We start from the raw sequence: 114,718 nt of genomic DNA, 5'->3' as shown, positions 1-114,718 counted from the left end.
CCTCCGCCGCGCTCACCACCGCGACCGGGGTGTTCGTCTTCCTCGCCTACGCCACCACCGCGGCGGTCGCCCGCCGGATCGGCGCCGGGGACCGCCGGGGCGCCGTGCAGCAGGGCATCGACGGCATCTGGCTCGCGTTCGGCCTGGCCGTCCCGGTGGTGCTGCTGACCGTGCTGGCCGCCCCCGGGGTGGCCGAGGTGCTGGGCGCCTCCCCGACTGCGGCGCCCTACGCCGTGACGTACCTGCGGATCAGCTCGCTGGGGATCCCGGCGATGCTCATGGTGCTGGCTGCCACCGGTGTGCTGCGCGGGCTCCAGGACACCCGGACGCCCCTGCTGGTGGCCGTCGCGGGCTTCGCCGCCAACATCGGCCTGAACGCCGGACTGGTGTACGGCGCCGGGCTCGGGGTGGCCGGCTCGGCCTGGGGCACCGTGATCGCGCAGACCGGGATGGCCGCCGTCTACCTGGTCGTGGTGGTCCGCGGCGCCCGCCGGGAACGCGCCTCGCTGCGGCCGGACGCGACCGGCATTCGGGCCAGTGCCCGGGCCGGCGGCCCGCTGCTGGTCCGGACGATCAGCCTGCGCGCGGTGCTGATGATCGCCACCGCGGTGGCCGCCCGGCTGGGCGACGACCAGGTGGCTGCGCACCAGATCACCATGACGCTGTTCAGCTTCCTGGCCTTCGCGCTGGACGCCATCGCGATCGCCGGCCAGGCCATCATCGGCCGCTACCTGGGCGCCTCGGACGTCCCGGGGGCCAGGGCCGCCACCCGGCGGATGGTCGAGTGGGGCATCGGCTCCGGAGTGGTGCTCGGCGTGCTGGTGGTGGTCGCCCGCCCGCTGTACGTCCCGCTGTTCACGCCCGATCCGGCCGTGCGCTCGCAGTTGTCCACCGCGCTGCTGCTGCTCGCGCTCAGCCAGCCGGTCGCCGGCCTGGTCTTCGTGCTGGACGGGGTGCTGATGGGCGCCGGGGACGGCCCGTACCTGGCCTGGGCGGCGCTGGCGACCCTGGCGGTGTTCGCCCCGGCGGCCCTCGCGGTGCCGGCCACCGGCGCCGGGCTGGCCGGGCTCTGGTGGGCGATGAACCTGTTCATGCTGGTCCGCGCCGCCTTCCTGGTACGGCGGGCCCGCGGCGGCCGGTGGCTGGTCACCGGAGCCGTGCGCGCGTAGACACTCGTGCCTGCCCCCGGGAACGACCGAGGGCCGGACTCCCGGAGGAGTCCGGCCCTCAGGCCACTGCTACGGAACTCAGGCAGCGACGACCGCGATGTCCAGGTTGGCCTGGACGTCGGAGTGCAGCTTGACCGAGACCTTGTGGGTGCCCACGGTCTTGATCGGCGAGGCGATCGCGACGGCGCGCTTGTCGACCGCCGGGCCGCCGGCGGCCTTGATGGCCTCGACGACGTCGGCCTGGGTCACCGAGCCGAACAGACGGCCGGCCTCACCCGAGCGAACGGCCAGCTTGACCTGGACGCCCTCCAGCTTGCCCTTGACGTCGTTGGCGGCGTCGAGGGTCTGGATCTCGTGGATCTTGCGGGCGCGACGGATGGCGTCGACGTCCTTCTGACCACCCTTGGTCCAGCGGATGGCGTAGCCACGCGGAACCAGGTAGTTGCGGGCGTAGCCGTCCTTGACCTCGACGACCTCGCCGGCGGAGCCGAGACCCGGCACCTCGTGCGTGAGGATGATCTTCATTACTTGGTCACCCTCTCTTAGCGCGCGGTGCTGGTGTAGGGCAGCAGCGCCATCTCACGGCTGTTCTTCACGGCCGTGGCGACGTCACGCTGGTGCTGGGTGCAGTTGCCGGTGACCCGGCGGGCACGGATCTTGCCGCGGTCGGAGATGTACTTCCGCAGCAGGTTCGTGTCCTTGTAGTCAACGTAGTTGACCTTGTCCTTGCAGAAGACGCAAACCTTCTTCTTCGGCTTGCGAGCAGGCGGCTTCGCCATTGTGTGCTCCATTTGGGGTTCACGGCCCGGCGGGCGTCCGGGGACGCCCACGGCCGGGCCGCACGAAATCTGTCAGCTCTTTAGAACGGGGGCTCTTCCGAGTAGCCGCCACCCGACGGCGCGGCACCCCAGCCGCCACCGCCCTGGTTGCCGCCGGACGGGGCGCTGGACGCCCACGGGTCGTCGGAGGGGCCGGACTGGCCGCCGGAGTTTCCACCCCAGCCGCCGCCCTGCTGGCCGCCACCGCCGCTCCAACCGCCCTGGCCGCCACCCTGCTGGCCGCCGAAGCCGCCGCCGGGGCCGCCCTGGCCGCCGGACCGGTTGGCCCGGGTGACCTTGGCGGTCGCCGAGCGCAGGCTCGGGCCGACCTCGTCGACCTCGACCTCGAAGACCGTCCGCTTCTCGCCTTCCTTGGTCTCGTAAGACCGCTGGCGCAGTCGGCCCTGCACGATGACGCGCATGCCGCGCTGCAGCGACTCGGCCACGTTCTCCGCCGGCTGCCGCCAGACGTTGCACGTGAGGAAGAGGCTCTCGCCGTCCTTCCACTCGTTCGTCTGACGGTCGAAGGTGCGGGGGGTGGACGCGATACGGAACTTCGCGACCGCCGCACCCGACGGGGTGAAGCGCAGCTCGGGGTCGTCGACGAGATTGCCGACGAGGGTGATGACGGTCTCGCCTGCCATGGTGGTGATGACCTCTCGGGAAGATGTCCGTTCACCGCTGTTTCACGTGAAACAGCGGACGCGAGCTACCCGAGACCCGAAGGCCTCAGAGGTGGCTCAGTGGGTGTCCGGGCGCAGGACCTTGGTCCGCAGAACCGACTCGCTCAGGCCCATCTGGCGGTCGAGCTCCTTGACGACCTCAGGCGTGGCCTTCAGGTCGATGACCGAGTAGATGCCCTCGGACTGCTTGTTGATCTCGTAAGCCAGACGGCGACGACCCCAGGTGTCGACCTTCTCCACCTTGCCGCCGCCGTTGCGGACGACAGTGAGGAAGTTCTCGATCAGGGGGGAGACAGCGCGCTCCTCGACCGACGGGTCGAGGATCACCATGACCTCGTAGTGACGCATGGGTAACCCACCTCCTTTGGACTCAACGGCCACGGTCTCTCCGTGGCAGGAGGGTTGTGCGTAGCGTCGGCACCGGTGCGGTGACGACTCCGGCCCACCGTAGCGGCCGGGTCGGACAGTCGGGCCCCGCACCACCCGGAAGGGGGTGTCACCCGGAAGAGGGCGCAGGGGGGCACAACTACACCAGTGCAGACGGCACAGCCTACCCGCACCCGGACGGCCGAACAAAACGCATAGGGGTTGTGAGACCGACCCAACCGCCGCAATCTGGACGGAACGGGATTCCTGCCCGTTCGTCTCCACGCCAGGAGGTGGGACTCATGGCCCAGTCCGTCCACCGCATGCCCGCGCTCACGCTGAACACCGACGGCCACCCGCACCCCCGCGAGAACACCCTGGTGGCACTCACCGCCGTCCTGGGCGTGATCGCCTTCACCACCTCGTTCTTCTACAACCTCCACCTGCTGACCTCGTGGACCGGTTTGGCCGGCATCGTCACGGGCCTGTGGGGCATGTTCGTCTCGGTCACCACCGCCGAGCGCTTCGTCCTGATGATCACGCTCGGCGCCTCCGCGATCGGCTTCTACCTCGGCATCGCCCGCGGCGGCCTCTGGGGCTGAGCCCCCGGAAGCGGCCACCCAGGAACCCTCGGCGCCCCCGTCGCGTATCTGCAGAGGAGACAGGTACGCGACGGGGGCGTCGTCGTGCCCGCCACGGCGGGTGCCCGGGCCCCGGACGATAGGGTCGAGCCCGAAAACCTGGGGCCACCGCAGCCCGACCGACGAGGAGCACCGAGCAATGAGCCTGCGCCTGAGGACGATCACCCGCGAGGAGCACCTCGCCTTCATCAGGAGCCGTGCCTCGGCCAGCCACATGCAGGTGCCGTCGTGGGGCGACGTCAAGGCCGAGTGGCGGTCCGAGTCGATCGGCTGGTTCGACGACGCCGACCAGCTCGTCGGCGCCGGCCTGGTGCTCTACCGCCAGCTGCCCAAGGTCAAGCGCTACCTCGCCTACCTGCCCGAGGGCCCGGTCATCGACTGGTTCGACCGCGACCTCGACCGCTGGCTCTCCCCGATGCTCGCCCACCTCAAGTCGCAGGGCGCGTTCTCGGTGAAGATGGGCCCGCCGGTGGTCATCCGCCGCTGGAACGCCCCCACCATCAAGGAGGCCATCGCCGCGAAGCAGGCCAAGCGCCTGCGCGACGTCGAGGCCGACTGGTACGAGGCGCGCGCCTTCGAGGTGGCCGACCGGCTGCGCAAGGCGGGCTGGCTGCAGGGCGAGGACGGCGGCGCCGGCTTCGGCGACGTCCAGCCCCGCTACGTCTTCCAGGTGCCGCTGGCCAACCGCTCGCTGGACGACATCCACAAGAACTTCAACCAGCTGTGGCGCCGCAACATCAAGAAGGCCGAGAAGAGCGGCGTCGAGGTGTTCCAGGGCGGCTACGACGAGCTGCCGATCTTCCACCAGCTCTACCTGGTCACCGCCGAGCGCGACAAGTTCACCCCGCGCCCGCTGTCCTACTTCCAGCGGATGTGGAAGGCCCTCACCGCCGAGGACCCGAACCGGATGCGGCTCTACATCGCCTACCACGAGGGCGAGCCGCTGGCCGCGACCACGATGCTGGTGGTCGGCGAGCACGTCTGGTACTCCTACGGCGCCTCGGCCAACCACAAGCGCGAGGTCAAGCCGTCCAACGCCATCCAGTGGCGGATGATGCGCGACTCCTACGCCCTCGGCGGCGGGGTGTACGACCTGCGCGGCATCAGTGACACCCTGGACGAGAACGACCACCTGTTCGGCCTGATCCAGTTCAAGGTCGGCACCGGCGGCCAGGCGGCCGAGTACCTCGGCGAGTGGGACTTCCCGCTCAACAAGCTGCTGCACAAGGCCCTCGACCTCTACATGTCCCGCCGCTGAGGAGGCTGACCCGATGACGCTGTCGCTCTACCTCGACACCGAACGCTGGCGCACCCACCAGCGCTCCGTCCTCGCCGAGTTCCCCGGCCTGGTGCCGGTCGCCAAGGGGAACGGCTACGGCCTGGGCAACCACCGGCTGGCCGAGGAGGCGACGCTGCTGGGCACCGGGGTGCTCGCCGTCGGCACCGCCTACGAGGCGGCCGACGCCGCCGAGTGGTACGGCGGCGAGCTGCTGGTGCTCACCCCGTACCGGGTCGGCGAGGAGGTGCTGCCGCTGCCGCACGCCCGGGTGATCCGCACGGTGGCGAGCGTGGACGCGCTGCGGGCGCTGCGCGGCGCCCGGGTGGTGCTGGAGTGCATGACCACCATGCGCCGGCACGGCGTGAGCGCCGATGACCTGCGGACCGTCGCCGCCGAGCTGGACGGCGTCGGCTTCGAGGGCCTGGCACTGCACCTGCCGATGGACCGGCCGGACGGCTCCAGCCCGGTCGAGGAGGTCGCGTACTGGGTGGACACCGCCCGGGCCGCCGGCATCCCGGTGCACACCGTGTTCGTCAGCCACCTCGGCGCGGCCGGCATGGAGCAGCTGGCCCAGCGCTACCCGGAGACCGTCTTCCGGGCCCGGATCGGCACCCGGCTCTGGCTGGGCGACCACGCCGCGCTGGAGGTCCGGGCCACCGTCCTGGACGTCACCCCGGTGAAGAAGGGCGACCGCTACGGCTACCGCCAGCACCCGGCGCCGACCGACGGCCACATCCTGGTGGTCGCCGGCGGCACCGCGCACGGCATCGGCCTGGAGGCGCCCAAGTACGTGCAGAGCATGGCCTCGCGGGCCAAGGGCATCGCCCGGGCCGGTCTGGCGACCGTCAACAAGACCAAGTCGCCGTTCCACTGGTCCGGCAAGCAGCTCTGGTTCGCCGAGCCCCCGCACATGCAGGTGTCGCTGCTGTTCCTGGACGGCGAGACCACGCCCCCCGCGATCGGCGAGGAGCTCGGCCTCCAGGTCCGGCACACCACCACGCACTTCGACCGCGTGGTGGACCGCTGAGGAAGGCCCGACCGTGACCCGTCCCTCACGGGGGACGGGCTACGGCCGCTCGGCCGGCTCCGGCAGTTCGGGCTCGTCCAGCCACTGCTCGGGGCCGGCCGGCGCGTACGCGGCGTAGGTCTCCTCCTCGCGCAGCCGTCGGGCGGTGCCCAGCACGAACACGTCCGGGGCGCGGTCCAGCACCCCGCCGGAGGGGTCGTCGCTGCCGTCCCAGCGGACCGGGTCGCGGTCCGGGTACAGGACGTCGCGGACGACGAGGGTGACCAGGTAGAGCGTGCCGATCAGGTGCAGCCCGATCGCGAAGTGGTACCAGGCCTCGCCGATCCCGTGCTGCTTGGGCCCGGTGACGAAGCCCAGGTGGGACCAGATGCCGAGGGTGTACAGCACCTCGCAGCCCTGCCAGATGAGGACGTCCCGCCAGCGCGGCCGGGCCAGCGCCGCCAGCGGCAGCAGCCAGAGCGCGTACTGCGGCGAGTACACCTTGTTGACCAGTACGAACAGGGCGACCACCAGGAACGCCAGCTGCGCGAAGCGCGGGCGGCGGGGCGCCGAGAGGCCGAGCCACGCTATGGCCGCGCAGCCCAGCACCATCAGCACGCCGATGTAGACGTCGAGGTCGGCCAGGCCGACGCCGCGGGTCTGCATCAGGATCAGCCAGACCGAGCCGTAGTCCTCGCCGCGGTGCTTGCTGAACACGTAGAACGTCGACCAGCCCTGCCAGTTGGCCAGCATGACCGGCAGGTCGACCAGCAGCCAGGAGCCCACCGCGCCGCCCAGCATCAGCCGGAACTCGCGCCACTTGCCGGCCCGCCAGCAGAGCACCAGCAGCGGGCCGATCAGCAGCACCGGGTAGAGCTTGGCGGCGGTGGCCAGGCCGATGAAGACGCCGGCCCAGCCCGGCCTGGAACGGGCCCACCAGGCCATCGCCACGGCGGCCAGGGCGACCGCGAGCAGGTCCCAGTTGACCGTGCCGTTGAGCAGCAGGACGGGCGAGAGCGCGAACAGCACCGCGTCCCAGGGCCTGCGGCGGTGGGTGCGCGAGAGCGCCACGGCGGCGACCACCGCGCAGGCCATCAGCAGCCCGGCGTTGATCGCCCAGAACCACTGCTCCTGGCTCTGCTGGTTCCCTCCGGGCGTCAGCCAGGCCGCGACCTGCATGAACAGGCCGGTCAGCACCGGGTACTCCAGGTACTGCAGGTCCCCCGAGGAGCCCGGGATCCGGTCCACGTAGGGGTGCAGCCCGGCGGCGAAACCGCGTCCGGAGTACAGGTGCGGGATGTCGCTGTAGCAGGCGTGGATGTACTGCGGCGAGCCCGGCTGGAACCAGGCCTGCTCGTAGCAGGGCAGCTTCTGCACCATGCCGAGCACCGAGACCACGATCACCGCGAGCGCCAGGAAGCGCGCCGGGATCCACCAGGAGACGCCGAGCAGCGCCCGGCGTCCGGGCGGCCCGCCGATCACCTCGCTGCCGGCCGCCGCGACCGGGTCCTCGTCGGCCGGGACGACCACGGTGTCGGCCGCGGGCGCGGCCGTGGCGACGGCTGCCGGGGAGGGCCCTGCGGCGGCGCCGGACCCGACCGGGCCGGCGGTTTCGTCACGATCGCTCGACGTCATGCCGGACATCCTGCCGCACCATCCGCGCCGGAACGAGGAGGCCCCCGCGACGGCCTGCGGAGCTGTGCGGCGGCCGGGTCCGCGAATCGTGACGAAAACGGCGGTGGCGGTCCTCCGGGGAGGACCGCCACCGCCGTCACGGGTCTGCCGGGGCCGTGCCCGGCGCTACTGCCCCGCCGCGGCGCCCTGCGCGCCGCCGGTGGAGCTCGGTGTCGGCTTGCCGCCGCCGGTCGGCTTGCCCCCGCCGCCCGGTGTGGTGGTGTCGGTGGGCGTCGGCTGCGTCGGGCAGTTGATCAGCGGGATGCAGCTGCTGGTCGGTTTCGGGTTCTTCGTCGGCGAGTGGGTCGGCTGGTCGCCGGGGCAGTCCACGCCGGGCACGCAGTTCTGGGTGGGTTGCGGCGGCTGCGGCTGGTTGGGCTGCGGCGCCTGGGTCTGCGCGGGGGCCGACGGGGTGTCGGCCGTGGTCGGCGTCGGCGCCGCCGTGGCCGTGGACGGCGCACCGGAGGAGTCGACCTCGCTGCCGACCGGCTGCGGGCTCGGGAAGTCCATCTTCTTCTCGTTGGCCAGCGCGGCCTTCATGTACCGGGTGAAGACGTCGGTCGGGAGGGCACCACCGTGGATGGACTCCTGGCCGGCGGTGCCGTTGAGCGACAGCCGCTCGTGCTTGGTCGGGTCCTCGCGCCACATCGCGACGCTGGTCACCAGCTGCGGGGTGTAACCGACCCACCAGGCCGACTTGTTCTGGTCGGTGGTACCGGTCTTGCCGGCCACCGGTCGGCCCAGGTCCTTGGCCTTGGTACCGGTACCGTTCTTCACCACGTTCACCAGGACGTCGGTGACGTTGTCGGCGACGGCCGGCTCCAGCGCGACCTTGGGGTCCTTCTTGCCGAAGCCCGGGCGCTCCACGCCGTTCAGCTCGACCTTGGTGACCGAGTACGGCTCGGCCTCCTTGCCGCTGGCCGCCAGGGTGCCGTAGGCGGTGGCCATCCGGATCGGGCTGATGGTGGAGGTGCCGAGCGGGAAGGTCGCGGTCTTCGGGTCGGCCAGGCTCTCCTTCTTGACGCCCATCTGGACCGCCATGTCGGCCACGTTCTGGCCGCCGACGTCCTGGTTGAGCTGGACGAAGGGCACGTTGTAGGAGTACTGCATGGCCTGCCGCAGCGAGACGTAGCCGTGCTTGCTGGAGTCCTCGTTCTTCTGCCGGTAGGGCTTGCCGTCGTCGCCGATCACCAGCGAGCCGTCCGGCTTGCGGATCTCGGACAGGTCGTCGGCCAGGTAGCGGCTGTCGGCGTTGATCCGCTTCGGCTTGCCGTCGTCGCCCTTGGCGGTCTGCACGCCGGTCTGCATGGCGGTGGCCAGCACGAAGGGCTTGAAGGTCGAGCCGACCTGGACGCCGGAGGCGTCGGCGTTGTTGTCGAAGTGTCCGTTCTCCACGCCGTCACCGCCGTAGAGGGCGATGATCGCGCCGTCGCCGGGGCGGATGCTGGCGGAGCCGAACTGGATGTTGGTGTCGTTGTCCGGACGCTTCTGCGGGTTGAGGTTCTCCGCCTTGACGTCGTCCACGGCCTTCTTCAGGGCGTCGACCTTGTCCTTCTCGAAGGTCGTGTAGATCTTCAGGCCGCCCTTGTCGATCACCTGCTGGGTGATCGCCTTGTCGTTGTTCAGGACGTACTTGTTGGCGGTGTCGACCAGGTAGCTGATCTCACCGTTCATGTTGGAGCTGGGCTTCAGCGGGATCGGGTCCGGGAACGCGGTGCACTTGGCGCGCTCCTCCGGCGAGATGGCCTTGATCTTCACCATGTTGTCGAGGATCCACGACCAACGCCCCTGGGCCCGCTCCTTGTTGGCCGGGTTGGTGGGGTCGTAGTACGCCGCGCCCTTCAGGAGTCCGGCCAGCATGGCGCTCTGACAGACGTTGAGGTCCTTGGCGTCCACCCCGTAGTACGCCTGCGCGGCGGCCTGGGCGCCGTTGGCACCGCGGCCGAACCAGCTGGTGTTGAGGTAGCCCTTGAGGATCTCGTCCTTGCCCTGCGACTGGTCGATCTTCAGCGTGATGAAGAACTCCTTCACCTTGCGGCTGATCGTCTGCTCCTGGCTCAGGTAGGCGTTCTTCACGTACTGCTGGGTGATCGTCGAGGCGCCCTGGGTCTCACCGCCCTTCGCCATGTTGTAGACGGCGCGGAGCATGCCCTTGGGGTCGATGCCGTGGTCGGTGCGGAAGTCCTGGTTCTCCGCGGCGATGACGGCGTTCTGCAGGTTGGGGCTGATGTCCTGGAGCTCGACGATCTGACGGTTGGTCGTGCCCTTGCGGGTCATCTCGGAGCCGTCGGCCCAGTAGTAGATCGTGTTCTGGTCCTTGACCAGCGAGTTCAGCGAGGGGACCTGGGTGGTCTGGTACAGGTAGAACACCAGGCCGACGAAGCAGCCGAAGACCAGCAGGAAGCCGCTCAGCCACTGCTTCCAGGACGGCAGCCAGCGCCGGATCCCGGTCTTGCCGAACCGCGGGTAGTCGATGAAGCGCTTCTTGCCCGGTCCGGCCGTCGCCGCGGCGGCCGCGGCATCACCCCGGCCGCCCTTGCCCTTCTTCTGGGCGGCCTTGCGCATCTCCGCCCGGCCCATCCGCGGTTGCTGGGCGGTCTCCCGCATGCCCGGCGGGCGCCGGCGGCCGACCCCGTCGGAGCGCAGCTCGTCGGGCCCCGGCCCTCCTGGACGGCCGCCGCCTCCCGGGGGCTGCTGCCCGTCGCCGCCCGGGTTGGGCGTCCTTCGCCGTCGCTCGCTCATCTTCCAGCACTCCTCGTCAGGCGTTTCCGGCCTGAAGGCAGGGTTCACGTCCGATGCCCGCAAACCGCCCTAACCCCGGAGGTGGTCCTCGTGCACACGCGACAGCGTACGCAGCACTGAAATACAACTAATCGGGCATCAGTCGCCAATAACCGCAAAACGGCGACAGATCATTACACGCCCGTTGCCAAGCCCACCCGCGAGTCGGCTTGTGATCACATTCACGCGTGCCCCCCTTGCCGGTTCCCGGGGTCGGGTTTACTGTTCTCGATATATCGAGCCGATACATCGAAGCGGAATACCGCCGGATGCAGCGGCCGGACGAAGGCCGACAGGGAGGAGGACGACGACAGTGGGCAGGCGCTCAGGGGTGCTGGAGTTCGCCGTTCTCGGCCTGCTCCACGACGCCCCGATGCACGGCTACGAGCTGCGCAAACGGCTCAACATCCTGCTCGGCACGTTCCGGGCACTGTCCTACGGAACGCTCTACCCCTGCCTGAAGAGCCTGGTCGCCCAGGGCTTCCTGGTCGAGGACAACCCGGACGTCGAGTACGTCCCGGCCACCGCGCTCAACGGCAAGCGGTCCAAGATCGTCTACCGGCTCTCCGCCGAGGGGAAGCAGCGCTTCGAGGAGCTGCTCGCCGACTCCGGCCCCGACGCCTGGGAGGACGAACACTTCGGCGTCCACTTCGCGTTCTTCGGTCAGACCGACCGGGCCGTCCGGATGCGCGTCCTGGAGGGCCGCCGCAGCCGGCTGGAGGAGCGCCTGGAGCGGATGCGCAACTCGCTGGCCCGCGCCCGCGAACGGTTCGACGACTACACCGTCGAACTCCAGCGGCACGGACTGGAGTCGGTCGAGCGCGAGGTCCGCTGGCTCAACGAGCTGATCGAGACCGAGCGGTCCAACCGCACCGGCCGGACCGGGCCCGCCGCCGCCGCCGGCGGCCCCGGCAGCACCGCCGTACCCCACAAGACTTCGGACGGCCGTGGCCAGGAGACCGGGTCCTCGGACCCGTCCGGGCCACCGTACGACCGCCCGGGGCGCTCCGCCGAGGAGCGCTGACACCGCGCCAGCCCTGTGCCGCGCGGAAGGAGTGGGCGCCTCGCGCCCCGCAAACAGTCATCGAAGAAGCAGGACGAGTGCCGCCGCCCCCGGCGGCCCTCATGAGATCACAGGGAGCAACCGGAAATGGGTTCGGTTCGCGTAGCCATCGTGGGCGTGGGCAACTGCGCCGCGTCGCTGGTGCAGGGTGTCGAGTACTACAAGGACGCCGACCCGGCCGGCAAGGTCCCCGGGCTGATGCACGTCCAGTTCGGTGACTACCACGTCCGTGACGTGGAGTTCGTCGCCGCCTTCGACGTCGACGCCAAGAAGGTCGGTTTCGACCTGGCCGACGCCATCGGCAACAGCGAGAACAACACCATCAAGATCTGCGACGTGCCGCCGACCGGCGTCACCGTGCAGCGCGGCCACACCCTCGACGGCCTGGGCAAGTACTACCTGGAGACTATCGAGGAGTCGGACGAGGCCCCGGTCGACGTCGTCCAGGTCCTCAAGGACCAGCAGGTCGACGTCCTGGTCTGCTACCTGCCGGTGGGCTCCGAGAACGCCGCCAAGTTCTACGCCCAGTGCGCCATCGACGCCAAGGTCGCCTTCGTGAACGCCCTGCCGGTGTTCATCGCGGGCACCAAGGAGTGGGCGGACAAGTTCACCGAGGCCGGCGTGCCGATCGTCGGTGACGACATCAAGTCCCAGGTCGGCGCCACCATCACGCACCGCGTGATGGCCAAGCTGTTCGAGGACCGCGGTGTCATCCTTGAGCGCACCATGCAGCTGAACGTCGGCGGCAACATGGACTTCAAGAACATGCTGGAGCGCGAGCGCCTGGAGTCCAAGAAGATCTCCAAGACCCAGGCCGTCACCTCGCAGATCCGCGACCGCGAGCTGGGCGCCAAGAACGTCCACATCGGCCCCTCGGACTACGTGGCCTGGCTGGACGACCGCAAGTGGGCCTACGTCCGCCTGGAGGGTCGCGCGTTCGGCGACGTCCCGCTGAACCTGGAGTACAAGCTGGAGGTCTGGGACTCCCCGAACTCCGCCGGTGTCATCATCGACGCCGTCCGCGCCGCGAAGATCGCCAAGGACCGCGGCATCGGCGGCCCGATCCTGTCGGCCTCCTCGTACTTCATGAAGTCCCCGCCGGTGCAGTACTTCGACGACGAGGCCAAGGAGAACGTCGAGAAGTTCATCCGCGGTGAGGTCGAGCGCTGAGCGCTGAGCGCCCGGGCGACTGACCGCCCGTAGCTCTCCGGAAGTGCCCACGATCCCCGGATCGTGGGCACTTCACCGTTTCTCGGCCAATGTTTCACGTGAAACATCGACCGGTTCCATGGCACCCTGGGCGGGTGGCGATCACCGAGAACGGCAGCACCCACCAGTCCGCGCACCGCGCCACGCTCCTCGATCTGCTCCGGGGCCGCGACTTCCGGCGGCTGCTGACCGCCCGGGTGCTCTCCCAACTCTCGGACGGCGTCTTCCAGGTCTCGCTCGCCGCGTACGTGGTCTTCTCCCCCGAGAAGCAGTCCTCCCCCGCCGACATCGCCTCGGTGCTGGCCGTGATGCTGCTGCCGTTCTCGGTGATCGGCCCGTTCGCCGGGGTGCTGCTGGACCGCTGGCGCCGCCGGCAGGTGCTCTACGTCGGCAACCTGGCCCGCTTCGGGCTGGGCCTGGGCACCGGAGCGCTGCTCCTGGCCGAGGCGCCGACCTGGCTGTTCTTCGCCTCCGCCCTGCTGGTCACCGCGCTCAACCGGTTCATCCTGGCCGGCCTGTCCGCCGCGCTGCCCCGGGTGGTGGAGCAGGATCAGCTGGTCACCGCCAACGCGCTCTCCCCCACCCTCGGGACGGTCGCCGCCGCCTCGGGCGGCGGCATCGGCTTCCTGCTGCACCAGGTGATGGCCCCCGGGCCGAAGGCGGACGCCGCGCTGGTCACGGTCGCCTCGCTGCTCTACCTGTCGGCCGCGCTGGCCGCCCGGCGGATGGACCGCGACCTGCTCGGCCCGGACCAGCACGCCGACCGCCCGGCGCTCGGCCAGGCACTGGTCCGGGCCGCAGTCGAACTGGGCGCTGCGGTGCGCCACCTGGTGCGGGACTGCCGGCCCGCCGTGCACGCGCTGGCCGCCGTCACCGCGGCCCGGTTCTGCTACGGCGTGCTGATCGTGGTCGTGGTGATGCTCGCCCGGTACACCTTCAACGACCCGGCCGACAGCGCGGCCGGTCTCGTCACCCTCGGCCAGGCGGTCGGCCTCTCCGCCGCCGGGTTCTTCGTCGCCGCGGTGGTCAGCCCCTGGTGCACCCGCCGGCTCGGCCTGACCGGCTGGATGACGGTCTGCCTGGTCGCCCCGGTGGTCTTCGTCCCGGCGCTCGGCCTGAGCTTCACCCTGGTGCCCTGCCTGATCGCCGCCCTGCTGCTCGGGGTGGTCACCCAGGGCACCAAGATCTGCGCCGATACCGTGGTGCAGGAGACGGTCGAGGACGAGTTCCGCGGCCGGGTCTTCGCCATCTACGACGTGCTGTTCAACGTCGCCTTCGTCGCCGCCGCCCTGGTCACCGCGCTGGTGCTGCCGCTGTCCGGACGCTCGGTCACGGTGGTCGTCGGGGTCGCCGCCGTGTACGCCCTCACCGCGGCCCTCTACCTGCGCGCCGCCCGCCGCCGCCCGCTGCCCTGACCAGCGATCCCGGAAATCCCCCGGGACTCGGGACGAATGGCGTCGGACCGAGTCGCTAAGGTGTCAGACCTGTCGGAGCGACAGCACTCTGTCTCGGGGGACGAACTGATGAGCACACCACCCAACCCGTACGGGCCGCCGCCCGGCGCATCGCCGTACGGTGCGCCCGTCCCCCCGCCGGCCGCGCCCTACGGACCTCCCCCGTCCTACGGGCAGCCCCCGCAGCCGGCCCCGCCCGGCTACGGGCCACCGCCGGCGTACGGGCAGCAGCCGTACGGCCAACCGCCGCACGGGCAGTCGCCGTACGGGCAGGCACCGTACGGCCAGCAGCCGCCCGCCGGGCCCTACGGCCACCCGCAGCCCGCCGCTCCGGCACCGGCCGCACCCGCGAAGAAGCTCGGCACCAAGTCCAAGCTGAAGGCCGTCGGCCTGGTCGGCGGCGGCATAGCCCTGGCGGTCGGGTACTTCGTCGCCGGGCCGAGCGTCAGCAGCGCCAAGCCCGGCGACTGTGTGCGGGTGAGCGGCTCCCGTGATGTCGAGATCGTCAAGTGCACTGATTCCAAGGCGAATTACCGCGTGCTGTCGAAGTTCGAAGGCACCACCGACGTGAACCGCTGCAAGCAGACCCCGCAGACCACGAGTGCCGTCTCCGGCAAGAGCGGCCGCCGCTGGAACAAGAAGCGGTACGTGCTCTGCCTCGGTCCGATGACGCCCACCACCACCGGCGTCCCGCCGGTGAAGAAGTCCTGAACTCTTCCGCCACTCCTTCCCGGGGGACCACCTTGTCCGTTCCGCCACCGCCCCAGATGCCGTACGGTCCGCCACCCGGCGACGGCAACCCGTACTCCTCCGGCGGCGCCTACGGCGCACCGCCCCCGCCGCCCGGCCAGCCCGGCCCGCCGCCGCCCGGCTACGGCTACCCGAGCCCCCCGCCGCCGCCCGAGCAGGCCTACGGCTACCAGCAGGCCGCGCCCGGCTACGGGTACGGGTACCCGCCGCCGGGCCCGACGGACGGCGTGACCTGCCGGTTCTGCGGCGGCTACCCGGCGGTGCAGACCACCGTCCGCGGCCACCAGGGCCTGCTGGTGGCCTACCGGATGCTGCGGATGTCCGGCCCGTTCTGCCGCACCTGCGGCACGGCCACCGTCCGCGACATGTCCGCCCGGACCCTGGTCCAGGGCTGGTGGAGCCTGGTGTCGTGGCTGCTGACCCCGATCACCCTGCTGCTGAACCTGATACCGCACAACAAGTTCAAGCAGCTGCCGCCGCCCGTCCCGGGCACCCACGGCCCGCAGCTCGACCCGGGCGTGCCGCTGACCCGCCGCCCGCACATCGCCATGCTGGTGGTCCCGGCCTCGCTGGCGGTCACCGTGGTGCTGGCCGCCACCGGGGTGCTCGGCCCGACGAAGACCGACAACCCCTCCGACCCGATCATCGCCGCACCCTCGCCGGCGGCCTCCACCTTCACCTTCACGCCCCCGCCGGCCTTCCCCTCGCCGACCTTCACGCTGCCGGTGGTGCCGAGCATCACCCTGCCGCCGGTCACCACCCCGAGCGACCCGGCCGACGGCGTCGACTCGGCCAAGGCCGGCGACTGCCTGCGCAACGAGAACGGCACCACCGGCGCGACCACGGACACCCACCCCAAGGTCTCGGTGCTGGCCTGCACCGACCCCAAGGCGCAGTACAAGGTGGTCTACAAGTACCCGGCCACCTCCGACGAGAAGGTCTGCGAGCAGCAGCCGAAGGCGGACAGCTGGTACACCCGCACCTACACCAACCTCCCGGCCCTGAACTACGTGCTCTGCCTGAAGAGGCTCAAGTAGCCCGGCCCACGCGCGAGGGGTGGCCCCGGCCGAGTGCCGGGACCACCCCTCGCGTCGTCGTGACCGGGGCCGGGATCAGCCCTGCTGCTGCTCCGCCCACCAGGCCCGCAGCGCCGCGACCGCCTCGTCCTGCTCCATCGGGCCGTGCTCCAGCCGCAGTTCGAGCATGTGCTTGTACGCCTTGCCGACCTGCGGACCCGGCTTGAGGTCGAGCAGCTCCATGATCTGGTTGCCGTCCAGCGCCGGGCGGACGGCGTCCAGCTCCTCCTGCTCCTTCAGCTCGGCGATCCGCATCTCCAGGGAGTCGTAGGTGCGCGAGAGCGTGGCCGCCTTCTTGCGGTTGCGGGTGGTGCAGTCGGAGCGGGTCAGCTTGTGCAGGCGCTCCAGCAGCGGCCCGGCGTCGGTGACGTAGCGGCGCACCGCGGAGTCGGTCCACTCGCCGCCGCCGTAGCCGTGGAAGCGCAGGTGCAGCTCGACCAGGCGCGAGACGTCCTCGATGAGCTCCTTGGAGTACTTGAGGTCGCGCATCCGCTTGCGGGTCATCTTGGCGCCGACCACCTCGTGGTGGTGGAAGGAGACCCGGCCGTCCGACTCGAAGCGGCGGGTGCGCGGCTTGCCGATGTCGTGCAGCAGCGCGGCCAGCCGCAGGGTGAGGTCCGGGCCGTCCTGCTCCAGCGCGATGGCCTGCTCCAGGACGGTCAGCGAGTGCTCGTAGACGTCCTTGTGCCGGTGGTGCTCGTCGCGCTCCAGCCGCAGCGCGGGCAGCTCGGGCAGCACGTGGTCGGCCAGGCCCGTGTCGACCAGCAGCCGCAGGCCCTTCACCGGGTGCTTGGCCAGCAGCAGCTTGTTCAGCTCGGCCTGGACCCGCTCGGCGGAGACGATGGTGATCCGCTCGGCCATCGCGGTCATCGCGGCGACCACCTCGGGCGCCGGGTCGAAGTCGAGCTGGGCGGCGAAGCGGGCGGCCCGCATCATCCGCAGCGGGTCGTCGGAGAAGGACTCCTCGGGGGTGGCGGGGGTGCGCAGCACCCGGGCCTCCAGGTCGTCCAGGCCGTGGTGCGGGTCGACGAAGCCGCGGCCGGGCAGGTCGACGGCCATCGCGTTGACCGTGAAGTCCCGGCGGACGAGGTCCTGCTCGATGGTGTCGCCGTAGGTGACCTCCGGCTTGCGGGACGTGCGGTCGTACGCCTCGGAGCGGTAGGTGGTGATCTCGATCAGGAAGGAGCCCTCGGCGGTGTCCTTGCGGGCGCCGACCGTGCCGAAGGCGATGCCGACGTCCCAGACCGCGTCCGCCCAGCCCTTGACCAGCTTGAGCACCTGCTGCGGGCGGGCGTCGGTGGTGAAGTCCAGGTCGTTGCCGAGCCGGCCGAGCAGCGCGTCCCGCACCGAGCCGCCGACCAGCGCCAGCCGGTGGCCGGCCGCCTGGAAACGGCGGGCGATCTCGTCGGCGACCGGCGACACCCGCAGCAACTCTTGCAGCCCCAGGGCCTGGGCCTCGCTCAGGCCTGGGACGACCTGGACGGCGGTGCTGGAACGGTCGGTGCGCGCGGTGGGCTCATTGGCAGTGGACACGGCTCACAAGGGTACGTGCCCCGGAAGGTCAACCGCCCGCGCGTTTCGGGCGTCCTATCCCACAGCCCGCAACACTGCATCCCGGGCTGCATCGTTACCATGCCGGTGGACGAGTCTCGGGCACCGGACAGGGGATGCGGTGTCGCGCGCCGCCACGGCCTGCGGGACCCCGCGGCAGCGGTGCGGCGGCGTCGGGCGAAGAGTTCCAGCAGAGTTCCAGGCATTTCAGATTTTCCAAGGGTTCCAAGCGAAGAACGCCGGGCGCACCGCGCCGGGCGACCAGCATCAGCGGCACGCGATCGAGAACGGCGAGGGCGAAGCGAGTGAGTGAGCCGACACGGCACTCGGGCCTGGGGGCGCACCGACAGCCTGGACGGGCCGACGGCCCCGCCGGACGACGTCATCCCGTCCGTCGTGCGGGCCTGCGCCTCGCCGCCGCCTGCGCGGCCGCCCTGACCGTCCTCGCGGCCGCCCCGGCCGGTGCGCTGCCCGCCGGCGGCGACGTCCGGTCGGCGGCCGACTCCACCGCCTCGGCCGAGTTCCCGGTGGTCCTGACCATCGAGACGCTGGCCCCGCAGGTCGCCGCCCCGAACGGCACCGTGACGATCAGCGGGCACGTCACCAACGCCGGCAAGTCGGCGCTCAAGGGCGCCCACGCGGCCGTCCGCAAGCCCGGCCGTCCGCTGGACCGGCGCAGCGACCTGACCAGCGTGGCCGGGCGCTCCACGCCGAGCTCCGCGGACGGCGTGGAGCTGGAGAGCCCGCAGTACGCCCTGCCCGAGCTCAACCCGGGCCAGACCCTGCCGTACACCCTGAGCGTCGCGGTGAACGACCTGGGGATGTCCGCGAGCGGCGTGTACGAGCTCGCGGTGGACGCCTGGGGCTCGACCGCCGACAACGCGCACGACCGGCCGCTGGGCATCGCCCGGACCTTCCTCCCGTACAACCCCGGCGGCGCCGAGGCGCAGCCGACCAAGGTCGCCACGATCTGGCCGCTGGTGCACGCGCCCGTGCTGGCCGCGCAGACCGTCGCCGACAACGACCAGTCCGTCCCGGTGCTGCACGACGACAGCCTCGCCACCGAGTTCGCCCCCGGCGGGCGGCTGTACGAGCTGGTCGACACCGGCGCCAAACTGAACGGCCTGACCTGGGTGATCGACCCGGACCTGCTGGACGCCGCACTCGCGATGACCAGGCCGTACCGGGTGCAGAACCCGGGCACCGAGTCCGCGGGCAAGCCGGCCCGGGAGGACAACACCGTCCTGGTCAACGGCTCGGCCGCCGCCACCGCGTGGCTGGACAAGCTGCGGGCCGCCGTCGCCAAGCCGGGCAGCCAGGTGGTCTCGCTGCCGTACGCCGACCCCGACCTCGCCTCGATCGCGCACAACGGCGCCGACCTGACCGCGGTGACCACCGGCCTGGGCAAGGCGGCCACGGCCGGGCGGCTGACCGTCGAGGGCCGGCTTTCGGTGGACACCCGCTCCGACGTCGCCTGGCCTTACCAGGGCTACGTCGACCAGCAGATCGCCGGCCTCGCCCAGCAGGCGGGCAGCGGGCTGCTGCTGGTCAACGGGGCGAGCATGCCGGAGCCGGACTCGCTCAACTACACGCCCTCCGCGGTCCGCCCGATCGGCAACGGGCAGAGCGCCGTGGTCGCCGACGAGACCGTCTCCGCGCTGTTCCGCGGGGACCTCGGCGCCCCGAAGGACCAGACCGAGGCGACCCAGCGCTTCCTCGCCGAGACCTACGCGATCACCCACGAGCAGCCGCAGAACCAGCGCAGCCTGCTGGTCATGCCGCCGCGGGACATGACCGTCAACACCGCCAAGGTGCTGGCCAACGCCCTGCAGACGGCCTCCGACAAGTGGATCAGCCCGGTCAAGCTGGACGCCGTGGCGCAGTCCGCGCCCGACCCGAAGGCCAACACCGGCGTCCCGGCGGCCGCCGACTACCCGAACCAGGTCCGGGCCTCCGAGCTGTCGGCCTCCGACCTCACCGGCACCGCCGACATCCAGTTCGGCCTGGACACGCTGATGCGGGTGCTCACCCTGCCCCAGCGGGTGCGCGGCCCGTTCAGCGCCGCCATGGTCCGCTCGCTCTCCACCGAGTGGCGCACCCAGGCCCCGGCCGGCGCCGCCTACCGCACCGGTGTCACCAAGTACCTGACCGAGCTGACCAACGCCGTCCAGGTGCCGCCGAAGAAGGTGGTCACCCTGGCCGGCAACACCGGCCTGCTCCAGGTCAGCGTCCGCAACGACCTCACCCAGACGGTGACCAACCTGAAGCTGGTGCTCACCTCGACCCAGCCGAACAGACTGCGGGTGGGCAAGGAGGAGGAGCTGGTCCTCCCGGCCTCGCAGAGCGCCACCCTCCGCTTCCAGGCCGAGGCGCACAACAACGGGCCGGTCAACATGACCGCCCAGCTGTGGACCACCGGCCCCAACCCGCGGCCGTACAGCGCCCCCCAGCCGTTCACCGTGGAGGTCACCTCGGTGACCAACGGCGTGCTGTACGTCTTCGCGGGCGCCGGCCTCCTGCTGCTGCTGGCCGCGCTGCGCTTCATGCGCCAGCGCAAGCGGCGCGGCGGTCAGCCGCACGAGGACGGCGACCAGCCGGTCGGGGACGCCCCGGCGACGGGCGGGGCCGCGGCCCGGGTGCCGACCGCGGACGGCACGGACGAGGGCGGGGACGGCACGGACCAGGCCGCCGGCACGGCCGACGGGGACGGACCGGCGGGCGGCGAGACCGGTGACGGTCCTGCGCAGACACCGCGCGGGAGCAGCCCTGATGGCCGGGATCGGGCCTCCAGTGATGAGAAGGTTGGTCCTTGATACCGCCGACCCCCCGCAACGCCGGGCCGGCCTCCCCCCACGACAGCGAAGAGGTGACATGACCGGGCGCAGCGAGGAGCGGCCGCCGGGCCGCGGTGAGAGCCGGCCGGGCGCCGAGTCGCCGTCCGGCGACTGGTACGTGGCCGACACCTACGCCCAGGACCCGTACGCGGCCGACGCCTACGGGAACCAGCGGGACGGCCAGGACCCGTACGGTCTGCAGGCCGGTCGCCCGGCCGCCCCGCAGCCGCCGGCCGCCGCGTACGACGTGCCGCCGCAGCTGCCGCCGCAGGCCGGCGGCTACCCGACGCCGGTGCCTCCGGTCCCGTACCCGGCGGCGGAGCGGTTCTCGCCCCCGGTGCCGCCGGTGCAGTCCGGCTGGGACGCCCCGGCGCAGGGCGGCTGGCAGCAGGAGCCGGCCCCGGCTCCGGCCGGCGACCACTGGGGCGGCGCCGAGCAGCCCCGGCAGCAGTGGCAGCCCGGCCCGGCGCACTCCGCCTGGGACAGCGAGACCACCGAGTACGTCGGCGTGGACGCGCTGTTCGGCGACCGTCCGGCGGAGGCCGCGGCCCCGCAGCCGGTGCCGCAGCCCGCCCCGGCCCCGCACGCCACCCAGCACCCGGCCCCGCCGATGGCCGCCCAGGGCGGCGCCCCCGGCACCGTGCCGCCCGGCGCGCCCGCGCCGTACCCGCCGGTGGGCGGTTACCCGGGGCAGCCGCAGCACCTCGCCGCGGACGCCCCGCGCCCCTTCGTGCCGCCGATCGAGTTCGACCCGCCGCTCTCCGAGGAGGAGGCCACCATGCAGGTGGCCGCCGTCGCGGTGCCCCCGGCGGTCGAGCCGCGGGCCGACGTCCTCGCCGAGGAGGAGGCGGCCCGGCAGCAGCCCGCGGCCGCGCCCGCCCCGGCAGCCGGTGGCGGCGGCGGTGGTGGCGGCAAGGTCGCCAACCTGCTGAACTCCAGCGCGCTCATGGCCGCCGGCACGCTGGTCTCCCGCGGCACCGGCTTCGTCCGGACCATGGTGATCACCGCAGCCATCGGCGTCGGCGTGATGGGTGACTCGTACAACGCGGCGAACACCCTGCCGACCCTGCTCTACATCCTGATCGGCGGCGGCGCGCTGAACGCCGTCTTCGTGCCGCAGCTGGTGCGCAGCATGAAGAACGACGAGGACGGCGGGACCGCCTACGCCAACCGGCTGCTCACCCTGGTGATGGTCGGGCTCGGCGGCGTGGTGTTCCTGGCGGTGCTCGGTGCACCCGTGCTGGTCCAGCTGATCGCCCACTCGATGATGACGGACCCGGAGCGCGCCGACACCACGGTCGCGCTGGCCCGCTACTGCCTGCCCACCATCTTCTTCATGGGCATCCACGTGGTGATGGGCCAGATCCTCAACGCCCGCGGCCGCTTCGGCGCGATGATGTGGACCCCGGTCCTCAACAACATCGTGGTGATCTTCACCTTCTCCGCCTACATCTGGGTCTACGGCGGCTTCGGCACCACCCACGTCTCCCCGGAGTCCATCTCGCCCGAGGGCGTCCGGCTGCTCGGCCTGGGCACCCTGGTCGGCCTGGTCGTCCAGTCGCTGGCGATGGTCCCGTACCTGCGGGCGGCCGAGTTCCGCTTCCGGCCCCGCTTCGACTGGCGCGGCCACGGCCTGGGCAAGGCCGCCCGGCTGGCCAAGTGGACGTTCTTCTTCGTGCTCGCCAACCAGGCCGGCTACCTGGTGATCACCCAGCTGTCCACCAAGGCCGGTGAGGCCGCCGCGGCGGCCGGCCACAACGGTGTCGGCCTGGCCGCGTTCTCCAACGCCCTGCTGATCTGGCAGCTCCCGCAGGCCGTGATCACCGTCTCGATCATGAGCGCGGTGCTCCCCCGGCTCTCCCGGGCGGCCGCCGACGAGGACGCCGGAGCCGTCCGAGACGACATCTCCTACGGCCTGCGCACCACGGCGGTGGCGGTCGTCCCGGGCGCGTTCCTGTTCCTCTCGCTCGGCCCGGTGATCGGCCGCTCGATCTACGCGGTCGGCGGCAACCAGACCGTCCTGAACGACGCCACCAACGTCGGCCTGATGCTCTCCGCCTTCGCCCTGGGCCTGATCCCGTACTCGGCCCAGTACGTGATGCTGCGCGGCTTCTACGCCTACGAGGACACCCGGACGCCGTTCTCGAACACCGTCTGGGTCGCGGTCTGCCAGGCCGGCTTCTCGCTGCTGTGCTGGCTGCTGCTGCCCGCCCAGTGGACGGTGGTCGGCATGGCCTTCGGCTACGGCCTCGCGTACGCCGTCGGAGTGACGGTGGCCGTGCCGAAGCTGAAGAAGAAGATCGGCGGCCTGGACACCAAGCGGATCGGCAGGACCTACAGCCGGCTGGCCGCCGCCTGCGTCCCGGCCGCACTGGTCGGCTTCGGTGCCGCCCTCGGCGTCCAGCAGGTGCTCGGCGGCTGGCCGGGCAGCGTGGCCGCGCTGGTGGTGGCCGGCGGCCTGCAACTGGCCGTCTTCGTGCTGATGGCGAAGCGCCTGCGGATCGAGGAACTGAACGCCATGCTGGGCATGGTCCGCGGCCGACTGGGCCGCTGACCGTCCGACGACCGGCCGGACGAGCGGGCGCCCTGACCGGGCGTCAACCGGAGCGCACGGCTCCTCCGCTCGTCCGGCCGAGTGCTGGGCCACCGGCCCGTCCGGGTACGCCCGGCCGCGAGATGGCGACCCGGTGTCGGTTCTGCACCACATCTCTCCACCCGGATGCAACCGAGCGGACCCTTCAGCGGTCGTACCCGGTGGAGAAGAGTGGGCACAATTGTCCTGGAGCACAGGGCCACCAACCCGAGGGCTCCAGCGACTCTCTCAGGCCGGGGCGACACAAGGGGAGGCAGGACCACGGTGGCTGATGGCACCAAGGCGGTCGTCGACACGTCAACAGCTGACGCGGCGGCGGACGAGGCCGCGCTGGCCGCGGCGATCGACCGGCTCGCTGTCGCGAAGGACGCCCCCGGGCGCGCCCGCGCGGACGCCGAGGCCGGGGCCACCGGCTCCGAGGACCCCGCCTCCGAAGACCCCGTCTCCGGGGACACTCCCGAGGACAGCGAGGACAGCGAGGACGGCGAGGACGGCGAGGACGGCGAGTCCTCCGCCGCACCGGAGGACTCCGTCGCCGAGGAGACCTCGGAGATCACCGCTCCGCTCTCGGTCCAGGAGATCCGCGCCGAGCTGACCGCTGACGCCCCCCGGAAGAAGCCGGCCCCCACCGCCGCGCCCGCGCCCGCCAAGCGCCTCCCCACCGACCCGCAGCCCACCTTCGACCCGCGCGACACCGCCACGCTCCCGCGCACCCTCCCCGCCCCGCAGCGCCGCAGCGGCGACAAGATCGGCCACCGGTACCGGCTGGAGGAGTGCATCTCCGAGTCCGAGACCTTCAGCAGCTGGCGCGCCGTCGACGAGAAGCTGCGCCGGGCCGTCGGCGTCCACCTGATGGCCTCCGGCCACCAGCGGGCCCGCAAGGTGCTGGCCGCGGCCAAGTCCGCCGCCCTGCTCGGCGACCCGCGCTTCGTCCAGGTCCTGGACGCCGTCCAGGAGGGCGAGCTGGTCTACGTCGTGCGGGAGTGGCTGCCGCACTCCTCCGACCTGGCCAGGCTGCTCGCCAACGGCCCGATGGAGCCGCACGAGGCGTACCAGATGGTCCGCCAGGTCGCCGACGCCGTCGCGGCCGCCCACCGCCGCGGCCAGGCCCACCTGCGGCTCACCCCGCGCTGCGTGCTGCGCACCGACAGCGGCCAGTACCGGATCAACGGCATCGCGGTGGACGCCGCCCTGCGCGGGCTGCCCGCCGAGGACAGCGCCGAGGACCCCCAGCGCTCCGACACCCGCGCGATCGGCGCCCTGCTGTTCGCCGCACTCACCCACCGCTGGCCGTACCCGGAGGACCGCTACGACCTCCAGGGCCTGCCGAGGGGCCTCCAGAACGCCTCCCCGGACCAGGTCCGCGCCGGGGTCCACAAGGGCCTGTCCGAGCTCGCCGCGCGGGCCCTGTTCGACCACCCGCCGCACCACGCCGAGCCGATCACCACCCCGGAGGAGCTGGTCCGGGCGATCGCGCAGCTGCCCCGGATCCGCCAGCCCGAGCCGGAACTGCCCGCCTTCCCCACCCCGCCCCGGCACAACACCCACGCCCTGCCCACCGCGCCCAACCCGACCCGGGTGGCCGACGCCACGGTCGCCCCGCTGCCGGCCTCCTCACGCCCGGCCGCCGCCCGGCGCACCCGGCGGCGGCTGCGCCGGGTCGTCAAGGCCACCGCCTGGACGGTCGCCCTGGGCGCGATCGGCGTCGCCTCCTGGCAGTTCGTCGACAACCTGCGCCACACCGGGGGCGCCGTCGCCTCCCCGCTGCCCTCGGTCAGCAGCGCCGCGCCCTCGGCCACCCACCCGACGCCGCACGCGCCGGTGCCGATCGCCGTCAAGGACGTGCAGTCGTACACCGCGCCGGGCACCCCCTCCGAGGGGTCGGACAGCCCCGCCAAGGCCGTCGACGGCGATCCGAACACCGTCTGGCAGACCCAGTGGTACGTCGACCAGTTCGGCCCCAAGCCGCCCGCACGCCGGGCGGGCACCGGTCTGATGATCGACCTCGGCTCGCAGCAGACGGTCTCCTCGGTGACCGTCCAGTTCGCCGGCGAGCACACCGCGGAGCTGCGGGTGCCCGGCACGGGCGCCGCCGCCAGGCCGATGCAGTCCAAGCCGGAGGACTTCACCGTCATCGGCAAGAAGAGCGGCACCACGGTCGAGTACGCCCTGGACAACCCGGTCACCACCCGCTACCTCTTGATCTGGCTGACCGCCCTGCCCAAGAATTCCGAGGGCAACTTCCAGGGCGGCGTCGCCGAGGTCAAGGTCTCCGGCTGACCGGACGGCCGCTGCGATCCGTCGAGCGACGCGCGAACGGACGAGGACCAAGGAGCGGCGGTGACGGACGGCGTGGACCAGACGGACGACGCGACGCTGCTCGCCCGGCACGTCGCCGGTGACCGGGAGGCCTTCGGCCTGCTGGTGAACCGCCACCGCGACCGGCTCTGGGCGGTCGCCCTGCGCACCCTGGGCGACCGTGAGGAGGCCGCCGACGCCCTCCAGGACGCCCTGGTCTCCGCCTTCCGCGCCGCCGCCGGGTTCCAGGGCCGCTCGGCGGTCACCACCTGGCTGCACCGGATCGTGGTCAACGCCTGCCTGGACCGCGCCCGGCGCACCGCCACCCGCCGCACCACCCCGCTCGACGAGGACCCGCAGCGGCTCGACACCCTGGTCGGCGCCGCCGAGCCGGCCGACTCCCCGGTGGTCCGGGCCGAGCTGCACCGCGAGGTGACCGCCGCGCTCGCCGCCCTGCCCGCCGAACAGCGGGCCGCGCTGGTCCTGGTCGACATGCAGGGCTACCCGGTCGCCGAGGCCGCCGAACTGCTCGGCGTCGCGGTGGGCACCGTGAAGAGCCGCTGCGCGCGCGGCCGCGCCCGACTGCTCCCGCTGGTCCGGCACCTGCGGGAGAGCGACGGCGGGACGGGCGTTTCACGTGAAACAACGGGCGCCCCCGGCTCGGCCCCGCCGCCGCGACCGGACGCCCCGGGGAACCCGAAGGCGCCCCGCACCGTCACAGGAACAGGCCCGAGCACCGGTCGGACGATTCTGGAAGGAGACGCGAGCACACGATGAGCGCCCACCTCTCCTCCCCCGACCACGCCGGGGACCACCCGTCGATCGACCGGCTGGCCGACCTCGCCGAGGACCTGGTCGACTCCCCCGACGCCGTGGCGGCGCTGCGGCGGCACCTGGCCGGCTGCGCCGAGTGCCGGGAGACCGTCGAGGCGCTCGCCGGGGTCCGGGAGCTGCTGGGCTCCGTCGAGGCCCCGCCGATGCCCGCCGATGTCGCCGCCCGGCTGGACGCCGCCCTGGCCGTGGCCGCCGCCGGGCGCGACGCCGAGCAGTCCGACCAGGCCGCGCCCAAGCCCGCCGACCGCCCCCAGGAGGCCCCCGCCGCTCCCCGCCGGGCCGCCACCCCGGCCCCGACCGTCCGCACCGCCACGGGGCCCTCCGCGCCGCCCTCCCGGCCCGGCGCCGCCACCGGACCCGGCCGGCCCCGCCCCAAGCGGCGCCGGATCGCCCTGCTGCTCGGCACCGCCGCCGCCCTGGCCGCCATCGGCCTCGGTGGGGCGCTGCTGCTGCACCCCGACGACCGCTCCGGTGGCTCCGCGGTCACCGCAGCCGCCCCGGCCGGCACCACGGCCGCCGCCGACCAGAGCGCCCGTACCCCGCACGCGGCGAGTCCCGGCACGGTCTACGAGGCCGATCGGCTCGCCACCCAGGTGCAACAGCTGCTGGCCCGCTCGGAGACCGCTCCGGGGCTGCGGGCCACCGGGCCCGCCAAGTCCGAGGCCGCCCTCCCGGCCGAGGGTGCCCGGCCGGAGCTCACCTCCCCCGGTTCCCCCTCCGCCTCGCCCTCCGCCGCCCCGTCCCCGTCCGCCTCCACGAGCTGCCCGGCACCCGCCTCCGGCGTCCCGCTGGCCACCGACCGGGGCACCTACCGGGGCTCGCCGGTCGACGTCCTGGTCTACCCGGCGCCCGGCACGCCCGGCTTCGTCGAGGTCTACCTGCGCTCCCCCGACTGCGGCCCGATCGTCCTGCAGCAGACCGTTCCGAGCCGTTGACCGACGGTTCCCATGCGATCCACGACCAGCACGGCACGCCGCTTCCGGAGTCCGGGCACCTGGTACGGATCCGCCTGGGAATGCGAGACACTGGGCAGTCGTTGTCCCGGGCGGCGGAGCAGGACCGCCCTCCCCGCAGCTAACGCGGGTCGCGATGCGAACCAGGAGATGCAGTGAGCGACGTCCGTAACGTGATCATCATCGGTTCCGGCCCGGCCGGGTACACGGCCGCTCTCTACACGGCCCGGGCCTCCCTGAAGCCGCTGGTCTTCGAGGGTGCCGTCACCGCCGGTGGCGCGCTCATGAACACCACCGAGGTCGAGAACTTCCCCGGCTTCCGGGACGGCATCATGGGCCCCGAGCTGATGGACAACATGCGCGCCCAGGCCGAGCGCTTCGGCGCCGAGCTGATCCCGGACGACATCGTCGCGGTCGACCTCACCGGCGACATCAAGACCGTCACCGACTCCGAGGGCAACGTCCACCGCGCCCGCGCCGTGATCGTCACCACCGGCTCCCAGCACCGCAAGCTCGGCCTGCCCAACGAGGACAAGCTCTCCGGCCGCGGTGTCTCCTGGTGCGCCACCTGCGACGGCTTCTTCTTCCGCGACCAGGACATCGCGGTGGTCGGCGGCGGCGACACCGCCCTGGAGGAGGCGACCTTCCTCTCCCGCTTCGCCAAGAGCGTCACGATCATCCACCGCCGCGACACCCTGCGCGCCTCCAAGGCCATGCAGGAGCGCGCCTTCGCCGACCCGAAGATCCGCTTCGAGTGGGACAGCGCCGTCGAGGCCATCCACGGCGACCCGAAGCTGACCGGCGTCACCCTGCGCGACACCACCACCGGCGAGACCCGCGAGCTGGCCGTCACCGGCCTGTTCATCGCGATCGGCCACGACCCGCGCACCGAGCTGTTCAAGGGCCAGCTGGACCTCGACGCCGAGGGCTACCTCAAGGTCGAGGCCCCCTCCACCCGTACCAACATCCCCGGCGTCTTCGGCGCCGGCGACGTCGTGGACCACACCTACCGTCAGGCCATCACCGCCGCCGGCACCGGCTGCTCCTCCGCCCTGGACGCCGAGCGCTACCTCGCCGCGCTGGACGACCTGGAGGCCAAGGCCGCCGCCGTCGCGGTCTGACCCCAGGGCCACCCGACCCACCCCCGCGGGGGTGTTTCACGTGAAACACCCCCTTCCCGGCCAGGCCGAAACAGAACGGGCCCGCCCGTTGTTCACCTGGCAGCAGCCCCCCTCCGTCCTAACCCGAGGAGTTCCCGTGGCCGGCGCCACCACCACCGTCACCGACGCGTCCTTCCAGACCGACGTCCTGCAGAGCGACAAGCCCGTGCTGGTCGACTTCTGGGCCACCTGGTGCGGCCCGTGCCGCCAGGTCGCCCCGATCCTCGACGAGATCGCGGCCGAGCACGGCGACAAGCTGACCATCGCCAAGCTCGACGTGGACGCCAACCAGGCGACTGCCGCCCAGTACGGCGTCATCTCGATCCCGACCCTGATCCTCTACAAGGGCGGCGAGCCGGTGAAGTCCATCACCGGTGCCCGTCCGAAGGCCGCGCTGCTGCGCGAGCTGGACGGCTTCATCTAGGTCGTCAGGACGCCGACCGCACGGAGGCGGGGCTCCCCTCGTGGGCAGCCCCGCCTCCGTCGTTTCCCGGGCCGATTCCCGACTCCTCCTAGAACGGCCGCAGCGCCGGCTCCTTGCGCCCGCCGCCGAGCAGCCGCTCCAGCGCCCCCTCCACGTCCCCCCGCCAGGAGAGCGTGCTCCGCGCCTCCAGCCGAAGCCGCGGGTAGCGGTGGTGCGGCCGGACGGTCTTGAAGCCGACCGCGAGCAGGTGGTCGGCCGGCAGCACGCAGCTGGTCGGCGGCCGCCCGACCGAGCCGAAGGCCTCGATCGCCCGCACCCCGCGCCCGATCAGGTCCTTGGCCACGGTCTGCACCAGCACCCGGCCGAGCCCCTGCCGCTGGTAGCCCGGCAGCACCCGGCTGACCATCAGCTGAACGGCGTCCGGCGAGACCGGGCTGGTCGGGAAGGACTGCGAGCGGGGCACGTACGCGGGCGGCGCGTAGAGCACGAACCCGGCGGGCCGGTCGTCCACGTAGACGATCCGGCCGCAGGAACCCCACTCCAGCAGCACCGTGGAGATCCACCCCTCCTTCTCCAGCTCCGGCTTCCCGGCCTCCACCGCCTCCTTGGCGCTGACCGGGTCCAGCTCCCAGAACACGCAGGAGCGGCAGCCGTCCGGCAGCTCACCGAGGTTGTCCAGCGTCAGCGGAGCGATCCGGCGTCCCATGCCCGTACCTCCTCCTCCACCTCACGGGCGAGCATTCCCCCACGAACACCGATGGGTGCATGTTCCACGTGAAACAGCGCTCACGTGAAGCATGCACCCATCGGTCGGTGCCCGGGTCAGCCCTGCGACAACCGCAGACCGTCCTCACCCGGGGCCATGCTGTCCAGGATCCGGTTGAGGTCCTCGACCGAACCGAACTCCAGCACCACCTTGCCCTTGCCCAGCTTGCCGCCGCGCTGCGACACCTCGACCTTGACCCGGGTGTCGAAGCGGTCCGACAGCCGGCTCGCCAGGTCGTTGAAGGCCGGGGAGATCAGCTTGCCCGCCTTCGGCGCCTGGCGCGCGGGCTTCTGCTCCAGCTTCATCACCTTCACGATCTCCTCGATGTTGCGCACCGTGAGACCCTCCGCGATGATCCGCTTGGCCAGCCGCTCCTGCTCCTCGGCGTCCGGCACGCCGAGCAGGGCCCGGGCGTGCCCGGCCATCAGCGTTCCGGCCACCAGCCGGCGCTGGACGGAGGGCGTGAGCTTCATCAGCCGCAGCGTGTTGGAGACGTGCTCGCGGGAGCGGCCGATCCGCTCGGCCAGCTCCTCGTGGGTGCAGGAGAAGTCCCGCAGCAGCTGGTCGTAGGCGGCGGCCTCCTCCAGCGGGTTCAGCTCGGCCCGGTGCAGGTTCTCCAGGAGGGCGTCCAGCAGCAGCTTGTCGTCCTCGGTGGCCCGGACGATCGCCGGGATCCGCTCCAGCCCGGCCTCCCGGGAGGCGCGCCAACGGCGCTCACCCATGATCAGCTCATAGCCGTCCGCCGCGGTCTGGCGCACCACGATCGGCTGGAGCAGGCCCACCTCCTTGATGGAGTTGACCAGCTCGACCAGCTTGTCCTCGTCGAAGACCTCACGCGGCTGGCGCGGGTTGGGGGTGATCGCGTCCAGCGGCAGCTCGGCGAAGCGCGCCCCGGCGACCTCGGCCGGCTCGAAGGCGCGGTCGGCCTTCTCCCGCAGGCTCCCCGCGCCGACGCGGGCGGCCACCGTCCCCCGGCCGGACGGCAGCACCGGCACGGCGGCCGGCGAGACCGCCCCGGCCGTCACCGTCGAGGCCGGTGCGGGCGCGGCCGTCCCGGGCTGCGCCGCCGCCCCGCCGACCTCCGGCGGAGCCGACGGGAGCAGTGCCCCGAGCCCCCTCCCCAGACCAACCCTGCGAGCGCTCACTGATGACCCTCCGTCGTGCCGTGCTGTACCACCGGGGCGCCGTGCCCCTGCTGGCCGTCCCGCTGCTGCCCCACCAGCGAACCGCCCCGGCCGGCGGCGCGCAGCGCGAGCTCACGGGCGGCCTCCAGGTACGACAGCGCCCCGGTCGAACCCGGGTCGTAGGTGAGCACCGTCTGCCCGTAGCTGGGCGCCTCCGAGATGCGCACCGAGCGAGGGATCGCCGTGCTCAGCACCTCTTGCTGGAAGTGGGTCCGGACCTCTTCGGCGACCTGGGCGGCCAGCCTGGTCCGGGCGTCGTACATGGTGAGCAGGATGGTCGACACGTGCAGCTCGGGGTTGAGGTGCGCGCGGACCAGCTCGACGTTGCGCAGCAGCTGACCGAGGCCCTCCAGCGCGTAGTACTCGCACTGGATCGGGATCAGCACCTCCCGGCCGGCGACCAGGGCGTTGACCGTCAGCAGGCCCAGCGAGGGCGGACAGTCGATCAGGATGTAGTCGAGCGGCTGCTCGTAGGCCGCGATGGCGCGCTGGAGGCGGCTCTCCCGGGCCACCAGCGAGACCAGCTCGATCTCGGCGCCGGCCAGGTCGATGGTGGCGGGGACGCAGAACAGCCCCTCGACGTCGTGCACCGGCTGCACCACGTCGGCCAGGGGCTTGCCCTCCACCAGGACGTCGTAGATGGACGGCACCTCGGCGTGGTGGTCGATGCCCAGCGCGGTGGAGGCGTTGCCCTGCGGGTCGAGGTCGACGACCAGCACCCGCAGACCGTGCATGGCCAGCGAGGCGGCCATGTTCACGGTGGTGGTGGTCTTGCCCACCCCGCCCTTCTGGTTGGCGACCACGATCACCCGGGTGGTGGCGGGGCGGGGAAGCCCCTCCCCCGCTCGGCCGATCGCCTGAACCGCAGCCTGGGCAGCCCGTGCGATGGGCGTGTCATCGATCTGGTCGATGGTCTCCGAGTCCTGCATGGGGGTCAGTGTTTCACGTGAAACCGGAGCGGCAACAGTCGCCGCCCGGTCACGGCGGAGGATGCCCGAGAGCAAGGAGCGACGTTTCACGTGAAACACCATGCCCGCTTTGCCGGAAATCTGACGTTGCGACACTCCGGCTTCCCGGGGGCGCTGCCCGTCACCCGGACGACGACGGGCGGACGGTTCCCCCGTTCAGGAGATCCGTCCGCCCGTGTCGGTCCTCGGCCGAGCTCAGCGGGTGCGGCGCCGCCCGCCCCGACCGCGCTCGCCGCCGTTGCGGGCGGTCGCGTTGCGGCCCGCCCGGGCCGCCTTGGCGCGCCGGGTCGCGGCCTTCACCCCGCCGGGGCTCTCCCCCGCCTTGACCTGGACCACCCGGGTGGAGGTCTCCAGGGTGCCCTCGCCGACCGAGATCACGCTCCACTCGACCGCGCCCAGCTTGGTCAGCCCGGCCCGCGAGTCGGCGAGCTCCTGCTCGGCGCTGTCGCCCTTGAGCGCCAGCATCTGGCCGTGCGGCCGCAGCAGCGGCATGCCCCAGCCGGCCAGCCGGTCCAGCGGCGCCACCGCCCGGGCGGTCACCACGTCCACCGCGAGCTTGCCGATCATCTCCTCGGCGCGGCCGCGCAGCACGGTGACGTTCTCCAGCCCCAGCTCCCGGACGACCTCCTCCAGGAAGGTGGTCCGGCGCAGCAGCGGCTCCAGCAGCGTCACCGAGACGTCCGGACGGGCCAGCGCCACCGGGATGCCGGGCAGGCCGGCGCCGGAGCCGACGTCGCACAGGGTGATGCCGCTCGGCAGCAGCTCGGCCAGCACCGCGCAGTTGAGGACGTGGCGGTCCCAGAGCCGGGGCACCTCACGCGGCCCGATCAGCCCGCGCTGGACGCCCGCGGTGGCCAGCAGCTCGGTGTACCGGACCGCGGCGTCGAAGCGGTCGCCGAACACCTCCCGGGCGGCAGCCGGCGCCTCACCCGGCCCGACCGCCTCGCCCGGCGCAGCCGCCTCGGCGGTCCGCCCCTCGGCGGCCGGATCCACGTCCGACCCCGGCCGGCCGACGGCCGCGTTCTCCGTGTCCATCTCGACCTCTCCGATTCCCCGGATCCACCGACCCGCTCAACGCACTGTTTCACGTGAAACGTCTCCGCCGGGCCGTTCCCCGCGGAAGGGACGACGACCCCGCCCGCACGAGGCGGACGGGGTCGCGTCCGGTGAAGCTCTCCGGCCGCCAGCGCGACCGGTCATCGATCTGTCGGCCTCAGGCCGGCAGCACGACCACGCACCGCTGGGGCTCCTCGCCCTCGGACTCGCTGCGCAGACCGGCCGCGGCGACCGCGTCGTGGACGACCTTGCGCTCGAAGGGCGTCATCGGCCGCAGCTTGACCTGCTCGCCGGTGCTCTTCGCCTGCTCGGCGGCCTCGGCGCCGAGCGTGGCCAGCTCGGTGCGCTTGCGGGCCCGGAAGCCGGCAATGTCCAGCATGAGGCGGCTGCGCTCGCCGGTCTCCCGGTGGACAGCCAACCGGGTCAGCTCCTGCAGGGCCTCCAGCACCTCGCCGTCCTGGCCGACCAGGCGCTGCAGCGCGCGGTCGTTGCCGTCGCTGACGATGGAGACCAGGGCGCGGTCGCCCTCGACGTCCATGTCGATGTCACCGTCGAGGTCCGCGATGTCGAGCAGACCCTCCAGGTAGTCCGCCGCGATGTCGCCCTCCTGCTCCAGGCGGGCGATGACGTTCTCGTCGGCGTCGGCGCCGGCGGCCTCGGCCTCGACGGCGGTGGTGGTGCCTTCCGTCACTGATGGACTCCTTCGGAGATGGGCCCGTCTGGCGGGCCGGGAACGACGCTCTTCGCGGCTGTCACAACAGGCTCGGGGCCGGTCAGGACTTCTTCTTCGGCCGTTGGCCACCACGCTTCGGCTGCTGCCGGGTGCCCTGCTTGGTGCCGGCGGGCTTCGCCGCGGCCTGCTTGGCAGCCGCCGGCTTGGTGCCCGAATCGGCCGGGGCGGCGTCCGCGGGCTCCTCGGCCGAGGCGTCCTTGCTCAGGTCGGCGGTCGGCTGACCGGCGACGCCATGCTGGCGCTGCGACTTGCTCTGCCGACGGGGCTGCTGGCGGCGGGCCTGCACCGACTCCTCGACCGCGGCCGACGCGGCGGTCGCGGCGCTGAGGGCGTCCTTGGACGGGGGCAGCATGCCCCAGAGCGCGCCCTTGATCTCCGTACCGTCCGGACGCAGCCGGCCGGCCTTCTTGAGCCGTGCCTGGCGCTCCTGGAAGGCCTTGCTGCCCGGGGTCGGGTTGTTGTGGATGACGATCAGCTGCTGGCCCATCGACCAGACGTTGGTGGTCAGCCAGTAGACCAGGACACCGACCGGGAAGTTGATGCCCATGACGGCGAACATCACCGGGAAGACGTACATCAGCATCTTCTGCTGCTGCATGAACGGCGTCTTGACGGTGAGGTCGACGTTCTTGGTCATCAGCTGGCGCTGGGTGACGAACTGCGACAGCGACATCAGGATGATCATCACCGCGGTGACGATCTTGACGTTGGTCTCGTCGCTGCCCAGGAAGGTGGCGGAGAGCGGGGCGCCGAAGATGTGCGCCTTGCCGGCACTGACCAGCAGGTCGCCGTGGATGACGCCGATGTCCTGGCCCTTGGCCACCTTGGCGAGCACGCCGTAGAGGGCGGTGAAGAACGGGGCCTGCACGATGATGGGAAGGCAGCTGGAGAACGGGTTGGTACCCGCCTCCTTGTACAGCTTCATCATCTCTTCGGACTGGCGCTGCCGGTCGTTCTTGTAGCGCTCCTGGATGGCCTTCATCTTCGGCTGGATCGCCTGCATGGCCCGGGTCGCCTTGATCTGCTTCACGAAGAGCGGGATCAGGCAGATCCGGATGACGACGACCATGGAGGCGATGGCGAGCCCCCAGGCCCAGCCGCCGTCCGGATCGAAGACGTGGCTGTACAGCGAGTGGAACTGGACGATGATCCAGGACACTGCCGTGTAGAGGGGGCTGAGAAAACCGAAGGTCACCGGTCAGACTCCTTGGACAGGTGGATTGGCCGCACGTGGCCAATGGTCGCCGGGCCCTCGGGGTCCGGACCGGCGGGGGTGGCGGTCACCGGGTCCGCGGTGGCGGACCGGCTCTTCAACCAGTCTCGCAACCGCCGGTGCCACACCGGATGCTTGCGCGGCGGGACGTGATCGACTCCGCCGGGCGTCCACGGATTGCAACGCAGGATGCGCCACGCGGTCAGCCCGCCGCCCTTGACCGCCCCGTGCACCTTCACGGCCTCGTAGCCGTAGTGCGAGCAGGAGGGGTAATAACGGCACACCGGACCGAGCAGTGGGCTGATGGTCCACTGGTAGACCCTGATCAGACCCATCAGCAGGTACTTCATCGCCCTGCTCCCGTCGGCGCCGTGGCGGCGGGCTCGGCCTTCAGCAACCGCTTCAGCGCCGCGTCCAGGTCACGTTCGAGATCCTGGTACGAGGCGGACGCGGCCTGGGGCAGCGCACGCACCACTATCAGGCTACCGGCGGGCAGCCTGGACAGACGATCACGGACGAGATGGCGCAGTCGGCGCTTCACGAGGTTGCGGACCACCGCCGGGCCGACGGCCTTGCTCACGACGAAACCCGCACGCGCCGAAGGAGTCCCCTCGGCGACGTGCGGGCGGGAGTCGCTGGTCCGGTCGGTCTGCCCCTGGGGGTCACCATCTCTGCTGAGATGGACGACCAGAAGGGGCCGGCCTGCCCGGCGACCGCGTTTCACCGCGGTCGCGAAGTCCTGGCGCCGCCGCAGCCGATTCTCGGAGGGCAGCACAACAGATTCTGGCGCGGATCAGGCGGACAGGCTGGCGCGGCCCTTGCCACGGCGGGCGGCCAGGATGGCGCGGCCGGCGCGGGTACGCATACGCAGCCGGAAGCCGTGGGTCTTCGCGCGACGACGGTTGTTCGGCTGGAAGGTGCGCTTGCTCACTCGGGGGCTCCTGAGGTGAATCGTAGGATGACGGGGGGTCGCTTGGCCGTCACCGTGCGTCCGCGTGATCTCCCCTGAATTCGGAAATCCGGCCCATCGCCCCAGTTCGGCTGGGGTTTGAGGCAATCCACGGCGCCCGTGCTGCGCGCCTTATGGAGCGGGTGGACCCGCGGACATGCGGCAGCGGCCATCGACAACTCGACCTGGTTACGGTACGCGGGACGGGGTGCGAGGGTCAAACCAGCCTCCCGGGAGCGGTTTACCCACAGCCTGTGGACAACGACTTGATCCCGCCCTGTTCGCTGACTACCGTTGCAGAACTTGTCTGGTTTGTTCTTGGAAAGCGTGCACCAGTGGCTGATGTCAACAGCGACCTCGTCCCGGTCTGGGCCAGGGTCGTCGAGCGGCTGGTCAGCGACCCCGATGTCGGGGAGATGGACAAACAGTGGGTGCAGCGCACCCAGCCGATGTGGATGATGCACGACACCGCCCTGCTGGCGACCCCGAACGAGCGGGCCAAGCAGGTGCTGGAGGGCCGGCTGCTGCCGCAGCTGACCGAGGCGCTCAGCCGCGAGCTCAGCCGCCCGGTCCGGATCGCCGTGATGGTCGACGCCAACGCCGTGCCGACCACCCCCGCCCCCCAGGCCCCCGCCGAGCCGTACCCCGGCCCGGCCGAGGAGGCCGGCGGCTACGGCGGCCAGGACTACCAGCAGTCGTACGAGCAGGACCAGCCGTACGAACAGGGCCGGCCCTACGGCCAGGAGCAGCCGTACGGGCAGCAGGACTACGAGCGCCCCCGCTACGACACCGGCGGCTACGAGCAGCGCCCGGCCCCGTACGGCGCACCGGCCGCCGGCCCGCAGGGCTGGCAGGGGTACCAGGAGCAGCCGGCGGGCTACCACGAGTCCGAGGAGCCCGCGTCCCGCCCGGCGCCGCGTCCCGTCCCGGGCCCGCCCGCGACCACCCAGGGCGACCTGTTCGGCGGCGCCTACGGCCCCGGCCCGAACGAGCAGCCCCGCGCCGGCGTGGGCCGCCGCTCCTCCGGCTCCCGGCCCTCCGGCGGCCGTCCGGCGGAGAAGGCCGCCCCCGAGCGGTCCGGCGACCGCCCCGCCGTCCCCGGGGTGCCCGCCCCGCCCGGCGCTCCCCCGGCCGGCGGCTCGCGCAAGGACGAGCCGGCCGCCCGGCTGAACCCCAAGTACCTCTTCGACACCTTCGTCATCGGCGCCAGCAACCGCTTCGCGCACGCGGCGGCGGTGGCGGTCGCCGAGGCCCCGGCCAAGGCGTACAACCCGCTCTTCATCTACGGCGAGTCCGGGCTGGGCAAGACCCACCTGCTGCACGCCATCGGGCACTACTCGCGCAGTCTCTTCCCGGGCACCCGGGTGCGCTACGTGTCCTCGGAGGAGTTCACCAACGAGTTCATCAACTCGATCCGGGACGGCAAGGCGGACACCTTCCGCCGCCGCTACCGGGACATGGACATCCTGCTCGTGGACGACGTGCAGTTCCTGGCGAGCAAGGAGTCCACGCAGGAGGAGTTCTTCCACACCTTCAACACCCTGCACAACGCGAACAAGCAGATCGTCCTCTCGTCGGACCGGCCGCCCAAGCTGCTCACCACGCTGGAGGACCGGCTGCGCAACCGCTTCGAGTGGGGCCTGATCACCGACGTCACCCCGCCGGAGCTGGAGACCCGGATCGCGATCCTGCGCAAGAAGGCGATCCAGGAGCAACTCAACGCTCCCGCCGACGTGTTGGAGTTCATCGCGTCCCGGATCACCCGCAACATCCGGGAGTTGGAGGGCGCCCTGATCCGGGTCACCGCCTTCGCCAACCTCAACCGGGCACCGGTGGACCTGGAGTTGGCCGGCATCGTCCTCAAGGACCTGATCCCGGGCGGGGACGAGGACGCAGGCCCGGAGATCACCGCGCAGGTCATCATGCAGCAGACCGCCGCGTACTTCGGCCTGGGTGTGGACGACCTCTGCGGATCCTCGCGCAGCCGCGTGCTGGTGACGGCCCGCCAGATCGCGATGTACCTGTGCCGGGAGCTCACCGACCTCTCGCTGCCGAAGATCGGCGCGCAGTTCGGCGGCCGCGACCACACCACGGTGATGCACGCGGACCGCAAGATCCGCTCGCTGATGGCCGAGCGCCGCTCGATCTACAACCAGGTCACCGAACTCACCAACCGCATCAAGAGCTAACGGCCGCCGCGGGGTGCGGTCCGGAGGGCGTCAGGAGCGATCCTGACGCCCTTTTCGGCTTCCGGCAGGACCGCATTCGGCGGCAGCCACATTCCGCACGTCCACAGGTGTGCATCGCGGGCCGGCTGGGCAGGTTTGGCGTCGACGGACGTTCCGCCAGTCCACAGCCCGCGCCGAACAACTGACCGGTGATTCGAAAACCGGGGGCGCGCACGGCAGTTGTCCACAGGACGGGCGTCTTCCCCACGGTCCACAGGCCGGGGAGCCCGGAGTTATCCAGAATTCGTCCACAGGCCGGTCACCGCTACGCTCTTCCGCGCAGGTCAGGTGCCTGGGGACTTGTGCACAACGGTTATCCACAGGGTGTGGACAATTGACGGCCCGCCAGTGGGCCGTTCGGGTTATCCACCGGTTGTCCCCAGGCCGGCGGGAGTTATCCCCAGGTTGTCCACAGCAGCGTCCACAGTTCGACAACCGTGAGCTGCTGTTCATGCCCTGGTGTGAAAGCCGTCACGAAAAGTTGACCGGCCCCCGTGGATAACCCGGCCCGGATCTGGGGACAGGGCTGGGGATAACCTGTGGATACCCAGCGTGGCCTGTGGGTAACGCTCGGCTGTCCACAGCGGGGCCTGTCCGTCCACAGCCGCCGTCCACACCCACTGTGGACAAAATTCGGGGTCTGACCTGCGGAAACGGGGTTATCCACGGTTTCCACAGGCCCTACTACTACCACTACACATTTAGACCGTGGACTTGCTTTCAAAGCAGGTGGGCGCCGAATCTGTGGACAACCGTGCCCCGACATCTGTTCGGGTTGCTTCCGCCCGTCTGCCCCGTCTGTCGGCGGAGTACGTCAGACTGTCCCTGGCGACTGGAAGCGGAGTGGCAGAGCTCGGTGGACAGCCGAACCGACGATCAAGATCAGACGAACCAGAGTGCGAGCGGGAGCGCTCGATCCAGGAGGCGGTTACCGGTGAAGTTCCGGGTGGAGCGTGACGTCCTCGCGGAGGCGGTGGCCTGGGCTGCCCGCAGCCTCCCGGCACGGCCGCCGGTGCCGGTGCTGGCCGGCCTGCTGCTGACGGCACAGGAGGGCAGCCTGGCGCTGTCCGGCTTCGACTACGAGGTCTCGGCCCGGGTCGAGCTGGAGGCGGACGTCGAGGAGGCCGGCACCGTGCTGGTCTCCGGCCGGCTGCTGAACGACATCTCCCGCAACCTCCCCAACAGGCCTGTGGAGATCTCCACCGACGGCCAGCGGGTCAGCGTGGTCTGCGGCAGCTCCCGGTTCACCCTCCCCACCCTCCCGGTGGACGAGTACCCGTCCCTGCCCCAGATGCCGACCGCCACCGGCACCGTCCCGGGCGACGTCTTCGCCGCCGCCGTCAGCCAGGCCGCGGTCGCTGCCGGCCGCGACGACACCCTCCCGGTGCTCACCGGTGTCCGGGTCGAGATCGAGGGCGACCGGATCACCCTGGCCGCCACCGACCGCTACCGCTTCGCCGTCCGCGAGCTGCTGTGGAAGCCCGAGCAGTCGGACATCTCCGCGGTCGCCCTGGTCCCGGCCAAGACGCTGCAGGACATCGCCAAGTCCCTGGGCAGCGGCGACAACGTCTCCATCGCGCTCTCCTCGGGCGGCGCGGGCGAGGGCCTGATCGGCTTCGAGGGCGCCGGCCGCCGCACCACCACCCGGCTGCTGGAGGGCGAGTTCCCCAAGTTCCGCAGCCTGTTCCCGACGGAGTTCAACGCCATCGCGGCGATCCAGACCCAGCCCTTCCTGGAGGCGCTCAAGCGCGTCTCGCTGGTCGCCGAGCGCAACACCCCGGTCCGGCTGAACTTCGAGGAGGGCGTGCTGACGCTGGAGGCCGGCTCCGGCGACGACGCCCAGGCCACCGAGCGGATCGACGCCTCCCTGGAGGGCGACGCCATCTCGATCGCCTTCAACCCGGGCTACCTGGAGGAGGGCCTCAAGGCCATCGACTCCGCCTACGCCCAGCTGAGCTTCACCACCCCGACCAAGCCCGCGCTGCTCAGCGGCAAGGCGGCGGTGGACACCGAGGCGGACGAGGCCTACCAGTACCTGATCATGCCGGTGCGCCTCTCCGGCTGAGCCGCCCCCGCGCGGACACCCGCGCGTGACCGTCCACAGGCTGTGCACACCCGCTGTGCACAGCCTGTGGACGTCTCCCCCGGTCGGCCCGACCGCAGCCGGCCCGCCCCGCTTCACCGCGTAGGCTCGGGGAGTGCGGCAACGGCGCCGCCGGCAGGCACGTCACCACAGGTAAGGACTTGGTCATGGAGCTCGGCCTCATCGGTCTCGGCAAGATGGGCGGCAACATGCGCGAGCGGATCCGCCGCGCCGGCCACACCGTCATCGGCTACGACCGCAACCCGGACATCTCCGACGTCGAGAGCCTGCAGGAACTCGTCACCAAGCTGCAGGGCCCGCGCGTGGTCTGGGTGATGGTCCCGGCCGGCGCCGCCACCCAGGCGACCGTCGACGAGCTCGCCGAGCTGCTCTCCCCCGGCGACGTGGTCGTCGACGGCGGCAACTCCCGCTGGACCGACGACATCAAGCACGCCGAGGCGCTGGCCGCCAAGGGCATCGGCTTCGTGGACTGCGGCGTCTCCGGCGGCGTCTGGGGCCTGGAGAACGGCTACGCCCTGATGTACGGCGGCGACGCCGAGCACGTCGCCCGCGTCCAGCCGGTCTTCGACGCGCTCAAGCCCGAGGGCGAGTTCGGCTCGGTGCACGCGGGCGCCGTGGGCGCCGGCCACTTCGCCAAGATGGTCCACAACGGCATCGAGTACGCGATGATGCAGGCCTTCGCCGAGGGCTGGGAGCTGCTGGAGGCCGCCCCCGAGGTCACCGACGTGCGCGAGGTCTTCCGCAGCTGGCAGGAGGGCACGGTCATCCGCTCCTGGCTGCTGGACCTGGCCGTCCGCGCCCTGGACGAGGACGAGCACCTGGCCAAGCTGCGCGGCTGGGCCGCCGACTCCGGCGAGGGCCGCTGGACCGTCGAGGCCGCGATCGACCACGCCGTGCCGCTGCCGGCGATCACCGCCTCGCTGTTCGCCCGCTTCGCCTCCCGGCAGGACGACTCGCCGCAGATGAAGATGATCGCCGCGCTGCGCAACCAGTTCGGCGGCCACGCGGTCGAGTCCAAGTAACCGCAGGTTCTCCACAGAAGGCGGGCGCAGTCCACAGCCATGCATGTCGCGCATCTGTCGCTCGCCGACTTCCGGTCGTACGCCCGGGCCGAGGTTCCCCTCGACCCGGGCGTGACGGCCTTCGTCGGGCCCAACGGCCAGGGCAAGACCAACCTGGTCGAGGCGATCGGCTACGTCGCCACCCTGGGCAGCCACCGGGTCGCCACCGACGCCCCGCTGATCCGGCTGGGCGCCGAGCGGGCGGTGATCCGCACCTCGGTGGTGGACCGCGGCCGCTCCACCCTGGTCGAGCTGGAGCTCACCCCGGGCAAGGCCAACCGGGCCCGGATCAACCGCTCCGACAACGTCCGCCCGCGCGACGTCCTGGGCCTGCTGCGCACCGTGCTGTTCGCCCCCGAGGACCTCAGCCTGGTCAAGGGCGACCCGGGCGAGCGGCGGCGCTTCCTGGACGAGCTGCTGACCGCCCGCGCACCCCGGCTGGCCGGCGTGCGGCAGGACTACGAGCGGGTGCTCAAGCAGCGCAACGCCCTGCTGAAGACCGCCGCGATGGCCCGCCGGGCCGGCGGCGGCAAGGGCGCCGACCTGTCCACCCTGGAGGTCTGGGACGGCCATCTGGCCCGGGCCGGCGCCGAGTTGACGGCCTTCCGGATCCAGCTGGTGGCCGCCCTGCAGCCGCTGGTGACGGCCGCGTACGGGCAGCTGGCCCCCGGTGGCGGGGAGACCGCGCTGGAGTACCGCAGCTCCTTCGAGGGCGAGCTGCCGACCAGCCGTGAGCAGGCCGAGGAGCAGCTGCTGACCGCGCTGCAGTCGGTCCGCAAGCAGGAGGTCGACCGCGGGATCACACTGGTCGGCCCGCACCGCGACGAGCTGGTGCTCAAGCTCGGCCCGCTGCCCGCCAAGGGCTACGCCAGCCACGGCGAGTCCTGGTCGTTCGCGCTCGCGCTGCGGCTGGCCTCGTACGAGCTGCTGCGCGCCGACGGCGGCGAGCCGGTGCTGATCCTGGACGACGTGTTCGCCGAGCTGGACGCCGCCCGCCGGGACCGGCTGGCCGAGCTGGTGGCCGACGGTGAGCAGGTACTGGTGACCGCGGCGGTCGCCGAGGACGTGCCGAAGGCGCTGGCCGGCGCCCGGTTCGCGGTCTGCGACGGCGACGTCAGCCGGATCGACGGCTGAACCGCACCCCCGTACCCCCACCGTTCCGCCGCCGGGCGCACCCGGCGGCCCGTCGTGCGTGCGCTCCCGTACGCTGGATCGCTCAGCGTTGTCCACAGGCTGGGGAAAGGAGATCGCCGTGAGCGAGCCGGCGGAGACCTCTCCCCGGTCCGGCGCCCCCGAGCCGACCGGCGCCGACCTCGCCCGCTCCGCACTGCGCGCGGCCCGCGCCCAGGCGAAGCAGCGCGGCGAACAGGTCCAGCAGAAGCGCGAGGCGAAGCGGCACGGCCTGCGCAGCGGCGCCCGCTCGGACGGCCGCGACCCGGTCCCGCTGGGCACCGCGCTGAACCGGCTGCTGACCGAGCGCGGCTGGGAGTCCTCGGCCGCAGTCGGCGGGGTGATGGGCCGCTGGCCGCAGATCGTCGGCCCGGACATCGCCGCGCACTGCCACCCCTCTTCCTACGACGAGGCCGCCGCGGTGCTCACCGTGCAGTGCGACTCCACCGCGTGGGCCACGCAACTCCGCTGGCTGGCACGCCAGTTGGTGGCCCGTCTGAACCACGAGCTGGGCCACGGGACGGTCAAGACCATCAAGGTGCTGGGCCCGGCCGCGCCCGCCCGCGGCTACGGCCGGCTGCGTGCGCCGGGGAGCAAGGGGCCGGGCGACACCTGGGGGTGACGGCCGCCGGCCCGGCGCGGATCGGATGGCGATCTTCCGGAACCCCTGGCAGCCCTCCCAGGCGCTCCCGGGGCCCCGGGCGAGTATCGGGACATGTGCAGAGGGGATTCAGGGCGGCATATCTGCCTTCAAGGGCTGCCAAACGCCCATCTCTGTCAGTCGTACCGGTAGACTGAAAGCCAAACACTGTTGCTAGTGGCAACCGAGTCGTAACGCCGTGGTCGCACGCTCGCCCGTACGGGGCGGGAATGCGGCCCGTGCTGTGCCAGAGAGGGCGCTTCGTGGCCGATTCCGGCAACCCCAGCCAGACCCCAGACCAGTCCGACCAGGCTTCCTACACCGGTAGCAACATCCAGGTGCTGGAAGGCCTCGACGCCGTCCGCAAGCGCCCCGGCATGTACATCGGTTCCACGGGCGAGCGCGGCCTGCACCACCTGGTGCAGGAGGTCGTGGACAACTCCGTCGACGAGGCGATGGCCGGGTACGCCGACACCATCGACGTGACGATCATGACCGACGGCGCGATCCGCGTCGTCGACAACGGCCGCGGCATCCCGGTGGACATCGTCCCCGGCCAGGACAAGCCGGCCGTCGAGGTCGTGCTCACCGTCCTGCACGCCGGCGGCAAGTTCGGCGGCGGCGGCTACGCCGTCTCCGGCGGTCTGCACGGCGTCGGCGTCTCCGTGGTGAACGCGCTGTCCACCAGACTGTCCGTGGAGATCCACAAGGACGGCCACATCTGGACCCAGGACTACAAGCTGGGTGCCCCGACCGCCCCCCTGGTCAAGGGCGAGCCGACCGAGCGCACCGGCACCACCGTCACCTTCTGGGCCGACCCGGACATCTTCGAGACGACCGTCTACTCCTTCGAGACGCTCTCCCGGCGCTTCCAGGAGATGGCCTTCCTCAACAAGGGCCTGTCGATCTCGCTGACCGACGAGCGCCCCGAGCACGTGGACGAGGAGGGCAAGCCGCTCACCGTCACGTACAAGTACGACGGCGGCATCGCCGACTTCGTCGCCCACCTCAACTCCCGCAAGGGCGAGGTGATCCACCCCTCGGTCATCGACTTCGAGGCGGAGGACAAGGACAAGTCGATCTCGGTGGAGATCGCGATGCAGTGGAACTCCTCCTACACCGAGGGGGTCTACAGCTTCGCCAACACCATCCACACCCACGGCGGCGGTACCCACGAGGAGGGTTTCCGCGCCGCGCTGACCGGCCTGGTCAACCGCTACGCGCGGGACAAGAAGCTGCTCCGCGAGAAGGACGACAACCTCTCCGGCGAGGACATCCGCGAGGGTCTGACCGCGATCATCTCGGTCAAGCTCGGCGAGCCGCAGTTCGAGGGCCAGACCAAGGACAAGCTCGGCAACACCGAGGCCAAGACCTTCGTCCAGAAGGTCGTCCACGAGCACCTCAACGACTGGCTGGACCGCAACCCCAACGAAGCCTCGGACATCATCCGCAAGTCCATCCAGGCCGCCACCGCGCGCGTCGCCGCCCGCAAGGCCCGCGACCTGACCCGCCGCAAGGGCCTGCTGGAGTCCGCCTCGCTGCCGGGCAAGCTCTCCGACTGCCAGTCCAAGGACCCGTCCGAGTGCGAGATCTTCATCGTCGAGGGTGACTCCGCCGGCGGCTCGGCCAAGCAGGGCCGCGACCCGCGCACCCAGGCCATCCTGCCGATCCGCGGCAAGATCCTGAACGTCGAGAAGGCCCGGATCGACAAGGTGCTGCAGAACACCGAGGTCCAGGCGTTGATCTCGGCCTTCGGCTGCGGCATCCAGGAGGACTACGACGAGTCCAAGCTGCGGTACCACAAGATCGTCCTGATGGCCGACGCCGACGTCGACGGTCAGCACATCCGCACCCTGCTGCTCACCCTGCTGTTCCGCTTCATGCGGCCGCTGGTCGAGTCCGGGTACGTCTACCTCGCCATGCCGCCGCTGTACAAGATCAAGTGGGGCAAGGACGACTTCGAGTACGCCTACTCCGACCGCGAGCGCGACGCGCTGATCGCGGCCGGCGTCGAGGCCGGCCGCCGGCTGCCCAAGGACGACGCGATCCAGCGGTTCAAGGGTCTCGGCGAGATGAACGCCGAGGAGCTCCGGGTCACCACCATGGACGCCGAGCACCGCCTGCTGCTCCAGGTCACCCTGGAGGACGCCGCCCGCGCCGACGAGCTGTTCTCCGTGCTGATGGGCGAGGACGTCGAGGCCCGCCGCTCCTTCATCCAGCGCAACGCCAAGGACGTCCGCTTCCTGGACGTGTGACGCCTGCAGCCCAGGCCCCGCACGTACCAGTCCGCGTGAAAGGAAACTGACCACCAGTGGTCGACGACAACCGTCCCGACGGCGAACAGCCCGAGACTCCCGAGGCCGCCGAGGCCACCGCCCAGGTGACCATGCGGATCGAGCCCGTCGAGCTCGAGACCGAAATGCAGCGCTCGTACCTCGACTACGCGATGAGCGTGATCGTCAGCCGCGCGCTGCCCGAGGTCCGCGACGGCCTCAAGCCGGTGCACCGCCGCGTGCTCTACGCGATGTACGACGGCGGGTACCGGCCCGAGAAGGGCTACTACAAGTGCGCCCGCGTCGTCGGCGACGTCATGGGCAACTACCACCCGCACGGTGACACCTCGATCTACGACACCGTGGTCCGCCTGGCCCAGCCGTGGTCGATGCGGATGCCGCTGGTGGACGGCAACGGCAACTTCGGCTCCCCGGGCAACGACCCGGCCGCGGCCATGCGCTACACCGAGTGCAAGATGATGCCGCTGGCCATGGAGATGATGCGCGACATCGACGAGGAGACCGTCGACTTCGCCGCCAACTACGACGGCCGCTCCCAGGAGCCCACCGTCCTGCCCGCGCGCATCCCCAACCTGCTGGTCAACGGTGCCACCGGCATCGCGGTCGGCATGGCCACCAACATCCCGCCGCACAACCTGCGCGAGGTCGCCTCCGGGGCGCTCTGGTACCTGGAGAACCCGGAGGCCTCCGCCGAGGAGCTGCTTGAGGCCCTGATCGAGCGGATCAAGGGCCCGGACTTCCCCACCGGCGCGCTGATCGTCGGCCGCCGCGGGATCGACGACTACTACCGCACCGGCCGCGGCTCGGTCACCATGCGGGCCGTGGTCGAGGTCGAGGAGATCCAGGGCCGTCAGTGCCTGGTGATCACCGAGCTGCCGTACCAGGTCAACCCGGACAACCTCGCGCTGAAGATCGCCGACCTGGTCAAGGACGGCAAGATCGCCGGCATCGCCGACGTCCGGGACGAGTCCTCGTCCCGCACCGGCCAGCGCCTGGTGGTCGTGCTCAAGCGCGACGCCGTCGCCAAGGTCGTGCTCAACAACCTGTACAAGCACACCGAGCTGCAGACCAACTTCGGCGCCAACATGCTGGCCCTGGTCGACGGCGTGCCGCGCACGCTGTCGCTCGACGCCTTCATCCGGCACTGGGTCAACCACCAGGTCGAGGTCATCGTCCGGCGCACCCGCTTCCGGCTGCGCAAGGCCGAGGAGCGCGCCCACATCCTGCGCGCGCTGCTCAAGGCCCTGGACCTGATCGACGAGGTCATCGCGCTGATCCGGGCCTCGGCCAGCGCCGACGCCGCCCGCACCGGCCTGATGGGCCTGCTCGACATCGACGAGCTCCAGGCCAACGCGATCCTGGAGATGCAGCTGCGCCGGCTGGCCGCCCTGGAGCGCCAGCGGATCACCGACGAGCACGACGAGCTGCAGCGCAAGATCGACGAGTACAACGCGATCCTGGCCTCGCCGACCCGCCAGCGGGAGATCATCTCCGAGGAGCTCGCCGCGATCGTCGAGAAGTACGGCGACGAGCGGCGCTCCACCCTCATCCCCTCCGACGGCGACCTCTCCATCGAGGACCTCATCGCCGAGGAGGACATCGTCGTCACGATCACCCGCGGCGGCTACGTCAAGCGGACCCGCTCCGACCTCTACCGCTCGCAGAAGCGCGGCGGCAAGGGCGTCCGCGGTGCCCAGCTGAAGCAGGACGACATCGTCGACCACTTCTTCGTGACGACCACCCACAACTGGATCCTGTTCTTCACCAACAAGGGCCGGGTCTACCGTGCCAAGGGCTACGAGCTGCCGGACGCCGGCCGCGACGCCCGCGGCCAGCACGTGGCCAACCTGCTGGCCTTCCAGCCGGAGGAGCACATCACCCAGGTGATGGCCGTCCGCACTTACGAGGACAAGCCGTACCTGGTCCTCGCCACCCGGGCCGGCCTGGTGAAGAAGTCCGCCCTCAAGGACTACGACTCCCCGCGCTCCGGCGGCCTGATCGCGATCAACCTGCGCCAGGACGAGGCGGGCCGGGACGACGAGCTGATCGGCGCCGAGCTGGTCTCCGCCGAGGACGACCTGCTGCTGGTCTCGAAGAAGGCCCAGTCGATCCGCTTCACCGCGACCGACGACGCCCTGCGGCCCACCGGCCGCGCCACCTCCGGCGTCAAGGGCATGGCCTTCCGCGAGGACGACGAGCTGCTGTCGATGAACGTCGTCCGCCCGGGGACGTACGTCTTCACCGCCACGGACGGCGGCTACGCCAAGCGCACGGGTGTGGACGAGTACCGTGTCCAGGGACGCGGCGGCTACGGCACCAAGGCGGCGAAGATCGTCGAGGGCCGCGGCTCGCTCGTCGGCGCGCTCGTGGTCGACGAAACCGACGAAATCATGGCAATCACCCTCTCGGGTGGGGTGATCCGCACCAGGGTTTCCGAGGTTCGTGAAACCGGACGTGACACGATGGGCGTCCAACTGATCAACCTCGGAAAGCGCGACGCGGTCGTGGGCATGGCCCGCAACGCGGAGGCCGAGGACGACGAGACGGCGGAGGACGAGGTCGCGGGCACCGAGTCCACCGAGACGGCCGAAGGAACGGAGACGGTGGTCGGCGGAGACGCCGGGGCCTGATCCGAACCGCAGACGGTCTCCGCCGCGTCCACAGAGTGGGCGCGGCGGAGCCGGACGCCGACCAGTTCCGGGCAATCCCGCCGGGCGCTGGATGACGAGTGACGAAGCAGGGCGGCGCCGCCGTCCTGGTGGGAAGTGCGGGAGGACCAGGTGAGTGGAGCCACGGGTGCTGCGGGAGGCACCTCCGGCGGCCGTCCGGGCGCGCAGGGCGGGGGTTCCTACGGCGTGCCGCAGCCGCCGACCGAGCACTCGGCCGCGTCCACCTCGCTGATGCCGTCGGTCGGCGGCGCGGGCCAGAGCGGCGCGACCTACGGCGGCCAGACGCCCCCGCCGCCGGGCGCCCCGGCGTCCGGCTCGGGCGGCTTCTCGCAGCCGACCACGTACGCGAAGGGGCAGCCGACCCCGGCCCGGGGCACCCGGACCTCCGGCAACACCCCGCCGGGCGGCACCCCGGTGCCCGGGGCGGCGCGCCGCCCCGCCGCGCCCGCGGCCGCACCCGCGGGCCCCGGCCTCGGCCGGACCCGCAAGGCCCGGCTGCGGGTGACCAAGATCGACCCGTGGTCCGTGATGAAGGTCAGCTTCCTGTTGTCGCTGGCCGTCGGCATCATCCTCATCGTGGCCTCCGCGGTGCTGTGGATGACGCTGGACTCCCTCGGCGTCTTCGACTCGCTGACCAAGACCCTCAAGGACGTCACCGGCTCGGACAGCGCCGGCGGCGTCAACCTGATGGACTACATCGGCTTCGGCAAGGTCATGACCTTCAGCACGCTGATCTCCGTGGTCGACGTCGTGCTGCTGACCGCGCTGTCCACCCTGTCCGCGTTCATCTACAACGCGGCGGCCGGCTTCACCGGCGGGGTCGAGCTGACCCTGGCCGAGGAGGACTGATCCCGGCCGGATCCTGACCTTCCCTCAGTTCGCCCTCCGCGGGCGGAATGCACGGGCCCCGCAGGCTGTTGCAGCCGGTGGGGCCCGTCGGCATTTCGGGTGACAGCCGGCACCCCGCGGCGTGCCGTCCGGAAGCGGGCCGGCCGCCGTGGGATTTGCTGGGTGCCGCCCGTTCCGCGCCTGGGAGTGCCACAGGCCGCCCCCGGTCCGCGACCGGGTCAGGTGAGTTCGGCAGGACGACTGGACGGAGGCGCGCGGTGGCGAAGCTCGCAGGTCAACTGGTCGAGGCCCTGGACGGGCTGCTGGGGATCCCGGTACCGCTGCGGGTGCAGGCCTGGGACGGCAGCATCGCGGGGCCGCCGGGCGCGCCCACCGTGGTCCTGCGCAACCGCCGGGCACTGCGCCGCCTGCTCTGGCAGCCGGGCGAGCTCGGCCTGGCCCGGGCCTACGTCGCGGGGGACCTGGAGATCGCCCCCGGGACCGACCTCTACGAGGTGCTCTCGGTGGTCGGCCGGTTCGCCGAGCTCCCGGAGATCCGCACGCTGCACCTCGGGCCGCGCGACGTCCTCGGCGCACCGGGCCGCCGGGCCGTCGCGGCCGCCCTGCGGGCCGGGGCGATCGGCCCCGAGCCGACCCCGCCCCGGGAAGAGGTCCGCCCGGCCAAGGGGCGACTGCACAGCCGCGGCCGGGACCGCGCGGCGATCAGCCACCACTACGACGTCGGGAACGACTTCTACGGCCTCGTGCTCGGCTCCTCGATGGTCTACTCCTGCGCCTACTGGACGCCGGAGGCGAAGAGCCTGGAGGCCGCCCAGGAGGCCAAGCTCGACCTGATCTGCCGCAAGCTCGGCCTGCAGCCCGGAATGCGGCTGCTGGACGTCGGCTGCGGCTGGGGGTCGCTGCTGCTGCACGCGGCCGAGCACTACGGCGTCACCGCCGTCGGCGTCTCCATCTCCACGGAGCAGGTCGCGCTGGCCCGCGCCCGCCTGGAGGAGGCCGGCCTGGCCGACCGGGTCGAGGTCCGGCTCCAGGACTACCGGGAGATCACCGACGGGCCGTTCGACGCGATCTCCAGCGTCGGGATGGCCGAACACGTCGGCTCCGAGCAGTACCGGGTCTACGCCGAGGGCCTGTACCGGCTGCTGGCGCCCGGCGGCCGGCTGCTCAACCACCAGATCGCCCGCCGCCCCGACCACCCCGGAGAGCCGCACCGCACCAGCCCCTTCATCGACCGCTACGTCTTCCCCGACGGCGAGCTCTCCCCGGTCGGTTCCACCGTGGCGCGGTTGGAGGAGGCCGGCTTCGAGGTCCGTGACGTCGAGTCGCTGCGGGAGCACTACGGGCTGACCCTGCGCGAGTGGGTGGCCAACCTGGAGGCGCACTGGACGGAGGCGGTCCGGCTGGTCGGCCGCGGCCGGGCCAGGGTCTGGCGGCTGTACATGGCCGCCTCCGCGCTGGCCTTCGAGCAGAACCGGATCGGGGTCAACCAGGTCCTCGCCGTGCGCAGCACCGAGCAGGGCGCGGCGGGCCTCCCGCCGACCCGGGCGGAGTGGCTGCTGCGCCCCGCCACCGGCACGCCGCGGCCGGTCACCGGGGCCGTTGCCGCCGCCCCGGCCGACGCGGATTTGGGAGATCGGCCGTCGGTCCGCTAATCTTTCAGTGCGGCAAGGGCCTATAGCTCAGACGGTTAGAGCGCTTCCCTGATAAGGAAGAGGCCACAGGTTCAAGTCCTGTTAGGCCCACCACCGCGAAGGCCCCGGATTGATCCACTCCGGGGCCTTCGACGTTTTCGCGGATCGGCAGGATTCCGGTACGCTCTCTGTTCGGCGAGGGCCTATAGCTCAGACGGTTAGAGCGCTTCCCTGATAAGGAAGAGGCCACAGGTTCAAGTCCTGTTAGGCCCACCTCCCCGAAGGCCCCGGAGTGATCCACTCCGGGGCCTTCGACGTTTCCCGGTGCCGGACGGGTCCGGAGGAGGGGCCCGGCGGGGGTTTCCCGGGGCCGGTCGTGTGCGGGCGGACCATCCGGCAGGAGGTGCGGCGTCAATCCTCGGCCCGGACCGCCGGGTTGGCCGCACCGGTGGCTGGTCACGATTGGGATACCGGTGTGTATCATCGGCCGCAAGGGCAGTCTGGCACCCGGCCGCCCGTTCGCGCTCGAAACACAACTGGACTCGTCGGCCCGGTCAGTCCGGCCGGATCCGGCTCTTGAGTCCACCAACGCAAGAAGGACGAGGTCCCGCGGTGAAGAAGCTTCTCCTGGTCGCCCTGGTCGCCCTCGGCGGCTTCTTTGTCTACCGTCAGGTCCAGGCGGACCGCGCCGAGCAGGACCTGTGGACCGAGGCCACCGACCCGGTTCCGGCCGGCCGCTGAGCCTCCGGGCGATCTGACGATCGACGATCTTCGGAGGCGCCGACCCGCGCCTCCTGGGCCGGCCGGCCCGGTCGACCGACCGGACCGGCCGGTTCCCTCCGGGGAATGGCACTGTCCCGGGGGGAGGCGCTGGGAAAGGCGCCGGAACCCGGTACGCTAGTGCCCGTTGGCACGCGCGGTGCCGTCGAGGGGCATTAGCTCAGTTGGTAGAGCGCTGCCTTTGCAAGGCAGATGTCAGGAGTTCGAGTCTCCTATGCTCCACAGTTCGCAGCAGTCGACGATCGGCCGCTGACCAGGGTTCTGGTCGGCGGCCGATCGGCGTTTCCGGGCCCTTCCGGTGCCTCCGTACGGTCAGTCCGCGCTGCGGCCCTCGCCGTCGCCGGGCTTGCCGGGCTCGGCGCCCGGGGACTCCGCGGCGTCCTCGGCGGAGCCGTTCACCGGGGCGGTGGCGGCGGTGGCCCCGGACGGACGCGGCTCCTGCGCGGCCGGCGGCTCGACCAGCCATTCCGGGTTGCTGTGCCGGCGCCACCACTGCCAGGCCACGATGCCGCTGCCGACGGCCAGCAGGCCGGCCACGGCGAGGCCGGTGGCCCAGCCGTTGCACCGCTGCTTCCGGGCGTTGCGGGCGGCGAGCTCGCTGATCTCGGCCGAACTGACGTTGCCCTGCAGTGCGGTCAGCGCGGCGGCGCCCCGGGACTGGGCCTCGTGGGCGACCGGACCGACGACGGCGCGGGCGTCCCCGACGGCCTGGGCGACCCTGGGGCCGACCGTGCTGCGGGCCTGGTCGGCGGCCCGGGTCGCGGAGAGCCGGGCCGCCAGCGCGGCCTCCTGGGCCCGGTGGAGGACCTTCAGGGTGTTCTGCTGGGCCTCGGGGGGCAGGCTGGCGAACGCGTGGCCGAACTGCGGGGCGAGATGCCTGTCGTACTGGACGCGGAGGTTGTGGGCGGCCTGGGTGGCCTTCGGCCCGACGGCGTCCCAGGCGGGCCCGAGGCGCTGCAAGGCGCCGTCCGCGAACTGCGCGGCGGTGTCCCGGGTCCTGGTGGCCGTCTCACGGGCTGAGTCCGAAAAGCTCACGAGTCTCTCCTCCTGGGTGGCGTCCGTCCTTTATGCACATATCCACCTGAATGCTGATCATGCATGGTGATTTGTCCGGCGGCACGCTGGGGTGGGCCGTACGCGGGGCGCGGCGGGGAGAGGCGCGAGGGTGGGGCGGGAGCGGATCCGGGAGAGCGGGCCGTGCGGAGGGGGCGCGGCAGTAGGCTGACGGTTCCGGAGGACGCGTACGGGAAGGGGACAGCACTGATGCTCCCGGACGAGCCGAGCCCGTCGGCCGAGCGGTTCCCGGAGGCCGGGGCGCCCGGCTGCTACCGGCACCCGCAGACGCCCACCGGGATCTCCTGCACCCGGTGCGAGCGGCCGATCTGCCCGCAGTGCATGGTGGCCGCCTCGGTGGGCTTCCAGTGCCCCGAGTGCGTCGGCAACGGCCACGCCGGGACGCGGCGGGCGACCACCCGGTTCGGCGGGACGCCCACCGCCGACGGCGGGCTGGTCACCAGGGCGCTGATCGGGGTCAACGTGGTGGTCTGGCTGCTGGCCGCCTACGTGCTCACGCCGCGGCTGGGCCAGACCTGGTCGCTGTTCAGCGCCGGGCGGGACATCCTCGGCGGACCGGCGGGCGTCGCGGACGGCCCGCACCAGTGGTACCGGCTGCTGACCGGCGCGTTCCTGCACCTGGAGTGGTGGCACATCGGGCTGAACATGCTGGTCCTGCTCCGGCTCGGCCCGGCGCTGGAGGAGTCGCTCGGCCGGCTGCGCTTCCTGGCCCTCTACCTGGTGTCCGCCCTGGGCGGCAGCACCTTCGCCTTCCTGGTGGCCGGGGACTGGATGAACTCGGTGGGGGCCTCCGGGGCGATCTTCGGGCTGATCGGCGCCACGATCGTCATGCAGCTGCGGAACAAGGGCCCGCTCGCCATGGTGATGGCGTTCCTGGTCTTCAACCTGATCGTCACGTTCTCCCGCCCGGGCATCGACTGGCGGGCGCACCTCGGCGGCCTGGTGCTGGGCGCGCTGACCGCGGCCGGCCTGATGTACGCCCCGCGCGAGCGCCGCGGCCTGGTCCAGGGGCTGGCGGTGGGCGGGGCGGTGGCCCTGGAGGCGGCGATGCTGTTGATCGGGATGTCCCTCTACGGCGCGTGACGCCTCGGGCGTTTGTCCACAGCGGGTGCGGGGGTGTGCACGGGCTGTGCGCCGCCACGGCTGTGGACTGTTGTTCTACGCGCGTCCTGCTGTGCGAGCGTCCTGCCGTCGGACAGCTGTGCGCAGCTGGGGACGGCCTTCGCTCGAAAGGTTATCCACAGGCTGGGGAGACTTTTCCCCAGTGTGGATAACCATGTGGATAAGCGTGACCGTCGGATGGTGCGGATAACCGACCGGTTCCCGTGCGGGTCCGCACGTGTCCGTCCGTTTCCGGGCATGCCTGACCGCCGCCCCGGGACGAGCCGTCCGAAGCGGCGGGGGTCGGCCCGGACCGGGCCTCAGGACGAGCGGAGCGTCACTTCCACTGGGTGGAGACGCCGAACCCCGCGGCGATGAAGCCGAAGCCCACCAGGATGTTCCAGTTCCGCCAGCCCTCGACCGGGTAGGAGCCGCTGGTCACGTAATAGGTGACGATCCACACCAGGCCGATCAGGAACAGTGCCAGCATCAGCGGCGCGACCCAGCCGCGGCCCGAGCTGATCTTCACCGCGGCCGTGGTGGGCGGGGTGTAGTCGGACTTCTTGCGGAGTCGAGACTTCGGCACGAGGGGTTCTCCTGTCGATGCGCTGTGAGACCGCGCAGAGGTGCAGCGGGTGAAGTCGGCCGGCAGCTGCTGTGGGAGAACGCCCAGGGGGACCGCTCCGCACACGCCACCGGCGTCCGTTAGCGTAGTGGCTCGGCGGGTCTTGAGGAGATAAGGGTACGGTGACTAATTTGTCGATTCCCCCGGAGCCCACCCCTACCCGCCGGTCCGGCACCCGAATTGTCGGACGTGTCCTGACCTGCGCCGTCTTCGCCCTCGCCGGTCTGCTGTTCTACATCAGCGCACAGACCGCCCGCGGCACCGACCTGCGGACCGACAACTCGCTGCTGAGCCTCGGCGACGTGATCCGCCAGCGCAGCGCGCAGAACCAGCAGGCACAGTCCCAGCTCGCCGACCTCCAGGCCCGCGCCCAGGACCTCACCGAACAGCAGGGCAGCAACCCCGCCGACGTGGCACGGCTGGACGGCCTGCGGCTCGGCGCGGCCCTGGAGCCGCTGCAGGGCGGCGGTCTGTCCGTCACCCTCAACGACGCCCCGCCGAACGCCACCGCACGCATCCCCGGCGTCCCCGAGCCCGGCGTCAACGACCTGGTCATCCACCAGCAGGACATCCAGGCCGTGGTCAACGCGCTGTGGCGCGGCGGCGCCGAGGGCGTGCAGGTGATGGACCAGCGGCTGATCTCCACCAGCGCCGTCCGCTGCGTCGGCAACACCCTGCTGCTCCAGGGCCGGGTCTACTCCCCGCCGTACGTGGTCAAGGCGGTCGGGAAGACCGACGCGCTGCGCTCGGCCGTCGAGTCGGACCCGACGATCCGCACCTACCTGAAGTACGTCCAGGCGTACGGGCTGGGCTGGAAGGTCCAGGAGAGCGGGGACCTGACCCTGCCCGGCTACTCCGGCACCACCGAGCTGCGGTCGGCGGGCCAGCAGCAGTAGCGGACCGGCCTCACGCGCGTGGAGGGCGGGTCTACTCTTGACCCCAGTCCGCTACGTCGAGGGAGCACCATGTACGGGTTCATCTGGCGTCACCTTCCGGGGAACTTCCTGGTGAAGGCCGTCATCTCGGTGCTCCTCATCCTGGGGATCGTGTACCTCCTCTTCACCTACGTCTTCCCTTGGGCGGAACCGCTGCTCCCCTTCGGTGACGTCACAGTGGACGGCGGCGACGGCGCCGCTGCCGGCTGAACCGGCGGGTCCGTCACTTCCATCCAGCACCGCACCCCCCACGGAGACCACGCGCGCATGACCACGCAGCCGACCCCGCCCCGCATCCTGGTGGTGGACAACTACGACAGCTTCGTCTTCAACCTGGTCCAGTACCTGTACCAGCTCGGTGCCACCTGCGAGGTGGTGCGCAACGACGAGGTGACCGTCGAACACGCCGTCCGCCGCTCCGGGGAGGAGGGCTTCGACGGAGTGCTGCTCTCCCCCGGGCCGGGATCGCCGGAGGAGGCCGGGGTCTGCATCGAGATGGTGCACCACTGCGCGCGGATCGGGCTGCCGGTGTTCGGCGTCTGCCTGGGCCTGCAGTCGATCGCGGCCGCGTACGGCGCGGTGGTCGGCCGGGCGCCGGAGCTGCTGCACGGCAAGACCTCGCCGGTCGAGCACGAGGACGGCGGGGTGTTCGAGGGGCTGCCCTCGCCGCTGACGGCGACCCGCTACCACTCGCTCGCGGTCGAACCGTCCACCGTGCCCGAGGAGTTGGTGGTCACCGCGCGCACCGAGAGCGGGGTGATCATGGGCCTGAGGCACCGTGAACTCCTGGTCGAGGGCGTGCAGTTCCACCCCGAGTCGGTGCTCACCGAGGGCGGGCACCGGATGCTCGCCAACTGGCTCGCGGAGTGCGGCTTCCCGCAGGCCGTGGACAGGTCGGCCGGGCTCGCCCCGGTGATCGGCCGGGGCTGAGCGGCGTGACCACGCTGCGTCCGGAGGGGCGTTACCAGCCGGAGGCGGCCCCGTACGGCAGCGCGCAGCAGTACCAGGGCGTCGAGCCTTACGAAGGCCTCCAGCACGGCGCTCCCGGGCACGGGGCGCCGTACGGCGACGGGAGCGGCGGCGGCCACGGCGGTGCGCCGTACCGTCCGGAGCACCCGGGCCAGGGCGTGCCCGAGGACGCCTGGGGCGTGTACGAGCAGGCCGAGGAGCCGCCGGCGGGCGGGCCCGAGTACCCCTGGCTGCCCGACCAGACCCTCCAGCTGCGGCTGCCCGCCGCCGTCGGCGCGCAGGCCGCCGAGCCCGTCCCGCCCACCGGGGGCCGGGCCGAACGCCGGCGGGCCGCCCAGGGCCGTACCGCGATCCGCTCGGGCAGCGGACGGCGCCGGGCGAGCGGCCGGGCCGCCGGGCAGGTGCGCCCCAAGGAGTCCGTGGCCGTGGTGGCCGCACGGCTCGTCGGCGAGCTGTGCATCACGCTCGGCGCGGTGATGCTGCTCTTCGTCGCGTACCAGCTCTGGTGGACCAACGTGCAGGCCGACGCGGCCGCCGACGGCGCCCGCAACCGGCTGGAGCAGCAGTTCGACGCGGCCCCGCCGCCCGGCCAGCCCGGGCAGCCGGCCCCGGACCCGAACAAGCCCGAGGTGTTCGAGCCGGGCAAGGGCTTCGCCATCGTCTACCTGCCCAAGCTGGGCCTGAAGTTCCCGATCGCCGAGGGCACCTCCAAGTCGGCTGTGCTCGACAAGGGTCTGGTCGGCCACTACACCGGCACCGCGATGCCGGGCGACAAGACCGGCAACTTCGCGCTGGCCGCCCACCGCAACACCCACGGCGAGCCGTTCCGGTACATCAACCAGCTCTCCAAGGGCGACAAGGTCGTGGTGGAGACCGCGGCCGGCTACTACACCTACGAGATCACCGGGGGCATCCCGGAGACCTCGCCCACCAACGTGAGCGTGATCAAGCCGGTGCCGAACGGCTCCGGGTACACCGGGCCGGGCCGGTACATCACGCTGACCACCTGCACCCCGGAGTTCACGTCGAAGTTCCGTCTCATCGTCTTTGGCAAGATGATCGAGGAGCGGCCGCGCAGCCAAGGCAAGCCGGCCGCGCTCGCGGGCGGGTAGCCGCCCGGACGCCGGGCCCGGAGGGGGAGCACCGCAGATGCAGGACGACGAGACCGCGCAGCCGGCCGAACCGGGGCAGGAGGCCTTCCCCCCGCCCGAGCAGGCCGGCGGCCGTCGTCGACGGAGCCGGGCGCTGGCCGCGCTCGGCGTCTTCGGCGAACTGCTGATCACCCTGGGCCTGGTGCTCGGCCTGTTCGTGGCCTACTCGCTGTGGTGGACCAACGTGCAGGCCGACCGCTCGGCCTCGGCCGCCGCCGACCGGCTGCGCGGCACCTGGGCGGCGGGCCCGAGCACCCCCTCGGCCGCGCCCGGCGGCACTGCCACCCCCGGTGCCCCGCCCGCGCCGAAGCAGTTCGCCGTCGGCGACGACGTCGGCTTCCTGCACGTCCCGGCGATGGGCGGGGACTACCAGGTGCTGATCCGGATGGGCACCTCCACCGAGGTCCTGGACGAGGGCGTGGCGGGGGTCTACGAGCAGCCGTACAAGGCAGCGATGCCCTGGGACGCGGCCGGGAACTTCGCGCTGGCCGCCCACCGGGACGGCCACGGCGCCAAGTTCCACGACCTGGACGCCGTGCACAAGGGCGACGCGGTCGTCGTCGAGACCAAGGACAAGTGGTACGTCTACCAGGTCGACAGCACCCTGGCGGAGACCTCCAAGTACGACACCGGCATCGTGGCGCCCGTCCCGGCGCGCTCCGGGTACGCGGGCCCCGGCCGGTACATCACCCTGACCACCTGCACGCCGGTCTACACCTCGCGCTACCGGATGGCGGTCTGGGGAAGCCTGGTGCGGGTGGACGACATGGACGCCAAGCGCACCCCGCCGCCGGAGCTGCGCCACTCCTGAGGCCGCCGGCCGGTTCGGTGCCGGAACTGCCCGAGGGCCCGCCGCATCCGCTGCGGCGGGCCCTCGGGCTACGTGCTCCGGTACGACCGGCTCCCGGCCCCCGGTTCAGTTGAACCAGGGGAATATCGGGGGCTTAGTGGTCCCCTTTGGCGGGTGGGGTGGTGGGGTCGCCCCCTTTGGTCGGCTCGGCCGCCTTGGTGAAGAGCTGGACCTGGGTGTTCGGGTCCAGCTGGGTGCCGGCCCCGGGGTTGCTCATCATGACGATCGCGTTCGGGTCCTGCGGGCCGACCACGGTGTAGCCCAGGCCGGCCTTGGTCAGCTGGGAGATGGCGTCCGAGAGCTTGACGTTCTGCAGCGGCGGGACCGCGGGCTTGTCCGGCGCCTTGTAGATCGTCAGCGTGATCTTGCTGTTGACCGGGGCCTTGCTGCCGGCCGGGACGGACTGCTGGGCGACGGTGTTGACCTTGGTCGGGTCGTTGGTCTGCGTGGTCTTCGAGGCGTCGACCTGGAACCCGAGGCCCTGCAGCGTGTTCTGCGCGTCGTCCTTCTGGGTGCCGACCACGTTCGGGACGTCCTTCTTCGCCTTGCCCTGCGAGACCGTCAGCTTGATCGGGGCGGTCGGGTCGGTGGGCGTGTTCGGCGCCGGGTCCTGGGCGGTGACGGTGTCCTGCGCGGCGGTGTCGTCGTCCTTGTACTCGGTGGTGACGTTGCCGAAGCCGGCGTCGGCGAGCGCCTTGGTGGCCTGGTCCTTCGGCTTGCCGACCACGCCCGGCACCGGCGCCTTGGCCGGGCCGGAGGAGACCTGCACCGTGATGGTGCCGTTCTCGGCGACCTGGGTGCCGGGCGTCGGGGTCTGGGTGCAGACCTGGTCCTTCTTGATGTTCGTGTCCGGGCAGGCGAGCTTCTCGCCCTCGGTCACCACCAGCTTGGGCCCGGCCGCGGCGGCGGCCGTCTTGGCGTCGGCCAGGGTCTTGCCGACCAGGTTGGGCGCCGCGATCTTGGCGGCGTCCTTCTTGTCGTTGTTGCTGAACATCGCCTGGGCCACGAAGAAGGTGCCGACCAGGACCAGCACGGCGGCCACCGCCAGCACGATCCAGGAGGTGTTGCTCTTCTTCGGCTGGTCGTCGCCGCGCCGGCCGCCACGGCCGTAGCCGTCGTCGCTGCCGCCGTCCGCGGGTCCGGCGTAGGTCTGCCCGTAGCCGTCGTCCTGGTAGCCGCCCTGCTGCCCGTAGCCGGGCTGGGCGGAGGCCTGCGGCAGGACGGTGGTCGGGCCGCCGCCGGGCTGCTGCGGCAGCACGTTGGTCTGGCCGTACGGGTCGTGCTGCTGCGGGTAGCCGTTCTGGTCGTAGCCGTAGCCGGCCGCGCCCATGCCGTAGGCGGCCTGCTGGGCGGCGGCCACCGGCAGGCCGTCGAGGAAGCGCTCGATGTCGTCGCGCATCTCGTCGGCGCTCTGGTAGCGGTAGTCGCGTTCCTTGGCGAGCGCCTTCAGCACGATCGCGTCGATCTCGGGGCGCACCTCGGGATCGAAGACGGACGGCGGCTGCGGCTCCTCCCGGACGTGCTGGTAGGCCACCGCGACCGGCGAGTCGCCGACGAAGGGCGGGCGGACGGTCAGCAGCTCGTAGAGCAGGCAGCCGGTGGAGTAGAGGTCGGAGCGGGCGTCGACCTGCTCGCCCTTGGCCTGCTCGGGGGAGAGGTACTGGGCGGTGCCGATGACGGCCGAGGTCTGGGTCATGGTCATCCCGGCGTCACCCATCGCACGGGCGATACCGAAGTCCATCACCTTGACGTTGCCCTGCCGGGTCAGCATCACGTTGGCCGGCTTGATGTCGCGGTGCACGATCCCGGCCCGGTGCGAGTACTCCAGGGCCTGCAGGATGCCGATGGTCATCTCCAGCGCGCGCTCGGGCAGCAGCCGGCGGCCGGAGTGCAGCAGCTCGCGCAGCGTGGACCCCTCGACGTACTCCATCACGATGTACGGGATGGAGATGCCGTCGATGTAGTCCTCGCCGGTGTCGTACACGGCGACGATCGCGGGGTGGTTCAGGGATGCCGCCGACTGTGCCTCACGGCGGAACCGGGCCTGGAACGACGGATCCCGGGCCATGTCGGCCCGGAGCGTCTTCACGGCGACGGAACGGCCGAGCCGGGTGTCATGACCGAGGTACACCTCGGCCATGCCGCCGCGTCCGAGAACGCCGCCGAGCTCGTACCTGCCGCCGAGGCGACGAGGCTCTTCCATAGTTCCGACCCTCTCCCTCACCCGCCGGTGAGGTTGTGACGTAGGCGTCCCCGCACGCTCTGGACGACGCCGTGCGGTCCGCGACCGGTTCTCCGGCCGGGCCGTGCGGTGCCTCGCGGGCGGCAACGGGCACACCCGCTGCTGGCGGATACGCTACCGGTCGTACCGCATCGGACCGGAGTCAGCCGTCGGCCGATACCAGACCGGTATCCGGAGGGGGGTGCCGATCGTGACATTCCCCTCACCCGGACTCCGCTCCCTACTTGCCGAGTGCGGCCTGCATCACCGCCTTGGCGATCGGGGCTGCGAGCCGGCCGCCGCTGATGCCGTCGCGGTTCTGCGAGCCGTCCTCGACCACCACCGCGACCGCGACCGACTGGCCGTCCGAGGTCTTGGCCCAGGAGGTGAACCAGGCGAACGGCAGCCCGGCGTTGTCCTCGCCGTGCTGGGCGGTGCCGGTCTTGCCACCGACCTGGAGGCCGGGGATCTTGGCGTTGGTGCCGGTGCCGTTCTCCACCACCGAGACCATCAGGTCCTGCATCTTCTGCGCGGTGGCCGGGCTCATCGCCTGGGAGAACTGCTTCTCGGTGTGCTTGGAGATGGTGGTCAGCGAGGCCGAGCGCTCCTGGTCGACCAGGTACGGCTGCATCAGGCTGCCGTTGTTGGCGATCGCGGCGGAGACCATGGCCATCTGGAGCGGGGTGGCGCGGGTGTCGTGCTGGCCGATCGAGTCCTGGGCGGTGCCGTCCCGGCTGACGCTGTCCGGGAAGATGCTCTTCTCGGAGCGGACCGGGGTGTCGATCGTGCTGTTGAAACCGAACTTCTCGGCCTGCGCCCGCATCTTCTCCTTGCCGAGGTCGTCGCCCATCTTGGCGAAGACCGTGTTGCAGGACTGGTCCATGCCGGACTTGACGGTGGCGTTCTCGCAGCGCTCGTTGGGGCTCTCGTTCTTCAGCTGCGTGGTGGTGTTCGGCAGGATGTACGGCTCGGGCGTCGTCGTGGGGTCGTCGATGCCCTGGTACAGGCCGTTCTCGAACGCCGCGGTCGCGGTGACCAGCTTGAAGGTCGAGCCGGGCGGATAGGTCTCCTTCAGCGCCCGGTTGAGCATCGGCTTGTTCGGGTCCGCGTTGAGGTCCGTCCAGGCCTTGGAGTCGGCGGACTCGCTGCCGGAGAAGGTGCCCGGGTCGTAGGACGGGGTGGAGACCAGCGCCAGGATCGCGCCGGTCTTCGGGTCGAGCGCGACCACCGCGCCCTTCTTGTTGCCCAGGCCGTCGTAGGCGGCCTTCTGGACCTTGGCGTTGATGGTGGTGAGGACGTCGCCGCCGCGCTTCTGCTCGCCGGTCAGCATGTCCAGGGTGTTGCGGAAGAACAGCCGGTCGTCCGTGCCGGAGAGGATGCCGTCCTCCAGGTTCTCCAGCTGGCTGGAGCCGAAGACCTGGGAGGAGTAGCCGGTGACCGGGGCGTACATCGGGCCGTCGACCCAGGAGCGCTTGTACTTGTAGCGCAGGCCGTTGACGAAGTCGGACTTCGTGACCGGCTGGCCGCCGACGACGATGTTGCCGCGCGGGTGGGCGTAGCGGTCGTACAGCTGGCGCTTGTTGTTCTTGTTGCTCGCCCAGGAGTCGGCCTGGACGCCCTGCACCCAGTTGGTGCGCACCATCAGGGCGAGTATCAGCACGAGGCAGAAGATCGAGACCCGGCGGATCGGCTTGTTCATCGGGCGGGTCCTCCCTGGCCCTCGGTGGCTGGGGCCGGTTCGACCCCCGGGCGGCGGGCGCTGTCGCTGATCTTCAGCAGGATCGCGACCAGCGCCCAGTTGGCGACCACGGACGAACCGCCCTGGGCCAGGAACGGCATGGTCATACCGGTCAGCGGGATCAGCCCGGTCACACCGCCGGCGACGACGAACACCTGCAGCGCCATCGCCGAGGCGAGGCCGACCGCGAACAGCTTGCCGAAGGGGTCACGGGCGGCGATCGCGGTGCGCAGGCCGCGCTGCACCAGCAGCGCGTACAGCAGGAAGATCGCCATCATGCCGGTCAGGCCGAGCTCCTCGCCGAAGGAGCCCAGGATGAAGTCGCTCTTGGCGGCGAAGGCGATCAGCCAGGACCGGCCCTGGCCCAGGCCGGAGCCGGTGACCCCGCCGGAGCCGAGCGCCATCAGCGACTGGCCGATCTGCTCGGTGGCGCCCTTCGGCGGGTTCGGACCGAAGGCGGCCATCGGGTCGAGCCAGGCGTTGATGCGGATCTTCACGTGGCTGGCGGTCGAGGCGACCGCGACCGCGCCGCCGACCGACATCAGCAGGCCGAACAGGATCCAGCTGGTCCGCTCGGTGGCGACGTAGAGCATCACCACGAACAGGCCGAAGAACAGGAAGGACGTGCCCAGGTCGTTCTCGAAGATCAGGATCAGCAGGCTGAGCAGCCAGATCACGACGATCGGGCCGAGGTCACGGCCGCGCGGCAGGTACAGGCCCATGAACCGGCGGCTGGCCAGCGCCAGGGCGTCCCGCTTGACCATCAGGTAGCCGGCGAAGAACACCGTCAGGACGATCTTGGCGAACTCGCCGGGCTGGATGGAGAAGCTGCCCATCCGGATCCAGATCTTGGCGCCGAAGTCCTCCTCCCGGGACGGGAAGAAGGCCGGCGCGGCGAGCAGGACCAGGGCCACCACCATCGAGATGTAGGTGTAGCGCTGGAGCACCCGGTGGTCCTTCAGGAGGACCATCACCGCGATGAAGCCGGCGATCCCGAGCGCCGACCACATCAGCTGGTTCTCGGCCGCCGGGTAGTTGCCCCGGAGCAGCTTGCCCGCCTTGTCCAGCCGCCAGATCATCACCACCCCGAGCCCGTTCAGCAGGGTGGCGATCGGCAGCATCAGCGGGTCCGCGTACGGCGCGAAGCGGCGCACCAGCAGGTGCGCGACCAGCGCCAGGGCGCCCATGCCGAGCCCGTAGCCGAGCATCCCGGCGGGCAGCTTGGAGTCCATCGCGAGCCCGACGTTGGCGTACGCGAGGACCGGCAGCAGCACCGCGAAGACCAGCAGGGCCAACTCGGTGTTGCGCCGGTTGGGCGCCTCCTGCGGGGAGATCGTGGTGTTCCCCCGGCGGCGCGGCACGGTGCGGCCGGCCGGTGCCCGGCGCCGGGCGGACCGGCCGGTGTCTTCGCTCAGGTTGTAGCTGCTCACGTGGTGACCGCTCCCTGACGGCCGGCAAGACCGCCCGGGGCGGTCCCATGTCGGGGCACGGCCGTCACTGCTGCTTGGGGCAGGAGTTGGCCCGGCTGAGCTCGTCGTCACTCAGCGGGGGCTGGTCACCCTGCGCGCCGGCCGCCGGAGGGGTGGCGTTCGGCGTCGGGACGGACGTGCTCGGGGCGGTCGGGGTCGGGGTCGGGGTCGGCGTGGTGCTGGGCGTGCCGGTCGGGGCCGCCGCGGCCGGGCGGTTCCTCTCCTTGTCGCCCGGGGTGGGCGTGGAGGTCACGAACGCGGTGTGGGTGGCCTGCGTCGCCTGGGTGCCCTGCGCCGGGGCCGTCGCCTTCGCGGCCCGCTGGCAGAGCTGGACCCAGCCGTCGAGCTCCTGGATGGTCGAGTTGGCGTCGCCGATGCTGCCGACCGAGATGGTCTTGTTCACGTGCGCGCGCTGGTCCTGCGGCAGCCACTTGAGCTGGATCTTGCTGTAGGAGTCGTGCACCGAGGACAGGCTCAGACCGGCCAGGTTCTGGTTGATGCCCTGGTAGACGGCGACGTGGTCGCCCTCCTCGCCGATGTAGTACTGGTCCTGCGTCCACTGGTAGCCGAAGTAGCCGGCGCCGCCGAGCAGGCCGAGCGCGACCAGGGCGGCCACCGAGATCGTCAGGCCCCTGCGCTTGCGCTTCGGGGGCTGCTCCTCGTCGAAGTCCTCGGTGCCGTAGACCGAGGGCTCGGCGGAGCCGTAGCCGTACTCGCCCTCGTAGCCCTCGGCGGGGCCGAAGCCGCCGGCTGCGGCGCCGTACTCGCCCTCGTAGCCCTCGGCCGGGCCGAAGGCGCCCTGCGGGCTGCGGCCGAGGCCGGCGGCGCGGCCGGCCGGGGTGTCCGCGATCGAGCGGTCGGCGGCGGCCGAGGACGGCGGGGCGTCGGCCACCGCGCCGACCACCACCGGGACGTCGTTGAACTGGCCGCTCATGGTGTCCGTGGCGCCGACGTCGATGACGTCCGCCACGATGCAGGTGATGTTGTCCGGACCGCCGCCGCGCAGCGCGAGCTGGATCAGCTCCTGCACGGTCTGCTCGGGCGAGTAGAAGCTGCCGAGGGTGTCCTGGAGGGTCTGGTGGCTGACCGGGCCGGAGAGGCCGTCGGAGCAGATCAGGTAGCGGTCGCCGGCCCGGACCTCGCGGATCGACAGGTCGGGCTCGACCTGGCCGCGGCCGTCCAGCGCCCGCATCAGCAGCGAGCGCTGCGGGTGGGTCTCGGCCTCCTCGGGCGTGATCCGGCCCTCGTCGACCAGGCGCTGCACCCAGGTGTGGTCCTGGGTGATCTGCACCAGCGAACCGTCCCGCAGCAGGTAGGCGCGGGAGTCGCCGACGTGCACCATGCCCATCCGCTGACCCGTCCACAGCATGGCGGTGAGCGTGCAGCCCATGCCCTCCAGCTGGGGGTCCTCCTCGACCATCTGCCGGAGCCGGTCGTTGGCGCCCTGGACGGCGTCGCCCAGCAGGGTCAGCAGGTCGGCGCCCGGCACGTCCTCGTCCAGCCGGACGATCGAGCCGAGCACCTCGGAGGAAGCGACCTCGCCGGCCGCGGCGCCGCCCATGCCGTCGGCCACGGCCAGCAGCCGCGGCCCGGCGTAGCCGGAGTCCTCGTTCCCCTCCCGGATCAGTCCCTTGTGGGAGCCGGCGGCGAAGCGCAGCACCAGGGTCATGCGACCTGTGCCCCCCTCTGGGTCATGGACGGGATGCTGTCCCTCATGCGCTACTACTTCCGCAGTTCGATGACGGTCCTGCCGATACGGATCGGCATGCCCGGCTGGAGCGGGGTGGGCGCGGTCAGGCGCTGCCGGTCCAGATAGGTGCCGTTGGTGGAGCCTAGATCCTCGACCGTCCACTGCCCAGTCTGATCCGGATAGATCCTGGCATGCCGGGAGGATGCGTAGTCGTCGTCCAGCACGATGGTGGAGTCGTGCGCGCGGCCCAGCGTGATGGTCTGCCCCTGCAGCGCCACGGTGGTGCCGGCCAGCGAGCCCTGCACCACGACGAGCTGGGTCGGAGCGCCGCGACGGCGCCCGCCGCCGCCCTGGGTCTGGCCCGCCGCGGTGGCGGGGGCCGGGGCGGGCGCGGCGCGACCGGCGACCGCGGGGGCGGCGCCGCCGGCGGCCGGGGCGCTCGCGCCGCGACGGGAGGACCGCGGGTTCACCTTGGTGCCGAAGAGGTCGCTGCGGATCACCTGGATCGCGACGATGACGAACAGCCACAGTACGGCGAGGAAGCCCAGCCGCATGACCGTGAGGGTCAGTTCTGACATGGCCGTCCCGCCAGTCGGTGAGCGAGGCGCGCGAACAATTCGGACACTACCCTTCGACCTGCCGGTAGACGATGGTGGTGGAGCCCACGACGATTCGCGAGCCGTCGCGGAGCGTAGCGCGCTGGGTGTGCTGTCCGTCCACCACGATGCCGTTGGTGGAGCCCAGGTCGAGCACCATCGAAGGGGTACCGGGCCGGATCTCCGCGTGCTTGCGGGAGACCCCGGGGTCGTCGATCCGCACGTCCGCCTCGGTCGAGCGGCCGAGCACGCAGGCCGAGCCGGTGATCTGGTGGCGGGCGCCGTTCACCTCGACCCAGCGGCGGACCGCGGCGCCGCCGTGGCCGGCGCCGGGGAAGTTGCGGACGTTGCCGGCGGCGGTCGCGGTCGCGGGCGGGCCGGGAGGCACCGCGGGGGGCGCGGCCGGCGGCGGGGGCGCGTTGTACTGGGCGGCGCCGGGCTGCTGCCACGGTGCGCCGGGGGCCGGAGCGGCCGGCGGGCGGTCGTACCCGGGCTGCTGCGGGGCGTACTGCTGGGGCTGGGGCTGGGGCTCCTCGGCCGCGAGGGTGCGGCTGCGCACCCGGTACAGGCCGGTGTCCAGGTCGTCGGCCTTCTCCAGGTTCACCTGGAGCGGGCCCATGAAGGTGTACCGCTGGGCCTCCGCGTACTCGCGGACCATGCCGGCCAGCTCGGTGCCGAGCTGCCCGGAGTAGGGGCTGAGGCGCTCGTGGTCGTGCGGGCTCAGCTCGACGATGAAGTCGTTCGGCACGACGGTGCGGTCGCGGTTCCAGATGCTCGCGTTGTTGTCGCACTCGCGCTGCAGCGCCCCGGCGATCTCCACGGGCTGGACCTCGGACTTGAACACCTTGGCGAAGGTGCCGTTGACGAGACCCTCAAGTCGCTGCTCGAACTTCTTCAGCACTCCCATGGGGCACCCCCTTCCAGGGTTCGTTCGCCTGCCTGCCGGCCGGATCCTGCCGGGAACCGGCCACGCCTACTTGCGGTACTTCCGTACTGATCGTATCCACGCCGGGCCCTTCCGTACGGTTCCCGGACCGTGTGGTGCCCGGGGGTGGGCTCGGACACACAGGGTGACGCATTTCGGGTACGGCACGCCAGGTGTGGCCGTCGGAGCGCCCGCCGGCCCTTCGCGCAGGCGTTCGTCGAGCAGCAGTTCGGGCGGGGTCGGTCCGGTCGGACAACGGATTCGGAGCCGCCCCCCAGGTCGTGCTACTGTTTTCCACGTCGGAAGGGCCGCCCGGAAGGGAGGCCGGTCCAAGGAAACGCGAAGTCCTCATGGTACCGAGCGGTTCGGAAGATCGGTCGGCAACGAGGACAACACCCATGCGCGGGTGGCGGAATAGGCAGACGCGCTGGATTCAGGTTCCAGTGCCCGAAAGGGCGTGGGGGTTCAACTCCCCCCTCGCGCACAGCGAAGCCCCGCAGATCTACGGATCTGCGGGGCTTTTTTGTTCCCTCTTGTTCCCCGTTGTTCTTCCGAGGGCCCCTTCGGCTCAGGTCGCCCGGGCCGGGAGGTCGGCGCGGACCTCGAAGCCGCCGTCCTGGGTCGGGCCGGCGGTGAGGGTGCCGCCGAGCAGCTGGGCGCGCTCGCGCAGGCCGACCAGGCCGTGGCCGCCGCCCGGGAGGGTTTCGGCCGGGCGGACCGGCGGGGCGTCGTTGCGCACCTCGACCCGCAGCCGGCGGCCCTTCGCCCGGACCCGGACGTGCACCGCCGCCTCCGGGGCGTACTTGGTGATGTTGGTGAGCGCCTCCTGCACGGTGCGGTAGGCGGCCCGTTCCACGGCCTCCGGCCACGGGCGGTCACCGGGGTGCAGTTCGGCGTCGGCGGCCAGCCCGCTCTCCTCGATCAGCCGGGGCAGGTCGGCCAGCCGGGGCTGCGGGGCGAGCGGGGCGTCCGGCAGCCCGCCGGTGCCGCGCAGCACCCCGACCATCTGGCGCAGCTCCTCCAGGGTCCGGACGGCCAGCTCGCGGATGGTGCGGGCGGTGCCGACCGCGCCCGGGTCGGCGCTGCTGACCTGGAGCGCACCGGCCTGGATGCTGATCAGGCTGACCTGGTGCGAAACCACGTCGTGCATCTCCCGGGCCAGTCGGCCGCGCTCGCTGATCAGCACCCGCTCGGCCAGCAGCCGGCTCTCCCGCTCCTGGCCGCGGGTCAGCTCGTCCAGGCGGGCGGCCAGCTCCCGGCGGGTGCGGGCGAGCAGTCCGGTGGCGGCCGGGCCGGCGGCCAGCATCATGGCCTGGATGGCGTCCAGCGCGGTGGCCCGGCTCACGTCGAGGAGGTCCGGGGGCAGTGGCCAGTGGAAGAACTCGACCAGGGTGAAGAGGACGCCGCAGGGGACCACGATCCGCGGGTTGGGGCGTTCGGCGGCCACCGTGTAGACGGCCGTTATCGGGGCCAGCCAGATCTCGTCCACCCAGCTGCCGGGCATGGTGAGCAGCAGCACCGCGACCGGGAAGCGGCGGCGCCAGAACAGGGCGACGGCGGCCAGCGTGGAGAGGGCCACCTGCCACCAGGCGGCATCCCGGGCCACCAGGGCGGCGTCCAGCAGGGAGTACAGGACGGGCAGCAGCAGCATCAGCCAGGGGGCGGTGCACCAGGCCGGGAGCCGTCCGGACGGCAGCTGGTCGGCGGTCGTCATGCCCCGTCGCCGGGCTTGGGCCGGACCAGGCCGGCCCGGTGGGCGAGGACGGCTGCCTGGACCCGGTTGGCGGCGCCGAGCTTGCCGAGGATCGCGCTGATGTGGTCCTTGACGGTGCCGGTGCCGAGGAAGAGGCGGTCGGCGATCTCCGCGTTGGACAGGCCCTCGCCGAGCAGTGCGAGCACGTCCAGCTCCCGGCCGGTGAGGGTGCGGGCGAGCGCGGTGGCCTCGGCGTCCGGGCCGCCGCCGTCCACGTAGCCGCCGATCACGGTGCGGGTGACGGTCGGGGAGAGGATGTTTCCGCCCGCCGCGAGCACCCGGACGGCGTGCACCAGCTGCTCGGGGGCGGTGTCCTTGAGCAGGAAGCCGGTCGCCCCGGCGCGCAGCGCGGTGCCGATGTACTCGTCGGTGTCGAAGGTGGTGAGCATCGCCACGGCGGGCGGGTCGGGCAGCGCGCGCAGCCGGCGCAGCACGGAGATGCCGTCGAGGTCCGGCATCCGGATGTCGAGCAGCACCACGTGCGGGCGCAGGCGCTGGACGTGTTCCTCGGCCTGCCCGCCGGAGCAGTCGCCGACCACTTCCAGGTCGGGGGCGGAGCCGACGATCAGACCGAGGCCGGAGCGGACCAGGATCTCGTCGTCGACGATCAGCACGCGGGTCGTGGTGATGGTGCCTCCTCGGTTCTGGCGGCCGGGTGGGGGCGGTCCGCGTGGGTCGTTTCGAGGGTAGGGGTAGCCGGGTCGGCATGCCGAACGTCCGGTGGGGTCCCACCCCCGCCGTTCGGCGGGGGTGGGAATCCGCTACCCGGTTCACGTAATTCTCAGGCTCGGTGCGGAACCATGGAGTTGGCTGACTCTTTCCGGCCCGCTTCGCCACCAGGGCGGACGTCCCGGCGGGTGTCGCCGGTCAGTCCGTCGGGCCCGTGCGGGCGCCCGGCGCCGGGCCGTTCACGGATGCGCCCCACCATCTGATCGTTTGGAATTGAGCTGTGTCGTCCACTGTGAAGTCGGAGCCGTCCGCCACGTCCTCAGGGCCCCGGCCCGTCGGCGTGCTCGACCGCTGGCGCCCGAGGGCCGCCGTGGCGTCCGTCTGGTACCTGCGGCTGATCGCCTTGCTGAACGTGACCACGGTGCTGCTGGTGCCCTTCCGCGACCAGGTCAGCGAGCACAACGAGGGTGAGTACTTCACCCCGTACCTGATGACCTCGGGCCTGGCCAGTGCGGTGCTCTCGGTGTTCCTCGCGGTCGCGATGCGGCGGCGCAAGCGGGCCGCGTGGATCTTCAACGTGGCGCTCGGCGGCCTCTTCGCGCTGCTCTACCTGCTGGCCATGGCGCTGCCGGACGAGCGGTTCAACAAGCACTGGTTCAACTACGTCTCCACCGTGCTGACCTGCCTGTTCGTGCTGGCGCTGCTGGTCGGGCGCAAGGAGTTCACGTCCAAGGGCGACCGCTCCAACCCGAAGACCGCCGTGGCCACCTTCTTCGGCGGGCTGGTGTTCGGCGGCGGGGTCGGCGCGCTGCTGGTCTGGGCGACCAACGACCTGAAGGGCGCGGGCTTCTGGGACCTCTTCTGGTACTCGGTGGGCCGGATGATCACCATCACCCCGTCCGAGCACCTGCGCTCCGTGATCGCGGCCCCGACCTGGGTGAACGCCGTGATCAACGCGACGGGCGCGGTGCTCTTCCTGCTCGTGCTGTACGTGGCCTTCCGCAGCCCGCGCGGTCAGGAGCTGCTGAGCGACGAGGACGAGGCGAAGCTGCGCGTACTGCTGGACAAGCAGGGCGAGCGGGACTCGCTGGGCTACTTCGCGCTGCGCCGGGACAAGGCGGTGATCTTCTCGCCGAGCGGCAAGGCCGCGGTCACCTACCGGGTGATCGGCGGGGTCTCGCTGGCCTCGGGTGACCCGATCGGCGACCCGGAGGCGTGGCCGGGCGCGATCGACGCGTGGCTGGCGGAGGCCCGCGAGCACGCCTGGGCGCCGGCCGTGATGGGAGCCTCCGAGGAGGCCGGGGTGATCTACGCCCGGCACGGGCTGGACGCGCTGGAGCTGGGCGACGAGGCGATCGTCGAGCTGGACGAGTTCTCGCTGGACGGCCGCGCGATGCGGGTGGTCCGGCAGGCCTACAACCGGGTCAAGCGGGCCGGGTACACGGTGCGGATCCGCCGTCACGAGGAGATCTCCGAGGCGGAGATGGCCGAGCTGGTGGCCAAGGCCGACGAGTGGCGCGACGGGGCGACCGAGCGCGGCTTCTCGATGGCGCTGGGCCGGCTCGGGGACCCGGGCGACGGGCGCTGCGTGATGTTGGAGTGCCACGACGGGGACGGCGAGCTCGCGGCGCTGCTGAGTTTCGTCCCCTGGGGTCCGGACGGGCTCTCGCTGGACCTGATGCGCCGGGCGCGGGACACCGAGAACGGCCTGGTGGAGTTCATGGTGATCGAGCTCCTGCAGCGCGCCGAGGACGTGGGGCTGAAGCGCGTTTCGTTGAACTTCGCGATGTTCCGTTCCGTTTTCGAGCGCGGTTCGCGCCTGGGTGCCGGACCGGTGCTGCGGCTGTGGCGTTCCGTCCTCGGATTCTTCTCGCGCTGGTGGCAGATCGAGTCGCTGTACCGGGCGAATGCCAAGTACCGGCCGATTTGGGAGCCGCGCTACCTGCTCTTCGAGAAGAGCAGCGAGATTCCGCGGATCGGCATCGCGAGCGCGCGCGCCGAGGGCTTCATCGTCGCGCCGAGCCTGCCCGCCCTGTTCCGCCGCCGGCACGCGCGGGCCGCCGTGGTGGCGCCCCGGGTGCCGGTCGCGGCCCGGGACGGGAAGGGGTAGCCCTCCGCCGGGGGGCGGAGGGGGCCGATCGGCCGGACGGGGGGTCCGGCGGGGGGATCGCTCTCCCCCCTGAGGATGACCCTTATCCCCATCCATGCCGATGTGGCTTTGTTAAGAGGCTTCTAATGTTGAAGTAGTCGAGAGTTCGGGGATTCGGGAGAAACGGTTGTGATTCACAGGACCCACGCGGGGGGCGTGCGAAAGAGGCCGCTGGCGCTAGCCAGAACGGCCGCTGTCGCCGAGTGGGGGACGTTGTTCGCGACGGTCCGGGACACGGTGGTGCGGAAGAAGTTCGCCGCCGTTCCGCTGGCCACGGTGGCGACGTCTCTGATCCTGCTGTTCAGCATCGTCCAGCACCTGCCGGGCGGTGAGCGTTTCGTCAATCACATCGGGGTGGTGCGGGCGGCGCTTCCGCTGGACGTCTCGCTGCTGCGGACGCCGCTGTCGCTGTACGTTCCGGCGCTGGACCTGCCGGTCTGGGGGGCGCTGGCCCAGGTGTTCGTGGTCTTCGCGATCGCCGAGATCGTGCTCGGCCGGCGGATGACCCTGGTGGTGGCCTACGCCTGCACCCTGGCGGGCACGCTGTTCGCCCGGGTCGGCGTGGCGATCGGGCCGGGCCACCTGTTCGGCTTCCCGAAGTGGGTCGCCTACGTGCGGGACACCGGGCCGTCGGCCGCGGTGGTGGCGCTGGCGATCTGCATCGCGTTCCGCTGCCGGGCCTGGTTCACCGCCGGCCTGGTGGTGGCCCTGATGGTCGGCGAGGCGGTCGTGCTGCCGAACCTGGCCGGCCTGGAGCACGTGGTCGCGGTGATCACCGCGCTGCTGATCGCCGTCTCGGTCGAGGTCTTCGGGGACTTCTGGCCGCGGGTGCTGGCCGGGGTCGGCGCCGCCACCTCGGTGGCCGCGGCCGCCTCCCGGGAGGTCGCGGTGGAGGCCCGGCGGCGCCGGTCGGCGGGGGCCGTCATCCCCTGAGGGAGCTTGTCCGCCGCCTGCCGGCCGGGTGGCGGCCGGCTCCGGGACCGCTGCCCGCACCCCGCCGTCAGGGGCGCGGGAGGGGGAGCTCGAACCAGACGACCTTCCCCACCGCCTTGCGGGCGGTGCCCCAGCGTTCGGCGAGCTTGGTGACCAACGTGAGGCCGCGGCCGGTCTCGCCGAGCTGTTCGGCGGGCTCCAGCGAGGGCAGGTTGTGGTTGTCGTCGCTGACCTCGACCAGCAGCTTGTCCACCCGGATCAGCTGGAGCTTGACCTGATCCCGGGCGACCCGGACGGCGTTCGTCACCAGCTCGCTCACCAGTAGCTCGGTGGTGTCGCTGAGCGCCTCCAGGTGCCAGCCGGCCAGCTGCTCGCGGACCAGCGAACGGGCCCGGCGGACCTCGCGGTGGTCCACGGTGAGGTCCCAGGTGGCCACCTCGGACGGGGCGACCCCGTCGAAGCGGGCCACCAGCAGGGCGACGTCGTCCTTGCGGTCGTCCGTGTGCAGCCGTCGCAGCACCTCGTCGCAGGCCTGCTCGGGGCTCTGCTGCGGGTCGATCAGGTTCCCGCAGAGCGCGGCCAGGCCCGCTCCTATGTCCCCGCCCCGGACCTCGACCAGGCCGTCGGTGCACAGCACCAGCATCGAGCCGTCCGAGACGTCGATGGTCTTCGCGACGAAGGGCACCCCGCCGACGCCGATCGGGGCGCCGGCCGGGATCTCCAGCAGCTCCCCGGTGCCGTCCGGGTGCACCAGGACGGGCGGGACGTGGCCGGCGCTGGCCAGCTCGCAGGTCCGGTTGATCGGGTCGTACACCGCGTACAGGCAGGTCGCGAGGTGGTCGTCGCCGAGCTTGTGGGCCAGGTTGTCCAGGTGGCGCAGCAGCTGGCCGGGCGGGAGGTCCAGGGCGGCGAGGGTCTGCATCGCGGTGCGGAAGCGGCCCATCGCGGCGGCGGAGTGGATGCCGTGGCCCATCACGTCCCCGACCACCAGGGCGACCCGGCTGCCGGGCAGCTGGATGGCGTCGAACCAGTCGCCGCCGACCTCGGCCTTGGGATCGCCGGGCAGGTAGCGGTGGGCGATCTGGACACCGGGGATCTGCGGCGGGCGGGTCGGGATCATCGAGCGCTGCAGGGTGGTGGCGACCCTGGCCTCGGCGCGGTGCAGCCGGGCGTTGTCCAGCGACAGCGCGGCCCGGACCGCCAGCTCCTTGAGGGTGGCGGCGTCGCTCTCGTCGAAGGGGGCGCGGTCGGGCAGCCGGAGCAGCTTGAGGATGCCCAGCACGGTGCCGCGGGCCGAGAGCGGGACGACCAGCATCGAGCGGCCGGAGACCACCGGGGCCAGCTGGGCGCCGCCGAGGGCGATCGCGTAGTCGACCGCGACGTCCGCGCTGACCACCGGGACCAGCACCGGCTGGTTCAGCTGCAGGGCCATCCCCGGCGGGGTGCGGCGGGGCATGGAGACCAGCGAGCCCTCGGAGAGCACGTGGTCCCAGGCGCCGCCGGTCTCGTTGTAGACCAGGGCGACCCGGCGCAGCATGGTGTCGTCGTCCGGGCGGGCGACCGGCAGCTCGGAGTCCGAGATCAGCCCGTCCACAAGGTCCACGCAGGCGAAGTCGGCGACCCGGGGGACCAGCACCTGGCAGAGCTCGCGCGCGGTGAAGCCGAGGTCCAGGGTGGTGCCGACCTTGCCGCCGACCTCGTTCAGCAGGGCGAGCTGCTCGCCGGCCTGGCCGTTGGTGAGGAACGGGCTGAGCCGTCCGGAGGCCGGGGGCGGGCTCTGGGTCCGGGTCTGGGCCTGGTTCTGGGCCTGCTGCTGGGCCTGGTTCTGGGCCTCGGGGTTCGCCGGGGCCGGGACGGGCACGGCGGCGGGCAGGGCGGTGGGCGCCGGGGCCGGGCCGGTGGTGGGCCCGGTGATGGTCGGGGCCTGGTCGGCGGGGGGCGTCGGGTGGCTGTTGGCGGACGACTCGACGGCGGCTCGGTCGATGGCCGTTCCTCCTCCGGTGGGTGCGGGTACCTCCCGGCCGGAGGCCGGGGGAGGGACGGCCGGGCCGCCGCCCGCGGTGGCGCCGCTGACGGCGGCGACGGACTGGGCGACGGGTTGGGGTACGGGCTGGACGGCCGGGCGGTCGATCGCCTCGCGCGGGGTGGTGTCGCGCTGGGCGGGTACGGGCACGGGGACGGCCGGGCGGCGGACGGGGGTGGCCGGCTCGGGCTGCGGCGGCGGGCCGACCCGGGCTGCTCGCTGCTGGGCCGTCGGATAGCGGCGGCCGAGGCCGGCGGCCGCGTGCGCCGTCCCGCCCTGGGCGTCGGCGGGCAGCACCGGCAGGACGGTCGTCGCGTCCAGCCGCAGGGCGGGCAGACCGCCGTGCTCGACCGCCGCCAGCAGCGGTGCGCGCAGCGCGGCGGGCAGCAGCCGGGCCAGCGGCTCGGGGACCCGGTCGGCGGGCCGGGTGAGCGCCGCGGTCAGCCCGTGGAAGCCGCCGCGGGCGGCGGGGGTGGCCGCGAACGGCAGCAGCCGCTCGCCGAGCGCGAGCCGCGGACCGGTGGTGCGCAGCGGGCGGGCGTCGGCGGCCAGCGTGAGCAGCCCGCCGGACGGGCCGGCCAGCGGGTAGGCCCACCAGAGCACGTCGCGCTGGTGCTCCTCGCGGTCGATGACGGTCAGCCGCCCGGCCCAGGGGCGGCCGGCCGAGGTCAGCTCGGCGAGGGTGTCGAAGGCGTCGCAGGGGCGGCGGACGGCGCAGCGGCCGAGCACCCGGGACTCCAGGGCGGGCAGCAGGCCGGAGGCGGGGCGGTCGTGGGCGACCTCGGCGCGGTGTCCGAACAGCTCCTCGGCGGCCCGGCTCCACTGCGCGATCCGGCCGGACCGGTCCACCAGGACGGGGGCGAGCCGGAGCAGGGCGGCCACGCCCGTGGGCTGGTCGCCCGGTGCGGTCCCGTCGCCCGCCGGACGCGGTGTGGAGTTGGACTCGGCCACCATGGATTCGGTCTGCTCCCGCCTGGCCGCCACGCCTGGAGGCGGCCGTCTCTCCGGAGGAAGGCGCGCTGTGCGGATACCAGCGAATCACGGACCGGGCCGGGCTTGATACCGAAACGGGGAGATTCATCAGGATCGGTTGCGTGTCACGCGGCGCGCGCCGTCCGGTACCTCCGGTTCACCCGGACGGGGCCTTGGCGTACGGCGGTAGGGTGGCAGGCCGGGCCGCCCGCACGGCGGCCCGCAGGACGCAGCCGGCCGGACGAGACAGAGGCGAGAAGTGAGCGCGCAGAGCCCCGCCCGCTGGACGGACCCGGAGCAGCAGGAGCTGGAGGAGCGGGTCGCCGCCGCCGAGCTCGCCTGGCTCAGCATGGACGTGGACGTGCAGACGCTGCGGGTCGAGATCGACAACTTCGCCCTGATCCACCATCAGCTGCTCGGCCCGCTCTACGCCCGGCTGGACGAGCTGGACGCCCTGGTCGCCGAGGCCGTCGCGGCCCGCACGGGGCTGCCCGAGGACCGGCGCCGGGCCGCGGAGGCGCGGCAGCAGGTCGAGGAACTGCCGGACCTGGACGCGCTGTTCGACTCGGTGCAGGAGAAACGGGAGCAGTCGGGACGGGAGGAGGCCGGGCAGGGGCCCGAGGCGGCCCCGCCGCCGCCCGCCGTGCCCGCCGCGCCGGCCCGGGTGCGGCCGGGCAAGGAGGCCCAGCGGATCTACCGCGAGCTGGTCCGCCGTGCCCACCCCGACCTCACCACCGACCCGGCCGAGCAACAGCGCCGGGCCGACTTCCTCGCCCGGGTCAACGAGGCCTACGCGTACGGGGACGCCGCCGCGCTGGAGGGCCTGGCCGCCGAGTGGTCCACCGCGCCGGAGGCCGCACCCGGCGTCGACTCCCCCGACCGGCTGGACTGGCTGCGCCGCCGGCTGGACTGGCTGACCGCCAAGATCGCCGAGACCGCCGCGGAGCAGGTCCGGCTGGAACAGACCCCGATGGGCGAACTGCTCGCCCTCGCCCCGCAGGACCCGGACCGGCTGCTGGAGCAGCTGGCCGAGGAGCTGCTGGCCAAGGCCGCCGACCGGCAGGCCGAGCTGGAGCGGCTGCTCGACGGGCACCGGCCCGTGGACGGCCACCCGCCCGCGGGCGGGCATGGCCACGATCACGGCCACGGGCAGGCCCCGGTGGGCGACAATGGCACGGACCCGAACCGACCCCAGGAGAGCCACACGATGTTCGCGCAGATCCCCACCGCCGACGCCGCCGCCGTACCCGCCGATGCCGCCCTGCTGGACGTGCGCGAGCAGGACGAGTGGGACGCCGGGCACGTGGACGGCGCGCTGCACATCCCGCTGGGCCAGGTGATCGCCCGGCTCGGCGAGCTGCCCGACGAGAAGCTGTACGTGCTCTGCCGGGTCGGCGGCCGCTCCGCGCAGGTCGTCCAGTACCTGGTGCAGCAGGGCCGGGACGCGGTGAACGTCGACGGCGGGATGTACGCCTGGCAGGACGCCGGCCGTCCGATGGTGAGCAGCACCGGCCAGGAGGCCTTCGTCCTCTAGGGCCCCGGGGATTCTGCTCCGGGCCGCTCCGAGGCAGGATGGGCGCGCGAGCGTGCCGGTACCGGGCTGGAGAGACCATGGCGGAGACGACGGAGCGGCCGGGCCCCGGGCGGGCCTGGTCGAGGCCGGCGACGGCCGTGCTGGGCCTCGCCGGGGTGGTGCTGCTCGGCGGCACCGCACTGTTCCTTGCCGCGGTGTTCCTGCACGTCGCGCCCGCCAACTCGCTGTCCCGGCAGTACCGGGACGAGGTCGACGGCATCGTCTACCCGGAGTTCGAGCAGAACTGGAAGCTGTTCGCGCCCAACCCGCTGCAGCAGAACGTCAGCGTGGACGCCCGGGTGCGGACCGTCGCGCCCGGCGGGGCGACCCGCACCCACGACTGGATCGGCCTGACCGCGCAGGACCTCGCCGCGATACGGGGCAACCCGGCGCCCAGCCACGTCGACCAGAACCTGCTGCGCCGGGCCTGGGACTTCTACGACGGCACGCACAACCCGCAGGACGAGACGTCCACCGGGACGCGCGGCAAGCTCGCCGAGCAGTACCTCAAACGGATCGCGCTGCAGCGGATCGGTCGGGACCTGGACGGCGGGCGGATCCTGGAGATCGACTTCCGGGTGACCACGGCCACCGTCCCGCCGCCGACCTGGAACGGTGAGGCCGCGCCGCCCGAGCCCAAGGTGCGGGAGCTGCCGTGGTGGCCGGTCGCGGACGAGGACTACCGGGGGCTGCGCGGATGAACGAGGTGTCGGCGCAGACCCCGCGGTCGGCGGAGGAGCTGACGGCGGGCGGCGTTCCGCGGCAGGCGGGGGCGGGGGCGGAGGCTTCGGCGCCGTCGGGGCCTCGGGCAGCCGGGCCGGCCGGGCCGGTCGGGCGGGCCGTGGCGGCGTTCACCGGGCGGGTGCTCGGGCGGCACCAGGCCGCCGTGGTGCGGATCGGGTTCGGGCTGGTCTGGTGCGTGTACCTGCTGCGCGAGTGGCCCAACCGGCGGGTGCTGTACGGCGACCGCTCCCCGCTGTCGCTGGACCTCGCCGAGCGGCTGCTCGGCGATGACGGGGCGTTCACCGTGCTGCCCTGGTTCGGCGGGCGGCTCTGGTTCGAACTGGTCTACCACCTGGCGGTGCTGGCGGCCCTCGGCGTGCTGCTGGGCTGGCGGACCAGGGCGAGCACGGTGCTGTTCCTGGTCACCGTGCTGTCGCTGCAGAACCGCGACGTCTTCCTCGGGGACGGCGGCGACAACGTCGTCCACCTGATGGCGGTCTACCTGGTCTTCACCCGCTGCGCCGAGGTCTGGTCGCTGGACGCCCGGCGGGGGCGGCTCGGGCGGTCCGGGTTCGGGCGGTCCGGGGCGGCGGAGTGGGCGGGGGTGGTGCTCTGGGTCCTGCTCGGGGCTGCCCTGGCGGTCTGTCAGCTCGGGGACTTCTCCGGGCAGAGCCTGACCTGGACCGGCCGGACCTTCCCGTACCTCGGCTGGGCACCGCTGTTCTGGGGGCTCTGGGGCGTGGCCGGGCTCTGGTGGGTGCTCGGCCGGCTGCGGCCGGACGGCGAGGCGCGGGCGGTGCTCGACGCGCTGGCCATCATGGTGCACAACTGCGCGATGCTGGTGATCGCCGTCGAGGTGGTGCTGATCTACGCCACGGCCGGCTGGTACAAGGTGCAGGGCTCGCGCTGGCAGGACGGCACCGCGCTGTACTACCCGCTGCACCTGGACTACTTCACGCCCTGGCCCGGGCTGTCCGCACTGGTCGGCTCGGCGCTGCTGCCGGTGTTCCTGATCTCCTACGGGACGGTGATCGTGCAGGTGGCCTTCCCGTTCACGCTGCTCAACCGGCGGGTCAAGAACGTACTGCTGGCCGTCATGATGCTGGAGCACGTGGGGATCGCGGTGTTGCTCGGGCTGCCGGTGTTCTCGCTCGCGATGATCGCGGCGGATGCGGTGTTCCTGCCGACCGGGGCACTGGTGTGGCTGGCGGGGCGGCTCGGCCGGGGCGGGCCGGGCGGGCGGCTCGGGCGGTTCGGGCCGGGCGGTGGTGGGGTTCGGGGTACGCCCTAGGATGTCGGTATGTCCTGGTTCGCTGCGCTTCGTGACACCGCGCGGACCGGACTCACCCTCGACCGGGCCCTCACCGACCCCAAGCGGGCCGTCCGCGGGGCGGTCGCCGTCGCCCTGGTGCTCTTCCCGACGCTCGCGCTCGGCGGGGTCTCGCTCGCCACCTCGGCCGCGATGGGGGCGTTCATCGCCGGCTCGGCCACCTTCCAGCGCAGCTTCCGGCCCCGGGCCAGCCTCGCCGTCGCCGCCGGGGCCGGACTCGGCATCAGCACCTTCCTCGGCTACCTGGCCGCCGGCGTCCCCGGGCTGTTCCCGGTGCTGCTCGCGGTGTGGGCCTTCGGCGCCGGGCTCGCCTGGGCGATCGGGCCCACCGCCGGGGTCGTCGCGACCAACACCGTCTCGGTGATGCTGATCGTCGTCCAACTGCCGGTCAGCGTCACCGCCGCGCTCGGTCACGGGCTGGTCGCCGCCCTCGGCGGAGTCGTCCAAGCCGTCGTCATCACCCTCTGGCCGATCGGGAGCTGGAGCGCCCAGCGGGACGCCCTCGCCGACACCTACGCCGAACTCGCCGACTACGCCCGCCGGTTGCGCCAGGACCCGACCGCGCACGTGGACCCGGCACCGTTCATGACCGCCCGGCACGCCGCCGCCCTCACCCCCTGGCAGGACCGGCACCGGCCGCCCGAGCTGCGCGGCCTGCGCGGCATCGCCGAACGGATCCGGCCCACCCTCGCCGCGCTCGCCGACCCCAGGATCGGCGCCCCCGAGGAAGGACCGGAACGGGACCGGGCCCGGGAGGTACTGGCCGCAGCCGCCGAAGTCATGGACGCCCTCGCCCGGGCCGTCAGCACCGGCGACCCCCTCCGGTTCCCCCGGTCCGCGCCCGCGCTCACCCTGGTACGGCCCGACGACGAAGGACCCCGGTTGCAGGGCGCCGCCCGGCGCTCCGCCCGACGGCTCGGCGGGCTGCTGCGCAAGGCCGCCGACACCCTGGACCGCAACGACGAGGAGACCATCACCACACCCGTCGTCGGGGTCGGCGGGGCACTGCACAAGCCGTCGATCGTCCGGATGCTGCCGGTGGCGCTGCGGGCCGTACGGCGGCAGCTGCGGCCGCGGTCGGCGATCTTCCAGCACGCCGTCCGGCTCGCCGCGGTGGTCACCGTCTCCTACCTGCTGGCCCGGCTCGCCGGCTTCCACCACGGGTACTGGGCGCCGATGACCGCCGCGATGGTGATGCGGCCGGACTTCGCCCAGACCTACAGCCGGGGTGTCGCCCGGCTGGCCGGGACGGTCGTCGGGGTCGCCGTCTCCACGCTGGTGGTGCAGCTCGCCCACCCCGGGGAATGGGTGCTGGCCGCGCTCGCGGTGGTCTGCATCGGCGGGGCGTACCTCGCGTTCCGCACCGGGTACGCGCTGACCACGGTCGGGATCTCCACGTACGTGGTGTTCCTGCTCGGGCTGCAGGCGGGGAACCCGCTGGTGACGGCCTTCGAACGGGTCGGGCTCACGCTGCTCGGCGGGACCGTCGCGCTCGTCACGTACGCGCTGTTCCCGACCTGGCAGACGGCCCGGCTCGGGGAACGGCTCGCCGAATGGCTGGCGGCGGCCGGGCGGTACGCGGGGGCCGTCGTCGCCTGCTACGTGGAGCCGGGGGCGCCGCGGGGGCGGGTGGTACGGAGCGCCCTGCTGGACTCGCGGGAGGCGCGGTCCGAGCTCCTGCAGGCGATGCAGCGGGCCGACGCCGAGCCGGGGCGGCACGAGTCGGGGCTGGCGGGGGTGAGCCGGCGGCAGATCGACCGGGCTCGGGCGGCGGTGGGGGCCCTTGGACGGGCGGCGGTGCTGTTGGAGGCGCATCTGCCGGGGGGCGATGCGGAGCCCGTGCCGGGGGCTCGGGAGTACGGGGAGGAGCTGCGGCTGGCGACGGCGGTGGCGGCGGGGGCTCTGTTGACGGGGCGGGGGGTGGAGTTCGGGGCTGTGCGGGGGGCGCAGGCGCGGTTGGAGGAGGGGTTGGCGGCGGCTGGGGGTGGGGCCGGGGCCGGGGTGCAGGGGGAGGTGGTGAGGGCGGGGACTCGGTTGGTGGGGCTGGCTTTGCGGGATCTGGAGCGGGCTTTGCGCGGGTCTTCGGGGGGTGGTTCTCGGGACGGCGGGGGTGTTCGGGGGGAGGGCAGGGGGTCGGGGATTCGGTGGGAGAGTGAGCGGTATGGGTGACGAGGAGCTGGTGAGGGCGTGGCGGGCGGCTGAGCGGGAGCCGGGGGCGGTGTTGCTGGACGGGTTTCATGCGGTGAAGCACGCGCTGCGGTTCGAGGGGGACGTTCGGTGGGTGTTGACCTCGGACCGGGGTGCGTTGTTGGCGTTGGCCGCGGAGTTGGCGGGGGACGTGGTGCCGGCTCTGGAGGGGTTGGCGGTGGAGCTGCCGGAGGCGGTGCTGCGGACCTTGGTGCCCCGGTTGCATCCGACCGGGGTGATGGCGTTGGGGGTGCGGCCTTCGGTGGGGGCGAATCTGGCGGTGCTGGGTGGGCGGGCTCGGCGGGCGCCGGTGGTGGTGTTGGAGAATCCGCGGAATCTGGGGAATGTCGGCGCGGTGATCCGGTTGGCGGCGGGGTTCGGTGCGACCGGGGTGGTGACCACCGGCGATCTGGATCCGTGGCACCCGAACGTGCTGCGGGGTAGTGCGGGTCTGCACTTCGCCACGGCGGTGGAGCGGTTGAGCCTGTCGGAGCTGCCTTCCGGGCCGCTGTACGTGTTGGACCCGGAGGGTACGGACATCCGGGACCTGGCTTTTCCGGACGATGCGCTGCTCGCCTTCGGGACCGAGCGGCACGGGGTCTCGGCGGAGCTCAAGGCGCGGGCCGACCGGTTGGTCGCGGTGCCGATGCAGCCGGGGGTGTCCAGTTTCAACCTGGCGACGAGTGTGGCGATGGGGCTCTTCCACTGGATGTCCGGGAAGCGCTGAGGCCGGGTCAGTGCGGGATGGCGGGCGAGTACTCGGGGTCGGTCCAGGTCAGCGGGGTGGCGTCGGCGAGTTCGAGGACGCCGGTGACGGTCAGTTCGACCATCCGTTCGGCGCCCGGGACGGCCTGGCGGGCCTGCTCGGACCAGTCGGTGCGGGCCTCGCCGGTGACCAGCAGGGCCCCGCCGGTCTCCCAGTCGGGCAGCAGCAGGCCGGCCCGCGGGTCCAGTTCCAGGTTGCCGAGGGTCAGGAACATGCTGTTGCCCGGGTACTCCGGCCAGCGCAGCCGGTCGGGCGCGACGGCCTCCAGGAAGCCGGGGAAGCCGCCGCGGTGGGAGGCGTCCACGCTGCCGTCCGGGCCGGTGGTGGCGATGAAGAAGGTGTCCGCGGTGGCGGCGGCCAGGCGCTGTGCGGTGGTCAGCTGCGAGCCGGCGGTGACGGTGCGGGGCGGGCCGGCGGCCGGTCGGTCCAGCGGGGTGCGGCGCTGGATGTACTTCGGGCAGTTGGAGACCACTTCGGCGGCGTCGATCAGCAGCCCGCCCCGGCCGTCCGGGACGGAGCTGCCGTTGAGCCGCATCCGGCGCCGGCCGGCCGGGTCCAGGGCGATGGTGCCGACCCGGGCCGGGCGGGCCAGCGCCTCGGCCAGCGGGTCGGCGGCGATCGGGCGGGCGGCGACCGCCATGGTCCGCTCGTCCGGCGCCTGGAGGAAGCCGGCCGGGCCGGCCAGCTGGGTGGCCCAGACCCGGCCGTCCGGGTCGGCGGCGCCGACGACCAGCATCCGGCGCTCGGTCAGGAAGCGGGCGGCGACGGCGGGAATGGTGGTGCGGATCGACCGGCCGGCGTGGTCGGCGCGCTCGGTGCGGCCGGCCCGGGCCTGGGCGGTCCGTTCGCCGGCGTGGTACGGCGTGCTGATGGTGGTCATGGTCGGCTCCCCCGTGGTCGATCGGACTCGGCTGGGATTTAGAAGAAGCCGCAGGTCGGGGCGCCGGTGGTGGGGGCGGTGGCCGCGGTCTCGTGCACGCCGGTGCGGGTGTAGATCTCCAGCCGGATGCCGTCCGGGTCGGTGAAGAAGATGCCGCCGGAGGCGGAGCCCTCGCGGTGCGGGACGACGCCGTCGTAGGCGAACTCGGCGCCCAGCTCGCGCAGCAGCTGCTCGGTGGCGCGGACCTCGTCGAGGCTCTCGACCTCGAAGGAGAGGTGGTGCAGGCCGGGGTGGTCGGTGGCGAAGGTGCCGGTGCTCTGCTGCCAGAGGGTGACCACCAGGCGGCCGTCGCGGCCGAGCAGGGCGTAGCGGCGCTCGGGGTCGGTGCCCTCGTGGGTGACCTGGAGGCCGAGGACGGCGCGGTAGAAGTCGATCGAGCGGGTCAGGTCGGTGACGTTGAGGCCGACGTGGCCGGTCTGCAGGGTGCGGAGCAGGGTGGTGCTGGACATGGGTCACTCCCGGAGGGCTGGGCTTCCGGCGGCTGCCGCCTAACCGGTACTCATGAGAGTAGGAGTTAGGTGATGTGGCGTCAACCGATATGGGGAGTTGAAGGGGTTAGGTGCGGGGACGGACGTGAAGGAGCCCCGTCGGACCTGGGGTCTGACGGGGCTCATGGGGGTGGGGTGGGGGGTGGGGGCTAGGACCACTCCCACCGGATGCCGATGTGGCCGGGCTGCTGGTCCGGGGCCAGGACGTGGGCGCTCGCCGAGGCGCCGATCCACAGCTGCTCGCGGCGGTGGTCGACGTCGGCGCCCGGCTCGCGGTCGTAGCGCTCGCAGTGCGCGGGGACGGCGGCCGGGTCGAAGTGGACCTGGAGCACGTACTCGCGCACCGGGGTGGCGAAGCGGCGGCTGTACTCCAGGGTCGGGCCGCCCGGCGGGATCTCCACCTCGTACTCGAAGACGGTGCTGTCGCCGAGGCCGAGCGGGCGGTCCAGCATCAGCTCGGCGACGGTGAGGCCGACCTCCGGGCGGCGGCGCACCCGGCCCAGCCGGCCGTGCCGCACCGAGGTGATCTCCGGGCAGCCGGTGGCCTCCTCGTCGGCCTTGTGCACGACCAGGCAGCGGCCGACGCCGCCGACGGTGGCGCGCACCACCTGGCGCATCCGCAGCAGGTTGGCGCGCCGCTCGTCGTCCACGTAGTAGGAGTCGTGGATGCTCAGGCGCTCCAGCTCGCCGGCCGGCGGGGCGTCCAGCTCGGCGAAGATCGAGGCGATCTCCTGCTCGCCGGGCCAGACGTCCTCCAGGCCGAGGTGCAGGGTGTTGGCGGCGGCGGCCCAGCGGCCGCGCGGGCGGGGCGGGCCGAGCAGCGAGGAGAGCGCGCTGTGCGGCAGGCCGAGCAGTTCCTCCAGCAGGTGGACGGCGCGCAGCGAGCTGGCCCGTTCGGGCTGGCTGCGGCCGCGGCGCCAGTAACTCAGCGTCGTGACACTGACCCTGACGCCACGTTGGGCTAGGGCGGCGCGGATCCGGTCCAGGCTGAGGCCGCTGGCCTCGATGGCCAGGTGCAGGGTGTCCGCGAAGCCGCCGACCGGAGCGAGCCGGGTGGCGGGCGGCGCCGGCGCCGGCGCAGGGGCGGAGCCGGGCGCGGGCGGCGCGGGTCGGTCCGTATGCGATCCGACCAGCCGCAGCCGCGCGGCGTCCTGAGGTTGCTGTGCGGCCATGCGGTGACCCTCCCCACCAGGTGAGTTCGGTGGGACCGGGCCGACGCCGGGGCGCGCCGCCAGCGGCTTCACCGAGCTTTGGGGAACCCTATGCACGGTCGAGAGGCTACGTCATCAGTCGTGCGTATGACAGTGGTCACGGCAGGTCTACCGGATGGTTATCGATCTTGAAACAGTCCGGAAACACGGGGCTTACCCGGGGCCCCGCAACCGGGACGCGACACCGCCGGGGCGGGCCCTGTCGGCGCCGCCCCGGCGGGGGTATCGGTGGAGCTACCTGCCGGTGATCAGCTGACGTTCAGCGCGACGTCGTCGATCACGAAGCTGGTCTGCTGGGACGAGTCCTCGGTGCCGGTGAACTTGATGGTCACGGTCTGGCCGGCGAAGGAGGTCAGGTCCAGGGTGCGCTGCACGTAGCCGGCGGCGGCGTTCACGTTGGAGTAGGTCGCCAGCGTGGTGCTGTTCGCCTGGACGGTCAGCTTGTCGTACGCGGTGGAGCCGGTCTCCGCGGTGTCGATGTGCAGCCAGAAGGTCAGCTTGGCGGAGGCGCAGCCGGCCGGGACGGAGACGGTCTGCGACAGGGTGTCGGTGTGGGCCGAGCCGTAGCCGTTCAGCCAGGCCTTCCAGCTGCCCGAGTGGGCGGCCTGGGAGGAGCTGTTGTCGACGACGCCGGTGGAGGAGGTCCACGGGGCGGCGGTGCCGGTCTCGAAGCCGCCGTTGCCGACCAGCTGGGCGGCGGTGCAGCCGCCGGACGGCGGGGTGGTGCTGCCGCCGAGCAGGGCGGTGTTCAGCGCGTCGGCGACCGGGGAGCCCCAGCCGGTGACCTGGTCGTAGCCGGCCTTCGCGGAGAAGTCCTGGTTGGCGCCGGTGCTCACGTCGTGGAAGGTGCTGCCGTAGCTGCTGCTGTTGGCGACCGAGTACAGCCGCGGGCTGGCCTCACCAAGGGCCGGCTGCCCGGCGGCCTTGGCCTTCTGGTTGAACTGGGCCGCGTAGCCGGACCAGAGCGGGGCGGCCGCGCTGGTGCCGCCGTAGACCTGCCAGCCGCCGGCCGTGTAGATCGCGAAGCCGCTCTGCGGGTCGGCGTTGGAGGAGACGTCCGGGACGGTGCGCATGGTGCCGCTGACGCCGGTGCCGGTCTGCCAGCTCGGCTTGGCGAACACGGTGGAGACGCCGCCGCCGGCGGTGCTCCAGGCGCTCTCCGAGGAGTAGGTGTTGCTGCTGGTCACCTTGAGGTTGGTGCCGCCGACGCCGGTCTGGTGCGGGCTGGAGGCCGGGAAGTCGACGGCCTTGACGGTGGAGCCGCTGGTGGAGCGGGTGCAGTCGCGGGAGCCGTCGTCGCCGGAGGCGGAGAAGATCGAGATGCCCTGGGCGGCGGCCTGCTTGAAGGCGTTGTCGACCGCGGTCATCGAGGCGGCGGTGGTGTCGGGCTCGCAGGAGCCCCAGGAGATCGAGATGACCGAGGCCCGGTTGTCGGCCACGATCTTGTTGGCCATGTCGATCTCGCCCTGGTCGCTGTTGGGGGCCTCGTAGACCAGCTGAGTGGCCTTGGGCGCCGCGCCGCGGACGATCTCGCTGTCCAGCTCGACCTCGCCCTGGCCCTGGCCGGGGGCGGAGTCGTAGTTCGCGCCGTCCACCGAGACGGTGGAGACGGCCGGGCCGGTCAGGCCGAACTGCGAGTCGTAGGTGGTCAGGTTCGAGGACTTGTAGCCGTCGAACTCCCAGAGGGCGACCGTCACGCCGGTGCCGTCCGCGCCGGTCTTGTTCAGGTTGTAGGCGCCGGTGTACTGGGCCGGGGTCGTCCCGCTCGGGCTCGCGGTGGCGGCGTTCGGGGTGATCGAGTTCGGCGTGGCCAGGCGGTTCTTGCGCACCGCGTGGTTGTCCAGGCCGCTCACGCCCTGGACCACGGAGGCCAGGTCGGACGGGATCGAGGCGGCGGCGTCGTTGGCGAAGAACGCGCGCTGCAGCTGCGGGTCGACGTACGCGCTCTCGTGGGTGCCGAAGGCCTGCGAGACCTGGGCGGAGGTGCCGTGGGCGTTGACCACCTGGCGGTTGGCACTCACCTCGGTGACGGTCAGGCCCTGGGCGGCCAGGTAGGTCTTGACCTGCTCGACGTCGGCCTGGGTCGGGCCGAACTGGGCAGTGAACTGCTCCGGCGTCAGGTACTTGCCGAACTCCGGCGTGCCGGGGGTGGCCACCGCGGTGAGGAAGCGGTCCAGGGCGTCGGTGTTGCGCAGCTTCAGGCTGACGGCCACCGAGATCTGCTGCTCGGACGGGACGTCGCCCTTCTTCTCCGAGTGGGCCACCGCGGGGTTCACGGTGTTCGGGAGGGAGACGCGCGGTGCGGCGTTCGGGGTGGCGGCCTGCGCGGCGGAGACGCCGAGCGAGACGGCGGTCAGCGGCAGCACGGCTATCGCCGCGGCGAGAGCAAGGGAACGGGGGCGCAACGGATCCTCCTCTGGCCGGCTGTGGGGGGCCGGCAAGGGGCCAGGCGTTCCGGGGTCGAGAACGCTGGCTCGAACATGACAGAACCCGTGTGCGAGTTGGCTCATGATCAAGCAATTCGTTGCTAAAAAACAGTCAAGTGTGGAGAGCGGGAAACTCCCGGATTCCATACAGTGAATGACCGGAATTCCGGAATCGGTCCATACCAATTCGCACCGCCGGGCGCGGACGTAGAATCGGCTGGAGCCGAGGGAGAACGATGACTGACGTGAAGGCGGACCCGAGGGACCCGCGACCGCTGATCGGCGAGCCGCTCGCGCTCGATCTGCTCAACACGCGGTGGGCCGGGACGCCCGTCAACGACCTGCTCGCCGGGGTCGAAGAGTACGGGATCTGGCTCTCCTCCGCCGGGCTGGCCGGCCGCTGCGAAGCCGACGACGCCGGGCTGGCGGCCATCCGGCAGGCCCGCGAGGTGATCCGGGCTGCCTCCCAAGACGCGGGCGATCAGGGGGAGTTGAGCGCGCAGGCGCGGGACGGACTGGACGCGGTGCTGGCGCACGGGCGGATCCGGCGGACGGCCGGACCGGGCGGCGCCGAGGACCGGGTCGAGGCCGACCGGCCGGAGTGGCTGGCGCCCTGGCTGGCCGTGGACGACTTCCTCACGCTGCTCGGGCAGGGCGGCCGGCGGATCAAGCAGTGCGCGCACGAGGCCTGCATCCTGTATTTCTTCGACACCTCGCAGAACGGGCGCCGACGGTGGTGCCGGATGGCGGTCTGCGGGAATCGGGCGAAGGCCGCGCGGCACTACGAGAAGGCCCGGGGTTAACGGACGACCGAACGAAAGGTCGGCGGGCGCGGGTTGTCGCCGCGCCCGCCGACGGCCGGTCAGACCGCGCCGAGCCAGCTGGTGAGGGCGGTGCGCAGCTCGCCCTGGCCGGGGTCGACGCCGGCCCAGGCGACGTAGCCGTCCGGGCGGATCAGCAGGACGGTGTCGCGCAGCTTGCCGTGCGGGTCGGCCGGCGCGGCGGAGACCATGCGGTCCGCCCACGGCTCGGCGGCGACCAGCTCGTCGTTGCTGACGAGGACGAAGGTGCCGGCGCGCAGCGCCTCGTAGAGCCGCTCAGGGGCGGCCGGGGCGCCCTCGGCAGGCTTGCTGAGGGCGGTCAGCCGCAGGTCCGGGACGCGCTTGCCGACCTGCGGGTGGGCGCCCTTGGGGGCCGGGTAGGAGAACTCGATGCCGGAGACCAGCCGGGCGCCGCGCTCGGTGACCAGGTCGAGGTGGCCGCCCAGCGCGGTGAGCGCCCCGCGCAGGGCGCGGGTGGGGGCGGACTCGGCGAGGGCGAGCCGGATCAGGGCGCCGGAGGTGCGCAGGACGGTCTTCCCGACCGGGTGCCGCTCCGTCTGGTAGGTGTCCAGCAGGGCGTCGGTGGCCCGGCCCCGGACGGCGGCGGCGAGCTTCCAGGAGAGGTTGGCCGCGTCCTGCATGCCGGTGTTCATGCCCTGGCCGCCGGCCGGGGAGTGGCAGTGGGCGGCGTCGCCGGCCAGGAAGACCCGGCCGGAGCGGTAGTTGGGGACCTGGCGCTCGTCGCTGTGGAAGGTGGAGCTCCAGCGCACGTCGTGCAGGCCGTAGTCCTCGTCGAGGATGCCGCCGAGGAGGGCGGTGAGCTGTTCCGGCGAGGGGGAGGTGCCGTCCTCGAAGCGCTCGTTGCGGTCCCAGGCGATCACCCGGTACCAGCCGTCGCCGAACGGGGCGATGAAGGCGAAGCCGGCCTCGTTGGCGCCGACGGTGATCGCCCCGGCGGGCTCGCGCTCCAGCCGGACGTCGGCCAGCACCACGGAGTCGACCACGGACTCGCCGGGGAAGGGGATGCCGAGCAGGTCGCGGACGGCGGAGTGGACGCCGTCGGTGCCCACCGCGTAGCCGGCGCGGAAGGCCCGTCCGTCGGCGGTCTCCAGGGTCACGCCGTCGGCGTCCTGGCGCAGCCCGGTCACCTCGGCGCCGCGCACGAGGGTCGCGCCGGCCTTCTCGGCGCGCTCCAGCAGCAGCCGTTCGACGTTGTACTGCGGGGTGATCAGGACGAACGGGAAGCGGGTGGGCAGCGAGCCGAGGTCGATGCCGAGGCGGTCGAACAGCTTCAGCGCGCCGAGCGGCCGGCCGGTGGCGATCAGCTCGTCGGCCAGGCCCCGGGCGTCCAGCAGCTCCAGGCTGCGGGCGTGCACGGCGAAGGCCCGGGTGAGGTTGGACTCGGCGGCCCGCTTCTCCAGCACGGTGACGCCGACCCCGGCGGCGGCGAGGTCGCCGGCCAGCAGCAGTCCGGTCGGTCCGGCGCCGACGATCAGGACGTCGGTTTCGGTCGTCGGCTTCACGGCCATGTATCAGCTCCCGTTGCTCTGAGGTCGGTTGGACGCCGTTCCCGGCGTTCTCCCAGCCTCCATCATCCCCGGCGGGCGGCGGCCGCGAACCGCCGGGCCCCGGCGGTGGGTGACCGCCGGGGCCCGGAACGGGAAGTGCGCAGTGCTCAGCTGTGCCGGCGGATCTCCACCGTACGGAAACGGTTGGCCACGAAGGCGCCGTCGCAGTAGGCCGAGTTGGCGGCCGGGTTGGCGCCGGTGCCGTGCAGGTCGGAGAAGGCGGCGGTCTGGTTGGGGTAGACGCCGCCGGTGAGGTTGAGCGAGAGCGAGACGCCGGAGTCCAGCGCGGCCTCGACCAGCAGCGCCTCCACCTCGGGCGAGGTGGTGTAGCCGGAGGCCGTCATGGCGCCCTTCTCGCGGACCGTGGTGCGCAGCAACTCGACGCCGGCGGCGGTGGATTCGACGGCGACGGCGAAGGAGACCGGGCCGAAGCACTCGCTGCGGAAGACCGAGCGGTCGTCCGGCTTGTCGGCGTCCAGCTTGACCAGGGCGGGGGTGCGGACGGTCGCGCCGGGGAAGTCGGGGGCGGTCACCGTGCGCGGGGCGAGGACGAGTTCGCCGTACTCGCCGCCGGCCGCGGCGGCCGAGCGCTGCAGCACGCCCGGGTTGACCACGGCGCCGAGGATGGCGGCGGCGCGGGCGTCGTCGGAGAGCAGGCCCTCGATGGCGCCGGCGAGGTCGGCGACCACCTGGTCGAAGGACTTGTCGCCCTGGTCGGTGGTGATGCCGCCGCGCGGGATCAGCACGTTCTGCGGGGTGGTGCACATCTGGCCGCTGTAGAGCGAGAGCGCGAAGGCCAGGTTGCCCAGCATGCCCTTGTAGTCGTCGGTGGAGTCGATGACGACCGCGTTGACGCCGGCCTTCTCGGTGTACACCTGCGCCTGCTTGGCGTTCTCCTCCAGCCAGTCGCCGAAGGAGGTGGAGCCGGTGTAGTCGATCATCTTGATCTCGGGGCGGACGGCGAGGGTCGCGGCGACGGTGCCGCCCTCGTGCTCGGCGGCCAGGCAGACCAGGTTGGGGTCGAAGCCGGCCTCGGCGAGCACCTCGCGGGCGATCCGGACGGTCAGTGCGAGCGGCAGTACGGCCCGCGGGTGCGGCTTGACCAGCACCGGGTTGCCGGTGGCCAGCGAGGCGAACAGGCCCGGGTAGCCGTTCCAGGTGGGGAAGGTGTTGCAGCCGATCAGCAGCGCGAGGCCGCGCGGGACGACGGTGAACTCCTTGGTCATCACCAGCGGCTCGCGCTTGCCCTGGGGCTTCGTCCAGCCGGCCTGCTTCGGCAGCCGGGTCTGCTCGGCGTACGCGTAGGCGACGGCCTCCAGGCCGCGGTCCTGGGCGTGCGGGCCGCCGGCCTGGAAGGCCATGCCGTAGGCCTGGCCGGTGGTGTGCATGACGGCCTGGGCGAACTCGTGGGAGCGGACGTTGATCCGGTGCAGGATCTCCAGGCAGACGGCGGCGCGCTCCAGCGGGGAGGCGGCGGCCCAGCCGGGGCGGGCGGCGGAGAGCGCGGCGATCAGCGCGTCCGGGCCGGCGTGCGGGTAGGTGATGCCCAGCTCGATGCCGTACGGGGAGGCCTCGCCGCCGACCTGGTCGCCGTCGGTGGGGTGGCCCTCCAGAGCGAAGGGGGCGCCGAGCAGGGCGTCGAAGGCGGCCTTGCCGTCCGCCGGGCCGCTCTCGCCGTAGGCCTTCGGGAACTCGGGGTAGGGCGACCAGTAGTCGCGCTTGGCGGCGGCGTCGAGCGCGGCGTCCAGGGTGGCCTGGTGGCGCTCGACCAGCTCGCTGACGAGGGGGTGGGTGACCGCTGCGGACATCTGTGCGCTCCTCAAGGGGGAGGACGGGACACGTCACAGAGTAACCGAACGATCGGTCGGCTCAAGAGGGTGCGGTGGCGGGATCGCGCCGGAACGCGCGGAGGGCGCGTCCGTGGCGGACGCGCCCTCCGGTGCTGCTGCTGTGCGGGGTCTACGGCACGCCCAGTTCGAAGATCACGTAACCGGCGTACCAGCCGGAGGCGACCGCACCGGTGCCCAGCACCGCGGCCAGCACCGGCCAGCTCAGCTTGCGCATCCCGATCGCCAGCGCGATGAACAGCGGGAACGCCGGCAGCAGGTAGCGCGAGACGTTGCCGAAGATGCCGAGGCTGCCGAGCACCGAGACGATCGTGGCCAGCGTGTAGGCGGTCAGCACCAGCGGCGGGCGCAGCCGTACGAGCAGCACGATCAGCACCGGCAGGGTGAACACGATCAGGGTCGCCAGGAGGTCCGGTACCGGGAAGGCGAACGGGTAGTCGCTGCGGCCCAGCAGCACCCCGCGGATCGCGTGCCAGGTGCCCTGCCCCCAGTCGAAGTAGTGCAGCCAGGCGTCGTGCTGCAGCCGGAAGTAGCCGCCCCACTCGCCGGTCTTCCAGCCCACCCAGCCGACGTAGCCGAGCAGGCCGATCGGGGCCAGCAGGATCGCGGCCAGCGGGCGCAGCACCCCGCTCTCCCGCCGGTACAGCTCGACCAGCGCGGCCAGGCCCACCGCGCCGATCAGCGCCGCCGCCGTCGGCCGGTTGAGCCCGGCGACCAGGGTGATCACCCCGGCCGCGACCCACTGCCTGGTCATCACGCAGTAGCAGGCCCAGGCGGCCAGCGCGACGAAGGTCGAGTCCGAGTACACCGCCCACTCGGCGCCCGAGCCCGGGGCGATCGCCCAGATCCCGGCCGCGATCACCCCGGCCCGGACGTCCCCGGACAGCTTCTCCACCACGGCGTAGATCCCGGCGGCGGCGAACAGCGAGGCCACCACCGACACCAGCATCCCGGCGCCGTACAGACCGAGGCCGGTGACGTCCGAGGTCAGCCGCATCAGGCCCGGGTACAGCGGGAAGAAGGCGGCCGAGTTCTGTTCGATGTTGAAGCCCTCCGGCCCCGCGATCGGGACCAGCGCCGGGTGGTAGCCGAACTGGGCGACCTGCTGGTACCACCAGCCGTCCCAGCTGGCCGGCACGTCCCACGGGTTGGCGCCGCCGCCGAACCGGGCCGGCTTCCTGGCGTAGTCGCCGGCGAAGGAGAGCAGCTTCATGAAGACCGTGAAGCCGATCAGCTTGAGCAGGGCGTAGCACCAGACGGCCGGGCCGAAGCGGACCGCCAGCGCGCGGGCGCGGTCCAGCCGACCGCGTGAGGCGTCCCCCGGCTCCTCGCTGCGCTGCTCGGGCACATCGGAGGCGACTGCCGGTATTGCGTTCATCAGCCGTGGACCCCAGCCTGCTGGACGTGGACGGATCGTCCGCAGATTCTAGGGCTTCCCCTCCACGGCGGGTGTGGACCAAGCGGACCCGATCGCGTACCGCACGGGGCGGCCGGGGATACTCGGAGGATGGCCGATCACACCACGCGCACCGCCTACACCGTGGAGTCACTGCTCGCGGTGACCGTCGACGTGTTCAACGAGCGCGGTTACGACGGCACCTCGATGGAGGACCTGTCCCGGGCCGCCGGGATCTCCAAGTCCTCGATCTACCACCACGTCCGCGGCAAGGAGGAGCTGCTGCGGCTGGCCGTGGGGCGGGCGCTGGACGGGCTGTTCGCGATCCTGGCCGAGCCGGCCGCGGTCGACGGCCCGGCGGTGGAGCGGCTGGAGCACGTGGTGCGGCGCACCGCGGAGGTGCTGCTGGCGGAGCTGCCGTACGTGACGCTGCTGCTGCGGGTGCGCGGCAACACGGCCACCGAGCTGTGGGCGCTGGAGCGCCGCCGGGACTTCGACCACCAGGTCGCCGAGCTGGTGCGGGCGGCGGTCGCGGACGGCGCGCTGCGCGCGGACGTGGAGCCGCGGCTGGCCACCCGGCTGCTGTTCGGGATGATCAACTCGATCGTGGAGTGGTACCGGCCGGGGCTCAAGGGCGCCGACGGGGTCGCGGACGCGGTGGTGCACCTGGCCTTCGACGGGCTGCGGGCGCGGTAGGTCCGTCGTCCCCGCCTCGCCCCCCGCGTCGGCCCGCGAGCCGAAGGGGCGCGCCGGTGCCGAAAGGGAGAAGCGAGGAGGCTCGAGGAACGAGGGCCTTGGAGCGACGACCGTCGGCACGGGGTCCGAGCGCCCCGGAGGCGAGTGGGCGCCGATCAGCCAGTCTGTGGGTCCGGGGGGACTTGGTCGGTCTCCTCGAAGACCAGCATGGTGCGGGTGCCGAGCACCTGGGGGATGGACTGGATGCGGTTGAGCACGAGCTCCCGCAGGGTCCGGTTGTCGGCGGTGTGCACCAGCAGCAGGACGTCGAAGTCCCCGCCGACCAGTGCGATGTGCGCGACCCCCGGCAGCTCCAGAAGTTGCTCGCGGACCGTGCGCCAGGAGTTCTGGACGATCTTCAGGGTGATGTACGCGGACGCGGCCTGACCGGCCCGTTCGTGGTCCACCCTGGCGGTGAAGCCGCGGATGACGCCGTCCTCGACCATTCTGGAGATCCGGGCGTACGCGTTGGCCCGGGACACGTGCACCCGCTCGGCCACCGAGCGGATGGAGGCGCGACCGTCCTGCTGCAGCAGCCGCAGGATCGCCCGGTCGACCCGGTCGAGTCTGGACATCTGTTCAGCCGACATGACCCCCCACCCTCACCGATTGGACGCACTGCCACCAGTCGACCGCCGATCAGGCCGAATGTCCACCACCTTGTCACGCTTCTGGTCAAGATGAACAGACGACCGAACAATCGGTAGGGAGCCCCCGCGACCCCTGGAGGTGCCCCGAGATGACCGTTCTCGACCACAGACACCACACCGGTGTGCCCGGTTGGCTGCCCGGGGCCACCGCCCCGCGCACCGATCCGGCGCCCCTCCTGCCGGACCCCTCCCCCGTCCGGGTGCTCGGCACCCCCGGGCTGGAGAAGTACGACCCGGCGCTGCTGCGCGAGCTCTACCGGCGCCTGGTCGTCGGCCGCCGGTACAACCAGCAGGCCACCACCCTGACCAAGCAGGGCCGCCTCGCCGTCTACCCGGCGTCCACCGGGCAGGAGGCCTGCCAGATCGCCGCCGCGCTGGTGCTCGACGAGCGCGACTGGCTCTTCCCCAGCTACCGCGACACCCTCGCCGTGGTCTCCCGGGGCGTGGACCCGCTGGAGTCCCTGACCCTGCTGCGCGGCAACGCCCACACCGGCTACGACCCGCGCGCCACCCGCACCGCCCCGCTCTGCACCCCGCTCGCCACCCAGGCCCCGCACGCCGTCGGCCTGGCCCACGCCGCCCGGCTGAGCGGCGAGCCCGCCGTCGCGCTGGCGATGCTCGGCGACGGCGGCACCAGCGAGGGCGACTTCCACGAGGCACTGAACTTCGCGGCCGTGCTCAACGCGCCGGTGGTCTTCCTGGTGCAGAACAACGGCTACGCGATCTCCGTCCCGCTCAGCGCTCAGTCCGCCGCGCCCAGCCTGGCCCACAAGGCCGTCGGCTACGGCATGCCGGGACGGCTGGTGGACGGCAACGACGCGCCCGCCGTGCACTCGGTGCTGGCCGAGGCGGTCGAGCGGGCCCGCAGCGGCGGCGGCCCGACCCTGGTCGAGGCGCTGACCTACCGGATCGAGGCGCACACCAACGCCGACGACGCCACCCGCTACCGCACCGAGCCCGAGGTGGCCGCCTGGCGGGAGCACGACCCGATCCTGCTGATGGACCGCGCGCTGCGCGAACTCGGCGTCCTGGACGACGCGTTGGTGCAGGAGGCGGCGGAGGAGGCGGAGGCGCTGGCGGCCCGGATGCGGGCCGAGTTCCACGCCGAGCCGGAGCTCGACCCGATGTCGCTGTTCGCCCACGTCTACGCCGAGCCGACCCCGCAACTGCTGGAGCAGGCCGCCCAGTTGTCCGCCGAGCTGGCCGCCGAGGCCGAGGTGCAGCACTGATGTCGACAGCATCCCACCCGTCGCCCACCCCCACCCTTGGCGGAGCGGCTGCGCGACACACCTCCGGTGCCCGCACCGCCTCGATGGCGCAGGCGCTCAACTCCGCGCTGCGGGACGCCATGCGCGACGATCCGGCGGTGCACGTGCTCGGCGAGGACGTCGGCGCGCTCGGCGGCGTCTTCCGGATCACCGACGGGCTGACCGCCGAGTTCGGCCCGGACCGCTGCCTGGACACCCCGCTGGCCGAGGCCGGCATCCTCGGCACCGCCATCGGCATGGCCATGTACGGGCTGCGCCCGGTGGTCGAGATGCAGTTCGACGCGTTCGCCTACCCGGCGCTGGAGCAGCTGTTCTCGCACGTCGCCAAGATGCGCAACCGCACCGCCGGACGGCTCCCGCTGCCGATCACCGTCCGCGTCCCGTACGGCGGCGGCATCGGCGGGGTCGAGCACCACAGCGACGCCTCCGAGGCGTACTACACCAGCACCCCCGGCCTGCACGTGGTCACCCCGGGAACGGTCGGGGACGCGTACGGGCTGCTGCGGGCCTCGATCGCCTCCGACGACCCGGTGGTCTTCCTGGAGCCCAAGCGGCTCTACTGGGGCAAGGACGGGTTCGACCCGGCGGCGCCGGTCGAGCCGATCGGCAAGGCCGTGCTGCGGCGCACCGGGACGTCCGCCGTGCTGATCACCTACGGCCCCTCGCTGCCGGTCTGCCTGGAGGCGGCCGAGACGGCGAAGGCCGAGGGCTGGGACCTCGCGGTGCTGGACCTGCGCACCCTGGTGCCCTTCGACGACGAGACCGTCACCCGGGTGGTGCGCTCCGTCGGCCGGGCCGTGGTGGTGCACGAGTCGACCGGCTTCGGCGGCACCGGCGCGGAGATCGCCGCACGGGTCACCGAACGCTGCTTCCACCACCTCGCCGCGCCCGTGCTGCGGGTGACCGGCTTCGACATCCCGTACCCGCCGCCGATGCTGGAGCACCACCACCTGCCCGGGGTGGACCGGATCCTGGACGCGGTCGCCCGGCTGCAGTGGGAGGACTGAGGATGATGCCCGTCGTGCGGGAGTTCCGGCTGCCCGACCTCGGTGAGGGACTCACCGGGGCCGAGGTGGTGCGCTGGATGGTCGAGGTCGGCGAGGTCATCGCGGTCGACCAGCCGGTGGTGGAGGTGGAGACCGCCAAGGCCGTGGTGGAGGTGCCCTGCCCGTACGGCGGGGTGGTCACCGCGCGTTACGGGGAGGAGGGCGAGGAGATCGCCGTGGGCGCCCCGCTGGTGACGGTCGCGGTGGCTTCGGCCTCGGGGGGAGGGGCTGCGCCCGAGGAGCCGGCCGAGCGGGCTGCCCTGCGGGCTGCGGAGCACTCCGCCGAGGTGGAGCGACCGCTGGTCGGGTACGGCGTCGCGGAGCCGGGGAAGGGTGGGCGGCGGCGCCGGGTCGGTGCGGCCGCTGCGGTGGCTGCTCCGGCTGCTCCGGTGGCGGTGGCGGCGGTTGTCGCCGGGCCCGCCGTGGTGCCGGTGATCTCGCCGTTGGTGCGGCGGCTGGCCCGGGAGCAGGGGGTCGACCTGACCGCCCTGACCGGGAGCGGGCCGGACGGGCTGATCATGCGGGCGGACGTCGAGCGGGCGGTCGCGGCCAAGGTTTCGGCGCCGGTCGCCGTGCCCGCTGCGGCGGCTCCGGCGGCCGTCCAGGAGGGTGTCGTCCCGCTGCGCGGGCTGCGCAAGGCGGTGGCCGAGAAGCTCAGCCGCAGCCATCGGGAGATCCCGGCCGCGACCTGCTGGGTGGACGCCGACGCCACCGAACTGATGGCGCTGCGGCGGCAGTTGAACGCCACGCCGGGCCCGAAGGTGAGCGTGCTGGCGCTGCTGGCGCGGATCTGCACGGTCGCACTGGCGCGCTTCCCCGAGCTCAACTCCTCGGTGACCGAGGACGGTTCGGGCATCCTCCGGCACTCGGCGGTGCACCTGGGCTTCGCCGCGCAGGGGGAGCGCGGCCTGGTCGTTCCGGTGGTGCGGGACGCGCAGGCCCGCAGCACCGAGCAACTCGGCGAGGAGCTGGTCCGGTTGACCGAGGCGGCACGCAGCGGCTCGCTCACCCCGGCCGAACTGACCGGCGGCACCTTCACGTTGAACAACTACGGCGTGTTCGGCGTGGACGGCTCCACCCCGATCCTCAACCACCCCGAGGCGGCGATGCTCGGGGTCGGCCGGATCGTCGCCAAACCGTGGGTGCACGGTGGGGAGTTGGCGGTGCGCGAGGTGACGCAGCTGTCGTTCACCTTCGACCACCGGGTCTGCGACGGCGGGACGGCGGGCGGCTTCCTGCGCTTCGTCGCGGACTGCGTGGAGCAGCCGGGCATGCTGCTGCGGCAGCTCTGAGCAGGACGCGGTTGCCCTGGGTGGACGGGGGGCCACTCAGGGCAACCGCGGTCGAGTGAGAGTAGCGCGTTCCCGGCCCGGCTGTCCGGGCTTCGCGCGATTTGTCGGATGAGCAGTTCGGGCGTGCCACGCTGCCTAGGCGTCAGCAGAGACAAGCCAGGTGGTGGCGCAGGCCGGCCGGAGGCGAAACGATTCTCTTGGGTACTCGAAACGTGGCGGTGAAGTCCCGCCGAACACTTCTGGTCCGTACCGGGCACGGCTCGGCGGGCGCCGCCTCCGTGCCGGGCCTGCCGGAGCTCCTGCCCGAGGCGGCACCGGGGCCTGCGGCGGCGCCGGAGGCGGAAGTGCGACCGCCGATGCCCCTGGACCCGCCGGACCTGCCGCCGATGGCTGCGGCGATCGCTCCGCCGACGGTGGCGGCGGAGGCACCGACGCAGGTGCTGCCGCCGGTCGTCCCGGCGATGCCGTCCGAGCCGCCGGCCGTGCCCGCGCCGAGCTACCCCGAGCCGGCCTCCGGCACCGGCACCTCGCCCGCCTTCCGGCCGCTGTTCACCGAAGCTCCGGGCCTCAACTGGGCCGGCCCCGGCGACAGTTGGAGCGACGCCTGGGCGATGCAGCCATCGGCCGGGAACCACCTGGCGGCAGCCGCTGCGCAGGACCCCGCCGCCGTACCCGAGGCCGAACTGCCGCTCACCGCACGGGACATCGATCTGATCCGGGCCAGCCTCGCCGTCGTCGAGCCGGTCGCCGACCGGGCCACCGCCCACTTCTACGCCCTGCTCTTCCTGCACCACCCCGAGGTCCGTTCGCTCTTCCCGGCCGCCATGGACGTCCAGCGCGACCGGCTGTTCCGCGCCCTGCTGGGGGCCGCGCGCGGCGCCGAGGACCCGGTCGCCCTGCGCGCCGGGCTGAGCGCGCTCGGCTGCGGTCACCGCCGGTACGGCACGCTGACCGGTCACTACGCCCCGGTCGGGGAGTGCCTGGTGCAGGCGCTGGCCCGGTACGCGGGCAGCCGCTGGGACGCCGACACCGAACTGGCCTGGCGCCGCGCCTACCGGCTGATCTCCTCGATCATGATCGAGGCCGCGGAGGAGGCCGCCCGCACCTCGCCGCCCTGGTGGCAGGGCGAGATCGTCCGCCACGAGCGCCGCACCCGGGACGTCGCGGTGCTCACCGTCCGGCCGGACCAGGCCTACCCGTTCCGCGCCGGGCAGTACACCAGCCTGGAAACGCCCTGGTGGCCGCGGGTGTGGCGGCACTACTCCTTCGCCTCCGCGCCCCGCCCCGACGGGCTGCTGACCTTCCACGTCAAGGCCGTCCAGGCGGGCTGGGTGAGCAACGCGCTGGTCCACCGGGCCGCGCCCGGGGACGTGCTGCGGCTGGGGCCCGCGGCCGGCGCGATGACCGTCGACCACACGGCCGGCCCGGACCTGCTCTGCCTCGGCGGCGGCACCGGCATCGCGCCGATCCGCGCGCTGGTCGAGGAGGCCGCCGCGTGCGGCACGCCCGGCCGCCGGGTCGAGGTGTTCTACGGCGCCCGCCGCGCCGCCGAGCTGTACGAGCTGGACGGGCTGCGCGAGCTGGCCCGGGCCCACCCCTGGCTGACGGTGCGCCCGGTGCTGTCCGGCAGCGGCCCGGTCGAGGACGCGCTGACCGGCGAACTGCCCGAGGTGGTGAGCCGGTTCGGCCCCTGGTCGGGGTGCGAGGCGGTGCTCAGCGGGCCGCCCGCGATGGTGCGCCGGGGTGTCGGGGTGCTGCTGCGGTCGGGGGTGCCGGCCGAGCGGATCCGGCACGACCTGGTCGGCGACCTGGCAGCCGGGTGACCACGTGGGATCCGTCCCACGTGGTCACAGGAGAGGGGTGGGCCGCCCGGGGGCGGTCGGCCGGGCGAGGCCGGTCGGTCACCCGAGAGCGGTCGGTCACCCGAGGTCGGGTGCGAGCAGTGCGCGGATGCCCTCGATGTTGGCCGCCAGGTACGCCCGCAGCCGGGGCGGCACCACGTTGACCGAGGTGACCCCCTCCCGGGTGAACGGCAGCCGCACCACCTCGTACTCGCCGTTGGGCTCCGTCACCTCCGGCCCGTGCCGTCGGCTGAGGTCCATCGAGGCCAGCCGGCAGACGAAGAAGTGCTGCACCTTGACCCCGTGCGGGTGCAGGAGCGTTCCGTCGTCGTGGTGCGTGTGGCTGATGGTGTCGACGAAGGCGGGCACCACGTCCACGACCTTGGCGCCGAGCTCCTCGTCCACCTCGCGGTGCAGTGCCTCGACCACCGTCCGGTCGCTCCGCTCCACGCCGCCGCCGGGCGTGATCCAGTACGGGTGCGGCGCGCCCGGGCGGACCCGCCGGATCAGCACGATCGAGGCCGGGCCGTACGGGTCGTCCGGGTCCAGCTCCAGCAGGATCGCCCGCGCGGTGCGCTTGACCACCGGACGCGGGGGCGGGGTTCGGTTCTCGGGGCCCATGGACACCTCCGGGGCTGGAGCGTTGTGCGGGAGTCTCCCGCGCGGGGAATGGGTCGAAACACGGGGAATGCACCGAAACGCGGACCCGGAACGAGAGGGACTGGCGCCATGCAGCACAGCACTGTCCAGGGCCACCTGGAGATGAGCCTCGTGGTCTCGCACGAGCTCTCCTTCCGCATCCTGGCGGACCTGGCGTACGAGACCGCCGACCCGTACGCCGTCCGGTTCACCTTCCACCTGCCCGGCGACGCGCCCGTCACCTGGTTCTTCGCGCGGGAGCTGCTGCTCGACGGGCTCAGCGGGCCGGCCGGGGACGGGGACGTGCACATCCACCCGTACGCGGGGGAGCGGGAGGGGGCGTCGGAGTGGGAGGAGCCGTCGGAGCGGGAGGAGGTCCGCATCCTGCTGCGCTCCCCCGCCGGCGAGGCCCTGCTGCGGGCGCCGTCCGCGCCGCTGGCCGCCTTCCTGGCGCGCACCGACCGGCTGGTGCGGCCGGCGCGGGAGTTCGCAGCTCAGGAGCTGGAAGCCCGGCTCGCCGAGATCCTCCGGGGGCGTGAGAACGCGGGGTGAGGCCCGCGCACGGACGACGAAGGGGCCCGTACCCGGCTGTTCCAGCGGGTACGGGCCCCTTGTGCGGGCGGGCACGAGGGCCGTCAGTCGTCGTCCAGGGCCAGGTGCAGGCCCCAGGCCACCAGGCTGATGATCAGCGAACCGACCAGTGCGGCGCCGAAGTTGGTCACGTGGAAGTCCAGTGACAGCCTCCCGGACGCCCACGAGGTCAGCAGCAGCATCAGGGCGTTGATCACGAAGGTGATCAGCCCCAGTGTGAGGATGAACAGCGGGAACGAGAACAGCTTGACCACCGGCTTGATCAGCCAGTTGACGAGGCCGAAGACGACGGCGACGCCGAGCACGGTCAGCGCCTTGTGCTGCCAGTCGGCCTTGCCCTGGGCGAGTTGGATGCCGGTGACGATCCAGGCGGCGACCCAGATGGCTGCCGCGTTGATCAGTGTCTTGATGACGAAACCCTTCATGCCGCCCAAGCCTGGCAGGCGGCACGGCCCAGGGGAACCACCCCACGGCGGATTGGTGGCGAACGCCGCTGGTCCCGGAGGTGGATCCGGCCCGAGGACCGGTCGCCCGACCCGGGCGTCCGGGGTGCTCGCTTAGGGTCGTCCGCATGACCAGCAGCCCCGGCTCCAGCCCCACTCCCAGCCTGACCGAAGAACTCTGGGCCTCGATCGAGTCGATCCACGCCGCGATCCTCGCCCACCCGTTCATCCACGGCCTCACCGACGGCACCCTGCCCCGCGAGGCCTTCCGCCACTTCGTCGTCCAGGACTCGCACTACCTGCGCGACTACGCCCGCGCCCTCGCCGTCTGCGCCGCCAAGGCGCCCACCGAGGCGGACGTCCGGGCCTTCGCCGACGACGCGATCGGCGCGCTGGCCGCCGAGCAGGGCATGCACGCCGAGTTCATGACCGCCTTCGGCGGCACCGCCGAGCAGGCCGCCGCCGAGCCGGTGCTGCCCACCACCCGGGCCTACACCAGCTACCTGCTGGCCACCGTCCACGGCGGTTCCTTCGCCGAGGCGGTCGGCGCGGTGCTTCCCTGCTACTGGATCTACGCCCGGGTCGGCGAGGCGCTGCTCGCCCAGGGCTCGCCCGACCCGCTGTACGCCAAGTGGATCGCCACCTACGGCGACGAGGCCTTCCAGTCGGTGGTGCGCCGGGTGTTGGCGCTCACCGACCGGATCGGCGAGGAGATCTCCCCGGCCGAGCGCCGCAAGGTGGTCGAGCACTTCGTGACCACCTCGCGGTACGAGTGGATGTTCTGGGACGCCGCCTGGCGTGGCGAGCGCTGGCCGGTCTGAGCCGGCCGGCCGGTCCCGCCGTCCGGTCCCGCCGTCCCGGAGGTTCGGACGGCGGGGCCCAGCCCGGTCAGCCGGTGGTGAAGTAGCCGGTCAGGTCGGCGATCAGGTCCACCGGGGCGCCGTGGTTGTAGACCGAGTAGGTGCCGTCGCCGGCCACCCCGGTGCTCACCGAGTTGGCGACGGTCTGCCCGGGCGCCACGTTGACGGTGGAGGTGTTCGGCGGCAGGCCCGGGCCCGGGAACGCCGTGAGGTGGCCGTACTCGGTGACGTCGGTGACCGTGACGTTGGCTTCGACGCCCATGATGTTCGGGACCGAGCCGTCCGGCGGGACGACCGCCACCTGCCTGGTCGCCCACTGCTGGAGCTGTGGGCCGGTGACCCGGGTGTCGAGGTTGCGGACGGGCGTCCGGAGCGCGCTGAACAGCCCCTTGCCGGAGGGGCCGTAGGAGCCGACGACGTCGACGATGACGTGCACCCAGCCGGCGTGGTTGTAGAGGTCGATCCGGCCGTCGACGCCGACCGGCACCACGACCTGGTTCGCGACGGTCGACCCCACCGGGAAGTTGACGTTCGACCCGGCGGCGGGCAGCGGCGACCCGCTCGGGTACGCCGTCAGGAAGCTGTCCCAAGTTCCTTCGGTGGCAGTGACGTTGAGGACGACCGAGGTGGCGTCCGCGGTCCCCAGCTCGGGGCGGGCGACCTGGTACGAGCGCACGGCGTCGCCGCCGAGCCGGCCGGTGCCGTCGACCCGGCTGTCGGCGATCCGGGTCGGGGTCAGCGGGCCGTACTTGTCGGTCGCCGTGGGCTGGTAGTAGCCGACCAGGTCGAGGACGACGTGGGTGGTGCCCCAGTTGTTGTAGACGCTGATCCACGGGGCGCCCCGCACGACCGGGCCGACCGCGACGGTGACCAGGTTGGAGACGGTCTGGCCGGCCGTGAAGTTGATGCTGGAGGTGGCGGGTGCGGTGCCGGGCGTGCCGTTGGCGGCACCGAGCGAGACGTAGCCGTCGGCGGTCGGGTCGGTCACGGTGACGTTGACCACCACCGCCGTGACGTCGGTCGGCACCACGGCCTCGCAGGAGGACGGCGGGTGGTTGCCGCAGCGGGACGCCAGCGGGGTGCTGTAGTACTCGCCGGCCGTGAGCGGGCCGAACTGGTCGTGCGCCGGCACCTGGTTGTAGTCCCGGGTGTCCAGGACCCGGAGCGGGGAGATCCCGACGAAGCCGGCCGGCGCGGTGAGGTCCGCGGCAGCGCTCGTCGCCGCGGTTGCGGTCGCGGTCGTGGTTGCGGTGGTGGCCGCGGTCGCCGGTGCGGCGAGGGCGGGGACGGTGAGGGTGAGGGCCGCCAGGGCGGCTAGGGATACGGCGGTTCTGGCTCGCACGGATCGCATGATCGCGTTCCCCCGGGGTCGGTGGTGCCGAACGGACTTTCCTCCGGCAGTAGTTGGACTCCCGGGAGGTCCGAGGGTTGCACCCCGCCGGACGAAATCTCGGGGGTCACCCCGGGGTGCCGGCTCCGGGTGATCTCGGGGTTCTCTCCGGGCCGTCGGCCCTCGTTCCGGCACTCGCGCCACCGTACGATCGAAGTACGAAAGCAAGCGGGATGCGGCACCGGACGGCGGCCGACCCTTGGGGAGAAGAGGAACGGACATGGCTGAGCTCTGGAAGTCGCTGCCCTCGTGGGTGCGCAACATCGTCATCCCGGTGCTGGTCCTGGTACTGGCCTGGAACATCGTCGCCTTCGTCTTCGGCGTCGTCGGCGCGCTGCTGGGCATCGTGCTCAAGCTCCTGGTCGTGGTCGGCATCGCCGCCGCCGTGGTGATCCTGGTGAAGAAGGCCGCCCGGAGCTGACCCTCGTCCCCGCACCGCCGCCCTGAGGCCCGGCCCCCACCACGGGGAGCCGGGCCTCGGCCGTTCCCGGCTGCGGCTCCGTGGGCGGGGGTCCGTGGGCAATGGTCCGGTGCCGGACACGGTCTGGACCTGCGGCTATCGGCTCGCTACGGTGTTGGGCGTCATGTGCAGGCAACACCGCCTGCGACGCGGGAGCTCGGAGCACCGGGCTGAGAGGGCGCTGACCGGGACGTCGACGGACGGACCGACGGCTGCGTCGACCGCAGGAACCTGGACCGGGTAATGCCGGCGTAGGGAGTAGAGGTCAGATGACCACGTTCGAAGCACAGCCGCAGTCTGCCCAGAGCGCCCCCAGCAGCGAGCGCACCGGGTACCCGACCCCGGCGTGGCGCAAGGCCTACCGCGAGGGATCCCGCCCCGACCTGCGCGTGCCGTACCGCGAGGTGCAGCTCACCAACGGCAGGACCGTCCCGCTGTACGACACCTCCGGCCCGTACACCGACCCGTCGTACGAGCCCGACGTGCGCCGCGGCCTGCCCCCGCTGCGCGACTCCTGGATCCGGCAGCGCGGCGACGTCGAGGAGTACGACGGCCGTGAGCCGCGCCCCGAGGACGACGGGATCAAGCACACCTCGCCGCGCGGCGGCAACCTGCGCAACCTGGACGCCGTCTTCCCCGGCCGCCCGCGCCGCCCGCTGCGTGGCCGCGGTGGTGCCGCAGTCACCCAACTCGCCTACGCCAAGCGGGGCGTGGTGACGCCGGAGATGGAGTACGTGGCCCTGCGCGAGGGCCTGGCGCCGGAGTTCGTGCGCGCCGAGGTGGCCCGCGGCCGGGCCGTGATCCCGGTCAACGTGAACCACCCGGAGGTGGAGCCGGCGATCATCGGCACCAACTTCCTGGTGAAGATCAACGCCAACATCGGCAACTCCGCCGTCACCTCCTCGATCGAGGAGGAGGTGGAGAAGATGACCTGGGCCACCCGCTGGGGCGCCGACACCGTCATGGACCTCTCCACCGGCCGCAACATCCACACCACCCGCGAGTGGATCCTGCGCAACTCCCCCGTGCCGATCGGCACCGTGCCGCTCTACCAGGCGCTGGAGAAGGTCGACGGCAAGGCGGAGGAGCTGAGCTGGGAGGTCTACCGGGACACCATCATCGAGCAGTGCGAGCAGGGCGTCGACTACATGACCGTCCACGCCGGCGTGTTGCTGCGGTACGTCCCGCTCACCGCCCGCCGCAAGACCGGCATCGTGTCCCGCGGCGGCTCGATCATGGCCGCCTGGTGCCTCGCGCACCACCGGGAGAACTTCCTCTACACCAACTTCGAGGAGCTGTGCGACATCCTCGCCGCCTACGACGTCACCTTCTCCCTCGGTGACGGCCTGCGGCCGGGCTCGATCGCGGACGCCAACGACGAGGCGCAGTTCGCCGAGCTGCAGACCCTCGGCGAACTCGGCCGGATCGCCCGTGAGCGCGACGTCCAGGTGATGATCGAGGGCCCGGGCCACGTCCCGATGCACAAGATCAAGGAGAACATGGATCTCCAGAAGGAGATCTGCGACGAGGCGCCGTTCTACACCCTCGGCCCGCTCACCACCGACGTCGCCCCCGGCTACGACCACATCACCTCGGGCATCGGCGCCGCGATGATCGCCTGGTGGGGCACGGCGATGCTCTGCTACGTCACGCCCAAGGAGCACCTGGGCCTGCCCAACCGCGACGACGTCAAGACCGGCGTGATCACCTACAAGATCGCCGCCCACGCCGCCGACCTCGCCAAGGGCCACCCCGGCGCCCAGGAATGGGACGACGCGCTCTCCGACGCCCGCTTCGAGTTCCGCTGGGAGGACCAGTTCAACCTGGCCCTCGACCCGGAGACCGCCCGCGACTTCCACGACGAGACGCTCCCCGCCGAACCCGCGAAGACGGCGCACTTCTGCTCCATGTGCGGGCCCAAGTTCTGCTCGATGAAGATCTCGCAGAAGATCCGCGACGAGCACGGCGACGGTTCGACCGCGGTGGACACCGAGTTCGACGCCGAGGCGCTGGCCGGCATGGCGGAGAAGTCCGCCGAGTTCGCCGCCCAGGGCAACCGGGTCTACCTCCCGCTGGCCGACTGACCTGCGGGTCCGGTCCGAGGCGCCGTGCTGTGAAGGGCGTTCCCAGCACGGCGCCTCGGCGATGCCGTGTCCTGCTGTCACCAGTACCCGGCCCACGACACCGGGTGTTCCTCCCCGGTGATCCGCGGCGATGCCAGTATCGATCACCATGAGCGATTGGTTTGTGCAGCAGGACCACGGCGTCCGGTTCGAGTGGGGTCCCACCGGTGCGCAGCAGTTGGCGCCGGACGTGGCCTGCCTGGTGGTGGTCGACGTGTTGTCGTTCACGACATCGGTCAGTGTCGCCGTCGAGGCGGGAACCGAGGTCTTTCCCTACGCCTGGCGTGATGGGACGGCGGCCGCGTTCGCCCGGGAGAAGGCGGCGGCGCTGGCAGTGGGGCGGCGTGCGGCGACATCGGCCGTACCGTGGTCGCTCTCCCCGGCCGCCCTCCGGCAGGCCCCGTTCGTCCCGCGGCTCGTCCTGCCCTCGCCCAACGGATCTGCGATAGCCGCAGCGGCAGGCGATTCGACGGTGGTGGCGGGCTGTCTGCGCAATGCCACTGCGGTGGGGCGTTGGCTGGCCGAGCGTGGTTACGGGACCGCGCAGCGCCCCGTGCTGGTGATCGCCGCCGGTGAGCGCTGGCCGGACGGGAGCCTGCGACCGGCGTTGGAGGACCTGCTGGGTGCCGGTGCGATCATCGCCGAGTTGGAGTCGCAAGGCGCCGGCCCCCTGTCCCCCGAGGCAGTTGCCGCACGGGTGTGCTCCACTTCGACCACCGACGTCGCCGGTGTCGTTGCCGCCTGTTCCTCGGGCCTTGAACTGGTCCGCAGCGGGTTCGCCGAGGACGTCGCCGTCGCGACGGAGCTCGATGCCGGCATGGTCGTGCCCGTACTCACGGACGGAGCCTTCACCCACCAGCCGTGAACCACGCGACCGCACCCGGAGGTGGGTGTGCCGGTTTCGGGCGCCTGCCGCCGGCCGACTGACGCCCGCGCCCGAAGCGCCGCCCCGAGAGCTCCCGCTTCTCGGGGCGGAGCTTCGTCGTTCCCGCTCCGGACGAGCTCCGGTATCTGCATTTTGCAGACACTGGAGCTAGAATGCAGGCATGACTGCCCTCACGATCCGGGACGTCCCGGACGACCAGATCCAGACCCTGAAGGTCCGCGCAGCTCAGGCCGGCAAGTCGCTGCAGGCGTTCATGCAGGACCTGATCGCCAGGGAGGCATCCAAGCCCACGATGGCGGAGATGATGGAAAGGCTGAACCGGGAAACCACTGCCGACGTCAGCGCCGCCGACGTTCTCGCTGCCATCGACGAAGGGCGAGCCGGGCGTTGATCGTCATTGACTGCTCCGCCCTCGTCCTGGTTCTCACGGCCCACGGCTCCGACGGAGAGCTCATTCGCAACCGCGTAGCCGAGGGTGGGGACGTCTACGCTCCTACCCTCCTCGACTACGAGATCCAGTCGGCCCTCCTCGGCATGCAGCGTGGCGGCAAGCTGACCGAGAAGGAAGTGGAGAGGGCGGTCGCCGCATACCGGCTGCTTCCCATCGCCAAACGGGAGACGCTGCCCTTCTGGGAGCGGGTGAGGAAGCTGCACGCCAACCTCAGCGCCTACGACTCCCAGTACGTCGCCCTGGCGGAAGCCCTGGGCGTACCGCTGATCACCAGTGACGCGAGGATCAAACGCAGCGGTGCCGCGAAGTGTGAGATCGAGGTCTTCGCCTCGATCCACCCCTGACTGACACAGCCCTGTGCGGTGGCGCCTTTGTTGACCTTCTGCTCGATGAAGATCTCGCAGAAGATTCGCGACGAGCACGGCGACGGCTCCACGGCCGTCGGCACCGGGTTCGACGCCGAGGCGCCGGCCGGCATGCAGGCCGTGTCCGAGGAGTTCAAGGCCCACGGCAACAAGGTCTACCTGCCGATGGCGGACTGAGCGCAGGTGCCGAGGCGCTGCGCTGGGATCCCGGAAGGGGTGTCCGGCGCAGCGCCGCGAACGTTCGGGTGCGCGGGCGGAATCAGGTCGGCGGATTCTCGGGCGTGGCTCAGAGTCCGACGATTTCGCGAATGAGGCCGAGCTTGCGCTCCGGGGAGAGATCCTGGGGACGGCCGGTGAGCAGGCCGTTCAGGACTGTGGGGACGTCGGAGCCGTCGGGAGCCTGGACGGCATCGATGACCTGGCAGCGCAAGCCGTCGTCCCGGATGAACACCCACAGGTCGTGGTCCTTCCGCGGCTCGCCGTTCTCCCTCGGGGAGAGCCGCCACGCCGGGAACCAGCCGAGCCCCTCCTCCGTGAGTCGCTCGGCGAGTTCCTCCAGGACGTACTTGCCGAGTCTTCGGTAGCCGACTTCCGCGCGCAGCTCGCCGAGGGTGACCCTGAGCAGGCCACCTGCGGCGCGGCAGCGCTCGGCCACCGTGTCGGCGTCACCGGCGGCGGCAGTGAGCGCCTCTTCCTGCAGATTCGTAAGGTCGTTCATAATCAGGCCAACGATTGGGATCGCGGGGCGATGCGGGATTCACCGGCCCGGACGCGGCCAAGAGGAAAAACGGTACTGCTATGGCGCCGGTGGCGACCTGGGCAGCGGACCCGGAGTATGGCCCCCGCTAGGTCGTAGGCGAACGACATGCCGGGGACGGGCTGGGGTGGGAGGGATCACCCCGATCGGCGCTGGTGTGTCACTCCGTTGCATCTTTATCAGTCTCTTCCTTTCATGTTCTTGTTGCACGGTGTAGCTAGTTGGTGACTCTTCATCACCTGTCCCGGCCGGCTTTCGCTCCTCGAAAGCCCTCCGGCGCGAGTGCGAGGGCCGGAGGCCTGACGGGAAGCCACCAGCAGCTCTCCGAATGCCCTCTTCGGGTGACGGAGTTCAACGGCGACAAGAAAGGTCCTGTCCTATGGCAGTCGATGCCATGTTGTCCGCTCCACCGGGACGAGGGCGTAGACGCGCTCGACTCGCGGGGGCGTCCGTCCTGCTGTCCGGACTGACGTTGCTCGCGTCGGCCGGCCTGGTCCCCAGCCCCGCGCACGCCGCAACGGCACCGGTGGGGCTGGGGACTGACACCAGCTATGCGATCCTGGCCGGCTCAACCGTCACCAACACCGGCCCCAGCGTCATCAACGGCGACCTGGGGCTCTTCCCGGGCACCAGCGTGACGGGCTTCCCCCCTGGAATCGTGAACGGGGTTCAGCACGTCAACGACGCGCAGGCGGCGCAGGCCCAGTCCGACCTCGTCATCGCCTACAACGACGCCGCCGGCCGGGCCCCCACGGCCATCCTGACGTCGCCCGGCGACATCGGAGGGCTGACGCTGACGCCCGGCGTCTACCAGGCGAGTTCGTCGCTGAACCTCACCGGGACCGTCACCCTCGACGCGATGGGCGACCCGAACGCCGTCTTCATCTTCCAGATCGGCTCCACCCTCATCACGGCCCCGTCGAGCGTCGTCAGCCTGGTCAACGGAGCACAGCCCTGCAATGTGTTCTGGCAGGTCGGTAGCTCCGCCACCATCGACGTCAACTCCTTCTTCAAGGGCAACATCCTGGCCCTCACGTCCATCAGCGTGAACCACGCCTCGGTGATCGAAGGCCGCGCCCTGGCGCGCAACGGCGCCGTCACTCTGGACGACAACACCATCACGAGGGCGGCCTGCACCGTCGGCCCCCCCGGTCCGAGTGGGCCCCCCGGTCCGAGTGGGCCTGCCGGTCCGAGTGGGCCTGCCGGTCCGAGTGGGCCTGCCGGTCCGAGCGGCCCCCCCGGTCCGAGTGGGCCTGCCGGTTCCCCGGGTGCACCTGGACCTAACGGTGCTCCCGGCCCCAACGGCTCGCCCGGTGCTCCGGGTGCTCCTGGCCCCAATGGCGCTCCGGGTCCCAACGGTTCGCCCGGTGCTCCGGGTGCTCCTGGCCCCAATGGTGCTCCCGGTGCCCCCGGTGCTCCGGGTGCTCCTGGCCCCAACGGTGCTCCGGGCCCCAACGGTGCCCCCGGTGCTCCGGGTGCTCCTGGCCCCAACGGTGCTCCGGGCCCCAACGGTTCGCCCGGTGCTCCGGGTGCTCCTGGCCCCAACGGTGCTCCCGGCCCCAACGGTTCGCCCGGTGCCAACGGTTCGCCTGGTGCTCCCGGCCCCAATGGCGCTCCCGGGCCCAACGGTTCGCCCGGTGCTCCCGGCCCCAACGGCGCTCCCGGGCCCAACGGTTCGCCCGGTGCTCCCGGCCCCAACGGCGCTCCCGGGCCCAACGGTTCGCCCGGTGCTCCCGGCCCCAACGGCGCTCCCGGGCCCAACGGTTCGCCCGGTGCTCCGGGTGCTCCTGGCCCCAACGGCGCTCCGGGCCCCAACGGTTCGCCCGGTGCTCCGGGCGCTCCTGGCCCCAACGGTTCGCCCGGTGCCAACGGTTCGCCCGGCGCCAATGGATCGCCCGGTGCCAACGGTTCGCCGGGTGCTAACGGTTCGCCGGGTGCTAACGGTTCGCCCGGCCCTGCCGGGCCTGCTGGTCCGGCCGGCCCAGCAGGGCCTGCCGGTCCGGCCGGTCCGGCCGGTCCTGCCGGACCGCCCCCGTCTCCGGGTGGTCACGGCGGTCAGGGTCACGGCGGCCATGAACAAGGTGATCACGGCAACGTTCCGGCCGACCACGGCAACGGCAAGGGCGGTCACGAACAGGGTGTGTCGGCCGTGCGTCCGCACGAGTCGGGGCAAGCACTCGCTGCCACCGGCTCCGGCAAGTCGATCGCCATGGCGGTCGGCTCGGCGGCCGCCGTCGTCCTGGGAGGCTCGATCCTCATCCTCGTGAGGCGCAGCGGACGGCTCGCAGCTCGCCGTCGGCACTAGCCCTCGCCGTGATGGGCGGCGAGCGTCCGGAGCGGGTCCACTTCCCGCCGACGGGCTGACGCGGGACGCCTGACACCTGAGCGCCGCCCCGAGAGCTTCCGCTTCTCGGGGCGGCGCTTCGTTGCCGAGGTAATACGGGATACAGGAGGAGCCCCGAGATGCGACTCAACAGCAAAGGTCAGGTCACGATCCCTGCAGAACTTCGGCTAGGCGTCGGCTCGACGTGGGTGCCGCCCCGGTCCTCCCCTGTGGGACCGGGGCGGCGGTGTGGGGGGTCAGGCGGTGGCGTCCTGGGGGTACCAGCGGAGTTCGACGGTGTTGCCGTCCGGGTCGCGGACGTAGACGGAGGTGGCGGTGCCGCGGGCGCCGTAGCGGGGGACGGGGCCTTCGAGGACGGTGAAGGTGCCGGCGTCGATGACCTCCTGCCAGTCGAGGGGTTCGACGGTGAGGCAGATGTGGTCGACGTTGGACTCGTGGCGGGGGCCGCGGGTGAGGTCGATGATGGTCTCGGGGGTGACGCGGACGGAGGGGAAGGAGACCTTGCCGGCGCGCCACTCGTCGACGCGGACCGGCTCCAGGCCGAGCAGGCCGGTGTAGAAGGCCAGGGAACGCTCGACGTCCGCGACGTTGAGGACCAGGTGGTCGAAGGCTACTACGCGCATGGGGATCGGCTCCGCTCCGGTGCGACCGCTGGGGACGGGATCAACGATCCACCCTGCGGCGGCTGCCATCAACGGGTGATCGCTCTACGATCGTTGAGCGGGATTCAACGATCGAGGGGTGGGGCGGGATGCTGGAGCGGCTTGAGGTCGAGGTCTTCCTCGCGCTGGCGGAGGAGTTGCACTTCGGCCGGACCGCCGAGCGGCTGCACCTGACCACCGGCCGGGTCAGCCAGGTAGTGAGGAAGCTGGAGCGCCGGATCGGCGGCCCGCTGTTCGAGCGGACCAGCCGGTCGGTCCGACTGACCACGGTGGGGCGGCAGTTGGCGGAGGACCTGGTCCCGGTGGTGGCGGCGATGGCGGCGGCCCTGCAGCGGGCGGAGGACGCCGTGCGGGGTGTCACCGGGGAGTTGCGGGTGGCGTTCCTCGGCGAGTGGACGGCCCCGGTGCTGCTGCGGGCGGTCGCGCTGTTCGGTGAGCGGCACCCGGACTGCCGGGTCGACGTCCGGGAGGTGCAGTTGTCCAACTCCCGGTCGAGTCTGGTGGACGGTTCGATCGACGTCCTGGTCGCCTCCTACCCGTTCGACGGGATGTCCCGTGGGCCGGTCCTGTCGCGCGAGCAGCGGGTGTTGGCGGTGGCGGCCGGGCATCCGCTGGCCGCGGAGCGGTCGGTGTCGCTGGAGGTGCTCGGGGACCATCCGGTGGTGCAGTACCCGGAGCAGACCTCGGTGGGCTTCAAGCGCGACCGCACCCCCGACCGCACCCCGTCCGGCCGTCCGGTGCCGAAGGGGCCGTCCGGCCGGACCTTCTCCGAGATGCTGAGCCTGGTCGCCCTGGGCCGCGGCGTGCTGCCGGTCGGGGAGCACTCCCGCCGCTACTACCCCCGCCCGGACGTCGCCTACGTGCCGATCCACGACGCGCCGCCGATCGAGCGCGGCCCGATCTGGCGGGAGGGCGACGGGTCGGAGCGGGTCCTGGAGTTCGTGCGGGCGGCGGTGGATGCCGCGGGCGCCGTGGCGGGGGACGGGGTGGTCTGATCCGCCGGAGGGCGGTCGGATCCGCCGGGAGGGCGGTCAGGAGATGGCGCGGAGGCGGGGCCGGGAGGGGGCGAGGAGCCGGCCGAGGTGGAAGGCGGTCTCCTCGTCGGTGGGGAGCAGGACGAGGAGTTGCTGGGCGTCGTCGGTGAGGTCCAGCGTCTCGCGGTGGAGCCGGAGTTCGGGGCCGTCGGGGTGGTGGATCCGGAGCGGGCCGCGGCGCGGGACGAGGTGGTTGCCGAGGCGGCGGGTGAAGTCGGGGCCGCCGAGCGGGGCGAGTTCGGTGCTGAACCATTCGGAGGCCTCGGCGGAGGGGGCGAGCCAGAGGTCGAAGGCCTGTTCGTCGGCGATGTCGTCCCAGTCGGGGAGGAAGGCGCGGGCGCGCGGGTCGGTGAAGACGTAGCGGGTGAGGTTGGGGGCGGCGTCGTCGAGGAGGCCGGCGGCGCCGAGCACGGTGGCGTAGCCGCTGGTGTGGGCGAGGATGTCGCCGAGCCGGTTGGTGACGGCAGCGAGGCCGGGTTCGAGCATCCGCAGGGTCTCGCGGACGGTGGGGCGGATCTCGCGGGAGGGCGGGGCCGGCCGGATGTGGCTGGGGCAGGCGCCGCCGGTGATCTTGGTGAGGTAGCGCAGGTGGTTGCGTTCGGCGGGGTCGAGGCTGAGGGCGTCGGCGAGCGCGTTGACCACGGCGATGGAGGGGTTGCGGTCGCGGCCCTGTTCGAGCCGGGTCAGGTACTCGACGCTGATCCCGGCGCGGACGGCGAGGTCGGAGCGCCGCAGCCCGGGTGAGCGGCGGCGCCCGTGGGTGGGCAGGCCGAGCGTCTCGGGCTGGATGCTGTCGCGCTTGGCGCGGATGAAGTCCCCCAGTGGTGTGCCCATATGACGAGCGTACGACTGGTATCGGCGCGGAGGGTGGCCCTGTGGGGGCCAGCCTGGGCACGGCCTGGTCTGGCCTGCCGGGCGGGCAGGAGCCGGAGCCGTAGTACCGGGGTATGACGGCTGATCCGGCTCATCGGTGGGACGACCTGACGGCCGGCGGCGGGTCAGTTGACGTCGTCGGGGCTGGTGAACGCCGGCGGGGTGTAGCCGGGGCCGGTGAAGTCGGGGGTGGTGAAGGCGGCGGGGCGGTGGGTGCGGCCCTCGGGGTCGGTCAGGCCGTCGGGGCCGGGGCTGGTGAAGGAGGGGGAGCTGTAGCCCGGGCTGCTGAAGTCGGGGCTGCTGAAGTCGGGCCCCTCGGCGGTGTCGTTCCCCGCGGAGGGGGAGGCTGCGGGCTCGGCCACCGGCGGCAGCGCGTCGCGCAGGTACGGGAGCAGCCCGCGTTCGCGCAGGGCGGTGCGCCATTCGCTGCGGGCGTCGGCGAGTTCGGCGGCGAGTTCCGGGTCGGTGCCGGCCGGGGCGGCGGCGGTGCCGTCGCGTATGGCGGTGAGGAGCAGCCCGACGATGCCGATGGCCATGGCGGCGACCCCGGCGGCGAGGGCGACCCAGCCGGCGGTGACCAGGGAGCGGGCGAGGACCAGGTCCGGGGCGGCGGCGCGCAGCAGGTAGCCGATGAGCAGCAGGAACAGGGCGGCGGCCCAGGCCAGGATCGGGGTGAGCACGGTGAGGACGGGGAACAGCCCGGCGCCGCCGTTGGCGGAGCGCAGCTGGGTGAGCAGCCCGGGGGCGGTGGGTTCGGTGCCGGGCGGCGGCGGGGGTGTGGTGCGCAGGGCGTCGCGCAGCCGGGTGTAGTGCGCGTACTCGGTGGCGGCCGCGGCGTTGATGCCGTCGGCCTCGCGCAGGGCGCGGATGCGCAGCTGGTCGGTGGTGAGCGCGCCGCGGGCGCGCAGGGCGGTGAGGACGGTGCGGTCGCGCAGGGCTTCGGCGAGGAGGCGCTCGTACTCCGGGCGGTCCTCGGCGAGCAGTGGCGGGGGGTTGGACATGGGGACCCCGTTCGTGCGGACTCCGGTTCGCTCCGCCCCGGGGGCTCGCGGGCCCTCAGGGCGCCGAAACGGGCGCGGAGGCGGGCCGCCGGACGGGCGGCCGGGTGTGGTGTGCCTCATGGTAGGGGCGGGTGCACCCGGGCTGACAGTCGGTTTCCGGAATTTCGCGCCCCGGGCCGCGCGCGTGCGACGGCCCGGGCGCCGGGAACAACTGTTCGGTGACGGCTACTGGTTGGAGGTCCGTCAGGTGATGGGCAGTCGGGCGACCAGCAGCCGCCCCTCCATGGTGACGCCGCCGTCCATGGCCACCGCGAGGTCGTCCGCGTACACGTACGGTCCGGGGATGTGCGGGGGCTGGCCGTCGTCGGCGTGCACCGCGCCGGTGAGGTACGGGATGGGGCTGTGGCCGTGCACGATGCGGCTGCCGCCGTAGGTGCCCAGCAGCTCGTGGACGGCCGTCGGCCCGGCGTCGCCGCGGAAGGCGAAGCGCTTGGTGAAGCGGCGGAAGCAGTCCCACCACTCGTCGACGGTGCCGTCGGCGAGCAGGCCGTGCACGGCGTCGTTGACGTCGGGGATGGAGTCGCCGTACTCCAGGTAGGCGGTGGTGTCGGAGTGCAGCAGCAGGTGGCCGTCCTCCAGCGCGATGGCGGGCAGGCGGGAGAGCCAGCTGATGTGGTGCGCCTCCAGACGGTCCAGGTCGTTCTGCTGGCCGCCGTTGAGCCGCCAGGCGGCGAGGAAGGAGGCGGTGCCGGCGGTGGACTGGACCGGCTCGTCGCCGTAGCGGGCGGCGCCGAGGAAGAGCAGTTCGTGATTGCCCATCAGGGCGCGGCAGTAGCCGCCGGCGGCGGCGGCCTCGGCGGCGAGCTGCATGACCAGGTCGATGACGCCGATGCCGTCGGGGCCGCGGTCGGTGAAGTCGCCGAGGAACCAGATCCGGGCGCGGCCGGCCGACCAGTGGCCGTCGGCGTCGATCAGGC

98 protein-coding genes, 4 tRNA genes and 1 riboswitch (2 of these 103 cut by a window edge) are annotated in these 114,718 nt (G+C 72.3%); of the genes, 59 read left to right on the top strand and 43 right to left on the bottom strand.

Annotation, left to right across the window (positions count from 1 at the left end; translation table 11 throughout):
- Nucleotides 1–1,169, top strand: the 3' portion of a protein-coding gene (locus BX285_RS05655; protein ID WP_097236954.1) for an MATE family efflux transporter. The gene continues 172 nt to the left of window position 1, outside the view; 1,169 of the gene's 1,341 nt are visible here — the last part of the coding sequence; its start codon lies beyond the left edge, outside the window; its stop codon occupies nt 1,167–1,169.
- 78 nt (nt 1,170–1,247) lie between these two features.
- Here the strand turns inward: BX285_RS05655 and rplI are convergent, their stop codons facing one another.
- From rplI to rpsF, 4 genes are all read right to left on the bottom strand, one after another.
- A complete protein-coding gene (gene rplI, locus BX285_RS05650) occupies nt 1,248–1,694 on the bottom strand; it encodes a 50S ribosomal protein L9 (RefSeq protein WP_097236953.1) in 447 nt (148 codons plus the stop codon).
- A gap of 17 nt (nt 1,695–1,711) precedes the next feature.
- Nucleotides 1,712–1,948, bottom strand: coding sequence for a 30S ribosomal protein S18 (gene rpsR / locus BX285_RS05645; protein ID WP_030059640.1), 237 nt, complete (start codon nt 1,946–1,948; stop codon nt 1,712–1,714).
- A gap of 80 nt (nt 1,949–2,028) precedes the next feature.
- Nucleotides 2,029–2,631, bottom strand: a complete 603-nt coding sequence (locus tag BX285_RS05640; RefSeq protein ID WP_097236952.1) for a single-stranded DNA-binding protein — start codon at nt 2,629–2,631, stop codon at nt 2,029–2,031.
- Between the two features lie 96 nt (nt 2,632–2,727).
- The gene (gene rpsF, locus BX285_RS05635) at nt 2,728–3,018 is read right to left on the bottom strand and encodes a 30S ribosomal protein S6 (protein WP_030233085.1); all 291 of its coding nucleotides are present in this window, start codon (nt 3,016–3,018) and stop codon (nt 2,728–2,730) included.
- Between the two features lie 320 nt (nt 3,019–3,338).
- On the opposite strand from rpsF, the gene BX285_RS05630 reads away from it, so the two are divergent.
- The 3 genes from BX285_RS05630 (at nt 3,339) to BX285_RS05620 (ending at nt 5,983) form a co-directional block, all read left to right on the top strand.
- Entirely contained in the window at nt 3,339–3,638 is a 300-nt protein-coding gene (locus BX285_RS05630) for a hypothetical protein (RefSeq protein WP_030059643.1), read from the top strand.
- A gap of 178 nt (nt 3,639–3,816) precedes the next feature.
- Nucleotides 3,817–4,935 carry a peptidoglycan bridge formation glycyltransferase FemA/FemB family protein gene (locus tag BX285_RS05625; protein WP_097236951.1) on the top strand — a complete coding sequence of 373 codons (1,119 nt, stop codon included), beginning with the start codon at nt 3,817–3,819 and terminating at the stop codon, nt 4,933–4,935.
- A 13-nt stretch (nt 4,936–4,948) separates the two neighbouring features.
- The gene (locus tag BX285_RS05620; protein ID WP_097236950.1) at nt 4,949–5,983 is read left to right on the top strand and encodes an alanine racemase; all 1,035 of its coding nucleotides are present in this window, start codon (nt 4,949–4,951) and stop codon (nt 5,981–5,983) included.
- A gap of 39 nt (nt 5,984–6,022) precedes the next feature.
- On the opposite strand, the gene BX285_RS05615 is transcribed toward BX285_RS05620, so the two are convergent.
- Together BX285_RS05615 and BX285_RS05610 are read right to left on the bottom strand one after the other, a co-directional pair.
- Nucleotides 6,023–7,597 (bottom strand): glycosyltransferase family 87 protein, encoded by a 1,575-nt coding sequence (locus BX285_RS05615; RefSeq protein ID WP_121174602.1) that lies wholly within the window; start codon nt 7,595–7,597, stop codon nt 6,023–6,025.
- Nucleotides 7,598–7,762: 165 nt separating this feature from the next.
- A complete protein-coding gene (locus tag BX285_RS05610) occupies nt 7,763–10,378 on the bottom strand; it encodes a transglycosylase domain-containing protein (protein WP_121174601.1) in 2,616 nt (871 codons plus the stop codon).
- A gap of 352 nt (nt 10,379–10,730) precedes the next feature.
- On the opposite strand from BX285_RS05610, the gene BX285_RS05605 reads away from it, so the two are divergent.
- The 5 genes from BX285_RS05605 (at nt 10,731) to BX285_RS37130 (ending at nt 15,930) form a co-directional block, all read left to right on the top strand.
- Nucleotides 10,731–11,441, top strand: a complete 711-nt coding sequence (locus BX285_RS05605; protein WP_121174600.1) for a PadR family transcriptional regulator — start codon at nt 10,731–10,733, stop codon at nt 11,439–11,441.
- A gap of 126 nt (nt 11,442–11,567) precedes the next feature.
- Entirely contained in the window at nt 11,568–12,650 is a 1,083-nt protein-coding gene (locus tag BX285_RS05600; RefSeq protein ID WP_097236946.1) for an inositol-3-phosphate synthase, read from the top strand.
- A gap of 134 nt (nt 12,651–12,784) precedes the next feature.
- A complete protein-coding gene (locus BX285_RS05595) occupies nt 12,785–14,104 on the top strand; it encodes an MFS transporter (protein ID WP_257032508.1) in 1,320 nt (439 codons plus the stop codon).
- Nucleotides 14,105–14,212: 108 nt separating this feature from the next.
- Nucleotides 14,213–14,854, top strand: a complete 642-nt coding sequence (locus BX285_RS39125) for a hypothetical protein (RefSeq protein WP_179852624.1) — start codon at nt 14,213–14,215, stop codon at nt 14,852–14,854.
- 56 nt (nt 14,855–14,910) lie between these two features.
- Nucleotides 14,911–15,930 carry a hypothetical protein gene (locus BX285_RS37130; RefSeq protein WP_183107009.1) on the top strand — a complete coding sequence of 340 codons (1,020 nt, stop codon included), beginning with the start codon at nt 14,911–14,913 and terminating at the stop codon, nt 15,928–15,930.
- Nucleotides 15,931–16,005: 75 nt separating this feature from the next.
- Here the strand turns inward: BX285_RS37130 and BX285_RS05580 are convergent, their stop codons facing one another.
- Nucleotides 16,006–17,433 carry a CCA tRNA nucleotidyltransferase gene (locus BX285_RS05580; RefSeq protein ID WP_121177276.1) on the bottom strand — a complete coding sequence of 476 codons (1,428 nt, stop codon included), beginning with the start codon at nt 17,431–17,433 and terminating at the stop codon, nt 16,006–16,008.
- 392 nt (nt 17,434–17,825) lie between these two features.
- On the opposite strand from BX285_RS05580, the gene BX285_RS05575 reads away from it, so the two are divergent.
- From BX285_RS05575 to trxA, 7 genes are all read left to right on the top strand, one after another.
- Complete coding sequence (locus BX285_RS05575; protein ID WP_121174599.1) at nt 17,826–20,333, top strand: DUF6049 family protein; 2,508 nt, start codon at nt 17,826–17,828, stop codon at nt 20,331–20,333.
- A 58-nt stretch (nt 20,334–20,391) separates the two neighbouring features.
- Nucleotides 20,392–22,908: a murein biosynthesis integral membrane protein MurJ gene (gene murJ, locus BX285_RS05570; RefSeq protein ID WP_121174598.1), complete on the top strand. Its 2,517-nt coding sequence runs from the start codon at nt 20,392–20,394 to the stop codon at nt 22,906–22,908.
- A gap of 303 nt (nt 22,909–23,211) precedes the next feature.
- Nucleotides 23,212–25,227, top strand: coding sequence for a protein kinase family protein (locus tag BX285_RS05565; RefSeq protein ID WP_121174597.1), 2,016 nt, complete (start codon nt 23,212–23,214; stop codon nt 25,225–25,227).
- A gap of 60 nt (nt 25,228–25,287) precedes the next feature.
- Entirely contained in the window at nt 25,288–26,022 is a 735-nt protein-coding gene (sigM, locus tag BX285_RS05560; protein WP_097236940.1) for an RNA polymerase sigma factor SigM, read from the top strand.
- Nucleotides 26,019–27,014 carry a hypothetical protein gene (locus tag BX285_RS05555; RefSeq protein ID WP_121174596.1) on the top strand — a complete coding sequence of 332 codons (996 nt, stop codon included), beginning with the start codon at nt 26,019–26,021 and terminating at the stop codon, nt 27,012–27,014. The genes sigM and BX285_RS05555 overlap by 4 nt, the downstream gene beginning before the upstream one ends.
- 173 nt (nt 27,015–27,187) lie before the next feature.
- Complete coding sequence (trxB, locus tag BX285_RS05550) at nt 27,188–28,153, top strand: thioredoxin-disulfide reductase (protein ID WP_097236938.1); 966 nt, start codon at nt 27,188–27,190, stop codon at nt 28,151–28,153.
- Nucleotides 28,154–28,289: 136 nt separating this feature from the next.
- Nucleotides 28,290–28,616 (top strand): thioredoxin, encoded by a 327-nt coding sequence (gene trxA / locus BX285_RS05545; protein WP_097236937.1) that lies wholly within the window; start codon nt 28,290–28,292, stop codon nt 28,614–28,616.
- 88 nt (nt 28,617–28,704) lie between these two features.
- Here trxA and BX285_RS05540 read toward each other — a convergent pair whose 3' ends face one another.
- The 9 genes from BX285_RS05540 to rpmH form a co-directional block, all read right to left on the bottom strand.
- On the bottom strand, nt 28,705–29,322 hold the full coding sequence (locus BX285_RS05540; RefSeq protein WP_097236936.1) for a GNAT family N-acetyltransferase: 618 nt from the start codon (nt 29,320–29,322) through the stop codon (nt 28,705–28,707).
- A 116-nt stretch (nt 29,323–29,438) separates the two neighbouring features.
- Nucleotides 29,439–30,527: a ParB/RepB/Spo0J family partition protein gene (locus tag BX285_RS05535; RefSeq protein WP_097236935.1), complete on the bottom strand. Its 1,089-nt coding sequence runs from the start codon at nt 30,525–30,527 to the stop codon at nt 29,439–29,441.
- On the bottom strand, nt 30,524–31,495 hold the full coding sequence (locus BX285_RS05530) for a ParA family protein (protein WP_257032507.1): 972 nt from the start codon (nt 31,493–31,495) through the stop codon (nt 30,524–30,526). The genes BX285_RS05535 and BX285_RS05530 overlap by 4 nt, the downstream gene beginning before the upstream one ends.
- A 234-nt stretch (nt 31,496–31,729) precedes the next feature.
- Nucleotides 31,730–32,569 carry a 16S rRNA (guanine(527)-N(7))-methyltransferase RsmG gene (gene rsmG / locus BX285_RS05525; protein WP_097236934.1) on the bottom strand — a complete coding sequence of 280 codons (840 nt, stop codon included), beginning with the start codon at nt 32,567–32,569 and terminating at the stop codon, nt 31,730–31,732.
- Nucleotides 32,570–32,747: 178 nt separating this feature from the next.
- Complete coding sequence (locus tag BX285_RS05520) at nt 32,748–33,281, bottom strand: R3H domain-containing nucleic acid-binding protein (protein ID WP_097236933.1); 534 nt, start codon at nt 33,279–33,281, stop codon at nt 32,748–32,750.
- A gap of 82 nt (nt 33,282–33,363) precedes the next feature.
- Entirely contained in the window at nt 33,364–34,518 is a 1,155-nt protein-coding gene (gene yidC / locus BX285_RS05515) for a membrane protein insertase YidC (RefSeq protein WP_097236932.1), read from the bottom strand.
- Nucleotides 34,515–34,886 carry a membrane protein insertion efficiency factor YidD gene (yidD, locus tag BX285_RS05510; RefSeq protein WP_257032506.1) on the bottom strand — a complete coding sequence of 124 codons (372 nt, stop codon included), beginning with the start codon at nt 34,884–34,886 and terminating at the stop codon, nt 34,515–34,517. Before yidD ends, yidC begins: the two co-directional genes overlap by 4 nt.
- Nucleotides 34,883–35,311, bottom strand: coding sequence for a ribonuclease P protein component (gene rnpA, locus BX285_RS05505; protein WP_097236931.1), 429 nt, complete (start codon nt 35,309–35,311; stop codon nt 34,883–34,885). Before rnpA ends, yidD begins: the two co-directional genes overlap by 4 nt.
- An 18-nt stretch (nt 35,312–35,329) precedes the next feature.
- On the bottom strand, nt 35,330–35,467 hold the full coding sequence (rpmH, locus tag BX285_RS05500) for a 50S ribosomal protein L34 (RefSeq protein ID WP_030059672.1): 138 nt from the start codon (nt 35,465–35,467) through the stop codon (nt 35,330–35,332).
- Nucleotides 35,468–35,820: 353 nt separating this feature from the next.
- Between rpmH and dnaA the strand changes: the two genes are divergently transcribed.
- The 13 genes from dnaA (at nt 35,821) to BX285_RS05435 (ending at nt 51,133) form a co-directional block, all read left to right on the top strand.
- Entirely contained in the window at nt 35,821–37,674 is a 1,854-nt protein-coding gene (gene dnaA, locus BX285_RS05495) for a chromosomal replication initiator protein DnaA (protein WP_097236930.1), read from the top strand.
- Between the two features lie 973 nt (nt 37,675–38,647).
- Nucleotides 38,648–39,778: a DNA polymerase III subunit beta gene (dnaN, locus tag BX285_RS05490; RefSeq protein ID WP_097236929.1), complete on the top strand. Its 1,131-nt coding sequence runs from the start codon at nt 38,648–38,650 to the stop codon at nt 39,776–39,778.
- A 185-nt stretch (nt 39,779–39,963) separates the two neighbouring features.
- Nucleotides 39,964–40,839 carry a phosphogluconate dehydrogenase (NAD(+)-dependent, decarboxylating) gene (gene gnd, locus BX285_RS05485; protein ID WP_097236928.1) on the top strand — a complete coding sequence of 292 codons (876 nt, stop codon included), beginning with the start codon at nt 39,964–39,966 and terminating at the stop codon, nt 40,837–40,839.
- Between the two features lie 39 nt (nt 40,840–40,878).
- The gene (gene recF, locus BX285_RS05480) at nt 40,879–42,012 is read left to right on the top strand and encodes a DNA replication/repair protein RecF (protein WP_097236927.1); all 1,134 of its coding nucleotides are present in this window, start codon (nt 40,879–40,881) and stop codon (nt 42,010–42,012) included.
- Nucleotides 42,013–42,130: 118 nt separating this feature from the next.
- The gene (locus BX285_RS05475) at nt 42,131–42,670 is read left to right on the top strand and encodes a DUF721 domain-containing protein (protein ID WP_097236926.1); all 540 of its coding nucleotides are present in this window, start codon (nt 42,131–42,133) and stop codon (nt 42,668–42,670) included.
- A gap of 257 nt (nt 42,671–42,927) precedes the next feature.
- Nucleotides 42,928–44,943 (top strand): DNA topoisomerase (ATP-hydrolyzing) subunit B, encoded by a 2,016-nt coding sequence (gene gyrB / locus BX285_RS05470; RefSeq protein ID WP_097236925.1) that lies wholly within the window; start codon nt 42,928–42,930, stop codon nt 44,941–44,943.
- A gap of 131 nt (nt 44,944–45,074) precedes the next feature.
- The gene (gyrA, locus tag BX285_RS05465) at nt 45,075–47,612 is read left to right on the top strand and encodes a DNA gyrase subunit A (protein ID WP_121177273.1); all 2,538 of its coding nucleotides are present in this window, start codon (nt 45,075–45,077) and stop codon (nt 47,610–47,612) included.
- A 150-nt stretch (nt 47,613–47,762) separates the two neighbouring features.
- Entirely contained in the window at nt 47,763–48,500 is a 738-nt protein-coding gene (locus BX285_RS05460) for a DUF3566 domain-containing protein (protein WP_259470440.1), read from the top strand.
- A 257-nt stretch (nt 48,501–48,757) separates the two neighbouring features.
- Nucleotides 48,758–50,152, top strand: a complete 1,395-nt coding sequence (locus BX285_RS05455) for a cyclopropane-fatty-acyl-phospholipid synthase family protein (protein ID WP_121174595.1) — start codon at nt 48,758–48,760, stop codon at nt 50,150–50,152.
- Nucleotides 50,153–50,168: 16 nt separating this feature from the next.
- Nucleotides 50,169–50,245, top strand: a tRNA-Ile gene (locus tag BX285_RS05450).
- A gap of 85 nt (nt 50,246–50,330) precedes the next feature.
- A tRNA-Ile gene (locus BX285_RS05445) sits at nt 50,331–50,404 on the top strand.
- A gap of 339 nt (nt 50,405–50,743) precedes the next feature.
- Nucleotides 50,744–50,872 carry a DLW-39 family protein gene (locus BX285_RS37840; RefSeq protein ID WP_014137031.1) on the top strand — a complete coding sequence of 43 codons (129 nt, stop codon included), beginning with the start codon at nt 50,744–50,746 and terminating at the stop codon, nt 50,870–50,872.
- 188 nt (nt 50,873–51,060) lie between these two features.
- A tRNA-Ala gene (locus BX285_RS05435) sits at nt 51,061–51,133 on the top strand.
- A 90-nt stretch (nt 51,134–51,223) separates the two neighbouring features.
- Here the strand turns inward: BX285_RS05435 and BX285_RS05430 are convergent.
- On the bottom strand, nt 51,224–51,946 hold the full coding sequence (locus BX285_RS05430) for a DUF5324 family protein (RefSeq protein WP_121174594.1): 723 nt from the start codon (nt 51,944–51,946) through the stop codon (nt 51,224–51,226).
- 228 nt (nt 51,947–52,174) lie between these two features.
- Here BX285_RS05430 and BX285_RS05425 point away from each other — a divergent pair, with 228 nt between their 5' ends.
- Nucleotides 52,175–53,068: a rhomboid family intramembrane serine protease gene (locus BX285_RS05425; RefSeq protein WP_121174593.1), complete on the top strand. Its 894-nt coding sequence runs from the start codon at nt 52,175–52,177 to the stop codon at nt 53,066–53,068.
- Between the two features lie 355 nt (nt 53,069–53,423).
- Here BX285_RS05425 and crgA read toward each other — a convergent pair whose 3' ends face one another.
- A complete protein-coding gene (crgA, locus tag BX285_RS05420; RefSeq protein WP_097236921.1) occupies nt 53,424–53,672 on the bottom strand; it encodes a cell division protein CrgA in 249 nt (82 codons plus the stop codon).
- 170 nt (nt 53,673–53,842) lie between these two features.
- Here crgA and BX285_RS05415 point away from each other — a divergent pair, with 170 nt between their 5' ends.
- The 5 genes from BX285_RS05415 to BX285_RS05395 all read left to right on the top strand — a co-directional run bounded on the left by BX285_RS05415 (nt 53,843) and on the right by BX285_RS05395 (nt 57,577).
- Nucleotides 53,843–54,607: a DUF881 domain-containing protein gene (locus tag BX285_RS05415; RefSeq protein WP_398899675.1), complete on the top strand. Its 765-nt coding sequence runs from the start codon at nt 53,843–53,845 to the stop codon at nt 54,605–54,607.
- Between the two features lie 69 nt (nt 54,608–54,676).
- Nucleotides 54,677–54,856: a hypothetical protein gene (locus BX285_RS05410; RefSeq protein WP_097236919.1), complete on the top strand. Its 180-nt coding sequence runs from the start codon at nt 54,677–54,679 to the stop codon at nt 54,854–54,856.
- Nucleotides 54,857–54,913: 57 nt separating this feature from the next.
- The gene (locus tag BX285_RS05405; RefSeq protein WP_097236918.1) at nt 54,914–55,576 is read left to right on the top strand and encodes an aminodeoxychorismate/anthranilate synthase component II; all 663 of its coding nucleotides are present in this window, start codon (nt 54,914–54,916) and stop codon (nt 55,574–55,576) included.
- A gap of 5 nt (nt 55,577–55,581) precedes the next feature.
- Nucleotides 55,582–56,727, top strand: coding sequence for a class E sortase (locus BX285_RS36780; RefSeq protein ID WP_143685750.1), 1,146 nt, complete (start codon nt 55,582–55,584; stop codon nt 56,725–56,727).
- A 37-nt stretch (nt 56,728–56,764) separates the two neighbouring features.
- Complete coding sequence (locus BX285_RS05395; RefSeq protein ID WP_121174591.1) at nt 56,765–57,577, top strand: class E sortase; 813 nt, start codon at nt 56,765–56,767, stop codon at nt 57,575–57,577.
- Nucleotides 57,578–57,710: 133 nt separating this feature from the next.
- Here BX285_RS05395 and pknB read toward each other — a convergent pair whose 3' ends face one another.
- From pknB to BX285_RS05365, 6 genes are all read right to left on the bottom strand, one after another.
- Complete coding sequence (pknB, locus tag BX285_RS05390) at nt 57,711–59,819, bottom strand: Stk1 family PASTA domain-containing Ser/Thr kinase (RefSeq protein ID WP_121174590.1); 2,109 nt, start codon at nt 59,817–59,819, stop codon at nt 57,711–57,713.
- 259 nt (nt 59,820–60,078) lie between these two features.
- A complete protein-coding gene (locus tag BX285_RS05385; RefSeq protein WP_097236915.1) occupies nt 60,079–61,536 on the bottom strand; it encodes a penicillin-binding protein 2 in 1,458 nt (485 codons plus the stop codon).
- Nucleotides 61,533–62,936, bottom strand: a complete 1,404-nt coding sequence (locus tag BX285_RS05380; RefSeq protein WP_097240105.1) for an FtsW/RodA/SpoVE family cell cycle protein — start codon at nt 62,934–62,936, stop codon at nt 61,533–61,535. Before BX285_RS05380 ends, BX285_RS05385 begins: the two co-directional genes overlap by 4 nt.
- Before the next feature lie 133 nt (nt 62,937–63,069).
- Nucleotides 63,070–64,713: a PP2C family serine/threonine-protein phosphatase gene (locus BX285_RS38140; protein WP_121174589.1), complete on the bottom strand. Its 1,644-nt coding sequence runs from the start codon at nt 64,711–64,713 to the stop codon at nt 63,070–63,072.
- Between the two features lie 53 nt (nt 64,714–64,766).
- On the bottom strand, nt 64,767–65,312 hold the full coding sequence (locus tag BX285_RS05370; protein WP_097236913.1) for an FHA domain-containing protein: 546 nt from the start codon (nt 65,310–65,312) through the stop codon (nt 64,767–64,769).
- A gap of 46 nt (nt 65,313–65,358) precedes the next feature.
- Nucleotides 65,359–66,237, bottom strand: a complete 879-nt coding sequence (locus tag BX285_RS05365; RefSeq protein WP_097236912.1) for a DUF3662 and FHA domain-containing protein — start codon at nt 66,235–66,237, stop codon at nt 65,359–65,361.
- Nucleotides 66,238–66,655: 418 nt separating this feature from the next.
- Here BX285_RS05365 and BX285_RS05360 point away from each other — a divergent pair.
- Nucleotides 66,656–66,739, top strand: a tRNA-Leu gene (locus BX285_RS05360).
- Between the two features lie 84 nt (nt 66,740–66,823).
- Here BX285_RS05360 and BX285_RS05355 read toward each other — a convergent pair.
- Together BX285_RS05355 and BX285_RS05350 are read right to left on the bottom strand one after the other, a co-directional pair.
- Nucleotides 66,824–67,969, bottom strand: a complete 1,146-nt coding sequence (locus BX285_RS05355) for a sensor histidine kinase (protein ID WP_097236911.1) — start codon at nt 67,967–67,969, stop codon at nt 66,824–66,826.
- Nucleotides 67,966–68,616 (bottom strand): response regulator transcription factor, encoded by a 651-nt coding sequence (locus BX285_RS05350; protein ID WP_229928260.1) that lies wholly within the window; start codon nt 68,614–68,616, stop codon nt 67,966–67,968. Before BX285_RS05350 ends, BX285_RS05355 begins: the two co-directional genes overlap by 4 nt.
- 341 nt (nt 68,617–68,957) lie before the next feature.
- On the opposite strand from BX285_RS05350, the gene BX285_RS05345 reads away from it, so the two are divergent.
- Together BX285_RS05345 and BX285_RS37115 are read left to right on the top strand one after the other, a co-directional pair.
- The gene (locus BX285_RS05345; protein ID WP_121174588.1) at nt 68,958–70,787 is read left to right on the top strand and encodes a phosphatidylglycerol lysyltransferase domain-containing protein; all 1,830 of its coding nucleotides are present in this window, start codon (nt 68,958–68,960) and stop codon (nt 70,785–70,787) included.
- Between the two features lie 195 nt (nt 70,788–70,982).
- Nucleotides 70,983–71,759 carry a hypothetical protein gene (locus BX285_RS37115; protein WP_183107006.1) on the top strand — a complete coding sequence of 259 codons (777 nt, stop codon included), beginning with the start codon at nt 70,983–70,985 and terminating at the stop codon, nt 71,757–71,759.
- 67 nt (nt 71,760–71,826) lie between these two features.
- Here the strand turns inward: BX285_RS37115 and BX285_RS39120 are convergent, their stop codons facing one another.
- Nucleotides 71,827–74,766 carry a SpoIIE family protein phosphatase gene (locus tag BX285_RS39120; RefSeq protein WP_310794180.1) on the bottom strand — a complete coding sequence of 980 codons (2,940 nt, stop codon included), beginning with the start codon at nt 74,764–74,766 and terminating at the stop codon, nt 71,827–71,829.
- 247 nt (nt 74,767–75,013) lie between these two features.
- Here BX285_RS39120 and BX285_RS05330 point away from each other — a divergent pair, with 247 nt between their 5' ends.
- From BX285_RS05330 to BX285_RS05310, 5 genes are all read left to right on the top strand, one after another.
- Entirely contained in the window at nt 75,014–76,288 is a 1,275-nt protein-coding gene (locus tag BX285_RS05330; RefSeq protein WP_121174587.1) for a rhodanese-like domain-containing protein, read from the top strand.
- A 77-nt stretch (nt 76,289–76,365) separates the two neighbouring features.
- Nucleotides 76,366–77,028, top strand: a complete 663-nt coding sequence (locus BX285_RS05325) for a DUF5819 family protein (protein WP_121174586.1) — start codon at nt 76,366–76,368, stop codon at nt 77,026–77,028.
- Nucleotides 77,025–78,341 (top strand): HTTM domain-containing protein, encoded by a 1,317-nt coding sequence (locus BX285_RS37110; protein ID WP_183107005.1) that lies wholly within the window; start codon nt 77,025–77,027, stop codon nt 78,339–78,341. Before BX285_RS05325 ends, BX285_RS37110 begins: the two co-directional genes overlap by 4 nt.
- A 9-nt stretch (nt 78,342–78,350) precedes the next feature.
- Nucleotides 78,351–80,549 (top strand): FUSC family protein, encoded by a 2,199-nt coding sequence (locus tag BX285_RS05315; protein WP_121174585.1) that lies wholly within the window; start codon nt 78,351–78,353, stop codon nt 80,547–80,549.
- A complete protein-coding gene (locus BX285_RS05310) occupies nt 80,542–81,294 on the top strand; it encodes an RNA methyltransferase (RefSeq protein WP_121174584.1) in 753 nt (250 codons plus the stop codon). Before BX285_RS05315 ends, BX285_RS05310 begins: the two co-directional genes overlap by 8 nt.
- 7 nt (nt 81,295–81,301) lie before the next feature.
- On the opposite strand, the gene BX285_RS05305 is transcribed toward BX285_RS05310, so the two are convergent.
- The 4 genes from BX285_RS05305 to BX285_RS05290 form a co-directional block, all read right to left on the bottom strand.
- Nucleotides 81,302–82,213, bottom strand: coding sequence for a pyridoxamine 5'-phosphate oxidase family protein (locus BX285_RS05305; RefSeq protein WP_121174583.1), 912 nt, complete (start codon nt 82,211–82,213; stop codon nt 81,302–81,304).
- A 38-nt stretch (nt 82,214–82,251) separates the two neighbouring features.
- Nucleotides 82,252–82,722, bottom strand: coding sequence for a VOC family protein (locus tag BX285_RS05300; protein WP_121174582.1), 471 nt, complete (start codon nt 82,720–82,722; stop codon nt 82,252–82,254).
- Between the two features lie 188 nt (nt 82,723–82,910).
- Entirely contained in the window at nt 82,911–83,933 is a 1,023-nt protein-coding gene (locus BX285_RS05295; RefSeq protein WP_121174581.1) for a hypothetical protein, read from the bottom strand.
- Between the two features lie 287 nt (nt 83,934–84,220).
- Nucleotides 84,221–86,377 carry a protease pro-enzyme activation domain-containing protein gene (locus BX285_RS05290; protein WP_220783899.1) on the bottom strand — a complete coding sequence of 719 codons (2,157 nt, stop codon included), beginning with the start codon at nt 86,375–86,377 and terminating at the stop codon, nt 84,221–84,223.
- A 257-nt stretch (nt 86,378–86,634) separates the two neighbouring features.
- Between BX285_RS05290 and BX285_RS05285 the strand changes: the two genes are divergently transcribed.
- Complete coding sequence (locus tag BX285_RS05285) at nt 86,635–87,201, top strand: CGNR zinc finger domain-containing protein (protein WP_121174580.1); 567 nt, start codon at nt 86,635–86,637, stop codon at nt 87,199–87,201.
- A 59-nt stretch (nt 87,202–87,260) separates the two neighbouring features.
- Here BX285_RS05285 and BX285_RS05280 read toward each other — a convergent pair whose 3' ends face one another.
- The 3 genes from BX285_RS05280 to BX285_RS05270 form a co-directional block, all read right to left on the bottom strand.
- Entirely contained in the window at nt 87,261–88,748 is a 1,488-nt protein-coding gene (locus BX285_RS05280; RefSeq protein ID WP_121174579.1) for an FAD-dependent monooxygenase, read from the bottom strand.
- Between the two features lie 146 nt (nt 88,749–88,894).
- Nucleotides 88,895–90,595: a phenylacetic acid degradation protein PaaN gene (paaN, locus tag BX285_RS05275; protein WP_097236896.1), complete on the bottom strand. Its 1,701-nt coding sequence runs from the start codon at nt 90,593–90,595 to the stop codon at nt 88,895–88,897.
- Between the two features lie 151 nt (nt 90,596–90,746).
- The gene (locus BX285_RS05270; protein WP_121174578.1) at nt 90,747–92,012 is read right to left on the bottom strand and encodes a glycosyltransferase family 39 protein; all 1,266 of its coding nucleotides are present in this window, start codon (nt 92,010–92,012) and stop codon (nt 90,747–90,749) included.
- Between the two features lie 129 nt (nt 92,013–92,141).
- On the opposite strand from BX285_RS05270, the gene BX285_RS05265 reads away from it, so the two are divergent.
- Entirely contained in the window at nt 92,142–92,726 is a 585-nt protein-coding gene (locus BX285_RS05265) for a TetR/AcrR family transcriptional regulator (protein ID WP_121174577.1), read from the top strand.
- A 155-nt stretch (nt 92,727–92,881) separates the two neighbouring features.
- Here the strand turns inward: BX285_RS05265 and BX285_RS05260 are convergent, their stop codons facing one another.
- Entirely contained in the window at nt 92,882–93,355 is a 474-nt protein-coding gene (locus BX285_RS05260; RefSeq protein ID WP_259470439.1) for an Lrp/AsnC family transcriptional regulator, read from the bottom strand.
- Between the two features lie 149 nt (nt 93,356–93,504).
- On the opposite strand from BX285_RS05260, the gene pdhA reads away from it, so the two are divergent.
- The 4 genes from pdhA (at nt 93,505) to BX285_RS05240 (ending at nt 98,844) form a co-directional block, all read left to right on the top strand.
- Complete coding sequence (pdhA, locus tag BX285_RS05255) at nt 93,505–94,644, top strand: pyruvate dehydrogenase (acetyl-transferring) E1 component subunit alpha (protein WP_097236892.1); 1,140 nt, start codon at nt 93,505–93,507, stop codon at nt 94,642–94,644.
- A gap of 83 nt (nt 94,645–94,727) precedes the next feature.
- Complete coding sequence (locus tag BX285_RS05250) at nt 94,728–95,690, top strand: alpha-ketoacid dehydrogenase subunit beta (protein ID WP_259470676.1); 963 nt, start codon at nt 94,728–94,730, stop codon at nt 95,688–95,690.
- A 5-nt stretch (nt 95,691–95,695) separates the two neighbouring features.
- Entirely contained in the window at nt 95,696–97,021 is a 1,326-nt protein-coding gene (locus tag BX285_RS05245; RefSeq protein ID WP_097240104.1) for a dihydrolipoamide acetyltransferase family protein, read from the top strand.
- A 356-nt stretch (nt 97,022–97,377) separates the two neighbouring features.
- On the top strand, nt 97,378–98,844 hold the full coding sequence (locus BX285_RS05240) for a globin domain-containing protein (RefSeq protein ID WP_259470438.1): 1,467 nt from the start codon (nt 97,378–97,380) through the stop codon (nt 98,842–98,844).
- 96 nt (nt 98,845–98,940) lie between these two features.
- Here BX285_RS05240 and BX285_RS05235 read toward each other — a convergent pair whose 3' ends face one another.
- Nucleotides 98,941–99,483, bottom strand: a complete 543-nt coding sequence (locus BX285_RS05235; RefSeq protein ID WP_097236890.1) for an NUDIX domain-containing protein — start codon at nt 99,481–99,483, stop codon at nt 98,941–98,943.
- A 108-nt stretch (nt 99,484–99,591) separates the two neighbouring features.
- Between BX285_RS05235 and BX285_RS05230 the strand changes: the two genes are divergently transcribed.
- Complete coding sequence (locus BX285_RS05230; protein ID WP_398899662.1) at nt 99,592–100,053, top strand: SsgA family sporulation/cell division regulator; 462 nt, start codon at nt 99,592–99,594, stop codon at nt 100,051–100,053.
- Nucleotides 100,054–100,136: 83 nt separating this feature from the next.
- Here BX285_RS05230 and BX285_RS05225 read toward each other — a convergent pair whose 3' ends face one another.
- The gene (locus tag BX285_RS05225) at nt 100,137–100,517 is read right to left on the bottom strand and encodes a phage holin family protein (RefSeq protein ID WP_097236889.1); all 381 of its coding nucleotides are present in this window, start codon (nt 100,515–100,517) and stop codon (nt 100,137–100,139) included.
- Nucleotides 100,518–100,663: 146 nt separating this feature from the next.
- Here BX285_RS05225 and tenA point away from each other — a divergent pair, with 146 nt between their 5' ends.
- Nucleotides 100,664–101,356, top strand: coding sequence for a thiaminase II (tenA, locus tag BX285_RS05220; RefSeq protein WP_097236888.1), 693 nt, complete (start codon nt 100,664–100,666; stop codon nt 101,354–101,356).
- Nucleotides 101,357–101,423: 67 nt separating this feature from the next.
- Here tenA and BX285_RS38130 read toward each other — a convergent pair whose 3' ends face one another.
- On the bottom strand, nt 101,424–102,737 hold the full coding sequence (locus BX285_RS38130) for a hypothetical protein (protein WP_147465116.1): 1,314 nt from the start codon (nt 102,735–102,737) through the stop codon (nt 101,424–101,426).
- Between the two features lie 268 nt (nt 102,738–103,005).
- Between BX285_RS38130 and BX285_RS05210 the strand changes: the two genes are divergently transcribed.
- From BX285_RS05210 to BX285_RS05185, 6 genes are all read left to right on the top strand, one after another.
- Complete coding sequence (locus BX285_RS05210) at nt 103,006–103,206, top strand: DUF5326 family protein (RefSeq protein ID WP_030055535.1); 201 nt, start codon at nt 103,006–103,008, stop codon at nt 103,204–103,206.
- A 178-nt stretch (nt 103,207–103,384) separates the two neighbouring features.
- A riboswitch (TPP riboswitch) is annotated at nt 103,385–103,520 on the top strand.
- Nucleotides 103,515–105,329 (top strand): phosphomethylpyrimidine synthase ThiC, encoded by a 1,815-nt coding sequence (gene thiC, locus BX285_RS05205; protein WP_097236886.1) that lies wholly within the window; start codon nt 103,515–103,517, stop codon nt 105,327–105,329. Its footprint overlaps the riboswitch before it by 6 nt.
- Before the next feature lie 148 nt (nt 105,330–105,477).
- Entirely contained in the window at nt 105,478–106,233 is a 756-nt protein-coding gene (locus BX285_RS05200; RefSeq protein WP_121174573.1) for a 2-phosphosulfolactate phosphatase, read from the top strand.
- Between the two features lie 181 nt (nt 106,234–106,414).
- Nucleotides 106,415–106,645, top strand: coding sequence for a FitA-like ribbon-helix-helix domain-containing protein (locus tag BX285_RS05195; protein WP_097236884.1), 231 nt, complete (start codon nt 106,415–106,417; stop codon nt 106,643–106,645).
- The gene (locus BX285_RS05190; RefSeq protein WP_097236883.1) at nt 106,642–107,049 is read left to right on the top strand and encodes a type II toxin-antitoxin system VapC family toxin; all 408 of its coding nucleotides are present in this window, start codon (nt 106,642–106,644) and stop codon (nt 107,047–107,049) included. The genes BX285_RS05195 and BX285_RS05190 overlap by 4 nt, the downstream gene beginning before the upstream one ends.
- A gap of 45 nt (nt 107,050–107,094) precedes the next feature.
- Complete coding sequence (locus tag BX285_RS05185; RefSeq protein ID WP_097240101.1) at nt 107,095–107,247, top strand: thiamine biosynthesis protein ThiC; 153 nt, start codon at nt 107,095–107,097, stop codon at nt 107,245–107,247.
- A 109-nt stretch (nt 107,248–107,356) separates the two neighbouring features.
- Here the strand turns inward: BX285_RS05185 and BX285_RS05180 are convergent, their stop codons facing one another.
- Nucleotides 107,357–107,788, bottom strand: a complete 432-nt coding sequence (locus BX285_RS05180) for a hypothetical protein (protein ID WP_121174572.1) — start codon at nt 107,786–107,788, stop codon at nt 107,357–107,359.
- Between the two features lie 367 nt (nt 107,789–108,155).
- On the opposite strand from BX285_RS05180, the gene BX285_RS05175 reads away from it, so the two are divergent.
- Nucleotides 108,156–110,132, top strand: coding sequence for an ice-binding family protein (locus BX285_RS05175; protein WP_310794179.1), 1,977 nt, complete (start codon nt 108,156–108,158; stop codon nt 110,130–110,132).
- A gap of 275 nt (nt 110,133–110,407) precedes the next feature.
- On the opposite strand, the gene BX285_RS05170 is transcribed toward BX285_RS05175, so the two are convergent.
- Nucleotides 110,408–110,794, bottom strand: coding sequence for a VOC family protein (locus BX285_RS05170; protein WP_121174571.1), 387 nt, complete (start codon nt 110,792–110,794; stop codon nt 110,408–110,410).
- A 128-nt stretch (nt 110,795–110,922) separates the two neighbouring features.
- On the opposite strand from BX285_RS05170, the gene BX285_RS05165 reads away from it, so the two are divergent.
- Nucleotides 110,923–111,828 carry a LysR family transcriptional regulator gene (locus tag BX285_RS05165; protein ID WP_097236880.1) on the top strand — a complete coding sequence of 302 codons (906 nt, stop codon included), beginning with the start codon at nt 110,923–110,925 and terminating at the stop codon, nt 111,826–111,828.
- A 36-nt stretch (nt 111,829–111,864) separates the two neighbouring features.
- Here BX285_RS05165 and BX285_RS05160 read toward each other — a convergent pair whose 3' ends face one another.
- The 3 genes from BX285_RS05160 to BX285_RS39115 form a co-directional block, all read right to left on the bottom strand.
- Nucleotides 111,865–112,701 (bottom strand): helix-turn-helix domain-containing protein, encoded by an 837-nt coding sequence (locus BX285_RS05160; protein ID WP_097236879.1) that lies wholly within the window; start codon nt 112,699–112,701, stop codon nt 111,865–111,867.
- A gap of 164 nt (nt 112,702–112,865) precedes the next feature.
- Entirely contained in the window at nt 112,866–113,741 is an 876-nt protein-coding gene (locus tag BX285_RS05155; protein WP_097236878.1) for a hypothetical protein, read from the bottom strand.
- A 243-nt stretch (nt 113,742–113,984) separates the two neighbouring features.
- A protein-coding gene (locus tag BX285_RS39115) for a metallophosphoesterase (protein ID WP_310794178.1) crosses the window boundary here: on the bottom strand, nt 113,985–114,718 show its 3' portion. 700 nt of this gene lie beyond the right edge of the window; the window shows 734 of its 1,434 coding nt (coding positions 701–1,434); the start codon falls outside the window, past its right edge; it ends in the stop codon at nt 113,985–113,987.

The organism is Streptomyces sp. 1114.5, from assembly GCF_003635085.1.
Classification (GTDB): domain Bacteria; phylum Actinomycetota; class Actinomycetes; order Streptomycetales; family Streptomycetaceae; genus Kitasatospora.
Note: the sequence above shows the minus strand (reverse complement) of the source record. Positions and strands in the feature narration are given on the sequence as shown.

Excerpts from the sequence above, each read along its gene's own strand:
- BX285_RS05310 (WP_121174584.1), top strand. The coding sequence starts at position 80,542 with ATGGGTGACGAGGAGCTGGTGAGGGCGTGGCGGGCGGCTGAGCGGGAG.
- BX285_RS05405 (WP_097236918.1), top strand. The coding sequence starts at position 54,914 with ATGACCACGCAGCCGACCCCGCCCCGCATCCTGGTGGTGGACAACTAC.
- rpsF (WP_030233085.1), bottom strand. The coding sequence starts at position 3,018 with ATGCGTCACTACGAGGTCATGGTGATCCTCGACCCGTCGGTCGAGGAG.
- tenA (WP_097236888.1), top strand. The coding sequence starts at position 100,664 with ATGACCAGCAGCCCCGGCTCCAGCCCCACTCCCAGCCTGACCGAAGAA.
- pknB (WP_121174590.1), bottom strand. The coding sequence starts at position 59,819 with ATGGAAGAGCCTCGTCGCCTCGGCGGCAGGTACGAGCTCGGCGGCGTT.
- BX285_RS05175 (WP_310794179.1), top strand. The coding sequence starts at position 108,156 with ATGCCCTCTTCGGGTGACGGAGTTCAACGGCGACAAGAAAGGTCCTGT.
- BX285_RS05615 (WP_121174602.1), bottom strand. The coding sequence starts at position 7,597 with ATGACGTCGAGCGATCGTGACGAAACCGCCGGCCCGGTCGGGTCCGGC.
- rplI (WP_097236953.1), bottom strand. The coding sequence starts at position 1,694 with ATGAAGATCATCCTCACGCACGAGGTGCCGGGTCTCGGCTCCGCCGGC.
- BX285_RS05265 (WP_121174577.1), top strand. The coding sequence starts at position 92,142 with ATGGCCGATCACACCACGCGCACCGCCTACACCGTGGAGTCACTGCTC.
- BX285_RS05610 (WP_121174601.1), bottom strand. The coding sequence starts at position 10,378 with ATGAGCGAGCGACGGCGAAGGACGCCCAACCCGGGCGGCGACGGGCAG.
- murJ (WP_121174598.1), top strand. The coding sequence starts at position 20,392 with ATGACCGGGCGCAGCGAGGAGCGGCCGCCGGGCCGCGGTGAGAGCCGG.
- BX285_RS05325 (WP_121174586.1), top strand. The coding sequence starts at position 76,366 with ATGGCGGAGACGACGGAGCGGCCGGGCCCCGGGCGGGCCTGGTCGAGG.
- BX285_RS05170 (WP_121174571.1), bottom strand. The coding sequence starts at position 110,794 with ATGCGCGTAGTAGCCTTCGACCACCTGGTCCTCAACGTCGCGGACGTC.
- BX285_RS05530 (WP_257032507.1), bottom strand. The coding sequence starts at position 31,495 with ATGCAGGACTCGGAGACCATCGACCAGATCGATGACACGCCCATCGCA.
- BX285_RS05315 (WP_121174585.1), top strand. The coding sequence starts at position 78,351 with ATGTCCTGGTTCGCTGCGCTTCGTGACACCGCGCGGACCGGACTCACC.
- BX285_RS05240 (WP_259470438.1), top strand. The coding sequence starts at position 97,378 with ATGCCCCTGGACCCGCCGGACCTGCCGCCGATGGCTGCGGCGATCGCT.
- BX285_RS05160 (WP_097236879.1), bottom strand. The coding sequence starts at position 112,701 with ATGGGCACACCACTGGGGGACTTCATCCGCGCCAAGCGCGACAGCATC.
- BX285_RS05260 (WP_259470439.1), bottom strand. The coding sequence starts at position 93,355 with ATGTCGGCTGAACAGATGTCCAGACTCGACCGGGTCGACCGGGCGATC.
- pdhA (WP_097236892.1), top strand. The coding sequence starts at position 93,505 with ATGACCGTTCTCGACCACAGACACCACACCGGTGTGCCCGGTTGGCTG.
- BX285_RS05245 (WP_097240104.1), top strand. The coding sequence starts at position 95,696 with ATGCCCGTCGTGCGGGAGTTCCGGCTGCCCGACCTCGGTGAGGGACTC.
- BX285_RS38140 (WP_121174589.1), bottom strand. The coding sequence starts at position 64,713 with ATGACCCTGGTGCTGCGCTTCGCCGCCGGCTCCCACAAGGGACTGATC.
- BX285_RS05165 (WP_097236880.1), top strand. The coding sequence starts at position 110,923 with ATGCTGGAGCGGCTTGAGGTCGAGGTCTTCCTCGCGCTGGCGGAGGAG.
- BX285_RS05600 (WP_097236946.1), top strand. The coding sequence starts at position 11,568 with ATGGGTTCGGTTCGCGTAGCCATCGTGGGCGTGGGCAACTGCGCCGCG.
- BX285_RS05395 (WP_121174591.1), top strand. The coding sequence starts at position 56,765 with ATGCAGGACGACGAGACCGCGCAGCCGGCCGAACCGGGGCAGGAGGCC.
- BX285_RS37130 (WP_183107009.1), top strand. The coding sequence starts at position 14,911 with ATGCCGTACGGTCCGCCACCCGGCGACGGCAACCCGTACTCCTCCGGC.
- BX285_RS05235 (WP_097236890.1), bottom strand. The coding sequence starts at position 99,483 with ATGGGCCCCGAGAACCGAACCCCGCCCCCGCGTCCGGTGGTCAAGCGC.
- BX285_RS05630 (WP_030059643.1), top strand. The coding sequence starts at position 3,339 with ATGGCCCAGTCCGTCCACCGCATGCCCGCGCTCACGCTGAACACCGAC.
- BX285_RS05620 (WP_097236950.1), top strand. The coding sequence starts at position 4,949 with ATGACGCTGTCGCTCTACCTCGACACCGAACGCTGGCGCACCCACCAG.
- recF (WP_097236927.1), top strand. The coding sequence starts at position 40,879 with ATGCATGTCGCGCATCTGTCGCTCGCCGACTTCCGGTCGTACGCCCGG.
- rsmG (WP_097236934.1), bottom strand. The coding sequence starts at position 32,569 with ATGGACACGGAGAACGCGGCCGTCGGCCGGCCGGGGTCGGACGTGGAT.
- BX285_RS39125 (WP_179852624.1), top strand. The coding sequence starts at position 14,213 with ATGAGCACACCACCCAACCCGTACGGGCCGCCGCCCGGCGCATCGCCG.
- BX285_RS05230 (WP_398899662.1), top strand. The coding sequence starts at position 99,592 with ATGCAGCACAGCACTGTCCAGGGCCACCTGGAGATGAGCCTCGTGGTC.
- BX285_RS37110 (WP_183107005.1), top strand. The coding sequence starts at position 77,025 with ATGAACGAGGTGTCGGCGCAGACCCCGCGGTCGGCGGAGGAGCTGACG.
- BX285_RS05155 (WP_097236878.1), bottom strand. The coding sequence starts at position 113,741 with ATGTCCAACCCCCCGCCACTGCTCGCCGAGGACCGCCCGGAGTACGAG.
- BX285_RS05370 (WP_097236913.1), bottom strand. The coding sequence starts at position 65,312 with ATGTCAGAACTGACCCTCACGGTCATGCGGCTGGGCTTCCTCGCCGTA.
- paaN (WP_097236896.1), bottom strand. The coding sequence starts at position 90,595 with ATGTCCGCAGCGGTCACCCACCCCCTCGTCAGCGAGCTGGTCGAGCGC.
- thiC (WP_097236886.1), top strand. The coding sequence starts at position 103,515 with ATGACCACGTTCGAAGCACAGCCGCAGTCTGCCCAGAGCGCCCCCAGC.
- rpsR (WP_030059640.1), bottom strand. The coding sequence starts at position 1,948 with ATGGCGAAGCCGCCTGCTCGCAAGCCGAAGAAGAAGGTTTGCGTCTTC.
- BX285_RS05295 (WP_121174581.1), bottom strand. The coding sequence starts at position 83,933 with ATGGCCGCACAGCAACCTCAGGACGCCGCGCGGCTGCGGCTGGTCGGA.
- BX285_RS05625 (WP_097236951.1), top strand. The coding sequence starts at position 3,817 with ATGAGCCTGCGCCTGAGGACGATCACCCGCGAGGAGCACCTCGCCTTC.
- BX285_RS05250 (WP_259470676.1), top strand. The coding sequence starts at position 94,728 with ATGGCGCAGGCGCTCAACTCCGCGCTGCGGGACGCCATGCGCGACGAT.
- BX285_RS05300 (WP_121174582.1), bottom strand. The coding sequence starts at position 82,722 with ATGTCCAGCACCACCCTGCTCCGCACCCTGCAGACCGGCCACGTCGGC.
- BX285_RS05200 (WP_121174573.1), top strand. The coding sequence starts at position 105,478 with ATGAGCGATTGGTTTGTGCAGCAGGACCACGGCGTCCGGTTCGAGTGG.
- BX285_RS05425 (WP_121174593.1), top strand. The coding sequence starts at position 52,175 with ATGCTCCCGGACGAGCCGAGCCCGTCGGCCGAGCGGTTCCCGGAGGCC.
- BX285_RS05185 (WP_097240101.1), top strand. The coding sequence starts at position 107,095 with ATGAAGATCTCGCAGAAGATTCGCGACGAGCACGGCGACGGCTCCACG.
- BX285_RS05210 (WP_030055535.1), top strand. The coding sequence starts at position 103,006 with ATGGCTGAGCTCTGGAAGTCGCTGCCCTCGTGGGTGCGCAACATCGTC.
- BX285_RS05225 (WP_097236889.1), bottom strand. The coding sequence starts at position 100,517 with ATGAAGGGTTTCGTCATCAAGACACTGATCAACGCGGCAGCCATCTGG.
- BX285_RS05305 (WP_121174583.1), bottom strand. The coding sequence starts at position 82,213 with ATGACCACCATCAGCACGCCGTACCACGCCGGCGAACGGACCGCCCAG.
- BX285_RS05385 (WP_097236915.1), bottom strand. The coding sequence starts at position 61,536 with ATGAACAAGCCGATCCGCCGGGTCTCGATCTTCTGCCTCGTGCTGATA.
- BX285_RS05285 (WP_121174580.1), top strand. The coding sequence starts at position 86,635 with ATGACTGACGTGAAGGCGGACCCGAGGGACCCGCGACCGCTGATCGGC.
- BX285_RS05355 (WP_097236911.1), bottom strand. The coding sequence starts at position 67,969 with ATGACGACCGCCGACCAGCTGCCGTCCGGACGGCTCCCGGCCTGGTGC.
- BX285_RS05365 (WP_097236912.1), bottom strand. The coding sequence starts at position 66,237 with ATGGGAGTGCTGAAGAAGTTCGAGCAGCGACTTGAGGGTCTCGTCAAC.
- BX285_RS05270 (WP_121174578.1), bottom strand. The coding sequence starts at position 92,012 with ATGAACGCAATACCGGCAGTCGCCTCCGATGTGCCCGAGCAGCGCAGC.
- BX285_RS05555 (WP_121174596.1), top strand. The coding sequence starts at position 26,019 with ATGAGCGCCCACCTCTCCTCCCCCGACCACGCCGGGGACCACCCGTCG.
- yidD (WP_257032506.1), bottom strand. The coding sequence starts at position 34,886 with ATGAAGTACCTGCTGATGGGTCTGATCAGGGTCTACCAGTGGACCATC.
- gnd (WP_097236928.1), top strand. The coding sequence starts at position 39,964 with ATGGAGCTCGGCCTCATCGGTCTCGGCAAGATGGGCGGCAACATGCGC.
- gyrA (WP_121177273.1), top strand. The coding sequence starts at position 45,075 with ATGCGGATCGAGCCCGTCGAGCTCGAGACCGAAATGCAGCGCTCGTAC.
- BX285_RS05410 (WP_097236919.1), top strand. The coding sequence starts at position 54,677 with ATGTACGGGTTCATCTGGCGTCACCTTCCGGGGAACTTCCTGGTGAAG.
- BX285_RS05540 (WP_097236936.1), bottom strand. The coding sequence starts at position 29,322 with ATGGGACGCCGGATCGCTCCGCTGACGCTGGACAACCTCGGTGAGCTG.
- BX285_RS05280 (WP_121174579.1), bottom strand. The coding sequence starts at position 88,748 with ATGGCCGTGAAGCCGACGACCGAAACCGACGTCCTGATCGTCGGCGCC.
- BX285_RS05180 (WP_121174572.1), bottom strand. The coding sequence starts at position 107,788 with ATGAACGACCTTACGAATCTGCAGGAAGAGGCGCTCACTGCCGCCGCC.
- BX285_RS05640 (WP_097236952.1), bottom strand. The coding sequence starts at position 2,631 with ATGGCAGGCGAGACCGTCATCACCCTCGTCGGCAATCTCGTCGACGAC.
- BX285_RS05195 (WP_097236884.1), top strand. The coding sequence starts at position 106,415 with ATGACTGCCCTCACGATCCGGGACGTCCCGGACGACCAGATCCAGACC.